At 72.4% G+C, this 114,892-nt stretch carries 98 protein-coding genes (2 of these 98 running past the window's edge); 61 read left to right on the forward strand and 37 right to left on the reverse strand.

Features of this window, described 5'->3' with window-relative positions; all coding sequences use genetic code 11:
* The 8 genes from AB0H64_RS13770 to AB0H64_RS13805 all read left to right on the forward strand — a co-directional run.
* A protein-coding gene (locus AB0H64_RS13770; protein WP_357623646.1) for an AMP-binding protein crosses the window boundary here: on the forward strand, nt 1-417 show its 3' end. 1,410 nt of this gene lie to the left of the window's left edge; only the last 417 of its 1,827 coding nucleotides appear in the window; its start codon lies off the left edge, out of view; it ends in the stop codon at nt 415-417.
* On the forward strand, nt 414-1,301 hold the full coding sequence (locus AB0H64_RS13775) for a branched-chain amino acid ABC transporter permease (RefSeq protein ID WP_357623648.1): 888 nt from the start codon (nt 414-416) through the stop codon (nt 1,299-1,301). The genes AB0H64_RS13770 and AB0H64_RS13775 overlap by 4 nt, the downstream gene beginning before the upstream one ends.
* Complete coding sequence (locus AB0H64_RS13780; RefSeq protein WP_357623649.1) at nt 1,298-2,464, forward strand: branched-chain amino acid ABC transporter permease; 1,167 nt, start codon at nt 1,298-1,300, stop codon at nt 2,462-2,464. The genes AB0H64_RS13775 and AB0H64_RS13780 overlap by 4 nt, the downstream gene beginning before the upstream one ends.
* Before the next feature lie 13 nt (nt 2,465-2,477).
* Nucleotides 2,478-3,767: an ABC transporter substrate-binding protein gene (locus tag AB0H64_RS13785; RefSeq protein ID WP_357623651.1), complete on the forward strand. Its 1,290-nt coding sequence runs from the start codon at nt 2,478-2,480 to the stop codon at nt 3,765-3,767.
* Between the two features lie 40 nt (nt 3,768-3,807).
* Nucleotides 3,808-4,194, forward strand: coding sequence for a hypothetical protein (locus AB0H64_RS13790; RefSeq protein ID WP_357623653.1), 387 nt, complete (start codon nt 3,808-3,810; stop codon nt 4,192-4,194).
* Nucleotides 4,195-4,249: 55 nt separating this feature from the next.
* Entirely contained in the window at nt 4,250-4,576 is a 327-nt protein-coding gene (locus AB0H64_RS13795) for a DUF202 domain-containing protein (RefSeq protein ID WP_310712647.1), read from the forward strand.
* A gap of 1 nt (nt 4,577) precedes the next feature.
* On the forward strand, nt 4,578-4,973 hold the full coding sequence (locus tag AB0H64_RS13800; protein ID WP_357623655.1) for a DUF202 domain-containing protein: 396 nt from the start codon (nt 4,578-4,580) through the stop codon (nt 4,971-4,973).
* 78 nt (nt 4,974-5,051) lie between these two features.
* Nucleotides 5,052-5,357 (forward strand): hypothetical protein, encoded by a 306-nt coding sequence (locus AB0H64_RS13805; protein ID WP_357623656.1) that lies wholly within the window; start codon nt 5,052-5,054, stop codon nt 5,355-5,357.
* Between the two features lie 323 nt (nt 5,358-5,680).
* Here the strand turns inward: AB0H64_RS13805 and AB0H64_RS13810 are convergent, their stop codons facing one another.
* From AB0H64_RS13810 to AB0H64_RS13835, 6 genes are all read right to left on the reverse strand, one after another.
* The gene (locus tag AB0H64_RS13810) at nt 5,681-7,564 is read right to left on the reverse strand and encodes an ABC transporter ATP-binding protein (RefSeq protein WP_357623657.1); all 1,884 of its coding nucleotides are present in this window, start codon (nt 7,562-7,564) and stop codon (nt 5,681-5,683) included.
* Nucleotides 7,561-9,282, reverse strand: coding sequence for an ABC transporter ATP-binding protein (locus AB0H64_RS13815; RefSeq protein WP_357623659.1), 1,722 nt, complete (start codon nt 9,280-9,282; stop codon nt 7,561-7,563). The genes AB0H64_RS13810 and AB0H64_RS13815 overlap by 4 nt, the downstream gene beginning before the upstream one ends.
* Nucleotides 9,283-9,546: 264 nt before the next feature.
* Complete coding sequence (locus AB0H64_RS13820; RefSeq protein WP_357623660.1) at nt 9,547-10,296, reverse strand: hypothetical protein; 750 nt, start codon at nt 10,294-10,296, stop codon at nt 9,547-9,549.
* A 78-nt stretch (nt 10,297-10,374) separates the two neighbouring features.
* Nucleotides 10,375-11,346: a hypothetical protein gene (locus AB0H64_RS13825; protein ID WP_357623662.1), complete on the reverse strand. Its 972-nt coding sequence runs from the start codon at nt 11,344-11,346 to the stop codon at nt 10,375-10,377.
* A gap of 102 nt (nt 11,347-11,448) precedes the next feature.
* Nucleotides 11,449-15,087: a LuxR family transcriptional regulator gene (locus AB0H64_RS13830; RefSeq protein ID WP_357623663.1), complete on the reverse strand. Its 3,639-nt coding sequence runs from the start codon at nt 15,085-15,087 to the stop codon at nt 11,449-11,451.
* Between the two features lie 91 nt (nt 15,088-15,178).
* A complete protein-coding gene (locus tag AB0H64_RS13835) occupies nt 15,179-16,432 on the reverse strand; it encodes a PP2C family protein-serine/threonine phosphatase (RefSeq protein ID WP_357623665.1) in 1,254 nt (417 codons plus the stop codon).
* Between the two features lie 219 nt (nt 16,433-16,651).
* On the opposite strand from AB0H64_RS13835, the gene AB0H64_RS13840 reads away from it, so the two are divergent.
* The 9 genes from AB0H64_RS13840 (at nt 16,652) to AB0H64_RS13880 (ending at nt 27,792) form a co-directional block, all read left to right on the forward strand.
* Complete coding sequence (locus tag AB0H64_RS13840; protein WP_357623667.1) at nt 16,652-17,359, forward strand: hypothetical protein; 708 nt, start codon at nt 16,652-16,654, stop codon at nt 17,357-17,359.
* Between the two features lie 223 nt (nt 17,360-17,582).
* Nucleotides 17,583-18,233: a pyridoxamine 5'-phosphate oxidase family protein gene (locus tag AB0H64_RS13845; protein WP_357623668.1), complete on the forward strand. Its 651-nt coding sequence runs from the start codon at nt 17,583-17,585 to the stop codon at nt 18,231-18,233.
* 218 nt (nt 18,234-18,451) lie between these two features.
* Nucleotides 18,452-19,657 carry an MFS transporter gene (locus tag AB0H64_RS13850; RefSeq protein ID WP_357623670.1) on the forward strand — a complete coding sequence of 402 codons (1,206 nt, stop codon included), beginning with the start codon at nt 18,452-18,454 and terminating at the stop codon, nt 19,655-19,657.
* A 49-nt stretch (nt 19,658-19,706) separates the two neighbouring features.
* Entirely contained in the window at nt 19,707-23,366 is a 3,660-nt protein-coding gene (locus AB0H64_RS13855) for a nitrate reductase subunit alpha (protein ID WP_357623671.1), read from the forward strand.
* Entirely contained in the window at nt 23,366-25,018 is a 1,653-nt protein-coding gene (narH, locus tag AB0H64_RS13860) for a nitrate reductase subunit beta (RefSeq protein WP_357623673.1), read from the forward strand. The genes AB0H64_RS13855 and narH overlap by 1 nt, the downstream gene beginning before the upstream one ends.
* Entirely contained in the window at nt 25,015-25,620 is a 606-nt protein-coding gene (narJ, locus tag AB0H64_RS13865) for a nitrate reductase molybdenum cofactor assembly chaperone (protein ID WP_357623675.1), read from the forward strand. Before narH ends, narJ begins: the two co-directional genes overlap by 4 nt.
* A complete protein-coding gene (gene narI, locus AB0H64_RS13870) occupies nt 25,617-26,339 on the forward strand; it encodes a respiratory nitrate reductase subunit gamma (RefSeq protein WP_357623677.1) in 723 nt (240 codons plus the stop codon). Before narJ ends, narI begins: the two co-directional genes overlap by 4 nt.
* Nucleotides 26,340-26,443: 104 nt before the next feature.
* A complete protein-coding gene (locus AB0H64_RS13875; protein ID WP_357623678.1) occupies nt 26,444-27,298 on the forward strand; it encodes a universal stress protein in 855 nt (284 codons plus the stop codon).
* On the forward strand, nt 27,280-27,792 hold the full coding sequence (locus AB0H64_RS13880; RefSeq protein ID WP_357623679.1) for a CBS domain-containing protein: 513 nt from the start codon (nt 27,280-27,282) through the stop codon (nt 27,790-27,792). Before AB0H64_RS13875 ends, AB0H64_RS13880 begins: the two co-directional genes overlap by 19 nt.
* 70 nt (nt 27,793-27,862) lie before the next feature.
* On the opposite strand, the gene AB0H64_RS13885 is transcribed toward AB0H64_RS13880, so the two are convergent.
* The 3 genes from AB0H64_RS13885 to AB0H64_RS13895 are packed head-to-tail and all read right to left on the reverse strand — an operon-like array spanning nt 27,863 to nt 30,348.
* Nucleotides 27,863-29,167 (reverse strand): FAD-dependent oxidoreductase, encoded by a 1,305-nt coding sequence (locus AB0H64_RS13885; protein WP_357623681.1) that lies wholly within the window; start codon nt 29,165-29,167, stop codon nt 27,863-27,865.
* Nucleotides 29,168-29,197: 30 nt separating this feature from the next.
* Complete coding sequence (locus AB0H64_RS13890; protein ID WP_357623683.1) at nt 29,198-29,947, reverse strand: SDR family oxidoreductase; 750 nt, start codon at nt 29,945-29,947, stop codon at nt 29,198-29,200.
* Nucleotides 29,896-30,348 carry a carboxymuconolactone decarboxylase family protein gene (locus AB0H64_RS13895; RefSeq protein ID WP_357623685.1) on the reverse strand — a complete coding sequence of 151 codons (453 nt, stop codon included), beginning with the start codon at nt 30,346-30,348 and terminating at the stop codon, nt 29,896-29,898. Before AB0H64_RS13895 ends, AB0H64_RS13890 begins: the two co-directional genes overlap by 52 nt.
* A gap of 160 nt (nt 30,349-30,508) precedes the next feature.
* Between AB0H64_RS13895 and AB0H64_RS13900 the strand changes: the two genes are divergently transcribed.
* Nucleotides 30,509-33,295 carry a BTAD domain-containing putative transcriptional regulator gene (locus AB0H64_RS13900; RefSeq protein WP_357623686.1) on the forward strand — a complete coding sequence of 929 codons (2,787 nt, stop codon included), beginning with the start codon at nt 30,509-30,511 and terminating at the stop codon, nt 33,293-33,295.
* Between the two features lie 19 nt (nt 33,296-33,314).
* On the opposite strand, the gene AB0H64_RS13905 is transcribed toward AB0H64_RS13900, so the two are convergent.
* Nucleotides 33,315-33,965, reverse strand: a complete 651-nt coding sequence (locus AB0H64_RS13905; protein WP_357623687.1) for a pyridoxamine 5'-phosphate oxidase family protein — start codon at nt 33,963-33,965, stop codon at nt 33,315-33,317.
* Between the two features lie 216 nt (nt 33,966-34,181).
* Between AB0H64_RS13905 and AB0H64_RS13910 the strand changes: the two genes are divergently transcribed.
* From AB0H64_RS13910 to AB0H64_RS13925, 4 genes are all read left to right on the forward strand, one after another.
* Nucleotides 34,182-34,838 (forward strand): CBS domain-containing protein, encoded by a 657-nt coding sequence (locus tag AB0H64_RS13910; RefSeq protein WP_357623688.1) that lies wholly within the window; start codon nt 34,182-34,184, stop codon nt 34,836-34,838.
* Nucleotides 34,839-34,981: 143 nt separating this feature from the next.
* Complete coding sequence (locus AB0H64_RS13915; protein WP_357623690.1) at nt 34,982-35,563, forward strand: dihydrofolate reductase family protein; 582 nt, start codon at nt 34,982-34,984, stop codon at nt 35,561-35,563.
* A gap of 135 nt (nt 35,564-35,698) precedes the next feature.
* Nucleotides 35,699-36,685 (forward strand): hypothetical protein, encoded by a 987-nt coding sequence (locus tag AB0H64_RS13920; protein ID WP_357623691.1) that lies wholly within the window; start codon nt 35,699-35,701, stop codon nt 36,683-36,685.
* Between the two features lie 58 nt (nt 36,686-36,743).
* Nucleotides 36,744-38,432, forward strand: a complete 1,689-nt coding sequence (locus AB0H64_RS13925) for a GAF domain-containing sensor histidine kinase (RefSeq protein ID WP_357623693.1) — start codon at nt 36,744-36,746, stop codon at nt 38,430-38,432.
* Here the strand turns inward: AB0H64_RS13925 and AB0H64_RS13930 are convergent.
* Both AB0H64_RS13930 and AB0H64_RS13935 read right to left on the reverse strand, forming a co-directional pair.
* On the reverse strand, nt 38,380-38,880 hold the full coding sequence (locus AB0H64_RS13930; RefSeq protein ID WP_357623695.1) for a pyridoxamine 5'-phosphate oxidase family protein: 501 nt from the start codon (nt 38,878-38,880) through the stop codon (nt 38,380-38,382). The genes AB0H64_RS13925 and AB0H64_RS13930 overlap by 53 nt on opposite strands.
* A gap of 104 nt (nt 38,881-38,984) precedes the next feature.
* Entirely contained in the window at nt 38,985-39,626 is a 642-nt protein-coding gene (locus AB0H64_RS13935; RefSeq protein WP_357623696.1) for a response regulator transcription factor, read from the reverse strand.
* Between the two features lie 194 nt (nt 39,627-39,820).
* On the opposite strand from AB0H64_RS13935, the gene AB0H64_RS13940 reads away from it, so the two are divergent.
* Nucleotides 39,821-40,660, forward strand: coding sequence for a universal stress protein (locus AB0H64_RS13940; RefSeq protein WP_357623697.1), 840 nt, complete (start codon nt 39,821-39,823; stop codon nt 40,658-40,660).
* Nucleotides 40,661-40,859: 199 nt separating this feature from the next.
* Nucleotides 40,860-41,717, forward strand: coding sequence for an SAM-dependent methyltransferase (locus tag AB0H64_RS13945; protein ID WP_357623698.1), 858 nt, complete (start codon nt 40,860-40,862; stop codon nt 41,715-41,717).
* 82 nt (nt 41,718-41,799) lie between these two features.
* Here the strand turns inward: AB0H64_RS13945 and AB0H64_RS13950 are convergent, their stop codons facing one another.
* On the reverse strand, nt 41,800-43,002 hold the full coding sequence (locus tag AB0H64_RS13950) for a hypothetical protein (protein WP_357623699.1): 1,203 nt from the start codon (nt 43,000-43,002) through the stop codon (nt 41,800-41,802).
* Between the two features lie 225 nt (nt 43,003-43,227).
* On the opposite strand from AB0H64_RS13950, the gene AB0H64_RS13955 reads away from it, so the two are divergent.
* Complete coding sequence (locus AB0H64_RS13955; RefSeq protein WP_357623701.1) at nt 43,228-43,668, forward strand: DUF4383 domain-containing protein; 441 nt, start codon at nt 43,228-43,230, stop codon at nt 43,666-43,668.
* Here AB0H64_RS13955 and AB0H64_RS13960 read toward each other — a convergent pair.
* The 4 genes from AB0H64_RS13960 to AB0H64_RS13975 form a co-directional block, all read right to left on the reverse strand.
* The gene (locus AB0H64_RS13960) at nt 43,658-44,704 is read right to left on the reverse strand and encodes a glycosyltransferase family 2 protein (protein ID WP_357623702.1); all 1,047 of its coding nucleotides are present in this window, start codon (nt 44,702-44,704) and stop codon (nt 43,658-43,660) included. The two genes, AB0H64_RS13955 and AB0H64_RS13960, sit on opposite strands and share 11 nt — an antisense overlap.
* A complete protein-coding gene (locus AB0H64_RS13965) occupies nt 44,701-45,816 on the reverse strand; it encodes an iron-containing redox enzyme family protein (protein ID WP_357623704.1) in 1,116 nt (371 codons plus the stop codon). The genes AB0H64_RS13960 and AB0H64_RS13965 overlap by 4 nt, the downstream gene beginning before the upstream one ends.
* The gene (locus tag AB0H64_RS13970) at nt 45,816-46,559 is read right to left on the reverse strand and encodes a class I SAM-dependent methyltransferase (RefSeq protein WP_357623705.1); all 744 of its coding nucleotides are present in this window, start codon (nt 46,557-46,559) and stop codon (nt 45,816-45,818) included. Before AB0H64_RS13970 ends, AB0H64_RS13965 begins: the two co-directional genes overlap by 1 nt.
* A 186-nt stretch (nt 46,560-46,745) precedes the next feature.
* Nucleotides 46,746-47,681 carry a CAP domain-containing protein gene (locus tag AB0H64_RS13975; protein ID WP_357623706.1) on the reverse strand — a complete coding sequence of 312 codons (936 nt, stop codon included), beginning with the start codon at nt 47,679-47,681 and terminating at the stop codon, nt 46,746-46,748.
* Between the two features lie 162 nt (nt 47,682-47,843).
* Here AB0H64_RS13975 and AB0H64_RS13980 point away from each other — a divergent pair, with 162 nt between their 5' ends.
* The 6 genes from AB0H64_RS13980 (at nt 47,844) to AB0H64_RS14005 (ending at nt 54,719) form a co-directional block, all read left to right on the forward strand.
* On the forward strand, nt 47,844-48,896 hold the full coding sequence (locus tag AB0H64_RS13980; RefSeq protein ID WP_357623707.1) for a LacI family DNA-binding transcriptional regulator: 1,053 nt from the start codon (nt 47,844-47,846) through the stop codon (nt 48,894-48,896).
* Between the two features lie 52 nt (nt 48,897-48,948).
* Nucleotides 48,949-49,149, forward strand: coding sequence for an aldo/keto reductase (locus AB0H64_RS13985; protein ID WP_357624063.1), 201 nt, complete (start codon nt 48,949-48,951; stop codon nt 49,147-49,149).
* 219 nt (nt 49,150-49,368) lie between these two features.
* Nucleotides 49,369-51,504, forward strand: coding sequence for an alpha-galactosidase (locus AB0H64_RS13990; RefSeq protein WP_357623708.1), 2,136 nt, complete (start codon nt 49,369-49,371; stop codon nt 51,502-51,504).
* A 68-nt stretch (nt 51,505-51,572) separates the two neighbouring features.
* Complete coding sequence (locus tag AB0H64_RS13995) at nt 51,573-52,904, forward strand: extracellular solute-binding protein (protein ID WP_357623710.1); 1,332 nt, start codon at nt 51,573-51,575, stop codon at nt 52,902-52,904.
* A 28-nt stretch (nt 52,905-52,932) separates the two neighbouring features.
* Nucleotides 52,933-53,889, forward strand: a complete 957-nt coding sequence (locus AB0H64_RS14000) for a sugar ABC transporter permease (RefSeq protein WP_357623711.1) — start codon at nt 52,933-52,935, stop codon at nt 53,887-53,889.
* Nucleotides 53,886-54,719, forward strand: coding sequence for a carbohydrate ABC transporter permease (locus tag AB0H64_RS14005; RefSeq protein ID WP_357623713.1), 834 nt, complete (start codon nt 53,886-53,888; stop codon nt 54,717-54,719). Before AB0H64_RS14000 ends, AB0H64_RS14005 begins: the two co-directional genes overlap by 4 nt.
* Nucleotides 54,720-54,845: 126 nt before the next feature.
* On the opposite strand, the gene mmsB is transcribed toward AB0H64_RS14005, so the two are convergent.
* Genes mmsB through chvE form a run of 3 tightly spaced genes read right to left on the reverse strand, consistent with a single transcriptional unit; the run spans nt 54,846 to nt 58,803 of the window.
* Nucleotides 54,846-56,114, reverse strand: a complete 1,269-nt coding sequence (gene mmsB, locus AB0H64_RS14010; RefSeq protein WP_357623714.1) for a multiple monosaccharide ABC transporter permease — start codon at nt 56,112-56,114, stop codon at nt 54,846-54,848.
* 6 nt (nt 56,115-56,120) lie between these two features.
* On the reverse strand, nt 56,121-57,653 hold the full coding sequence (mmsA, locus tag AB0H64_RS14015; RefSeq protein WP_357623716.1) for a multiple monosaccharide ABC transporter ATP-binding protein: 1,533 nt from the start codon (nt 57,651-57,653) through the stop codon (nt 56,121-56,123).
* Nucleotides 57,654-57,675: 22 nt separating this feature from the next.
* Entirely contained in the window at nt 57,676-58,803 is a 1,128-nt protein-coding gene (chvE, locus tag AB0H64_RS14020; RefSeq protein WP_357623718.1) for a multiple monosaccharide ABC transporter substrate-binding protein, read from the reverse strand.
* 619 nt (nt 58,804-59,422) lie between these two features.
* On the opposite strand from chvE, the gene AB0H64_RS14025 reads away from it, so the two are divergent.
* Nucleotides 59,423-60,721 (forward strand): alpha-glucosidase/alpha-galactosidase, encoded by a 1,299-nt coding sequence (locus tag AB0H64_RS14025; RefSeq protein WP_357623720.1) that lies wholly within the window; start codon nt 59,423-59,425, stop codon nt 60,719-60,721.
* An 8-nt stretch (nt 60,722-60,729) separates the two neighbouring features.
* Nucleotides 60,730-61,509, forward strand: coding sequence for a DeoR/GlpR family DNA-binding transcription regulator (locus AB0H64_RS14030; protein WP_357623722.1), 780 nt, complete (start codon nt 60,730-60,732; stop codon nt 61,507-61,509).
* A 72-nt stretch (nt 61,510-61,581) separates the two neighbouring features.
* On the opposite strand, the gene AB0H64_RS14035 is transcribed toward AB0H64_RS14030, so the two are convergent.
* On the reverse strand, nt 61,582-62,886 hold the full coding sequence (locus AB0H64_RS14035; RefSeq protein WP_357623723.1) for an alpha-glucosidase/alpha-galactosidase: 1,305 nt from the start codon (nt 62,884-62,886) through the stop codon (nt 61,582-61,584).
* Nucleotides 62,883-63,821, reverse strand: coding sequence for a carbohydrate kinase family protein (locus tag AB0H64_RS14040; protein WP_357623724.1), 939 nt, complete (start codon nt 63,819-63,821; stop codon nt 62,883-62,885). Before AB0H64_RS14040 ends, AB0H64_RS14035 begins: the two co-directional genes overlap by 4 nt.
* A 171-nt stretch (nt 63,822-63,992) precedes the next feature.
* Here AB0H64_RS14040 and AB0H64_RS14045 point away from each other — a divergent pair, with 171 nt between their 5' ends.
* From AB0H64_RS14045 to AB0H64_RS14075, 7 genes are all read left to right on the forward strand, one after another.
* Entirely contained in the window at nt 63,993-65,021 is a 1,029-nt protein-coding gene (locus AB0H64_RS14045; RefSeq protein ID WP_357623726.1) for a sugar ABC transporter permease, read from the forward strand.
* The gene (locus AB0H64_RS14050; protein ID WP_357623728.1) at nt 65,018-65,908 is read left to right on the forward strand and encodes a carbohydrate ABC transporter permease; all 891 of its coding nucleotides are present in this window, start codon (nt 65,018-65,020) and stop codon (nt 65,906-65,908) included. The genes AB0H64_RS14045 and AB0H64_RS14050 overlap by 4 nt, the downstream gene beginning before the upstream one ends.
* Nucleotides 65,909-65,910: 2 nt before the next feature.
* The gene (locus tag AB0H64_RS14055) at nt 65,911-67,245 is read left to right on the forward strand and encodes a sugar ABC transporter substrate-binding protein (RefSeq protein WP_357623730.1); all 1,335 of its coding nucleotides are present in this window, start codon (nt 65,911-65,913) and stop codon (nt 67,243-67,245) included.
* 96 nt (nt 67,246-67,341) lie between these two features.
* Complete coding sequence (locus AB0H64_RS14060; protein WP_357623731.1) at nt 67,342-68,292, forward strand: nitronate monooxygenase; 951 nt, start codon at nt 67,342-67,344, stop codon at nt 68,290-68,292.
* Between the two features lie 45 nt (nt 68,293-68,337).
* A complete protein-coding gene (locus AB0H64_RS14065; RefSeq protein ID WP_357623732.1) occupies nt 68,338-68,895 on the forward strand; it encodes a MarR family transcriptional regulator in 558 nt (185 codons plus the stop codon).
* Between the two features lie 71 nt (nt 68,896-68,966).
* The gene (locus AB0H64_RS14070; protein ID WP_357623734.1) at nt 68,967-69,380 is read left to right on the forward strand and encodes an SRPBCC family protein; all 414 of its coding nucleotides are present in this window, start codon (nt 68,967-68,969) and stop codon (nt 69,378-69,380) included.
* 245 nt (nt 69,381-69,625) lie between these two features.
* Nucleotides 69,626-69,829 (forward strand): cold-shock protein, encoded by a 204-nt coding sequence (locus tag AB0H64_RS14075; protein ID WP_175593730.1) that lies wholly within the window; start codon nt 69,626-69,628, stop codon nt 69,827-69,829.
* Between the two features lie 129 nt (nt 69,830-69,958).
* Here the strand turns inward: AB0H64_RS14075 and AB0H64_RS14080 are convergent, their stop codons facing one another.
* On the reverse strand, nt 69,959-71,203 hold the full coding sequence (locus AB0H64_RS14080) for an MFS transporter (protein WP_357623736.1): 1,245 nt from the start codon (nt 71,201-71,203) through the stop codon (nt 69,959-69,961).
* Between the two features lie 80 nt (nt 71,204-71,283).
* Here AB0H64_RS14080 and AB0H64_RS14085 point away from each other — a divergent pair, with 80 nt between their 5' ends.
* A complete protein-coding gene (locus AB0H64_RS14085) occupies nt 71,284-72,171 on the forward strand; it encodes a LysR family transcriptional regulator (protein ID WP_357623738.1) in 888 nt (295 codons plus the stop codon).
* Between the two features lie 39 nt (nt 72,172-72,210).
* Here the strand turns inward: AB0H64_RS14085 and AB0H64_RS14090 are convergent, their stop codons facing one another.
* Nucleotides 72,211-72,591, reverse strand: coding sequence for an STAS domain-containing protein (locus tag AB0H64_RS14090; protein ID WP_357623740.1), 381 nt, complete (start codon nt 72,589-72,591; stop codon nt 72,211-72,213).
* A 317-nt stretch (nt 72,592-72,908) separates the two neighbouring features.
* On the opposite strand from AB0H64_RS14090, the gene AB0H64_RS14095 reads away from it, so the two are divergent.
* The 5 genes from AB0H64_RS14095 to AB0H64_RS14115 all read left to right on the forward strand — a co-directional run bounded on the left by AB0H64_RS14095 (nt 72,909) and on the right by AB0H64_RS14115 (nt 78,209).
* Nucleotides 72,909-74,297 carry an extracellular solute-binding protein gene (locus tag AB0H64_RS14095; protein ID WP_357623741.1) on the forward strand — a complete coding sequence of 463 codons (1,389 nt, stop codon included), beginning with the start codon at nt 72,909-72,911 and terminating at the stop codon, nt 74,295-74,297.
* 15 nt (nt 74,298-74,312) lie between these two features.
* Entirely contained in the window at nt 74,313-75,260 is a 948-nt protein-coding gene (locus AB0H64_RS14100) for a sugar ABC transporter permease (protein WP_357623742.1), read from the forward strand.
* Complete coding sequence (locus AB0H64_RS14105) at nt 75,257-76,081, forward strand: carbohydrate ABC transporter permease (protein ID WP_357623744.1); 825 nt, start codon at nt 75,257-75,259, stop codon at nt 76,079-76,081. The genes AB0H64_RS14100 and AB0H64_RS14105 overlap by 4 nt, the downstream gene beginning before the upstream one ends.
* Nucleotides 76,082-76,200: 119 nt before the next feature.
* Nucleotides 76,201-77,928 (forward strand): hypothetical protein, encoded by a 1,728-nt coding sequence (locus tag AB0H64_RS14110; protein ID WP_357623745.1) that lies wholly within the window; start codon nt 76,201-76,203, stop codon nt 77,926-77,928.
* Nucleotides 77,925-78,209, forward strand: coding sequence for an FAD-dependent oxidoreductase (locus AB0H64_RS14115; protein WP_357623747.1), 285 nt, complete (start codon nt 77,925-77,927; stop codon nt 78,207-78,209). Before AB0H64_RS14110 ends, AB0H64_RS14115 begins: the two co-directional genes overlap by 4 nt.
* Here the strand turns inward: AB0H64_RS14115 and AB0H64_RS14120 are convergent.
* Complete coding sequence (locus AB0H64_RS14120; protein WP_357623748.1) at nt 78,178-80,085, reverse strand: beta-N-acetylglucosaminidase domain-containing protein; 1,908 nt, start codon at nt 80,083-80,085, stop codon at nt 78,178-78,180. The two genes, AB0H64_RS14115 and AB0H64_RS14120, sit on opposite strands and share 32 nt — an antisense overlap.
* Before the next feature lie 32 nt (nt 80,086-80,117).
* Here AB0H64_RS14120 and AB0H64_RS14125 point away from each other — a divergent pair, with 32 nt between their 5' ends.
* From AB0H64_RS14125 to AB0H64_RS14155, 7 genes are all read left to right on the forward strand, one after another.
* Nucleotides 80,118-81,968, forward strand: a complete 1,851-nt coding sequence (locus tag AB0H64_RS14125; protein WP_357623750.1) for an MBL fold metallo-hydrolase — start codon at nt 80,118-80,120, stop codon at nt 81,966-81,968.
* 19 nt (nt 81,969-81,987) lie between these two features.
* A complete protein-coding gene (locus AB0H64_RS14130) occupies nt 81,988-83,034 on the forward strand; it encodes a LacI family DNA-binding transcriptional regulator (protein ID WP_357623751.1) in 1,047 nt (348 codons plus the stop codon).
* A gap of 127 nt (nt 83,035-83,161) precedes the next feature.
* Nucleotides 83,162-84,235: an ROK family protein gene (locus AB0H64_RS14135; RefSeq protein WP_357623753.1), complete on the forward strand. Its 1,074-nt coding sequence runs from the start codon at nt 83,162-83,164 to the stop codon at nt 84,233-84,235.
* Nucleotides 84,228-84,968, forward strand: a complete 741-nt coding sequence (locus AB0H64_RS14140; RefSeq protein WP_357623755.1) for an SIS domain-containing protein — start codon at nt 84,228-84,230, stop codon at nt 84,966-84,968. The genes AB0H64_RS14135 and AB0H64_RS14140 overlap by 8 nt, the downstream gene beginning before the upstream one ends.
* The gene (locus AB0H64_RS14145) at nt 84,965-87,541 is read left to right on the forward strand and encodes a glycoside hydrolase family 38 C-terminal domain-containing protein (protein ID WP_357623756.1); all 2,577 of its coding nucleotides are present in this window, start codon (nt 84,965-84,967) and stop codon (nt 87,539-87,541) included. The genes AB0H64_RS14140 and AB0H64_RS14145 overlap by 4 nt, the downstream gene beginning before the upstream one ends.
* Nucleotides 87,538-88,641, forward strand: a complete 1,104-nt coding sequence (locus AB0H64_RS14150) for a hypothetical protein (protein ID WP_357623758.1) — start codon at nt 87,538-87,540, stop codon at nt 88,639-88,641. Before AB0H64_RS14145 ends, AB0H64_RS14150 begins: the two co-directional genes overlap by 4 nt.
* A 163-nt stretch (nt 88,642-88,804) precedes the next feature.
* On the forward strand, nt 88,805-90,496 hold the full coding sequence (locus AB0H64_RS14155) for an endo-1,4-beta-xylanase (protein ID WP_357623760.1): 1,692 nt from the start codon (nt 88,805-88,807) through the stop codon (nt 90,494-90,496).
* A gap of 69 nt (nt 90,497-90,565) precedes the next feature.
* Here AB0H64_RS14155 and AB0H64_RS14160 read toward each other — a convergent pair whose 3' ends face one another.
* Both AB0H64_RS14160 and AB0H64_RS14165 read right to left on the reverse strand, forming a co-directional pair.
* Complete coding sequence (locus tag AB0H64_RS14160; RefSeq protein WP_357623762.1) at nt 90,566-90,808, reverse strand: helix-turn-helix transcriptional regulator; 243 nt, start codon at nt 90,806-90,808, stop codon at nt 90,566-90,568.
* Complete coding sequence (locus AB0H64_RS14165; RefSeq protein WP_357623764.1) at nt 90,809-91,177, reverse strand: hypothetical protein; 369 nt, start codon at nt 91,175-91,177, stop codon at nt 90,809-90,811.
* Nucleotides 91,178-91,295: 118 nt separating this feature from the next.
* Between AB0H64_RS14165 and AB0H64_RS14170 the strand changes: the two genes are divergently transcribed.
* Entirely contained in the window at nt 91,296-92,186 is an 891-nt protein-coding gene (locus AB0H64_RS14170; RefSeq protein WP_357623766.1) for an FRG domain-containing protein, read from the forward strand.
* 2 nt (nt 92,187-92,188) lie between these two features.
* On the opposite strand, the gene AB0H64_RS14175 is transcribed toward AB0H64_RS14170, so the two are convergent.
* The 5 genes from AB0H64_RS14175 to AB0H64_RS14195 form a co-directional block, all read right to left on the reverse strand.
* Nucleotides 92,189-93,145 (reverse strand): substrate-binding domain-containing protein, encoded by a 957-nt coding sequence (locus AB0H64_RS14175; RefSeq protein ID WP_357623767.1) that lies wholly within the window; start codon nt 93,143-93,145, stop codon nt 92,189-92,191.
* Between the two features lie 11 nt (nt 93,146-93,156).
* Nucleotides 93,157-94,122, reverse strand: coding sequence for an ABC transporter permease (locus tag AB0H64_RS14180; RefSeq protein WP_357623769.1), 966 nt, complete (start codon nt 94,120-94,122; stop codon nt 93,157-93,159).
* The gene (locus AB0H64_RS14185; protein WP_357623770.1) at nt 94,112-95,614 is read right to left on the reverse strand and encodes a sugar ABC transporter ATP-binding protein; all 1,503 of its coding nucleotides are present in this window, start codon (nt 95,612-95,614) and stop codon (nt 94,112-94,114) included. The genes AB0H64_RS14180 and AB0H64_RS14185 overlap by 11 nt, the downstream gene beginning before the upstream one ends.
* Before the next feature lie 75 nt (nt 95,615-95,689).
* On the reverse strand, nt 95,690-97,159 hold the full coding sequence (locus AB0H64_RS14190) for an ATP-binding protein (protein WP_357623772.1): 1,470 nt from the start codon (nt 97,157-97,159) through the stop codon (nt 95,690-95,692).
* Between the two features lie 43 nt (nt 97,160-97,202).
* Nucleotides 97,203-98,225 (reverse strand): LacI family DNA-binding transcriptional regulator, encoded by a 1,023-nt coding sequence (locus AB0H64_RS14195; RefSeq protein WP_357623773.1) that lies wholly within the window; start codon nt 98,223-98,225, stop codon nt 97,203-97,205.
* A gap of 323 nt (nt 98,226-98,548) precedes the next feature.
* Here AB0H64_RS14195 and AB0H64_RS14200 point away from each other — a divergent pair, with 323 nt between their 5' ends.
* The 6 genes from AB0H64_RS14200 to AB0H64_RS14225 all read left to right on the forward strand — a co-directional run bounded on the left by AB0H64_RS14200 (nt 98,549) and on the right by AB0H64_RS14225 (nt 106,522).
* Nucleotides 98,549-100,312, forward strand: a complete 1,764-nt coding sequence (locus AB0H64_RS14200; RefSeq protein WP_357623774.1) for an ABC transporter substrate-binding protein — start codon at nt 98,549-98,551, stop codon at nt 100,310-100,312.
* 64 nt (nt 100,313-100,376) lie between these two features.
* Nucleotides 100,377-101,372, forward strand: coding sequence for an ABC transporter permease (locus AB0H64_RS14205; protein ID WP_357623775.1), 996 nt, complete (start codon nt 100,377-100,379; stop codon nt 101,370-101,372).
* On the forward strand, nt 101,369-102,256 hold the full coding sequence (locus AB0H64_RS14210) for an ABC transporter permease (RefSeq protein ID WP_357623776.1): 888 nt from the start codon (nt 101,369-101,371) through the stop codon (nt 102,254-102,256). Before AB0H64_RS14205 ends, AB0H64_RS14210 begins: the two co-directional genes overlap by 4 nt.
* Nucleotides 102,253-103,194: an ABC transporter ATP-binding protein gene (locus AB0H64_RS14215; RefSeq protein ID WP_357623777.1), complete on the forward strand. Its 942-nt coding sequence runs from the start codon at nt 102,253-102,255 to the stop codon at nt 103,192-103,194. Before AB0H64_RS14210 ends, AB0H64_RS14215 begins: the two co-directional genes overlap by 4 nt.
* Nucleotides 103,194-104,084, forward strand: coding sequence for an ATP-binding cassette domain-containing protein (locus AB0H64_RS14220; protein WP_357623778.1), 891 nt, complete (start codon nt 103,194-103,196; stop codon nt 104,082-104,084). The genes AB0H64_RS14215 and AB0H64_RS14220 overlap by 1 nt, the downstream gene beginning before the upstream one ends.
* A 2-nt stretch (nt 104,085-104,086) precedes the next feature.
* A complete protein-coding gene (locus tag AB0H64_RS14225) occupies nt 104,087-106,522 on the forward strand; it encodes a glycoside hydrolase family 2 protein (RefSeq protein WP_357624065.1) in 2,436 nt (811 codons plus the stop codon).
* Here the strand turns inward: AB0H64_RS14225 and nirD are convergent.
* From nirD to AB0H64_RS14250, 5 genes are read right to left on the reverse strand one after another with little or no spacing between them, the layout of a single operon-like run.
* Nucleotides 106,493-106,903: a nitrite reductase small subunit NirD gene (gene nirD / locus AB0H64_RS14230; protein WP_357623779.1), complete on the reverse strand. Its 411-nt coding sequence runs from the start codon at nt 106,901-106,903 to the stop codon at nt 106,493-106,495. The genes AB0H64_RS14225 and nirD overlap by 30 nt on opposite strands.
* On the reverse strand, nt 106,900-109,335 hold the full coding sequence (gene nirB, locus AB0H64_RS14235; RefSeq protein WP_357623780.1) for a nitrite reductase large subunit NirB: 2,436 nt from the start codon (nt 109,333-109,335) through the stop codon (nt 106,900-106,902). Before nirB ends, nirD begins: the two co-directional genes overlap by 4 nt.
* On the reverse strand, nt 109,332-110,729 hold the full coding sequence (locus AB0H64_RS14240) for an FAD-dependent oxidoreductase (RefSeq protein ID WP_357623782.1): 1,398 nt from the start codon (nt 110,727-110,729) through the stop codon (nt 109,332-109,334). The genes nirB and AB0H64_RS14240 overlap by 4 nt, the downstream gene beginning before the upstream one ends.
* The gene (locus AB0H64_RS14245; protein WP_357623783.1) at nt 110,726-112,750 is read right to left on the reverse strand and encodes a molybdopterin-dependent oxidoreductase; all 2,025 of its coding nucleotides are present in this window, start codon (nt 112,748-112,750) and stop codon (nt 110,726-110,728) included. Before AB0H64_RS14245 ends, AB0H64_RS14240 begins: the two co-directional genes overlap by 4 nt.
* Nucleotides 112,751-112,753: 3 nt before the next feature.
* Complete coding sequence (locus AB0H64_RS14250; RefSeq protein WP_357623784.1) at nt 112,754-114,067, reverse strand: MFS transporter; 1,314 nt, start codon at nt 114,065-114,067, stop codon at nt 112,754-112,756.
* A 349-nt stretch (nt 114,068-114,416) separates the two neighbouring features.
* Here AB0H64_RS14250 and AB0H64_RS14255 point away from each other — a divergent pair, with 349 nt between their 5' ends.
* Nucleotides 114,417-114,892, forward strand: partial view of a dihydrofolate reductase family protein gene (locus tag AB0H64_RS14255; RefSeq protein WP_357623785.1) — the 5' portion only. 82 nt of this gene lie beyond the right edge of the window; only the first 476 of its 558 coding nucleotides appear in the window; it begins with the start codon at nt 114,417-114,419; the stop codon falls past the right edge of the window.

A 114,892-nucleotide genomic window follows, 5' to 3' on the forward strand; every position in this document is an offset into this window, starting at 1 on the left:
CTGAAGGACATCATCATCACCGCGGGCGGCAAGAACGTCGCGCCCAGCGAGATCGAGAACGCGCTGAAGGCGTCGCCGTACGTCAAGGAGGCGGTCGTCGTCGGCGACCGGCGGCCGTACCTGGTCGCGCTCGTCGGCATCGAGCCCGACACGGTGGGGGAGTGGGCGCGGCGGCGCGGCGTCGCCTACACCACCTACCGCGACCTGTCGGAGCGGCCGGAGACCCGCGAGCTGGTCCAGCGGGTCGTGGACGACGTCAACGCCCGCCTGGCCCGCCCCGAGCAGGTGAAGCGCTTCGCGTTCCTGCCCAAGGAGCTCGACCACGAGGACGGCGAGCTGACCGCCACCCGCAAGGTCCGGCGCGCCGCCGTGGCCGAGCGGTTCGAGGACCTGGTCGAAGGGATGTACGCACGGTGAAGGGCCTGCTGGAGAGCGTCATCAGGGGACTGGGCAACGGCTCGGTGTACGCGCTGCTCGCGCTCGGGTTCGTGATCGTCTACAAGGCAACCCGGGTGATCAGCTTCGCCCAGCCGGCGCTGATGCTGGCCGGCGGCGTGGCCGTCAGCTACCTGGCGGGGACGACCGGCTTCTACGCGGCCGTGCCGCTCGCCGCGCTCCTGGTCGCCGGGGTGGCGCTGGGCGTCGAGCGGACGGCGATCAGGCCGATGGTGGGGCGGCCCGTGTTCGTGGTGGCGATCATCACGCTGGGCGTGGACGTGGTCCTGCGGGTCGTGGTCAACGCCTTCATCGGCCGCGACGTCCGCCAGGTGGGCGACCCGTGGGGGTTCGCGCTGGTGGAGCTGGGGCCGCTGGTCGTGCAGCAGCGCTGGCTCGCCATGCTGGCGGTGACGGCGGTGCTCGTCGGGCTGCTGTTCGCCTTCTTCCGCCACACCAGGTACGGGCTGGCGATGCGGGCCGCGGCCCACGACCAGGAGACCGCGCTCGCGCAGGGCATCTCGGTGGGCATGGTGTTCGCGCTGTCGTGGGCGATCGCCGGCTTCCTCGCGGCGGTCGCCGGCGCGTTCGCGGGCACCGGGCAGGGCATCGAGCAGTCGACGTGGGTGATCGCGCTCAAGGCGCTGCCCGCGATCATCGTCGGCGGGCTCGACTCGCTCGGGGGCGCGGTGATCGGGGGGCTGGCCGTCGGGGTGGTGGAGTCGCTGTTCCAGTCGTACCAGGGCGAGTACGCGCCGTGGCTGGGCCAGAACTTCGCCGTCGTCTCACCGTACGTGGTGATGCTGGTGGTCCTGCTGGTCAGGCCGTACGGCCTGCTCGGCACCCGGGAGGTCGAACGAGTATGACGGACACGAGGTCGGGGACGTCGTCCGGCGTCCCCGACATACCGACCGGACGGTTTCGCCGGGTGCGCGGCCGGCCGCTGCTGCGCACCTCCTACGCCCAGGACATGGCGCTGCTGGACACGCCGGCCAAGCGGCTGTGGGCGGGGCTGCTGGTGGTGCTGGCGTTCGCGCTGCCGGTGGTCCTCGCCGACCGGTCGCTGGAGGTGCTGGCCGGGGCGTACGCGCTGGCCATCGGCGCCATCGGGCTGAACATCGTCACCGGGTACGCCGGCCAGGTGTCGCTCGGGCACGCCTTCTTCGTGGCCATCGGCGCCTACACCGCCGCCGCCGTGTCCGCGCCGCCCGGCGGCAGGACCCTCGGGTACGGCCTGTCCGAGATCTGGATCTGGCTGCCCGCGGCCGGGCTCGCCGCCGCGGCGGCCGGGGTGCTCGTCGCGCCGCTCGCCACCCGCCTGCGCGGCCTCTACCTGGCGGTCGTCACGCTCGGCCTGGTCTTCCTCGGCGAGCACGTCTTCAAGGAGTGGAAGGCGCTCACCGGCGGGCCCGGCGTCGGCCGGGAGGCGGCGGTGCCCCGGCTGCTGGGGTACCCGCTGGACCAGGACGGGCCGCTCGGCACCAGGGAGCAGCTCCTCTACCTGCTCATGCTGACGCTGCTCGTGCTCTTCGCGGTCGCGGCGCGCAACCTGGCCCGCTCGCGCGTCGGCCGCGCCTTCGCCGCGATCCGCGACCGCGACATCGCCGCGGCCGTCATGGGGGTGCCGCTGACCCGCTACAAGGTGCTGGCGTTCGGGATCTCCTCCTTCTACGCCGGCTGCGCGGGCGGCCTGCTCCACACCGTCTCCGGGTACGTGGAGCCGGGCTCGTTCAGCCTGCTGCTGTCGGTGCAGTTCATCGCGATGGTGCTGATCGGCGGGGCGGCCACCGTGTCCGGGTCGATCGCGGGGGCCCTGTTCATCTCCCTGCTCCAGCCGCTCACCCGGACGTTGCCCGCCCTGGTGCCGGTCGTCAGCGCCGACACCACGCGCACGCCCAACGTCTTCCAGGTCGAGACCGTGCTCTACGGCCTGCTGATCGTGCTGTTCCTCGTCTTCGAGCCGCGGGGTCTGTCCGGGCTGTGGATCCGGGTCCGCGCCTACTGGAAGTCGTGGCCGTTCTCCTACTAGAGAGGGGTTATTCATGAGAAGTCGCTCAGCAGCGGCGCTCGCCGCGTTGGCGGTCCTCCTGCCGGCCTGCGGCGTCATCCGGGGGGACGACAAGAAGGAGGGCGAGGGCGTCCGGACGCCGGGGGTCACGGCCGAGCCCTGCCGCTCCGCGGTGGACCCCAAGAAGGGGTGCATCTACCTGGGCACCGTCTCCGACCTCACCTCCGGGCCGTTCGCCGCGCTGGCCGTGCCGATCACCGACGCGCAGAAGGCGTTCTGGGCCCGCGTCAACAAGGCGGGCGGGATCGGCGGCAGGTACGAGGTGGACGTCACCACCTACGTCCGCGACAACAAGTACAACCCCGAGGTCCACCGGCAGGTCTACAACGAGATCAAGGACCACGTCCTCGCCCTCTCCCAGACGCTCGGCTCGCCCACCACGGCCGCGATCATCGGCGACCTCAAGGCCGGCAGCGTCCTCGCCGCTCCCGCCTCGTGGACATCGGCCTGGGAGTTCGAGGACGTGATCATCGAGTCCGGCTCGAACTACTGCGTCGAGGCGATGAACTCCGTGGACTACGCCATGGAGGCCCACCGGCCCAGGAGCGTCATGGCCGTCCACCTGGCCGGCGACTACGGCGCCGACGCCGCCGCCGGGGCGAAGATCGCCGCGCGGCGCAACGGCCTGACCTTCACCGACGTCGAGACGCCGTCGGGTGCCACCGAGCAGGGCCGCGCCATCACCGAGATCACCAAGCGCAGGCCCGACCTCGTCATCCTCACCACCGGGCCCGCCGACGCGGCCGCCATCGTGGGCCAGGCCGCCGCGGCCGGCTTCGAGGGCCGTTTCATCGGCACCGGCCCCACCTGGAACCCCGCCCTGCTCAAGTCGCCCGCCGCGCCGGCCCTCAAGGCGCTGTACGAGCAGTCCTCGCCCGGCCGGCCGTGGAACGCCGAGACGCCCGGCCACCGGGCCATGCGGGACGCGCTGCCCGGCGTCACCCCCAACGACGGCTACACCTCCGGCTGGGTGTGGGCGTACCCCATGAAGGCGGCGCTGGAGGCGATGGTGGCCGGCGGCGACGTCAGCCGTCAGGGCCTGCTCGCCGCCGTCAAGAAGCTCAGGACCGTCGACTACGAGGGCATGCTGCCGCCCGAGGCCGGGAACTACGCCGACGACCCGAACACGGCCACCTTCCGCCAGACACTCGTCAACCGGCTCGACGACAAGGCGCCGACCGGCGTGACCACCGTCAAGGACCTCTACGTCGGCCCCACCGCCAGGGCGTACACCTTCGACGGTCCCTGTTACGCCAAGCTGTGAGTCCGGCCGCGGCGGGAGAGCGTTGGGTAGGGTCACCGGTATGAGCCCCCTCAAGACCCGGTTCGCGTCCCTCGCCGCCGTCGCCGCCCTCGTCGTCACCGCGGGTTGCGCCGAGGTCAACTCGACGATCGACAAGACCCAGGCGTGCCTGGAGGCCCCCAAGATCGTCGCCGACCTGGGCACCCAGATCGGCAAGCTCAAGGACGACCCCCAGGCGATGGACAAGGCCCTCGACGACGCCTCGAAGAAGCTGAACGACGTGGCCGACAAGGCGGCCAACACCACGCTGAAGGAGGCCACCGACGACCTCGCGCGCACGCTGGGCGGCATCGACGTCAAGAACGTGAACGACGCGGTCGACGCCGTCCAGAAGGTCGGCATCGACACGGCCGCCTACCTGGAGAAGGTCGCCAAGGCGTGTAGCTGAGCCGTGCTCCAACCCGCCTTCTCTAGGGGGAATGGGGACGAATTAGCTTCGCAGTATGGAGCCCGATCCGCGTTTCACGCTCGCCAACGAGCGCACCTTCCTGACGTGGCTCAGCACCGCGCTGGCCCTCAGCGCGGGCGGGGTGGCCATGGCCGCGGTGCCGGAGGGCGTCTTCGTGCCGTGGGCGCGCACCCTGCTGGCCATCGTCCTGGTCACCCTGTCCGCGCTGGCCGCCGGCATGGCCTACCCGCGCTGGCGCAACATCCAGCGCGCCCTGCGCAAGCAGGAGCCGCTGCCGCCGCCCGCCCTCGCGGTCGTCTTCGGGTGCGGGGTGACCGCGGTCGCCGTGATCGCCCTGGTCTGCATCGTGGTCGCGGCCTGACATGTCACGCCCTGACCGGTCCTCGGACCCCGCCGATTCCTCGGGTCTCCCGGGGCCCGGCGACATCTGGGACTCGGGGCTGCAGAGCGAGCGCACCCGGCTGGCCTGGGTGCGCACGGCCGTGATGCTGTCCACGGGCGGGCTCGCCGCCGCCGGCCTGGCCCTGCGCCACGGGATGACGCTGCGGCACGCCCTGCCCCTGATGACCGCGACCGGGTTCGCGCTGGCCGCGCTCTGCGGGGGTGTGCTGCTGCTGCGCACCGGCCTGCGGTTCCGGCGCGTGCAGGCGGCGCTGCACGACGGCCGTTCGACCGACGACCGGGTGGACGCCCTGCTGGCGTGGGCCGGGACGCTGTGCGCCGTGGCCGGTGCGTTCGCGTTCGTGTTCACTGCGTGATCATCCCAGGTCGGGAGGCTATGGGCGGCTTGCCGGAAACGCCCCTCCGGGATGACACTCGGTCTAGGGGGTGAACCCATGGAAGAACTGCGCAGAGTGGTTCCGTTCGAGTGCCGGCGCTGCTGGCACGTATGGGAAGAGGAGTACCTCGTCAGACACGGCGAGGACCGCCATGGCAACGAACGGGTCGTCTGGATGCAGGGCGGGGTCGCCGTGCCTCCGCCGACGGAGGGCATGATCTGCCCGCGCTGCCACTGCCAGCAGGCCACCACGTTCCCCGAGGGCTACCTCAGGCACCATCCGGAGCTCATTCCGCCTCAGGAGCCGGCTCGGCCCGACGACACGCCGCTGCTCAGCCCGGTCCCCAAACGGCCGCGCTACTGACGGGCTCCTCCGCCTCCGGGGACGGCGGCCCGTCGCCGTCCCCGGAGGCGGAGACCACATGAATCCGGCTCATGTCACGTGACAGCAGGTGAGCATTTCCTGGCCTCTGGTGTCATAAGCCGCGTCTTGCCGCAGCGTGCGCGCGTGCCCGAGACTCGACCTGGCGCCCGCGCTCTCATCGGGACCCCTGGCGGCGGCGCCGTCGCGTCCGCCGCCTGGCGAGGGAGGCACCGTGGCGCGCGCGGGCGCCCTCGCCGTCGCCATGTCAGGGCTCCACGTCGCGGGCCTCATGTCGCGGGCTCCACGTCGCGGGCCCCGGCCGGTCAGCTCAGGCTCTCCAGCCACGCCCGGTGCAGCCCGGCGAAGCGGCCCGACGCGGCGATGAGCCGGTCCGGCGGCCCGTCCTCGACGATCTCGCCCCGCTCCATCACCAGCACCCGGTCGGCGATCTCGACGGTCGAGAGCCGGTGCGCGATGATCAGCGCGGTCCGGTCGGCCAGGATGGTGCGCAGCGCCCGCTGCACCAGGCGCTCACTGGGCACGTCCAGGCTGGAGGTCGCCTCGTCCAGGATGAGCACCGCCGGGTCGGCGAGGAAGGCCCGGGCGAACGCCACGAGCTGCCGCTGACCCGCCGACATCCGGCCGCCCCGCTTGCCCACCTCGGTGTCGTAGCCCTCGGGCAGTGCCGAGATGAAGTCGTGGGCGCCGATGGCCCGCGCCGCCTCGCGTACCTGCCGGTCGGTGGCCTCGGGCCGGCCGAACCTGATGTTGTCGGCGACAGTGCCGCTGAACAGGAAGTTCTCCTGCGTCACCATGACGACGGCCGAGCGCAGCGTCGGCTCGTCCAGCCGGCGCAGGTCCACGCCGTCGAGCAGCACCTGGCCGCCGGTCGGGTCGTAGAAGCGGGAGATGAGCTTGGCCAGGGTCGTCTTGCCCGCGCCGGTCGCGCCGACCAGCGCCACGCTCTGACCCGCGGGGATGGTCAGGTCGAGCTGCGGCAGGATCGGCATCTCCTCGACGTAGGCGAACCTGACGTGCTCGAAGCGCACCTCGCCGCGCGCCTCGGCCAGCGGCTCCGGGTCGCGCGGCTCCGGCACGCCCGGCTCCTCCTCCAGCACGCCCGACAGCTTCTCCAGCGCCGCGCCCGCCGACTGGAGCGTGTTGTAGAACTGGCTGATCTCCTGCATCGGCTCGTAGAACTGGCGCAGGTACAGCAGGAACGCGGCCAGCACGCCGACCGTGACCTCGCCGTGCAGCGCCAGCCAGCCGCCGTAGAGCAGCACGCCGCCCACGGTCAGGTTGCCGATGAGCTTGATGCCCGGCATGAACACCGCGATGAGCTGCATGCTGCGGGCGTTGGCGTCGCGGTAGTCGTCGTTGAGCTTGGTGAAGATCTCCTGGTTGCGCGGCTCGCGGCGGAACGCCTGCACCGCCCGGATGCCGGTCATCGACTCCACGAAGTGGACGATCACCAGCGCCACGGTCTCGCGGGTGCGCCGGTACACGATCGCCGACTGGCGGCGGAACCAGCGGGTGAACAGCAGCAGCAGGGGCAGCGGCAGCAGCGCCACCAGGCCGAGGTGCACGTCCAGCACCACCAGCAGCACGGCCGTGCCGAACAGGGTGAGGACCGCGGTGACCAGGCTGTCGAAGCCCGACTGGAGCAGCTCGGCGATGGCCTCGATGTCGGAGGTCAGCCGGGAGATCACCCGGCCGGAGGTGTACTTCTCGTGGAAGCTCAGCGACAGCCGCTGGAAGTGGTCGAACACCCGCCTGCGCAGCTCCAGCAGGATGCCTTGCCCGATCTTGCCGGACAGCTGCAGGAACGCCTGCCGGGTGAGCGCCTGCGTGACCGCCGCGGCCAGGATCACGCCGATGACGGTCAGCAGCGTGCCGGAGCCGGTGCCCTTGAGCATCGGCGGGATGCCGGCGTCGATGCCCACCTTCACCAGGTACGGGATGGCCAGGCCGCACAGGTTGGAGACGACGATGATGCCGGTGAGCAGCGCGATCGCCCTGCGGTGGGGCGACAGCAGGCCGCCGAGCAGCCGGCGCGAGCGGGCGCGCAGCAGCACCGACACCTTCTCGGACAGCTCGTCCTGGTCCTCGGAGGCGACCCCGCGCCAGTCGGCCCCCTTGGATTCCGGAGGCTCCGCAGGCTCGGAGGAGGTCGGAGTGGTCGCCGGACCGGTCGCCGGGGCGGTCATCGCAGGGCTCCTTCAGACGGGTCGAGGTCGGCGTCCTGGGCCAGCAGCTCGCGGTAGGCGGGCACCTCGGCCAGCAGCTCGTGGTGCCGGCCGACGTGCGTGATCGTGCCGCCCGACAGCAGCGCGACCTTGTCGGCCAGCAGCACGGTCGAGGCGCGGTGCGCGACCACGATGCCGGTCGCGTCGCGCAGCACGTGCCGCAGCGCCTGCTCCACCAGCGCCTCCGTCTCGACGTCCAGCGCCGAGAGCGTGTCGTCGAGCACGAGGATCCGCGGCCTGCTCAGCACGGCCCTGGCCAGCGCGAGCCGCTGCCGCTGCCCGCCGGACAGCGACATGCCCTGCTCGCCGATGCGGGTGTCGAGGCCCCACGGCAGGTCGTGGACGAACATGGCCTGCGCCGTGCGGATGGCGTCCTCAAGCTCCTCCTCGGTGGCGTCGTGGCGGCCGAGCGTGAGGTTCTCGCGCACGCTCATCGAGAACAGCGTCGGCTCCTCGAAGGCCGTGGCGACCACCTGGCGCAGCGTGGGCAGCGTCAGGTCGCGCACGTCGTGGCCGTCGATGGTCACGCGTCCCCCGGTCGGGTCGATAAGCCGAGGCACCATCGCGGTCAGCGTGGTCTTGCCGGAGCCGGTGGCGCCGACGATCGCGACGGTCTCACCGGGCCGCACCTCCAGCCAGACGTCGCGCAGCACCGGCTGCTCGGCGCCGGGGAAGCGGAACTCGACGCCCTCGAACCGCAGGTGGCCGCGCGGGTTCTCGATCACCCGCGCGCCGCCCTCGATGGCCGGCTTCGTGTCCATGACCTCCATGACGCGGTCGGCGGAGGTCATCGACTCCTGCGCCATCGCGAGGATGTAGCCGAGGCTGGCGATCGGCCAGACGAGCTGGAGCATCATCGTGGTGAAGGCGACCAGCGTGCCCAGCGTCAGCGCGCCCGAGCCCACGGCCAGCGCGCCCAGCAGCAGCACCAGGGCCAGCGTGAAGTTCGGGATCACCTCCAGGAAGGTGAAGAACCGGGCCGACAGCCGCACCTTGTCCATCGAGGTGCCGTACACCTTGAGCGCGGCGTCGTCGTAGCGGTCGTAGACGTGGTGGCGGCGGCCGAACGCCTTGATCGTCCGGATGCCGATGGCCGACTCCTCGACGAGCGTGGCCAGGTCGCCCTGCTCGTCCTGCACCTGGCGGGAGATCTTGATGTAGCGCTTCTCGAAGCGGTTCGACACCAGCACGATCGGAACGGCGGAGGCGGCGACGAGGAGCCCCAGCGGCCAGTACATGTTCAGCAGCAGCACCGTGACGGTGATGAGCTGAAGGATGTTCATGACCAGGAACAGCATGCCGAAGCCGAGGAAGCGGCGGATCGTCGACAGGTCGGTGGTGGCGCGGGACAGGAGCTGACCCGACTGCCATTCGCCGTGGAAGGCCATCGGCAGGCGCTGCAGGTGCGCGTACAGGTCGTCGCGGATGCGGGTCTCCAGGCCGAGCACGGGACCGATCTGGGTCCAGCGCCGCAGGAAGATCAGCAGCGCCTCGGCCGCGCCGACGCCCAGCGCGAGCAGGCCGAGGGGGAGCAGGGCGCCGGAGTCGCCGCTGAGCACGGGGCCGTCGACGACCTCCTTGCCGATGAGCGGCAGCGTGATGCTGGCGGCGATCGACAGGACCGCGACGAGCCAGATGAACACCAGCTTGACGACGTACGGGCGGAGGTAGGACTTCATCCGCCACAGGGCGTGGGACGACAGGGCCGGGAGTGAGAAGGGCAGCGGACGGCGGGGTGAGCGTGTATCGGGAGGCATCCCTACCAGGCTAATAGGTGGGATCAACCCATTTTCGGTCCGCCACGCTGGCGGGTCAGCGTCGCCGTCACGGCCGCCTGGCTCGGCTTTCCCGCCCTTCTCCTCCCAGCCGAATCGGACCTGATATATCGCCCTGGTTAGGGTTTTCGAGCACCCGATGGCTGAGGGAGTGGCCTCTCCTCCGGCTCAGAGGCCCCCGGCTGTGCTCGCCGTACGGTCCCGGGCGCGGCGGCCGAAGTCCGACAGCAGCGGCGTGACGTCCGCCGCGCCGATCGTCACCTCGATCGCCCCGGCGGGCGGCACCGCGACCGTGTCCCGGTCGAAGTGCACCCGCAGGGCCCCGCTCCGGGTGAAGGCCACGTCCGTCAGCCCCTTCGCGGGGGAACGGAGGGCGGCGTCCAGCCGGGCGGCCTCGATCCCCTGGCGGCCGGTCAGCTTCCGCTTCACGAGCGCCCCCAGCTCGGTGACCGCGCCGGGGCGCAGCAGCCGGAGCGTGCCGACCCTGTGGGTCCTGCCGTCGTACCAGTACGTCCGGGTGGTCGTGCCGTCGCCGGCCGCGTCGATCCGGGTGGTCAGCCGGACACCCACCACGTCGCCGGAGGCTGCCAGGGTCGTGGGGGAGACGGTCAGCCGGTCGCCCTCGGGACAGAAGCGCGCGGTGGCGCCCTTGAGGAAGGCGTCGCGGCGGGCCCGCGTGTCCTTGCGGAGGGCCGTGGTGAGCGCGTCCGCGCCGCGGTACTCCGGATAGGCGACGGACCACCGGCACGGACCCCGCCGGCCTCGGTCGACGACCAGCCGAGGAGCGTCGGCCTTGACCGAGGTCACGGATGTATGTGAGGTCGTCGGGGCGGACGCGAAGGCGGGGGTGGTCACGGCGCCGCCGGCGGCGGTCAGGGCGACCGCCGCCAGCAGCTTGACCGGGAAGTTCGCTTTCATGGCAGGTAAGACACCTCAGAACCGCTTCTGGTTGTCCTCTGCCGGTTGTCCCTGCCGGTCGGCCTCCGTGGTCCCGCGTCAGGCGGCTTCGTGGCTGAACAGGGCGTCCATGGCCCGCAGCAGCGGCGGGGCGTACGCGCTGCCCGAGCCGGACGCGGTCTTGGAGCCGCCCCAGGAGGCCTGCCAGTCGCCGGTCGTGGTCGTCCGCATCGCCGAGTGGCTCAGCGTCCCGCCGTCCGCGTTCTTGCTGTAGAGGGCCCAGTGGTGGGCGGTGTTGCCGTTCGTGGCCGAGCCCTTCGCGACCGTGTCGTCGTACGACGACGCGAGGAAGGTGTAGTCCGTCCCCATCTGCGAGGGCGGCTGGGCGCCCAGCCACTTCAGGAAGCCGCTGCCGTCCCGCATGTCGCTGCACTGCTCGTGGGTGAGGCTGCACAAGTCGATCAGCGCCGTGTCGATGCCCTTGTGCGGGGTGGCCAGGGTGACGATGTCCTCGATGTACAGGTACGGGGGCCAGCCGCTGGGTACGGCGGTCGCCCCGACGCTCTGGGCGTCCGTCGCAACGGCGTCGTTCTGGGCGTCCGTCGCAACGGCGTCGATGTCCGGAGCGGCGGCCGCCACGCCGTACCTGTTGACTCCCTCGATGGCGGCCTTGGCGATGAGACCGCCCATGGAGTGCGCCATGATGTCCACCGGGACGCCCTGGCTGGAGTAGGAGGAGTAGACGGTCCAGGCGAGCTGGCGGCCGATCTCCTGGATGCGAGTGTCCGTGGTGCCGTTGAACTTGATGTCGCAGTTCGTGCTCTTGTTGTAGTAGCCGAAGGTGCGGACGTCGGTCCACCCGTTGGCGAGGAGCAGGTCCCGCGCGTTCTTCCAGGAGCTCGCGCAGTTGGTGTCGGCTTCGCGGTCGAACCCATGCACCAGCAGGGTCACCCGGTGCCCGTCGCTGCGCGAGGGCTCCGCCGAGGCGGGCGGCGCGGTGACGGCCAGCACCGCCGCGGCCACGACCGAGGACATGATCGCGGCCAGGCCGCACCTGAGGAGTCTGTGCATCCACGCACTCCGTTCCATGAGATCGCAAGCACGGTAGAGCGCGGGCGATCATGCGCGAATCGGCCGTCAGACCCTCGGCTCAGGGACGTTCCGGGGCTCCGGCTAAGTCGGCCCGGTCACGCGGCTAAGTCGGTCCGGCCCGTCGAGCGCGGCGGACGGGCCGGCCTCCGCCGGCGGGTCCGGCTCGGCGAGGATGCCCGGCTCGGCGAGCGGGTCGGGCTCGGCGAGCAGGCCGAGCTCGGCGAGCTGCCCCCGGGAGGCGACGCCGAGCTTGGGAAACGCCTTGTACAGGTGATGTCCGACGGTGCGGGGGCTGAGGAGGAGCCGCGCACCGATCTGCCGGTTCGACAGCCCGGCGGCGGCCAGCCGCACCACCTGCCGCTCCTGTGGGGTGAGCCGTCCGAGCAGCCCTGGAGGGTTTCCGCGGGGGCGGGCCGGCTCGCTCGCGCGGCCACGTCCGCGGCCTGGATCGGTCGCGCGGTCGCGGGTGCGGTCCTGGTCGGTCGTGCGGGCCTGGGGGCCCGGCGCGGGCGCGGAAGCGGGTGAGGGGGAGACCCATGGGGTGGCGGAGGAGCGGGGCGAGGCGGAGGAGCGGGGCGCGGCCAGGGACCGTGACGTGGCGGGGGACCGTGGCGGGGCGGAGGAGCGGGGCGCGGCCGGTGACCGTGGCGCGGCGGAGGAGCGGGGAGCGGCGGCTTCGCCGGTGGCCTGGAGCTCGCCGCCCGCTCGGCGTGCCCAGGGCGTGGCGCCCAGCGCGCCGAACGTCTCGAACGCCGCACGCAGGTACCGCCGCGCCTCCGAGCGCCGGTGCGCGCGCCGCAGCCACTCGCCGTACAGCAACTCGGTCCGTGCCTGCTGGAACGGCTGCCCCGCCGGGACGGCGACGGCCCTGGCGTAGTGCCGGCCCGCCTCGTCGTCGTGGGCCAGCAGGCCCTCCAACCGCGCGGCCACCGCTCCGGCCCACGGACGGCCGGAGGCGGCGGCCCACTCCGCGTACCTGGCGGCCGGCTGCTCGGCCAGCTCGCGCAGCCCGGCCCGTACGGCGGCCTCCACCAGGTCGGGCACGGCGTGGAGCGCGACGAGCGGATGGTGACAGGCGCCGGACCACAGTGCCGCCAGCCGCTCGGCGGCCGGCCGCGGCCGCCCCATCCCCAGCTCCAGCAGCCCGGATGCCCAGGTCCCGACAGCCTGAGCGGCCCCAGCGCCCTCAGCGGCTTGCGCCGGGTGAGGGACGCGGGTGGCAGAGGCGGCTTCACCGGACGGGATGGAGGTGTGGCCGTTCACCGCGAGGAGAGTCGTGGCGGCCCCCGTCGTCGTGGTCAGGTGGCGGCAGCGGTCCTCGTCGCCGTTCACGGCGGCCAGCCAGGCGAGCAGGGCGTGGAGGTGGGCGGCCCGGTACGGCTGCCTGACGGCGGACGCCGCACGAAGCCCTTCGCGGGCCGCCGCCTCCGCCGCACTGTGGCGGCCGGCGGACAGCTCGGCCTGGGCGAGCAGGGTCAGCGCCTCCGGCAGGACACCGATCAGTCCGTGGCGGCGGCACCGCTCGGTGAGCAAGAGGGCCAACTCGCGGCCCACGAGCTCGTCCCCCGAGGCGACGGCCATCCACGCGGCCGGGGCGAGCAGGTCCGGGTGGTCCGCGGAGGAGACCCGTACCGACCGGATCGCCGCGCGCACGGGGGAGAGGTCCGTCGCCGCCCGACCAGCCACCATCCGCCCCATGACTTCCATTCCGGCGGCGAACACTTCCACGATGTCGCGGTCCGGGGCGGCTGCTGTCGCGCCCGTCGGGTGTGTGGTGAGCGCGGCCAGACCGGTGGCGGCGGTGCCGGCGAGCACCCCGTGACACGCGGAGGACGCCTTCCGCACCGCATCCGCGAGCAACCGCACCGCCGGTGACCGCATCGCGGCCGACCTCGCCGCCGGCGCGCCCACAGCGTCCGCTCGCCCCGCCGCCCCACACTCCGTCGTCGGCCCCTGCCCCGTCGCCGGCCGATCAGGGGAGGCGGGTCGCGGTGGTGTGCGGGGGGCCGGCTCGGCGATCGCTTTCTGCTGCGGTGCCGGTGCCGGTGCCGGCTCCGCGGCGAGGGCGTGCTGGGCGCCGGTCAGGAGGATGCGGGCTGCCGTCTCGGGGCGGCCGTGGACGGTCTCGATCGCCGCGCGCACGGCGGCGAGGCGGGCACGGGTGGCCGGGGCTGAGGGGAGCGCCGCGGCTCTGCCGGCCAGGGTGGCGGAACGCCCCGTGAGTCCTGCCTGGAACGCCAGCTCGGCCGCGGCCACGAACCTCTCCGCCGACCGGCCGGGCTCCCCGCTCAGCTCGCCCGCCCGCTCGTAGGCGACGGAGGCCACGACCACGGGCAGCCCCGCCTCGCAGGCCCGATCCGTGAGCGTTCCGTCACCCGGCGCGCTCGCCGTGTGAGTCTCGTCCGTGAGCGTCCCGTCCGTGTGGAGGTCGTACGGAGCGGTGGCCGGCGGGGAAGTGGCGTGGGGGAAGGTGTGAAGGGCGGCGTCGTGGAGGGCGGCGGCCAGGGAGTCCTCGGGGCCCGGGGTGGCGGTGGCGTGGTGCCAGGCGCGGCGGGTCGAGTGTGCCTGACCTTCCAGCGTGTCCGCCAGTGCCCGGTGCGCCGCCACCCGGCGGAAGTACGGTGCCGTTCGGTAGGCCGCACTGCGGAACAGCGGGTGGCGGAAGGTCAGCCCTGTGGCCGAGAGCCGCACCAGCCCGTCGCGTTCGGCGGGTTCGAGGTCGGCGGGCGTGGCGCCGAGGCGGGCGGCGGCGCGCAGGATGACGTCGAGGTCCCCCGTGTCGTCGGCCGCCGCCACGAGCAGCGCTGCCCGGGTGGCTTCGGGGAGCCGGTGGACGGGTGTCTCGAACGTGGCCCGCGCCCGGCCGGACAGGGGGCCGCACTCGCAGGCCAGGGGTAGCGGGCCCAGCCGGCCGGCCTGCTGCTGCGGGGTGAGGGCGGCCGCGAGCTCGACCAGCGCCAGCGGGTTGCCGGCGGCCTCCTCGGCCACCCGGTGGCGTACCTGGGGAGGCAGGCCGGGCGCGCGGCCGGCGAGGAGCTCGGCGGCCGCCGTCAGGTCGAGTCCGGCCGGCCACAGCTCCTCGACCCCGGTGCCGGTCATGGTTCCGGTGCCGGACCGGGGTGTGGGGGAGGGCTCGGCCGCCGTTCCGTCCGTGATGCCGGGGGCGGGCGCCGGATGCGCACGGCTGGGTACGTCGTCGTGGGCGGCGAAGATCATGACGATGCGCTCCCCGCCCAGCCGCCTGGCGGCGAACAGCAACGCCTCCGCCGACGCCCGGTCCAGCCAGTGGGCGTCGTCCACCAGGCACAACACCGGTGTCTCGGCCGCCACGTCCGCCAGCAGGTCCAGGACGGCCAGGCCCACGAGCCGTACCCGGGACCGGTCCGGCGCCTCCGGCGGCACGGCCTTCACCGCCTCGCGCAGCGCCTCCGCCCGGTCGGCGGGCAGCCGGCCGGCGGGGGAGCGCACCGGGTGGAGCACCGGGTGGAGCACTGGGTGGAGCAGCGGGTACAGCGCCGCGAACGGCAGCTCGCACTCCGGCTCCACCCCGGTCGCCCGCAGGAGCAGGAAGCCGGCGGCATGGGTGGCGGTGTGGTCCAGGAGCGCGGACTTGCCGATGCCGGTCTCGCCCCTGACGACGACGGCTCCGCCCTGCCCGGCCCGGGCCGCCGCCGTCAACGCGTCGATCCGGGCCTGCTCGCGGGCGCGTCCGTACAGCATCCACCCTCCTGACGATCAAGTCAGGAGTCAGTATGGGACCTTGTCCACTCCCGGGTAAGGGCCGTCGGCGATGTCCGTGGTGACGACCTGGTCAGATGGTGAGGTCGCGCTCGCGCTGGCTCCGCCATTCGACGAGCAGCACCGTGGCGTCGTCCTGCAGGCGGCCCTGCTGGTGTTCGAGGAGCGTCTGGATGAGCCGGCGCAGCGTCTCGGGGGGCGGCACGCCGTCGGCCTCCCGGCGGACGACGAAGTCCACGAACCGCTCCAGCCCGAACACCTCCCCGCTGGGGCTGCGCGCCTCGATCACTCCGTCGGTGTAGACCAGCAGCCTGTCACCGGGTTCGAGCTGGTAGCGGGCCGGCTGGTGGATGGCGCCCAGGCGGAAGCCCATCGGCGGGTCAGGGGCGGCCTGCAGCGTGGCGACCAGGCGCCCGTGGCGGAGCACCAGCGGCGGGTGGTGGCCGCGGTTGACCCAGGTGAGGAGCCCGGTGCCCATGTCCAGCTTGGCCAGGACCCCGGTGGCGAACTGGGTGCCGCCGAACTGCTCGAAGATGGCCCCGTCCACGGCCTCGCTGATGGACACGAGGTCCGCGTCCTCGCGGCGGGTGTTGCGGCAGGCGCCCATCGCGATCGTGGCGGTCAGCCCCGCGGCGGTGTCGTGGCCCATGGCGTCGAACATCGACAGGTGCAGGCTGTCGCCGGTCACCGCGTAGTCGAACGCGTCACCGCCCGCGAGATAGGCGGGTTCGAGGGCGGCGGTGACCACGACCCGGTCGGTGGCGAACGTCCGTATCGGCAGCAGCGTCCACAGCATCTCCGCCGAGAGCTGCATCGGCTGGGCGCGCACCAGCCGGGCGTACGTGTCGCTGGTGTCGCGCTTGTTGGCCAGGATGAGCGCGGTCAGTGCCGCGAGCTGGGAGGCCAGCCACCGGACGCGCTCGTCGTCGCGGGGCACCGTGACGACGAGCACGCCGATCCGTTCGGTGCCGTCCAGCAGCGGCAGGTACATCCGGCGCGGCTCCTGCGCGGCGGGCGCCTGCCCCGCCTCGGGCTCGGCAGCGGCCGGGCCGCTGCCGGGCCGGGTCTGGACCACGTCCAGCGCGCGGAACGCGCGCCCGGCCACGGTGGTGTCCACCCGGACGCGCTCGAACGGCGTGCCGTCCTCGTGCCGCTGCCCCGGAAGGGGGACGAGGTACTGCTGTTGGAGGTCGGCGACGTACAGGAGCACGCCGGAGAAGCCCACCTGCTCGGCTTGCGCGGCGACCAGGCCGGGCAGGTCCTCGAGCGTGGCGAGGTGGTGAGCGGCGAGCAGGCCGCCCAGCATGCGCTCTCCGTCGTCCGGCACCCGCTCACTCCTCGTAGTCCTTGACGTCCTTTCTACCGGTGTCCTGGGGTTTTGACACTGATGTTCGCGGGCGAGGCTCGGACGGAGTTCGCCGCCGGACCAGCGGCGGCGGCGACTGTGGAGGCGGCCAAAGAAACGACAAAGGTTGGCGGACGCGTCCTGGTGTTCCGTCTGGCGGGCCGCTGAAGATGGAACGGGGGTGGTTCGTCGATGAAATTGATGACGAAGGAGAGTCACGAGCTTCGCTGGGGCGGGATAGCCGGCATCGCCGCCATCGTGGTGGGGATCATCGGCCGGCTGGTCATGGGGAACGCCCCGAGCGTCGCCGAGTCCGCGACGAGCGTCGCCGGATACCTGTTCGAGTACCGGACCCAGGTCCTGGCGGCGTCGGTGCTGTACGCGATCGCCACGGTGCTGTTCCTGTGGTTCGGCGTGGCGCTGTCCACGGCGTTCCGCCGGGCCGACGACGCGAGTGACACGCCGACGCTGGTTTTGGCGGGGTACGTGCTCATCTCCACGGTCATGTTCCTCGGAGTGTCGTTGTTCGCCGGGCTGACGTACGCCGTCACCACGCACCGCGGTGTCCTGCTGGCCCTGGCGGCCGGCCCGTACACGGCGCTGACCGTGATGAGCATGATCAGCGGCATCGCGCTGGCGGCGACGTTCGCGGTGACGGCCGCCGCGATCATGCGCACGCACGTGCTGCCGATGTGGATGGCCTGGTTCGCGATCGTCGTGGCGGCGATCAAGCTGCTGACCGCGCTCGGTGTGGGCAGCACGGCGAGGGCGCTGGCCCCGGACGCGCCCCTGATGGCGCTCGTCCCGACCATACTCGTGGCGATCTGGGTACTGGTGGCGAGCTACATGCTGATCCGCGAGCACCTGCCCGTCAGGGCCGCGGGCGCACGTCCGGTGATGGGGCACTGACCGGGCACGCCGGAAGGGCGCGCCGGTGCGGCGGGCGCGGCGACGCGCCCGCCGCGGCGCGCGCGGCGGAGGCGGCGGAGGCGGCGCGGGCGGCGCCGGTGGGACGGAGGTCACCGGCATCGGGGACGAAGGTCACCAGGGCGTCGTCATGACCACGATCCGGAGCATCCGCCTATTACCGTGAGCCGACGGAAGACATCAGGCCGTGGAGATGGAGAGCTACATGTCGGATCTCGGGAGCTTCGGACGTCGGATCGCCGAGCGGCGTGAGTCGCTAGGCCTGACCCGCGAGGAGCTGGCCACAAGGGCGGGCGTGGAGGTCGCGTACGTCGGCTACCTGGAGGAGCAGTCCGGCGCGGCCGCGCGCGAGACGGCCACCAAGCTGGCCGCGGCGCTGGACGCGACCGTGCGTGAGCTGCTGGACGAGGCGCCGGCCGGCGCGGGCGCCCCGGCGCCGGGCGCGGACCTGGTGGAGCTGGACGAGAAGGAGTGCCTGCCGCTCATCTCGCCGGGCGGGGTGGGCCGGATCGCCTTCGAGGGCCGCTACGGCCTGACGGTGCTGCCGGTGAACTACCGCCTGTCCGACGGCGGCGCGATCGTCTTCCGCACGACTCCGGGCGGCACGACGGACGCCGACCTGCGCACCGGCATGAAGGGCGTCGAGTACAAGGTCGCCTTCGAGGTGGACAGCGTCGAGGAGCTGACCGGCGGCGGGTGGAGCGTGCTCGTGCAGGGCTCGCTGCACCACGTCACGGACGAGGAGGAGGCGGCGGTGGCCGCGACGGGCGTCGAGCCGTGGGCGGGCGGCGATCGCCGGCAGTACCTGCGGATCACGCCGTCGCGCGTGACGGGCCGCCGCATCACCACCGACTGACACCCACGCCTCCGAGCCCGCGCCTCCGAGCCCGCGCCCCCAAGCCCACGCCTCCGAGCCCGTGCCTCGAAGCCCGCGCCTCGAAGCCCGTGCCTCGAAGTGGCGGCGTCGAGCCGTTCGGGCACGGAAGGAGGGACCAAAGACCCTGACTGGGACGGATGCGGCTGCAGGAGGCTGACAGGACTCGCCACATTTCCCAGATCCGAAGGAAGGCGCCGATGGCCGTCGTCCCACCTGTCGCGTCCCGTTCCTCGACGGCGGGGCGCACCAAGGCACTGATCCTCGCCACGACGGCGTTCGCGGTCAACTTCTGGGCCTGGGCGCTGCTGAGTCCCCTCGGGCCCGTCTACAAGGAGCTGCTGGGGCTGAGCGCGACCGCGGTCTCGCTCCTGGTCGCCGTCCCGGTGATCGTCGGCTCGCTCGGCCGCATGGTGCTCGGCGCGCTGACCGACCGGTACGGCGGGCGGCTGGTGTTCGGCGTCGTCTCCCTCGCCGGCGTGGTGCCCGTGCTGTTCCTGGCCTTCGCCCAGAGCTATCCCGCGCTGCTGGCCGGCGGCCTGGTGCTGGGCATGACCGGGGCGACGTTCGCCATCGGCGTGCCGTTCGTCAACGCCTGGTACCCGCCCGAGCGGCGCGGCCTCGCGCTGGGCGTCTTCGGGATGGGCAACATCGGCACCGCGATCTCCGGGTTCGCCACGCCGTGGCTGGCCGCGGAGTTCGGCCGGGCCACGCCGTTCGTCACGGTCGCCGTCGCGCTGGTGCTGGTCGGGGTCGTCTTCCTCGTCCTGGGCCGGGACGCGCCCTCCGTCACGACGGGCGCGGCGGAGCCGTTCCTGGACAGGTTCGCCGCGGCGGTGCGGCTGCGGGTCACGAAGGAGCTGGCCGGGATGTACGCGCTGACCTTCGGCGGGTTCGTCGCCTTCGGCGTCTACCTGCCGCTCTACCTGAAGGCCGTCTACGGGCTGACGGTCGCCGACGCGGCGGCGCGCGCGGCCGGGTTCGTGGTGCTGGCGACGCTGGCCCGCCCGGTGGGCGGCTGGCTGTCGGACCGGCTGGGCGGCGAGCGGGTGCTGTGCTGGGTGCTGGCGGCCGTGTTCGGCTGCGCGATCGTCGTCTCCTTCGCCCCGGGCATGCCGCTGGCGACGGCCGGGTTCCTGGCCCTGGCGGCGGCGCTCGGGCTCGGCAACGGCGCGGTGTTCGCGATCCTCGGCCGCGCCGTCCCCGCCGCGGCGGTGGGCAGCGCCACGGGCGTCGTCGGCGCCGCCGGCGGGCTGGGCGGTTTCCTGCCGCCCATCGTCATGGGGCTCATCTACCAGGCCACCGGCTCGTACGCGATCGGGCTGATGTTGCTGGCCGCCATGGCGTTCGGCGCGTTCGTCTACTGCTGGGCCGTCCTGCGCCCGGCCGCGCGCCCCCGGAAGTGAGATCCCCGGCATGAGAGAACCGGACGTAGAGCGAGAAGGGCACCATCCCATGGCAAGCACCGACGGGCCGATCAGCGACGCGCTCCTCAGGCTCGGCCGCCACCTGCGGCCCGGCGAGGTGTCCGGCGACCTCAGGACGCTGCACCAGATCGGCGGCAGGCAGGGCGACGTCTTCTACCGCGACCGCTGGAGCCACGACAAGGTCGTGCGCTCCACCCACGGCGTCAACTGCACCGGCTCGTGCTCCTGGAAGGTGTACGTCAAGGACGGCGTGATCACGTGGGAGGCGCAGCAGACCGACTACCCGAGCGTGGGCGGCGACCGGCCGGAGTACGAGCCCCGGGGCTGCCCGCGCGGGGCGGCGTTCTCCTGGTACACCTACTCCCCGACACGGGTCCGCTTCCCGTACGCCAGGGGCGTCCTGGTGGAGATGTACCGCGAGGCGAAGGCCCGGCTGGGGGACCCGGTGGCCGCCTGGGCCGAGATCACCTCCGACCCGGACAGGCGGCGCCGCTACCAGGCGGCCCGCGGCAAGGGCGGGCTGGTGCGTGTCACCTGGGACGAGGCCACCGAGATCGTCGCTGCGGCGCACGTGCACACCGTCAAGACCTACGGCCCCGACCGGGTGGCCGGTTTCTCGCCGATCCCGGCCATGTCGATGGTCTCCCACGCGGTGGGCGCCCGGTTCGTCTCGCTGATCGGCGGCTCGATGCTGTCGTTCTACGACTGGTACGCGGACCTGCCCGTGGCCTCCCCCCAGGTGTTCGGCGACCAGACCGACGTGCCGGAGTCGGCCGACTGGTGGGACGCCTCCTACCTGATGCTGTGGGGCTCGAACGTGCCCGTCACCCGCACGCCCGACGCCCACTACATGGCCGAGGCGCGCTATCGGGGCCAGAAGGTCGTGGTGCTCGCGCCCGACTACAACGACGCCGCCAAGTTCGCCGACGAGTGGCTGGCCCCGAGTCCCGGCACGGACGGCGCGCTGGCCATGGCCATGGGCCACGTGATCCTCACGGAGTTCTTCCGCGACCGCCCGGTGCCGGCCTTCGCCGCCTACGCGCGCGCCTACACGGACCTGCCGTTCCTCGTGACGCTGGAGCCGCGCGGCGACGCCTGCGTGCCGCGGCGGTTCCTGACGGCCGCCGACCTGGGCGAGCAGCCCGACCCGGGCGAGCAGGAGGAGAACGCCGCGTTCAAGACCGTCGTGCTGGACGGGGCGACCGGGCGGGCGGTCGTGCCCAACGGGTCGCTGGGGTTCCGCTGGGGCCAGGAGGGCGAGGGCCGTTGGAACCTCGACCTCGGCGACGTGGAGCCCTTGCTCACGCTGTACGGGGAGGAGGCGGTGACGGTGGCGCTGCCCCGCTTCGACGGCCACGGGGACGGCGTGCTGGAGCGCGGCGTCCCGGTGCGCCGGGTCGGCGGCCACCTGGTCACCACGGTGTTCGACCTGATGATGGCGCAGTACGGCGTGGCCCGCGACGGGCTGCCCGGCCGCTGGCCGTCCGGCTACGACGACGCGGCCGAGCCGTACACGCCGGCGTGGCAGGAGCCGATCACCTCCGTCCCGGCCGCCGCGGCGGCCCGCATCGCGCGGGAGTTCGCCCGCAACGCCGAGGAGTCGGGCGGCCGATCCATGATCATCATGGGGGCCGGGACGAACCACTGGTTCCACTCCGACACGATCTACCGCTCGTTCCTGGCGCTGACCACGCTCACCGGCTGCCAGGGCGTCAACGGCGGCGGCTGGGCGCACTACGTCGGCCAGGAGAAGTGCCGTCCGATCACCGGCTGGGCGCAGCTCGCCTTCGGCCTGGACTGGTCGCGCCCGCCCCGGCAGATGATCGGGACCGCCTACTGGTACCTGCACACCGACCAGTGGCGCTACGACACCTACCCGGCCGACGTGGTGTCCTCGCCGCTGGCCGAGGGCGCGTTCGCCGGCCGGGCGACGGCTGACCTGCTGGCGCAGTCGGCGCGGCTGGGCTGGATGCCGTCGTATCCGACGTTCGACCGCAACCCGCTCGACCTGGCCGACGAGGCCGCCGCGGCCGGGGAGGAGGCGGGGCCGTACGTGGCGGGGCAGGTGGCCGCGGGCCGGCTCGGGTTCGCCTGCGAGGACCCCGACGCGCCCGCGAACTGGCCGCGCGTGCTGACCGTGTGGCGGGCCAACCTGCTCGGCTCCTCCGCCAAGGGCAACGAGTACTTCCTGCGCCACCTGCTGGGCACCGATTCGTCCGTGCGGGCCGCGGAGGCCGGGCCGGAGCACCGGCCCGAGGACCTCGCCTGGCCGGAGGAGGCGCCCCGGGGCAAGCTCGACCTGCTGCTGTCGCTGGACTTCCGGATGACCTCGACCACCCTGTTCTCCGACATCGTGCTGCCCGCCGCCACCTGGTACGAGAAGCACGACCTGTCGTCCACCGACATGCACCCGTTCGTGCACGCCTTCACCCCGGCGATCGACCCCCCCTGGCAGACCCGCACCGACTTCGCCGCCTTCCACGCCATCGCCCGCGCCTTCAGCGACCTGGCCGCGACCCACCTGGGCACGCGCCGGGACGTGGTGGCCATGCCGCTGCAGCACGACACGCCCGACGAGCTGGCCACCCCGCACGGGAAGGTGCGCGACTGGCGCGCCACCGGCGAGACGCCCGTGCCCGGCCGGGACTTCCCGAAGATCGTCGTGGTCGAGCGGGACTACGGGGCGGTGGCGGACCGGATGGCCGCCCTCGGCCCGCTGCTGGACCGGCTCGGCGCCTCCACCAAGGGGCTGACGTACGACGTGTCCGGCGAGATCGGACGGCTCGGCCGGGTCAACGGCACCACCGGGGACGGCCGGCCGTCCCTGGCCACGGACGTCGCCATGTGCGAGGCCGTGCTCGCCCTGTCCGGCACGACCAACGGGCGGCTGGCCGCCCAGGGGTTCACCACGCTCGCCCGCCGGACCGGGACGTCCTTCGACGGCCTGGCCGACGAGCACCGGCAGATCACCTTCGCCGACACCCAGGCCCGTCCCGTCCCGGTGATCACCTCGCCGGAGTGGTCGGGCAGCGAGACCGGCGGGCGGCGCTACTCCGCCTTCACGGTCAACGTCGAGCACCGCAAACCCTGGCACACCCTGACCGGACGCCAGCACTTCTACCTCGACCACGACTGGATCCACGAGGCGGGCGAGGCGCTGCCCGTCTACCGGCCGCCGCTGAACATGACCGCGATGTTCGGCGAGCCCGGCATCGGGGACGGGGCGGAGGGCGGCATCACGGTGCGCTACCTCACCCCGCACTCCAAGTGGTCCATCCACTCCGAGTACCAGGACAACCTGCTCATGCTGACCCTGTCACGCGGCGGGCCGACCATCTGGATGAGCCCCGCCGACGCCGCCAAGGTGAAGGTCGCCGACAACGACTGGGTGGAGGCGGTCAACCGCAACGGGGTCGTCGTCGCCCGCGCGGTCGTCTCCCACCGCATGCCGGAGGGGACCGTGTACATGTACCACGCCCAGGAACGGGTGGTGGACGTGCCCAAGAGCGAGACGTCAGGACGCCGGGGCGGCATCCACAACTCGCTGACCAGGCTGCTGGTCAAGCCGACCCACCTCATCGGCGGCTACGCCCAGCTCTCCTTCGCCTTCAACTATCTCGGGCCCACGGGCAACCAGCGCGACGAGGTCACCGTGATCCGCCGCCGCTCGCAGGAGGTGGACTACTGATGCGCGTCATGGCTCAGCTCGCGATGGTCATGAACCTCGACAAGTGCATCGGCTGCCACACCTGCTCGGTCACCTGCAAGCAGGCGTGGACGAACCGGACGGGCACCGAGTACGTCTGGTTCAACAACGTCGAGACCCGCCCCGGTCAGGGCTACCCCCGCACGTACGAGGACCAGGACAGGTGGCGGGGCGGCTGGGAGCTGAACCGGCGCGGCCGGCTGCGGCTGAAGGCCGGGGGGCGGCTGCGCAAGCTGCTCACCATCTTCGCCAACCCGCTCATGCCGTCCATCCAGGACTACTACGAGCCCTGGACCTACGACTACGACCGGCTCTTCTCCGCCCCGGCCACCGACGACACGCCCGTGGCCCGGCCCAGGTCCCTGATCAGCGGAGAGCCCACCAAGATCACGTGGAGTGCCAACTGGGACGACAACCTGGCCGGCGCGCCCGAGCTGGCCGCCGCCGACCCGGTGCTGCGCAAGGTGTCGGACCAGGTGAAGCTGGAGTTCGAGCGGGCCTTCATGTTCTACCTGCCGCGCATCTGCGAGCACTGCCTCAACCCGTCCTGCGTGGCCTCCTGCCCCTCCGGCGCGATGTACAAGCGCTCCGAGGACGGCATCGTCCTGGTCGACCAGGACCGCTGCCGCGGCTGGCGGATGTGCGTGACCGGCTGCCCGTACAAGAAGGTGTACTTCAACCACCGCACCGGCAAGGCCGAGAAGTGCACGTTCTGCTACCCCCGGGTGGAGGTCGGCATCCCGACCGTCTGCTCGGAGACCTGCGTGGGCCGCCTGCGCTACCTCGGCCTGCTGCTCTACGACGCCGACCGGGTCGCCGAGGCCGCCGCCGTACCCGACGAGAAGGACCTGTTGGAAGCGCAGAAGAGCGTCCTGCTGGACCCGCACGACCCCGAGGTGGTCGCGGCCGCCCGCGCCGCGGGCATCCCGGAGGACTGGCTGGAGGCGGCCCGCCGCTCACCGATCCACAAGCTGATCTTCGAGTACGGCGTGGCGCTGCCGCTGCACCCGGAGTACCGCACGATGCCGATGGTCTGGTACATCCCGCCGTTGTCGCCCGTGGTGGACGTACTGGCGGGCACCGGTCACGACGGCGAGGACGCCGGCAACCTGTTCGGCGCGATCGACGCCCTGCGCATCCCGGTCGGCTACCTCGCCGAGCTGTTCACCGCCGGCGACCCCGGGCCGGTGCGGGCCGCGCTGCGCCGCCTGGCCGCCATGCGCTCCTACATGCGCCGCCTCAACCTGGGCCAGGAGGCCGACGAGTCGATCGCCGCCGCCGCCGGCCTGAGCGGCTCCCAGGTGGAGGGCATGCACCGGCTGCTCGCCCTCGCCCCGTACGCCGAGCGCTACGTCATCCCCAAGGCCCACGCCGAGCAGGGCAGGGCGCTGGAGGAGACGGCGACCGGCTGCAGCCTCGACTACGCGGGCGGTCCCGGCATGGGAGGACCGTTCGGTGAGGCGTCCGGCACGCCGGCCCCGGTGGCGGTGGAGAACTTCCACGCGCTCAAGGACCGTCAGGAGACCGGCGGCCTCGTCGATCCGGCCGACCGGGCCGGCCGCGTCAACCTGCTCAACTGGGACGGCAAGGGCCTGCCCGACGGGCTGTTCCCCAAGCGCAAGGAGGACTCGTGAGTGAGCGTGCCATCCACATGACCGCGTCGGTGCTGCTCGGCTATCCGGACCAGGAGCTGATCGAGGCGCTGCCGCTGCTCACCATGACCGTGGACAGGCTGCCCGCCGGAGAGGCCGCCGCCCGCCTGCGGGCCTTCCTCGTCCACCTGGCCACGACGCCGCTGCCGCGGCTGGCCGAGCACTACGTGGCGACGTTCGACCTGAAGCGCCGCTGCTGCCCCTATCTGACGTACTACACCTACGGTGACACGCGGAAGCGCGGCATGGCGCTGCTGCGCTTCAAGCACGCCTTCCGCGAGGCGGGGTTCGAGCCCGCCGGCGCCGAGCTGCCCGACCACCTCGCCGTGGTGTGCGAGCTGTCCGCGCGGGGCGGCGTGCGCGAGGCCGGCCGGCTGCTGCGCGAGCACCGCGCCGGCGTGGAGACGCTGCACCGGGCGCTGCTGGACGAGCGCTCGCCGTACGCCGACGTCGTCGCCGCCGTGCTGGCCACCCTGCCGCCCGCGACCGAGCGCGAGCGGGCCGCCGCCCTGCGGCTGGCGCAGGAGGGCCCGCCGGGGGAGCAGGTCGGCCTGGAGCCCTACGCGGTGGGAGAGTCACGGTGAGCCCGCTGGACCTGCTGCTGTGGGCCGTCCTCCCGTACGTCGCGGCCACCGTGTTCGTGGCCGGGCACGTCTGGCGTTACCGCTACGACAAGTTCGGCTGGACCACGCGCTCGTCGCAGATGTACGAGTCGCGGCTGCTGCGGGTCGGCAGCCCGCTGTTCCACTTCGGCATCCTGGTCGTCATCCTCGGCCACGTCGGCGGCCTGGTGATCCCCAAGTCGTGGACGGAGGCACTGGGCGTCAGCGAGGCGGCCTACCACGTCACGGCCGTCGCGCTGGGCACGGTCGCCGGCTTCTGCACGCTCGCGGGCCTGGCGATCCTGGTCTACCGCCGCCGCACCGTGGGGCCGGTCTTCTCCGCCACGACCCGCAACGACAAGCTCATGTACGCCGTCCTCACCCTGACCATCGTGCTCGGTCTGGCCGCGACGGTCGTGGCCAACGCCGTCGGAGGCGGCTACGACTACCGCACCACCATCTCGCCGTGGTTCCGGTCGATCTTCACGCTCGGCCCGCGGCCCGAGCTGATGGCGGGCGCGCCGCCGCTGTTCCGGCTGCACGCGCTGAGTGCCCTCGTCCTGTTCGCCATCTGGCCGTTCACCCGGCTGGTGCACATGCTCACCGCGCCGGTCGGCTACCTGACGCGGCCGTACATCGTCTACCGCTCCCGCGACGACGTCGCGGGGACGCGCCGGGCGCGCCGCGGCTGGGCCGGCTGACCGCATGGGACCAATGGCCCTCGCATCGGTGACTTCGTCCCCGGGCGCTTTCCCGTGGCCGCGACCAGGCTGGAGGTGAGTGTCCCGACGGGAGGCGATGGGCCATGGCCGGACGGATCGTGATCGGCGTGGACGGGTCCGCGCCGGCGACGGCGGCGGTGGAATGGGCCGCCGTCGACGCGCGGCGCCGCGGGCTCGCGCTCCGCGTCGTGCACGTGTGCCAGCAGTGGGGGCCGCCCGCGGGCAGCACGGAGTACTGCTCCGCGATGCTGGAGGCCGCCGCTGACCGGGCGCGGGCTCTCGCGCCGGACACCGACGTGAGCACCGGCATGCTGAGCGGCGGTGTGATCGACGCGCTCGTCGGCGAGTCGATCCTGGCGGAGAGCGTGGTGCTGGGCAGCCGGGGCCTCGGCGGGTTCGCCGGGATGGTGCTCGGCTCCGTGAGCATGGCCGTCGCCGGCCACGCCGCCGGCCCGGTCGTGGTCGTGCGCGGCGCCTCCGTCGTCCAGCACGGCCAGGTCGTGGTGGGCTACGACGGGTCGGAGCACTCGCAGGCCGCCATGGAGTACGCCGTCGAGCAGGCCCGCGCGCGCATCGCGCAGCTGCACGTGGTCTACGCCTGGCAGATGCCGGTCTTCTCCCCGTACGCCACCGGATACGGCGGCCTGATCCAGGACGCCTACCAGCAGGAGGTGCGCATGGCCGCCGAGCGGGTCGTGCCCTGGCGGGAGAAGAACCCCGACGTACGGATCGTCGACGACCAGGTGTGCGAGCACCCGGTGTCGGCCCTGATGAAGGCGGCGCTCACCGCCGACCTCGTGGTGATCGGCTCGCGCGGGCTGGGCGGGTTCGTCGCCGCCGTGCTCGGGTCCGTCAGCCACGGCGTGCTGCACCACGTGGCATGCCCGGTCGCGGTGGTACGGCCGCGCAAGGAGCGGACATGGAGGGAACGGACATGACCACCGACCGGGACCTGACCACCGAGCGGGACATCGCATCGCTCACGGCCGAGCAGGTGATGGGCCGCGTGCTCGTCACCATCACGCCCGAGGAGTCGCCCCTGATGGCCTGGGAGTTGATGCGCCGGGCCGGCGTCCACCACCTGCCGATCGTGGACGGGCGGCACGTGCTCGGCGTCCTGTCGCGCGAGCACCTGGCCGCCTCCTGGTCCGGCGGGCCGTCCGAACAGTCCGTACGCCAGGTCGGCTCGATGCTGGGCCGCGAGCCCCGGCCCCGGGTCGGCCCGGGCGACACGCTGGCGCGGGTCGCCGGGCTCATGGTGGACGCGTGCTCCGACGCGGTGCCGGTGGTGTCGGCCCGCGGCCTCGTCGGCCTCATCACGGCCCGGGACGTGCTGAACGCCGTCGCCGGCCGTACCGACGCCTCGGCCGCGCCGGGCGAGGTCTTCACCGGGCTGTTCCGCCTGGAGCCGGTCCTCCCGCCCCCGCCGTGACGGTAGGTGCCGGCTCCGTTGTCAGGGCGGATCAGTGCGGCGACAGTCGCTCACCAGGTTGTCGCTCCTTTCAGTCCAAGACCGGGAAGTTGGCGCGGAAGATGCCATAGGGATCGCGCCGGCGCTTGATCTCGCGCAGCCGGGTCAGGGTGTCGGCAGGGAAGGCTTGGGCGGCGCTCTCCGCCGGTGCGAGGAAGGTGTACGGCTTGCGGCCGCTGACCACCTGGCCCAGCGCCTCGACCAGGGCTGCCTGCTTGGCCTGCACCGCATCGACCAGGTGGGGCAGCCGCAGGCCGAGCAGGTAGAGCAGGTACGGCTCGGCCAGCGCGCCGCCCGCCCCGCCGCCGGGATCGGCCGCGGCCAGCGCTCCGCCCAGATGCCGGACCTGAAGGTTCAGCAGGGGCGCGAGTTCGGCGGTGGCGAGCGTCTCCAGCGTTGCCTCGTCCAGACGGGTCAGCAACTGGGTGCGGGCCAGCATGGGGCTGGGCTCGATCGGCTCGGCCGCGATCGTGCCCAGGTCGGCGAGGTCCATCAGGCCGCGGCTGTCGGAGAGGCTGCCGCCGATCTCGTCGAAGGCGGCCAGGAGCTCCTTGGCCTCGGCATCGTCGCCGAGGTAGGTCACGTCCACGCCGACCATCGGCGGCGCGGGCGGCGGCGGGGCCATCCGGTTGATCCACACCGAAAGCTCGCGTGGCGCGTTCGCGGTGATCCGGCGGAAGGCGTCGAACACTTCGCCGGTGCGTGCCGCCGGCCAGACGATCCGCCCGCCGTACACGCCGGGCGCCGGGTACAGCGCCAGCTCGACCGAGGTGATCAGCGCGTAGTCGCCGCCACCACCGCGCAGCGCCCAGAACAGCTCAGGGTCGGATTCGTCGGTGACCCGCACCTGCTCGCCGTCGGCGTCGACGACCTCGAAGGCGCGCACCGAGTCGGCGGCCCAGCCGTACCTGCGGCCGAACCACGAGATGCCGCCGCCGGCGACGAACCCGGCGACCGTCACGGCCGGGCTGCTGCCCGCCGGCCCCGTGAGGCCGTGCCTGCCGGTCTCGGCCAGCAACCGGCCCCACCGCACTCCGGCGCCGACCCGGGCGATGCGCGCCCGCGCGTCGACCTCCACCCGGTCCAGGCGGCCGGTGCGCAGCAGGACCACGCCCTGCACATCGCCCGAGGCGCCATGGCCCGATGGCTGGGCGGTGACCGTCAGCCCGGCCTCGCGGGCATACCGCACCAGCGCCGCCACATCCGCGGCGTCCTCGGCCTCCACGACGGCGGACACCGGCTGGTGGACGCCTACCGCCCACGGGCGGGCCGCCTCGTCGAACCCGTCCTCGCCGGGGAGCAGCACACGCCCCCGGACCGCATGACGTAGATCCATACTGTCGTCTCCTTCAGGGATGAGCGGGGGTTACCAGGGAAGAGTGCCTTCGTGCTGGACGAAGCCGGCGGTGGGGCCGTCGGCGTCCAGCAGCGCCATGGCCACGATCGGCGCGGCGCCCTCTTCAGGGGTCTTGATGCCTTCGTTGTGGTTGATGTCGGTCTTGACCCAGCCCGGGTCGACCGCGTTGACCTTGATCGGGGTGTCCCACAGCTCCTTGGCGTAGGACGCGGTGATCATGTTGAGGGCGGCCTTGGAGGAGCAGTAGGCCAGGTTGAGCATCGGCCACAGCGGATGGTCCTGGTCCAGGGTGCGCCCGATCGAGCCGCGTTCGCTGGAGACGTTCACGATGCGTCCCGCCGGTGAGCGGCGCAGCAGCGGCAGCATCGCGTTGGTGACCTCGATGACGCCGAACACGTTCGTCTCGAAGATCTTGCGGGCCTCCGCGGTGGTGGTCCGGCTGGGCGGACCGTCGTCGAAGATGATCCCGGCGTTGTTGACCAGGATGTCGAGCCTGCCGTACTCCTGCTCGATCCACGTCGCCGCGGCCCGGACGCCGGCCGCATCGGTGACGTCGAGCCGCACGTACGGCAGGCCGAGCCGCTCGGCGGCGGCACGTCCCCGCTCCTCGTCGCGGGCCCCGATGATCGCCGTGATGCCCCGGTCGCCGAGCTGGCGCGCGACTTCCGATCCGATGCCCTTGTTCGCGCCGGTGACGAGGGCGACCGCTACCACGCCGCGCCCGCGATCTGCCGGGTGGTGGCGTTCAGCCGGTTCCACAGGTTGACGGTGGAGACCGTCATGATCAACGCGGCGAGCTCGGTCTCGGAGTAGTGGTCGGCGGCCTCGTCCCACACGTCGTCGCCGACCTCGCCGCCGTCGGCGAGCCGGGTGACCGCCTCGGCCAGCGCCAGCGCGGCGCGCTCCGCGTCGGTGAAGTACGGGGCCTCCCGCCAGGCGGCCACGGCGAAGAGCCGCTCGTCGCTCTCGCCCTGCTTGCGCAGGTCCTTGGCGTGCATGTCGACGCAGACGCTGCACCCGTTGATCTGGCTGGCCCGCAGCAGCACCAGGTCGGACGTGGCCTTGGGCAGCCCGGCCTGGTCGGTGGCCTTCTGGAGGTTCATGAGCGCCTGCATGGCGCCGGGGAGGACGAGGGCAGGGTTCTTCATACGTGCTTGCATGGGGTTGTCTCCTGGAGGGTTCTGATCGTCATCGCTCATGTGACGAAGGCGAGCGGGGAAAGGTGACCGCCGCGCTGTACGACCAGGATCGCGGAGGCGGTTGATGCGTCGGCGATGCATCCACGATGCGGTGATTCGTCGTGGATATAGACTCCTGCGGGTGCTCGTCGGGAAGGTGCGGTTTTCGATCCTGGGCGCGGTGGAGGTGTCTGCTGAGGGCCTGGAGCTTCCCTCTCTCGCCCCGCGTCACCGCGCGTTTCTGGGGTACCTGTTGTTGCACTCGGGCACGGTGCTGAGCGTCGAACGACTGAGTCAGGCGATGTGGGGGCCGACGCCGCCCGACACGGCCAGGGCGCAGGTGCACGCCGCGCTGACGGTGATCCGGCGCACGCTGCGCGCGGCGGACGCGGCCCACCTGGTGGAGACCCGTCCGGCGGGCTATGTGATCACTCCGGAGCCGGGCCGGCTCGACCTGCAGGAGTTCGCCACGCTGGTGGCCGAGGCGGAGTCAGCGCCGGCTCGGGCCGTACGGGCGCTGCGCGAAGCACTCGCCTTGTGGCGCGGACCCGCCTTCGCCGACGTCCAGGCCCATTTCGCCGAGGGCGCCAGGGCACGGCTGGAGGATCGGCGGCTGACCGCGATCGAGCGACTGGTGGAGCTCGAACTCGCCGCCGGAAGGCACGCGGAGCTCATCGATCAGCTGGCCGCCGAGCTGACCGCGCATCCCCTGCGTGAACGGCTGGCCGGACAGCTGATGCTGGCCCTGCACCGCGCCGGGCGCCAGGCCGACGCCCTGGCCGCCGGCCGTGAGTACCGCCGCAGACTGGCCGACGAGCAGGGGCTGGATCCGGGCCACGCCTTCCTGGCCGTGGAGAAGACCGTCGTGCGCGGTGAGCGACCCGCGGCAGCCGTGATCCCTCCCGCGGAGGCCGAGCCGCCCGCCGCCATGGCCAAGCCCGCGGCGGCTTTCCTGCCCTACGACATCGCCGACTTCGCCGGCCGCTCGGTCCAGGTGGAGGAACTGTGCGAGCCCGCCTCCCGGGTGGTGACGATCGCGGCGATCGACGGCATGGCCGGCATCGGCAAGACGGCGCTGGCCGTCCATGTCGCCCACCGGCTCGCTGAGCGCTACCCCGACGGGCAGCTCTTCATCGACCTGCACGCTCATACAGCGGGCCAGCGGCCACTCGAGCCCGCGGAGGCGCTGGAAGTGCTGCTGCGGCAGCTCGGTGTGCCGACCGAGCGCATCCCCGCGTCCATGGTGGAAAGGGCCGCGCTGTGGCGAGCCGAGCTGGCCGGCCGCCGGGTGCTGCTGGTGCTGGACAACGCCGCCGACGCCGCCCAGGTCCGGCCCCTCCTGCCGGGTGCTTCGAGCAGCCTGGTGCTCATCACCAGCCGCCAGCGGCTCACCGACCTGGACGGCTCGCGGGCCCTGTCCATGGACGTGCTGCCTCTGCCCGACGCCGTCGTGCTCTTCACCGGCATCGTGGGCGAGCGCGCGGACGCCGAGCCCGAGGCGGTCAGGGAGGTCCTGCTGCTGTGTGGGTTCCTGCCGCTGGCCGTCCGCATCGCCGCCACCCGCCTGCGGCACCGCCCTCGCTGGAGTGTGGCCCATCTTGCCGAACGCCTGCGGGACGAGCGCCGCAGGCTCACCGAGCTGGCCCGGTCGGAACGCAGCGTGGCGGCGGCGTTCACCCTGTCGTATCGCCAGCTCACCGCCGATCAGCAGCGGCTCTTCCGCCTGCTCGGGCTTCATCCCGGCCGCGACATCGAACCCCATGCGGCCGCCGCGCTCGCCGAACTCCCCGTGGAGCGCGCCGAGGACCTGCTGGAGGACCTGCTGGACGCGCACATGCTCCAGCAACGCGCCTTCGGCCGCTACGTCTTCCACGATCTGCTCCGTCAGTACGCCGCGCAGCTGGTGGCCGAGCAGGAGCCGCCGGATGCCAGGCACGCGGCGCTGACCCGGCTGCTCGGCCACCAGCTGTCCACGGCGTCGGCCGCCATGGACGTGCTCTACCCCGACAGCGCCCACCGGCGACCACGCGTCAAGCAGCTCCCGCCCCCGCCGGTACCCCTCCATGACGTGTCACAGGCGCAGGCCTGGCTGGACGCCGAACGAGCCAACCTGGTGCTGGCCGCCGATCGCGACATGGCGCACACCGGCCTGCTGGCCACCACGCTCTACCGCTATCTCTACGACCACGCCCACCACGACGACGCTCTCGCCCTGTACGGCAAGGCACTGCGGGCCGCCCGATGCCGTGAGGATCCGGCCGGCGAAGGGCGGGCGCTGACCGATCTCGGCTGGGTGCATCAGGTGCTGGGCAGCAATGACATCGCCCGTGAGCACTTCGATCGGGCTCTGGCTGCCTGCCGTACGGCTGAAGACCGGCGAGGTCAGGCTCGGGCGCTGATCGGCTTGGGCAGGGTGTGCACGGACGAAGGCGACCACGAGCCGGCCAGGGAGGCGCACCTGCGCGCCCTTGAGCTGTTCCGCGACATCGGCGACCTGTTCGGCGAAGCGGTGACGCTCGACTACCTCGGCGTCGTCCACGAGCGGCTGGGTCAGTACGCGCAGGCGGCAGACCTGCACCGCCAGGCGCTGAACCTGTTCCGGGACATCGGCAGCCGAGGCGGTGAGGCCGACGCCCTGGACAACCTCGGGGCGGCCTGCACCCGGCTGGGCCGGCACGCCGAGGCCCGCGACCATCACGAGCAGGCGCTGGAGCTGTATCGACGCTTCGGCTACCGGCGGGGCGAGGCCAAGGCACTCAACAGCCTGGCCGAGATCGCGGCGACCTTGGGTGACCTGGGCCGGGCCGTACGCCTGCACACCGCCGCCCTCCGTCTGGCCGTGGAGCTGAACAACCCGGGCGAGGAGAAGCGCGCCCGCGAGGCCGTCGCCCGGCTCCCGCCGACATCGGAGATCTCCCGCCAAAGGTGATCGGCGGGGCCGGGGAGGGTCAGATGCCGTGGATGCGGCGGCCCGTGAGCTGGTGCGGGACGATGCGGATGTACAGGTCGCGCCGGCCGCCCGCCCACGGCGTGACCCCCGTCCCCGTGACCGCGGGCAGCTCCTCCTCCGTGACGGGGTGGGCGGGGCCCTGCACCAGCACGCTCCACCCCTCGCGCCGCGCCTCGTCGATCTGGTCCACCTCGAACCCGATCGTGACCTCCGCCCCCTCCACACCCGTGCGCACCGCATGGTCCATCGCGCCGCCGTGGGTCGTGCGGAACACGACGGCGCCCTCCAGCAGCCGGAAGTTGACCGGCAGCACGGTCGGCCCCTCCGGGCCGCTGAAGGCCACCCGGCCGATGCCGCCCGACGCGATCAGGCGCAGGCACTCGTCGCGGCCGAGCTTCTCCAGCGTGGGTGAGGCCAGGGCGAGGCCATGGCCGGGCGGCCGGTCCGCCTCGCCGCCCAGCAGGTCGCTGGAGGTGACGCCCAGGGCCCCGGCCAGCCGGGTCAGTGCGCCGGTGCCGATGGTGTCGGGATGCAGCTCGACGTACTCGACGTAGCCGGGCGCCATCCCGGCGCGCTCGGCGAGCTGCTCGCGTGTCAGCCCACGCCGCTCGCGGTAGTAGATGATGCGGCGTCCGAGATCGCCGGTCATGGCCGTCCCCCCTGTCAGTCACCACGCGAGCCCGCGCCCCTCGCCGTACGCGCGGCGGCCGTGCCGGGGACGGTACCCCGCCACCCGGCGCCTGAGACATCCACCGCCCGCCGGGCCGGGGCGCCGGGGACCTTCGGTCCGGTGCGGCGGGACGTTCGCCGCTGACCGGTGGCGGGGGAGGGGAGGAGCGTGGGAGGAGGAAGAGAGGTGGGCAGCATGGCAATGGAAGTGAAGGACGTCATGGGCCGCGTGGCCATCGCCGTCCTGGAGGACGCGTCGTTCAGCGAGATCATCGGCGCCATGAAGCGGTTCGCCGTCGGGGCGGTCACCGTGATCGACGGCGAGCGGCGGCCCGTGGGCGTGGTGTCGGAGGACGACCTGCTGCTGAAGGAGAGCGACCCGCTGCGGCACAGCGTCTCGATGTTCGAGTCGCGCGGGCAGCGCCGCGACCACCACAAGGCGGCCGGGGTCACGGCGGCCCAGCTCATGAGCTCCCCGGCGATCGTCGTCACCCCGGGCATGCCCCTGCGGGAGGCGGCGCGGCTCATGCGCGACCGGCGCGTCAAGCAGCTCCCGGTGATCGACCCGGTCAGCGGGCGCGTCGCCGGCACCCTGCACCAGCGCGACGTGCTGCGCGTCTTCACCCGCCCGGCGGACGAGCTGCTGGCCGGGATCAGGGCCCAGGTGCCGGACCTTTCGTCGTACGCGATCGAGATCGAGGGCGGCGTGGTCACCGTGCGCGGCAGGTGCCGGCGCAGGTCGCAGGCCATCGCGCTGGCCGAGACCATCCGCGGCGTCGAGGGCGTGGTGGACGTCGTCTGCGAGGTGGAGCACGACCAGGAGGACGTCCTCATCGTGCCGCCGCTCTTCTGACCTGCCCCGGCGGCGTACGAGAAGAATCCTGGAAACAGGGTCGCGGGGATGTCGAGAACCCGCGGACGGCTCCGACCAAGCGGTGAAAGGCCGGCCGGCGGCACACCGGCCGGCGACCACACCGGCAGCAAGGAGCCAGCGCCATGCGGAAGATCCTCTACTTCGTCCACACCTCGCTCGACGGCCACATCGACGGCCCCAACGGTGAGTTCGACTGGCCGGCCGTGGGGCCGGAGCTGTTCGGCTTCTCCGACGAGCTGACCGCCCGCGTCGACACCTTCCTGTACGGGCGCGGGGTGTGGGAGGTCATGTCCGGCTACTGGCCCGACGCCGAACAGCACTCCGACGACGAGCACGACGTGAAGTTCGCCCCGCTCTGGAGGGCGATGCCGAAGGTCGTCTTCTCCACCACGCTGGACAAGGCCGACTGGAACACCCGGATCGTCAGCGCGAACCTCGCCGAGGAGGTCACCGCGCTCAAGCGGCAGCCCGGCAAGGACCTGCTGCTCCTCGGCGGTTCGGGGCTGGCGGGCGAGCTGGCGCGGCTGGGCCTGATCGACGAGTACCACGTCGTGGTGCACCCCGTCGTGCTCGGCGGCGGCCGGCGGCTGCTCCCCACGCACGGGGATCGGGCCGGCCTGCGCCTGACCGGGACGCGCACGCTCGACGGCCGCACGGTCCTGCTCCAGTACGTGCCCGCCGGGTCCGAGCCGGAGGCCGGGTAGGCCGGGCGCCTGCCGGCACCGGTCCGGCCGGCCCCGGCGGCGGGGCGCACGGCCCCCGCCTCCGGGACCTTCGGCCCTGCCCCGCGGGTCCCGTCCCGTGATGCGCTGGTCTCATCACCAGCGGGAGGTATCGCCATGATCATCAGTACGGCAGAGCACAGGGAGCGCGCCATCCAGGGAGCGCTCGAAGCGGCCCGCTGGGCACCGTCCGTGCACAACACCCAGCCCTGGAGCTTCGCCGTCTCCGGGAACGAGATCAGCCTGCGCGCCGACGTGGACCGCAAGCTGCGCCTGGGCGATCCGTCCGGCCGCGAGCTGCTCATCAGCTGCGGCGCCGCCCTGTTCACCATCCGTACGGCGCTGCGCTGCGAGGGCGTCGAGCCCGTCGTACGCGTCCTGCCGGACCCCGACCGCCCCTCGCTGATCGCCACGATCACCCTGGGGGAGCCGGCCGAGCCCGACGAGCGCGTGCGCGCGATGGGGCGGCAGATCGAGCGGCGGCGCACCCACCGGGCCGGGTTCACCGACCTGCCGGTACCCGAGCGGCTGCTGGAGGGCCTGGTCCGGGAGGCGCGGGACGAGGGGGCCAAGCTCACACCGGTCCGCGCCCCGGTCGCGGTGGCCATCCTCGCCGCCCTCACCCAGGCCGCCCAGGGCGCGCACTCGCAGGACCGCGTCCTCACCCTGGAGGTCATCCGGTGGGCCCGCCCGCCGGGCAGCTCCCGCAGGGACGGCGTGCCCGCCGAGGGCTACCCGCGCACGGCGCCGCCCACGGATCCCGACTTCCCGCAGCGCGACTACGCCTGGCGGCACGAGTGGGGCAGCCAGGCCGATCTCAGCCGCTCCAGCTCCGTCGGCCAGGTGGCGCTGCTCACCACGACGGGCGACACCCGCGAGGAGTGGATCGCGGCCGGGCAGGCCCTGCAGCGCGTGCTGCTGCACGCCTGCGCGCACGGCGTCAGCGCGGCCTTCCACACGCAGGCGCTGGAGGCGTACCACCTGCGCGAGTTCCTGAGGCACGAGCTGTGCTCCGGCGAGTACCCGCAGATGATCATGCGGCTGGGCATCACGTTCGACGACAAGGAGAGCGTCCGCCGGTCGCTGCCCGAGATGCTGCAGTGAGGGCCGGGCCGGCCCGCCCGGGGTGGGCGTACGCGCGTCGGGGTGCGAAACTGATCGTATGACGCGCGCGGAGCACCGGCCGCTGATGCCGAACATGCGCCTGGACGAGCTCCTCGCCGAGCTCCAGGTGCGGCTGGACGCGGTGCTGAGCACCCGCGACCGGGTCCACACCCTGCTCGAGGCCGTCGTGTCCGTCGGCAGCGACCTCGACCTGGAGACCGTGCTGCGGCGCATCGTCGAGACCGCCACCAACCTGGTCGACGCCAGCTACGGCGCGCTCGGGATCGTCGGCGAGCAGAGCACCCTGCTCCAGTTCATCCCCGTCGGGCTGACCGAGGAGGAGATCGCCAAGATCGAGCACTGGCCCCACGGGCTCGGCCTGCTGGGCCTGCTCATCAAGGACGCCAGGCCGCTGCGGCTCGGCCGCATCTCCGACCACCCCGAGTCCTACGGGTTCCCGCCGGGCCATCCGCCGATGGGCACGTTCCTCGGCGTGCCCGTACGAGTGCGCGACGAGGTGTTCGGCAACCTCTACCTGACCGAGAAGCGCGGCGGCGGCGACTTCGACGAGGAGGACGAGGCCATCGTCATCGCGCTGGCCACCGCCGCCGGCGTCGCCATCGAGAACGCCCGCCTGTACGAGGAGTCACGGCGACGAGAGACGTGGCTGGAGGCGTCGTCCGAAGTGACCACGAGCCTGCTGTCAGGGACGGACCCGCGTCAGGTGCTCGCCATGGTGGCCGCGCGGGCCCGGCAGATGACCGACGCCGACCTGGTGCAGATCCTGCTGCCCAACGACGACGCCCGCACGCTGCGGCCCGAGTTCGTCGAGGGCGACCTGCCGGCCGGCGCGGCGGAGCTGAGCTTCGAGCTGACCGCCACCGCCGCCGGAGAGGTGTTCACCAGCGGCCGGGCGATCACCGCGGGCGACCTGCTCGACGACGAGTCGCCGCTGCGCGAGCTGGGCTTCGGCCCCGAGCTGCTCATGCCGTTGGGCGGCGGGCAGGCCGTGCGCGGCGTGCTGGCCCTGGCCAAGCGGTCGGGGCGGCTGCCGTTCAGCGCCTCCGAGCTGCGCATGCTGGAGGCGTTCGGCGGGCAGGCGGCGATCGCGCTGGAGCTGGCCGAGGCGCGCCGCGACGCCGAGCGCCTGGCGCTGCTGGAGGATCGCGACCGCATCGCCAAGGACCTGCACGATGTGGTCATCCAGCGGCTGTTCGCCATCGCCATGACGCTGATGAGCACCGTGCGCCTGGTGGACCGCCCCGAGGCGTCGGGGCGGCTCCAGCACGCCATCGACGAGCTGGACGAGACGATCCGGCAGATCCGCTCGACCATCTTCGCCCTGCAGAACGCTCCCGACGTGGCCGCCCCGAGCCTGCGCGCCCGCGTGGTGGACCTGGTGGAGTCGGCGCGCGGCCATCTCGGCTTCATGCCGGGCCTGCGGATGGAGGGCCAGCTCGACCATCGCGTGCCCGACGAGGTCGCCGACCACCTGCTGGCCGTGCTGCGCGAGGCGCTGTCCAACGTGGTGCGTCACGCCAAGGCGTCCCGGGTGGACGTGTCGGTGGAGGTGGCGGACGACCGGCTGACGCTCAGGGTCGCCGACAACGGGGTGGGGATCATGGACGGCGGGCGGCGCAGCGGCCTGCGCAACATGGAGGAGCGCGCCGCCGGCCTGGGCGGCTTCTTCGAGGTCAGTTCTCCGGCGGGCGGCGGCGCCCGTCTCCGTTGGAGCGTCCCCGTATGACCTGTGTGCCGGTGACCTGCGGGCCGGCGGCCTCCCCGCCACGGGTGATCTGACGGCCCGTCACCTGCTCCACCTCCACCACGATGTAGTGGTTGCGCTCACCCGGCGCCCAGGAGGTCAGCCGCAGCCGCGAGAGCCGCTCGATCTCGGCCGGGTCCTGCACGGCGCGGGCGTGCCCCACGGCGGTCACCGACCATCCCGTACGCCGGTCCACGTCGAACTCGTCTGCCTCGAAGGCCACCACGGCGCGCCGCGTGGCGGCGGCCAGCTTCGAGCCCGGGCTGGTGCGGATCACCACCCTCTCCCCGTCGAGGTGGAAGGTGACCGGCTGCACCGCGGGCAGGGCGCGGTCGGTGAACACGATCCGCCCGATCGGTGCGCGGGACAGCAGGCACAGGCACTCCTCGCGCGTGAGCACCCGCAGTCCGGACGTGTCGAAGGTCTGCATGACTCCAGAATCAGTCGCGGGAGCCGCCGTCTTTTAGGGTCGAAGGTCCCTTCCTCGACGCCGATCGGCGTCGATCGGCACCGGCCCGGGGCGGCCCGCGGCGGTCAGTCGTGCCTGCCGGCCCGCAGGCGGGCGGAGAGCGCGGCGGCCTGGGTGCGGCGCTGCATGTGGAGCTTGGCCAGCAGGTTGGACACGTAGTTCTTGACGGTCTTCTCGGCGAGGAACAGCCGCTCGCCGATCTGCCGGTTGGTCAGGCCCTCGCCGATGAGGTCGAGGATGTGGCGCTCCTGGTCCGAGAGCGTGGCCAGCGGGTCCTGGCGGGTGGCCTGGTCGCGCAGCCGCCGGAGCATCGTCGCGGTCGTCTGGGGGTCGAGCAGCGACTGCCCGGAGGCCACCGTGCGCACCGCGCCGACCAGGTCGGAGCCGTGGATCTGCTTGAGCACGTAGCCGGCCGCGCCGGCCATGACGGCGTCGAACAGCGCGTCGTCGTCGGCGTACGAGGTGAGCATCAGGCACGCCAGCCCCGGCATCCGGGAGCGCACCTCCCGGCACACGTCCACCCCGCTGCCGTCGGGCAGGCGCACGTCCAGCACCGCCACGTCGGGCTTGAGCGCGGGGATGCGGGCGATCGCCGATTCGGCGGTGCCGGCCTCGCCGATCACCTCGATGTCGTCTTCGGACTCCAGCAGGGCGGCCACGCCGCGCCGGACCACCTCATGATCATCGACGAGGAACACACGAATCATGGCTCCGACGCTAACCGGTGGCTCCGGCTTCCGGTAGGGCAGAAGGTCCCTGATCGTGGCCCTCTGTCGTTGCTGCCACTTGCGCTCCCCCCGCGTGTCGCGTCGGCCTCCGCGCGCGTCCCCTCGCGTGGCGGCCGGCACGGGCGGGAAGGACCACGAGCGCGGGCCGGGGGAGGGTCCTGAGGGGAGGAACCATGATCATTGCTGGGGTGGACGGATCGCGGGCCGGGCTGGAGGCCACCGGTTGGGCGGCCGCCGAGGCGGCCCTGCGGGAGGTGCCGCTGAAGATCGTCCACGTCGTGCCGTCGTGGGCGTGCGAGCCCCGCCCCGGCCGGTACGCCGAGGTGGCCCGGTGGATGCACGAGGGCGGCCGGACCGTGCTGGCCGCGGCCGGGGAGCGCGCCCGGCGCGAGCAGCCGAAGGTCGCCGTCGAGACCGAGCTGCTGCCCGGCGACCCCCGCGCCGCCCTGGTGCGGGCGGCGGCCGGCGCCGAGCTGCTGGTCATCGGCGGCCACGGTCTCGGCGGCGTGCGCGGCATGCTCCTGGGGTCCGTGGCGTACGGCGTCGCCGGGCACGCGCCGTGCGACGTGGTCGTGGTCCGCGACCTGCCGGTGGCGCCGCGCGGCGAGGTGGTGGTGGGCGTGGACGGGTCGTCGGCGACCGCCCGGGTGCTCGACGTCGCCTTCGCCGAGGCGCGGCTGCGCGGGGCGAGTCTGCGGGCCGTCCACGCCTGGGTCTGGCCGCGGGCCGGCGGCTTCGACCCGGCCGACCAGGAGAGCGAGCGGGACGAGCTGGCCGCGCTGAAGGAGGGCTTCGCCGCCCGCCGGGAGCGCTTCCCGGAGGTCTCGGTGGTCGAGGAGGTCGTCCACGGGCATCCGGTCGCCGTGCTCCGGCAGGCCGCCGCCGGGGCCGACCTCCTGGTCGTGGGCTCCCACGGGTACGGCACGTTCACGGGCATGATGCTCGGCTCGGTGAGCCAGGGCATGCTGCACCACGCGCCCTGCCCGCTCGCCGTGGTCCGCATCCGCGCCTGACCGCCCGCCTGCTGTGCGGGGAGGGACTACATGCTGATTTCGTCGGGTTCTGTGGTGTATGGGGAGAATCCGTCGTGTTGTGTGGACTTTGCGCCGATTACGGCGGGGGCCCAGAAAGCCGATCTTCCTGTCGGCGGGCCGCAGTAGGATGGCGTCCGGACGCGACCCGTACGGCGTTCGGATCGAAGGAGGCGCCCCCGTGAGCGAGCTGGAGCGAGTGCCGCCCGGTGTCGACCCCCGCGTCCCGAGTGTCGCCCGCGTCTACGACTACCTGCTCGGCGGCAAGGACCACCTCGCGGTGGACCGCGCCTTCGCCGACAAGCTGCTGGCCGTCGCCCCCGAGACGCGCCAGGTCGCCCGGGCCAACCGGCTCTTCCTCGTCCGCGCCGTGCGCCATCTGGCCCGGCGGGGCGTGCGGCAGTTCCTCGACCTCGGCACCGGCATCCCCACCTCGCCCAGCGTCCACGAGGTCGCCCGCGAGATCGTGCCCGACTGCCGGGTCGTCTACGTCGACTACGACCCCGTCGTACGGCTCCACAGCGAGGTGCTGCTGGCCAGCTCGCCCGGCGTGGAGGCCGTCCAGGCCGACCTGCGCGAGCCCGGCGCCATTCTCGGCGACCCGCGCGTCACCCGCCTGATCGACTTCTCGCAGCCGGTCGGCGTGCTCATGGTCGGCATCCTGCACTTCATCCTCGACAGCGAGAACCCCGCCGGGATCATCGCCGACTTCCGCAAGTGGATGGCGCCGGGCAGTCACCTGGTCCTCACCCACGCCATGGCCGACAGCGCCCCGGAGGCCGTCGCCCAGCTCAGCACCGCGACGGCCGGCACCCCGGCGCAGTCGGTGTTCCGCACGCGCGAGCAGGTGCTGCGGCTGGCCGAGGGCTTCGAGCTCATCGGTCCTGGCCTGGCGCCGGTCCACGAGTGGCGGATCCCGGACGACGACGAGTACGAACCGCCGATCCCGCTGCTGGAAGGCGTCCCGGCCGTCCGCATCGACGCCGCCGTGGGCCGCGTGACCTTCTCGTCGGACTCCCCGGAGCCCGCCCGCCACTGACGGCGCCCGTTCCCGCCGGGACGTGTCCCTGGATCGGGCCCCTGGATCGGGTCCCCGCACGGGAACGGGCGGGGCTGGCGGCTCAGCGGTCGGCGCGCAGGCTGCCCACCGGGTGGGGGCCCTCGGTCTCCAGCCGGTACTCACGGCCCGACTTGTCGGCGTTCTCCCGGATGACCTCCTCCGACGGCGGCTTCTCGCGCCCCATCAGGGCCTCCTGCATCTTCTCGAACCGCTCGTGGGCGTCCTGGACGTACCCGGTGCCGAGCGTGGTGTAGTCGATCTGCGTGGCGATCAGCTCACGCAGGTAGGACTTGTTCGGCTCGAACGTGACCGGCGCGGGCAGGGCCGGCGCCACGACCTCCTCGGGGTCCCGGCCGTCGTGCCGCTTGAACAGCTCCGCGGCCAGGCGCAGGTGCTCCAGCTCCATGCTGAGGTGGAGCTCCCAGATGGCCTTCACCTTCGGGTCCGACTCGGTCTCCATGAACGAGTGGTACAGGTAGCACTCGTTGTACTCGTGGTTGAGCAGCATCTCCCACCAGGTCTCGCCGGGGTCGACCAGCGACTCGTAGTGGGTGACGTGCTCCTCCTCGATCAGCCCGATCTCCTGGTAGAGCCGGCGGGCGATCGGCTCCATGTAGGTGGGGCCGACGTTCATGTAGAAGTTCATGGTCTGCTGCTCGGCCGACATGATGGTCAGCGCGTGCAGCTTCGAGAGCGGCGCCGTGGAGCTTCGGTCGTACGGCTCGCGCACGTTGTCGACCGGGTCCCGGTGGTGCAGGTACGTCGGGCGGCCCGGCATGACCTCGGTGAGCTGGTCGACGATCTTCTCCGCCCTGCGGTGCTCGATCATCTCGTACAGGTTCGCGTACCGGTAGAGGTGGTCGAAGTCCTCCAGCACGCCGAACTGGTAGGCCTGCTTCAGGTACGGGTCCGGCTCCATCCGGGCCACCCAGGCGGTCAGGTCCACCGCCACCTGCTCGTACGCGATCGTGGTCTCCAGCACCGAGGCGAGACCGGGCAGCAGCCAGTTCACCGCCTTCTGCTGCTGCGCCTCGATGTAGCGGACCCGGGCGAGCTGCTGCTTGAGCTCCAGGTCCGGGCAGTGCCGGGCGAGCTGGTGGCTGAACATGATCGCCTCGACCTCGATGCCGTTCATCGTGATGATGCGGCACCGGGTGTAGGGATCGGAGTGGTCAGGGTCGATCGGGGTGACGTTGAGCTCACGCCAGTTGCGGAGCTGCCTGTCCAGCGGGATGCCGCGCTCCCGCAGCGGGTTGAAGGTCATGTGGTCGAGCTCCCCCGCTGTCGACGCATGAGTACGCCCGGCCTACCCGGGACCCCCGGAGGCAATCCCACGGCCGCGTCGGCAGTCGGTCACGCGCCCCTCGACCGGCGGCTCGGGCCGCTCACATGACCCGCTCATCTCGGTTGTCCGGACCGTGGTGACTGAGCGCGATTCTGGAGGGTAGCCGGACGGTGACAGTGCCCCGCCCTTTCTGGGAGGCCCTTCATGAACACCCCGAGTATGAAAGCGGACCGCACACCGGTCCAGCTCGCCGCCCTCGTCGTGGGTGCGGTGTTCCTGCTGGTCGGCGTTCTCGGCTTCATCCCCGGCATCACCACGAACTACGACGAGATGGCGTTCGCCGGCCACTCGAACGCGATGCTGCTGGGCGTGTTCCAGGTGTCGATCCTGCACAACATCGTCCACCTGCTCTTCGGCATCGCCGGGATCCTGCTCGCCCGCACCTGGAGCGGCGCGCGGGGCTACCTGATCGGCGGCGGCGTCATCTACCTGCTGCTGTGGATCTACGGGCTGCTCATCGCCAAGGACAGTGCCGCCAACTTCGTCCCGCTGAACACGGCCGACGACTGGCTGCACTTCATCCTCGGCGTCGCCATGATCGCGCTCGGCTTCCTGCTGGCGCGCCGCCGCGTCCTCACCAGGTGACGTCCGCGTAGTCGCCCCGGCCGGGGGCGAGGTCCTCCGGCCGGCGGCCGGGCCGCGACCGCAGCCGTCGCACGCTGTGCGCCGCGAGCCTCAGCCGGTGTCCCGCGTACGGCACTCCGCCGCCCAGCGCGGCCGCCACCGCGAGCCAGGCGCACGTGGCCCGCTCCAGCACCCACACCGGGGCGAACAAGGACGCGCTCCACGGGAACACCCGGCGGCCCCCGGCCCTGCGCCGGCCCACCTCCGCCAGGCCCACCACCAGCCCGGCCGCCACGGCCAGCGTGCCGAACCGGCGCCGGGCCAGCCCGGCGGCCACCGCCGGCAGCACCGACAGGAACACCGTCAGCCGCACGGGCTGCGCCAGGTCGTCGTACGCCTGCCGGACCCGCTGGGACCAGAACCGGGCGACGTCCGGCGGCAGGCGGCGCACGTACAGGCCGGGCGCGTGGTACTCCACCCCGCCGTGGGCGCGGACGGTGCGGATCAGCTCCAGGTTCTCGAACAGCACGTCGCCGTCGTAGCCGCCCATCTCCCAGAAGAAGGACCGCCGCAGCCCGAACGTGCCCGGGTAGTCGGCGCCGACGGCCCGGTTCAGCAGCGTCCGCGCGGTGTCCCAGCGGGCGTGCCAGGGGAGCGGGTCGAAGTGATTCTGCGGCCTGACCAGGTCGGCCCCGGCGAGCAGGGCGTCCATCCCGGCCAGCGCCGAGGCGTCGTAGCGGACGTCGTCGTCGGCGATCACCACGTGCGCCGCCCGGGCCAGCCGCAGGCCCGTCGTCACGCCGTTCACCTTGCCGTTGGCGAACCGCAGCCCGGGATCGGGGCGCACATGCGTCACCAGCGCGCGCCAGCGCTCCGCGTGCCGCTCGAACAACTCGTCGCGGCTGCCGTCCACCACGATCACCCGCGCGTGCCGCGACAGCTCGCGCAGGTAGCCGGTCAGCTCGTCCAGGCCGGAGTCGTCGTCCCATCGCAGGGGGAGCACGTAGTCGAGCACCGGCCGCGACGCCGGGCCGATCGTGCCGGTCGGGCGCGTCATGCGGTGCTCGCCACCGCGCTCCCCGCGCTGTCCGTGCTCTCCGTGGTCTCCGTGCTTCTCGTGCTCGTCGTGCTCTGTTCGTGGGGTACGGGCGGGTCCAGTGACGACGCCCCGCGCCGCCAGCACGCCATGACGTGCTCCGCCCACAGCCGGTCCAGCTCCAGCGCGCACGCCGCGCCGAACAGGATGTCCCCGGACAGCGCCGGGTCCTGCGCCGCCAGTCCCGCGCACAGGTCGTGCGCGGCGATCTGCTCGTGAACGGCGTCCGCCTGCACGTGCTCGTCGTAGAACCGGGCGGCCGTGGCGTCCCCGCCGAGCCGTCGCAGACCGTCGGCGTAGTGCCGGTTGGGCAGCGAGGACGTCATCTCCAGCGCCGCCAGGTGACCGGCCGCCGCGCCCCGCAGCCTGCGGTGCAGGCCGAACAGCGACATGGCGTTGGACACCGCCAGCGTGACGCCCGGCACCCGGCCGAGGTAGGCGCCGTAGGAGTCGTCCAGGCCGAGACCGCGCATGGTGGCCCGGAAGAGCTCCGCGTGCATGCGCTCCGTCCGGCCGCCGCCGTACTCGTCGGCCTGGATCTCCACCAGCGCCGCCTTGGGGCCGCCGCGCAGTCGCGGGATCGCCCACGTGTGCGGGTCGGCCTCCTTGAGGTGGTAGACGGACCGGTGCGCCACGAACTCCCTGAACTGCGCCAGCCCGGCGTGACGCCGCAGGTGCGCCGACAGCGACGGCCCCGAGCCGGGAGCGGTCAGCTCGGCCAGCGCCGCCCGCACCTTCCCGGGCGGCACGGCCACTGGCCGGGGCACCGCCCCGGCCAGCGCCTGCTCGAAGCGCCGTTCGAGGGCGGCCCGGAAGGCGAGCAGGGACGGCTCCCACTCCCAGCGCGGATCGACGTCGTCGAAGCCCTGGTAGTGCAGCTCGTAGCAGGCGAACAGGGCGAGCTGGAGGTCGCCGTCGGCCAGGTCGGCACCCGCCGGCCGGTGCGGGACGGCGGGAAAGCGGTCGTGGCCCGCCGCCGGCGCGCCCCGGAAGCGGTCCTGGTCTACCGGCGGCGCGGCGAGGCGGGCGAACAGGGCCGCGGTCAGAGGTCCGCGGGCGCGGGGCAGGCGCATCACGACTCCCCGGTCAGCCGGTAGACCGACACATGCCCCCGGCTGCCGTCGCCGAACGGCGTGCCCTCCCAGTCCGCCCAGCGCGACTCCAGCGTCATGCCGGCCAGGCGGCCCATCAGGTCCAGCTCGGCGGGCCACGCGTAGCGATGGTTGGCCGGCAGCAGCCGCAGCCCCTCGGCCGTCATGCGGACGCGGGTCGTGTGCATCATCTGCGTGGCGGGCGACAGGCGGGCCGCCTCGGCTGTGACGGCCTCCTCCGACAGGGACAGCAGCCGCAGCGCCGACCCGTCGGAAAAGCCGGTCAGGTCCGGCACCCACGCCTCCACGACGAACCTGCCGCCCGGCTCCAGGTGCCCGGCCGCGTTGCGGAAACACTCCACCTGCGCGTCCTGGGACGGCAGCGCGAAGATCGTGTTCGTGGTGAGGGCCACCAGGCTGAACCGGCCCTCGACCTGTGTGGCGGAGAAGTCGCCGACGGCCACGGGGATCCGGTCGCCCCCGGGCTTGCGTCTCAGCTCCGCGACCATCTCCGGCGACCCGTCGATCCCGGCCACCGTCAGCCCGCGGCCCGCCAGGGGCAGCGCGATGCGGCCCGTGCCGATGCCGAACTCCAGCACCGGCCCGCCACCGGCCAGCCGGTACAGCCGCTCGACGGCGGCCTCGGTCGGCAGGTCCCGGGCGGTGGCGTCGTAGATGTCGGCGATGCTCCGCCCGTAGGCGGAGGCGTCGAAAGCTGCCGCCATGAGACCCCCGTCCCTCACGTTTCCGCAGGTGATGCTGCCCCCGGCGGTCCAGGGCAAACGCCCCGCGGAGCCGCCGTGAAAGGGGAACGCCCCGCGACGGGAGTCCGTCGCGGGGCGTTCACGCGCCCAGGCCCGAGCGCGGGGGAAGGACCGTCCCTCCGGGGAGGGCACGGCGGCCGGCGGGCGTCAGCGGGCGGCGAAGTCCTGGGTCCAGTAGATCTGGCCCTTGGAGTTCTTGGCGGCGCCGACACCGATGAGCGTGTACTTGCAGTTCATGATGTTGGCCTTGTGGCCGGAGCTGTTCATCCACGCCTGGACCACCGAGGCCGGGGTCGGCTGGCCCATGGCGATGTTCTCCGCCCAGCCCGAGCCGCCGGTGAAGCCGGCGCCGCGGATGCGGTCCATGAAGCTGCGGCCGTCCTTGGAGGTGTGGCTGAAGTAGTCCTGCTCCGCCATGTCGGCCGAGTGGCCGAACGCGGCCTTGCGCAGCTGCGGGTCGTGCTTGAGCGGCTGGCAGCCGCCCTTGGCCCGCTCGGCGTTGGTCAGCCGGACGACCTCGTTCTCGTCCGCGGTGCCGACCGTGCCGGACGTCGCGGTGGAGGTGGGGGTCGGGGTGGAGGTCCTGGTGGAGGTCGGGGTGGGCCTCGGGGACGGCGTGGTGCTCGTCGTCGGCACCGAGGTCGAGGTCGGGGTCGGGGTCGGCTTGGTCGAGGAGGTGGCGGTGGGCGTCGGGGTCGCCGTCGCGCCGGGGGAGCAGGTCAGCTTGACCGCCTTGGACTTGCCGGCGTTGCCGCGGTAGTCGGTGGCCGTGGCGTAGTAGGTGCCGGGCACGCACGGCATCGCGACGGTGACGCGGCTGACCCGGCCCCGCGCGGCGGCGCTCTTGACGACCCGGTCGTCTCCCGGCACGGCGCGCAGGATGCGGACGCGGACCAGCCCGGGACGGGTGCACTCCAGCCGGGCGGCGGACGCCTGGATCCGGCCGGCGGAGGTGAGGGCGGGCTGGTTCACGGTCAGCCGGCAGGCGGCCAGGGTCGCCGACTCGGCGTGAGCGGTGGCCACGGGCGCGGACAGGGCCGCGACGCTGACGAGGCCGGCGAGTACCCCTAGGGGTCTACGCATATGGGGCTTCCCTCCAGTTTTGCGGTAAGGCTGGATGGACTCCGCATTCTGTCGGCATCTGACAGTCATGTCATGAAGTTTCAGATATTGGTTGGACGGAAGGGGCGAAAGTGACGGCGGGGGCGGTCGGAGGCGCGGTGCGGGGCGGCCTACGATGTGATCGTGACCAGCACCCGGCGTGAGGCACGCGCGGCCTCCCGCGGCGGCGCCGTCCCCAGCATCCGCGACGTCGCCGCCGCCGCGGGCGTGTCCCACCAGACCGTCTCCCGGGTCCTCAACGACTCGCCCCGGGTGAGCGCCGAGACCCGCGCCACCGTGCTCGCGGCCATCGACCGGCTCGGGTTCCGACCCAACCGCGCCGCGCGCGCCCTCGGCCTCGGCCGCGCCCACGGCGTGACCGTCGTCATGTCCAACACCATGCTGTACGGCTACGCCTCGACGCTCCAGGGCATCGAGGAGGCGGCCCGGGTGGAGGGCATGGCCGTGGGAGTGCGCGTGGTCGAGTCGGAGGCGCCCGGCGACGTCAAGCAGACCGTCGACTACGTCAGCGATCCCAGCGCGGGGGCCGTGGTGGTCATCGCGTTCGACCCGTCCGGAGCCGCCGTGCTGGAGGCGCTGCCCCGGCACGTCCCCGCGGTCGCCGCCACCGAGCCGACCGCCCCCGACACGGGCCGCGTCGCCATCGCCCTGGACGATCGCGGCGCCGCCGCCGACGCCACCGGCCACCTGCTCGGGCTCGGGCACCGTACCGTCCACCACGTCGCGATCCCCTCGGAGGGCCGCTCCGGCGGGCGGCACACCGGCTGGCACGACGCGCTGCGGCGGGCGGGCGCGCCGGTGCCGGACGTGATCGACTGCGGCTGGGACATCGCCGCCGCATACCAGGCCGGACGGCGCCTGGCCGCCGACCCCGAGGTCACGGCCGTGCTGTGCGGCAACGACGACATCGCCCAGGGCGTACGCCGGGCCCTGTACGACGCGGGCAGGGACGTGCCCGGTGACGTGAGCATCGTCGGCTTCGACGACATCCCCGGCTCGGCCTTCTGGACGCCGGCGCTGACGACGGTGCGGATGGACTTCGCGGGGCTGGGCAAGGCGTGCCTCCGCGCCGCGGTGGCCGAGCTCCTGGTCCAACCCCAGCCGACCCTCACCCTGACCCCGCCCCGCCTGATCATCCGCGAGTCCACAGCCCCTCCACGCCCGTCCCGCGGATAGCCGCCCACCCGCGACCGCGGGCCGAGACCCGTACGACCGAACGCTGATCGAGCTGGTCGCGCTGGCCTGGCTGCTGGCCAAGGGCGAGCACATCGCCCCGATCCCCGGCACCAAGCGGGTCTCCCGGGTGGAGGAGAACATCGCCGCCGACGGCGTCGAGCTGACCGCCGAGCAGCTCGCCAGGCTCGACGCCCTGCCCCCGGCGGCCGGCGACCACCACAACGAGCAGCAGATGCGCATGATCGAACGCTGACACCGCAGCGGACGGAAAGAACGAGATCCGCCGGTCCCGCCGTCGCGTCACCGGCGGAACCGGCGGTCCCGGCAGGCGGCGTCCCCACCGCGGGGCTCCCCGGAAACGCGGTGGTAACAATCCGGCAAAGAAGGGTTCCTCTTTGTCCGTGTTACCGCTCACACTTACGCCACGGAGTGATGTGACCGGTCACATGGATCGTATCCGAGGAGATGTGTGATGCCCGCTGACGTGATCCAGACCTTGCGCTGGGGCCATGACGCCCTGACGGTGGTGGTGGAGATCCACCCCGACCGGGCGGTGGCGTTGCGGCGGCTGGCGCCGGGCGGAGCGGCCGGGCCCGCGGGGGCTCCGGCGCAGCCGCTGGTGGAGGTGCTGCTCCCGGGCACAGGCCGGGCGCGGGCGTCGCAGCGGTTGTCGGAGACCGCCGTGGGCTGCCGCCTGAGGTACGCGGGGGCCGAGCAGTCCCGCGAGGGCGGCTGGCACGTGCTGCGGCTCGCGATGCGCGACGACGCCTCCGGCCTGGCCGCCGAGCTGACGCTCCGCTCGTACGAGGGCGTGTCCGCCTGCCGGGCCCAGGTCCGGGTGACCAACCAGGGGACGGCCCCGGTGCTGCTGCTGGCCGTCACCTCGTTCGCGGCGGGTTTCCTGGGCCGCCACGCCGGCGACCTCGACGTCCTGTACGCCGACAGCGAGTGGCTGGGGGAGAGCCGCTGGACCCGGCGGCCCCTCGGCGAGCTGGTCCCGGCCCTGGGACTGGAGGGCCATGGGCAGCACGGCCGGGGCGCGTTCGCGCTGACCAGCTCGGGCACCTGGTCGAGCGGCCGGCACGTGCCGATGGGCGGCCTGGTGGACCGGGTCACCGGCGAGACATGGGTGTGGCAGATCGAGCACAACGGCGCGTGGCGCTGGGAGACGGGCGCGCGGCAGGACGGCGTGTACGTCGCCGTGAGCGGGCCCACCGACCTCGACCACCAGTGGAGCCAGAGCCTGGCCCCCGGCGAGTCGTTCACCACGGTCCCCGTCTCGGTGGCCGTCGCGGCGGGGAGCGGCGCCGGCCTGGAGGAGCGGGACGGGCTGGAGGAGGCGGTCGCCGCGCTGACCGCGCACCGCCGCGCGCTGCGCCGCCCGCACCCCGACCGCGACACGCTGCCCGTCGTCTTCAACGACTACATGAACACCCTCATGGGCGACCCGACCACCGCCAGGCTGCTCCCGCTGGTCGAGGCCGCCGCCTCCGCCGGGGCCGAGGTCTTCTGCGTGGACGCCGGCTGGTACGACGAGGACGGCGGCTGGTGGGACAGCGTCGGCGCCTGGCGGCCGTCCCGGACCCGGTTCCCGGGCGGCGTCGAGGAGGTGCTCGGGCACATCAGGGCCCACGGCATGACGCCCGGCCTGTGGCTGGAGCCGGAGGTGATCGGCGTGCGCAGCCCGATGGCCGACGAGCTGCCCAAGGAGGCGTTCCTGCAGCGCGGCGGCGAGCGGCTGGCCGAGCACGGCCGCTACCACCTGGACCTGCGCCACCCCGCCGCCGTCGAGCACCTCGACGGCGTGGTGGACCGGCTGGTGGGGGAGCTGGGCGTCGGCTACTTCAAGCTCGACTACAACATCAACCCGGGTGCGGGCACCGACGTGGACGCCACCAGCGCCGGCGCGGGCCTGCTCGCCCACAACCGCGCCCACCTGGCCTGGATCGACGGCGTCCTGGACCGGCATCCGGGGCTGGTGCTGGAGAACTGCGCGTCGGGTGCGATGCGGATGGACTTCGCGATGCTGTCGCGGCTGAACCTCCAGTCCACCAGCGACCAGGAGGACTTCCTGCGCTACCCGCCGATCGCCGTGGCCGCGCCGCTGGCGATGACGCCCGAGCAGGCCGCCAACTGGGCGTACCCGCAGCCGGACATGACGGACGAGGAGGTCGCGTTCACGATGTGCACCGGCATCCTCGGCCGGCTCTACCTGTCGGGCCACCTGGACGCGATGAGCCCGGAGCGGCTGGCGCTCGTGCGCGAGGGAGTGCGGCTGCACCAGGCGCTGCGGGCCGACCTGGTCGCGTCGGCGCCCTGCTGGCCGCTCGGGCTGCCCGGCTGGGACGACCCGTGGCTGGCGCTGGGCCTGCGCGCGGGCGACGTCACGCATGTCGGCGTCTGGCGGCGGCCCGGCGCGGACGAGGACGCCGTCCTGTCGTTCCCGCACCTCGCCGGCCGCCAGGTCGAGGTACGGATCGCCTACCCCCGACAGGCGACGGGCTGGGAGCACTCCTGGAACCCCGTGACCGGCGAGCTGACCCTGGCCTGCGCCGTCGCCGCCCCGACCGCCCGCGTCCTCCAACTCCGCGAGCTCCCGCTTCAGTAACACCCCATCTGCCCCCCAATGGGACTGTCCGGCACGATAGTGGCGGACACGGACAAAGGAACCACACCGTGAAACTGGCACCGCGCGTCACCACCGCCGCCACCGTCGCGGCCACCGCACTGCTCGCCCTCACCGCGTGCAGCGATCCCGCCTCCGGGCCCGCGCCCGCGGCGCCGGGCGCGACCGCCGCGGCCTGGCCGTCCCCGACGGGGCGGCTCGACGGGGTCACCCTCACCATCTGGGCCGCGCAGAACAGCACCACCGTGCCCGAGCAGGTGACGGCCGCCTTCTCCAAGGCCACCGGCGCCAAGGTCGACGTCGTCACCATCCCCGACCCGTACGAGCAGGGCGTGCAGACCAAGGTGGCCACCGGCGACAAGCCCGACCTGGCCTTCTGGCAGCCCACCGCGTCCATGCTGACCGCCCTGAACGCCCGCGCCAACCTCCAGCCCCTCGACGACGCCCCCTGGCTGTCGTCGCTGTCGCCCGAACTGCGCGACATCACGGGACTGCTGGACAAGACCCGCTACGCCGCGCTCGTCACCAGCCCGGCCGTCGAGGGCGTCTACTACAACAAGGAGGTCTTCGCCGCGGCCGGCGTCAAGGGGACGCCGAAGAACTTCGACGAGATGCTCCAGGTCGCGCGCACGCTCAAGGGCAAGGGCGTCACCCCCTTCTTCGAGATGGCCGGCGACAAGTGGGCGACCCAGTGGTGGGTGCAGGTGCAGCTCGCCGACGCCGCCCGCGACGGCCTCTGGGACCGGGTCAACTCCGGCAAGGAGACGTTCGAGGACAAGACCATCCTGGACGCGATCAAGAAGTACAAGGCGCTGATCGGCGAGGGGCTGTTCAACTCCGACATCAAGACCGCCACGTTCGAGGACCAGGGCGAGGCGCTGCTGTCGGGCAAGGCGGCCATGGCCGTCCAGGTCAACTCGTTCTTCGGCCAGCTCCAGGCCAAGGCCGACACGGCGACGCTGGACAAGAAGATCGGCTTCTTCCCGATCTCCCCGTCCGGCAACGTCGGCACCTTCATCCCCGACCAGTCCAACGCCCTGGTCGCCTTCAGGACCGGCGACGCCAAGCGCGAGGCCGCCGCCCGCCAGCTCCTCGCGTACTGGATGGGGCCCGGCTACCAGGAGTTCGTCACGGCGCGCAAGACCGTGTCGCTGGAGACCGACGTGCCCACCCCGGCCGGGGTGCCGCAGGCGCTGCTCGACGTGCACAAGTCGCTGGGCGGCGCGGTCGGCTCGATGCAGGCGCTCGCCGTGGCCAACCCCGACCTGTACCTCAACCTGGCCGACATGATCACCGGCAGCCTCACGCCCGAGCAGGTGGCGGCGGCCACGCAGAAGCAGTTCGCCCAGCTCGCCAAGGCGGCCGGCGCCTCCGGCTTCTGACCCCCATCCCCCAGGCGAGGAGCGACCCGTGCCGACCGAGACGCGCGCACCCGACACCGCCGCCCGGCCCGTGCCCGCCCGCCAGGCGCGCCCGAGCCGGCGGGCCACCCCCGCCGGAGCGGGACGCCGTACCCACCCCATGTGGTTCCTGGCGCCCGCCTTCGCGATCCTGTTCGTCTTCTTCTTCCTGCCCACCCTGTTCAACTTCGTCTACGCCTTCACCGACTGGTCCAGCTTCAAGAGCGACATCCGCCCGGTCGGCTGGGACAACTTCGCCGACCTGCTGTCCGACGGCACCATGTGGGGCGCGCTGCGCGTCACGCTGGTCTACGCCGTCCTGGTCGCGGTGTTCCAGAACCTGTTCGGCTTCGGCCTGGCCGTCCTGCTGGAGCGCGACACCTGGCTCAACCGGGCAGCGCGCCTGGTGTTCCTCATCCCGGTGCTCATGTCGGCGCTGGCGGTCGGCTACGTCTTCCAGGCGCTGCTCAAGCCCGACGGCAGCCTGAACGACCTGCTCGGCGGCCTGCTCGGCACGCCGGTGACGATCCCGTGGCTGGGCGACACCACCTGGACGCTGGTCGTCGTCGCGGTCATCCACGCCTGGAAGTGGATGGGCCTGTCCATGCTCATCTACCTGGCCGGGCTGAAGACGATCCCCGAGGACGTCACGGAGGCGGCCCGCATCGACGGCGCCACCGGCCGGCAGGCGTTCTGGTCGATCCGCTTCCCGCTGCTGGCACCGGCGGTCACCTTCAACGTGGCCACCGCGCTGCTGGGCTCCATGAACGGCTTCGACATCGTCCAGGCCACGACCGGCGGCGGCCCGGCCCGCAGCACCGAGATCCTGAACATCTTCATCTACCGCACCTTCGGCCAGGGCCTGTTCGCGCAGGCCACCACGATGAGCCTGGTGCTGTTCCTCATGGTCGCGCTGCTGGCCTTCCCGGTCATCCGCGGCCTGCGCAAGAGGGAGGAGATCCTGTGACATCCCCCGCCCGGGGCGTGGCGGCGCGGCTGCGGCCGCTGGTCGTCGTCGCCCTCGTCGTGCTCGTCATGGGCCTGCCGCTGTGGCTGATCGTCGTGACGGCGGCCAAGTCCCAGAGCGAGGCCCTGTCGCCGGACCTGTCCCTGCCGTCCCGGTGGCTGCTCTGGGAGAACCTGGCGCAGGTGTGGCAGCAGGGCGACGTGCCGAAGGCCTTCCTCGGCAGCGTGCTGGTCGTCGCGCCGTCGGTCGTGCTGGTGCTGACGTTCGGCTCCATGGCGTCGTGGGTGCTGGCCCGGCGGGCCACCCGCCTCAACGCCGTCCTGTACGCGTTCGCGATCAGCGGCATCGTGCTGCCCCCGGCCGTGGTGACGATCGTGCTGCTGCTGCGGCAGCTCGGCCTGGCCGGCAGCGCCGTCGGCATGGTCGGCGTCTACGTCGGCATCTACCTGTCCACGGTGATCTTCTTCGTCACCGGGTTCGTGCGCACGGTGCCGCTGTCGATCGAGGAGGCGGCCCGCATGGACGGGGCGGGCCCGGCGCGCGTGTTCTTCTCCGTCATCCTGCCGATGCTGCGGCCCGTGCTCGCGACCGCGACGATCCTCATCTGCCTGTACGTCTGGAACGACGTCTTCTACGCCTTCTTCGTCGTCGGCGGCCGGCTCGACACGCTGCCGCTGAACCTGTTCCAGGTGGCCAACGCCGGCCTCTACCTCAACAACTGGCACCTGATCTTCGCGTACATCATCCTCATGAGCCTGCCCCTGCTGGTGGTGTTCGCGGTGGCCCAGCGGCGCATCATCTCCGGCATCACCGGCGGCGCGGTCAAGTGACGGCGGTCAGGTGACGGCGGTCAGGTGGCGGCGGTCAAGTGACGGCGGGCAAGTGGCGGCGGTCAGGTGACGGCGCGCATGGGAAAGGGCGGGCCGTCCGGCCCGCCCCTCGCCCGGTGCGACAGGTCAGCGCGCGGCCGCGCCTGCCCGCCGCTTCGTCCACACGTCGAAGGCGACCGCCGCGAGCAGGACGATGCCCTTGACCAGCATGACGCGCTCGCTCGGCGAGCCGATGAGCGACATGCCGTTGTTGATCACACCCATGATCAGGCCGCCGGTGATGGCGCCGACGACCTTGCCGACGCCGCCCTGGACGGCCGCGCCGCCGATGAAGGCCGCGGCGATGGCGTCCAGCTCGAACGAGTTGCCGGCCGTCGGACCGGCCTGGTTGAGCCGGCCGGCGAAGATGATGCCGGCCACGGCCGCCAGCACGCCCATGTTGACGAAGATCCAGAACACCACGGACTTGACCTTGATGCCCGACAGGACCGCCGCCTGGAGGTTGCCGCCCACCGCGTAGATCCGGCGGCCGAAGACCGACCGGTTGGCCAGCAGCGAGTAGCCGAGCACCAGCAGGGCCAGCAGCACCAGCACCCACGGCAGGTTGCGGAAGCGCGCGAGCTGCACCACCACGGCCATGATGAGCACCGCCGCGGCGACGATCTTCAGGGCGAAGACCGGCAGCGGGTCGACGCTCTGGCCGTAGCCGGCGCGGGCGGTGCGGGTGCGCCACTGGGCGGTGGCCATGCCGACGATCGCCAGCACGCCGATCAGCAGACTGAACAGGTCGGCGCCGCCCAGCGGGCCGAGCCCGACGTTGCCCAGGTAGCTGTCGGTGAAGCCGTTGGACAGGGTCCGCACCGCGTCGGGAAACGGGCCGATGCCCTGGTTGCCGAGCACGGTCAGCGTGAGCGCCCGGAACAGCAGCATGCCGGCGAGCGTCACGATGAACGACGGGATGCCGAAGTAGGCGATCCAGTAGCCCTGCCAGGCCCCGATCAGGCCGCCCACCACCAGGGTGAGCACCAGCGCGATCGGCCAGGGGACACCGTAGTTCACCATCAGCACGGCCGACACGGCGCCCGTGACCGCCACCACCGAGCCGACCGACAGGTCGATGTGCCCGGCGATGATGATCAGGATCATGCCGATGGCCAGGATCAGGATGTAGGAGTTCTGGACGACGATGTTGGAGATGTTCTGCGGCTGGAGCAGGGCGCCGTCGGTCAGCACCGAGAACAGCACCACGATCAGCGCGAACGCGATGTAGATGCCGCTCTGGCGGATGTTGACGGACAGGCCGCCGAGCTTCAGCCGCCCGGGCGGGCTCTGCTCGCCCTTGTCGTCCCGTCCCGCACCCGCCTTGAGGTCGGCGGGGGTCGTACTGCTGCTCATCCGGACTTACTCCTGTCCCATGGTCATGTGATGCATCAGGCGTTCCTGCGTCGCCTCCTCGCGGGGCAGCTCACCGGTGACCCGGCCCTGCGACAGCGTGTAGATGCGGTCGCACAGGCCGAGCAGCTCCGGCAGCTCCGAGGAGATGACGAGCACCGCCTTCCCCTCGTCGGCGAGCTGGTTGATGATCGTGTAGATCTCGTACTTGGCGCCGACGTCGATGCCGCGGGTGGGCTCGTCGAGGATGAGCACGTCGGGATCCGTGTAGATCCACTTCGACAGCACGACCTTCTGCTGGTTGCCGCCGCTCAGCTTGCCCACGATGCTCTGCACGCTGGGCGCCTTGATGTTCATGCTGCGGCGGAACTCCTCGGCGACCTTGTACTCCTCGTTCTCGTTGACCCAGCCGTGCTTGCTGAGCCGGCTGCCGAGGCTGGCCGAGGAGATGTTCCGCCTGATGTCCTCGATGAGGTTGAGACCGTACCGCTTGCGGTCCTCCGTGGCGTACGCGATGCCGAGCCGCACCGCGTCCTGCACGTTGCGGATGTGCACCTCGCGGCCCTCCTTGTAGACGCGGCCGGAGATGCCGACGCCGTAGGTGCGGCCGAACAGGCTCATCGCCAGCTCGGTACGGCCGGCGCCCATGAGCCCGGCCAGGCCGACGATCTCGCCCCGGCGCAGCGTGAGGCTGGCCTTGGAGACGACCTGCCGGTCGGGCTGCGACGGGCTGTGCACCGTCCAGTCCTCCACCCGCAGGACCTCCTCGCCGATGTGCGGCTCGTGCGGCGGGAAGCGGTTGTCCAGGTCGCGGCCGACCATGCCGGAGATGATCCGGTCCTCGGTCACCTGGCCGCTCGCCATCTCCAGGGTCTCGATCGTCTGCCCGTCACGGATGATCGTGATCGAGTCGGCGATGTCGATGATCTCGTTCAGCTTGTGCGAGATGATCACGCAGGTGATGCCCTCGTCGCGCAGGCCGCGCAGCAGGTCGAGGAGGTGGGCCGAGTCCTGGTCGTTGAGCGCCGCGGTGGGCTCGTCCAGGATGAGCAGCTTCACCTCCTTCGACAGCGCCTTGGCGATCTCCACGAGCTGCTGCTTGCCCACGCCGATGTCGGCCACCTGCGTGACCGGGTTCTCCGCCAGGCCGACGCGCCGCAGCAGCTCGCCGGCCTGGTGGTTGGTGCGGTTCCAGTCGACGAGTCCGCGGCTGGCCCGCTCGTTGCCGAGGAAGATGTTCTCGGCGATGGACAGCTGCGGGCACAGCGCCAGCTCCTGGTGGATGATGACGATGCCGGCGTCCTCGCTGTCCTTGATTCCGCCGAACCGGCACAGCTCGCCGTCGAACTCGATCCGCCCCTCGTAGCTGCCGAACGGGTAGACCCCGGACAGCACCTTCATCAGCGTCGACTTGCCGGCGCCGTTCTCGCCGCAGATGGCGTGGATCTCGCCCCGGCGGACGGAGAGGCTCACCTCGTGGAGTGCGCGCACTCCGGGAAACGTCTTGGTGATGCCCCGCATGTGCAGGATGTCATCGGTCATCAAAGGTCCTTCCCGGTGGAGGTCAGCCGAGCTGGGCGGCGGTGTAGTAGCCCGTGTCCACCAGGGCCTTCTGGTAGTTGCTCTTGTCGACGATCATCGGGTCGAGGAGCTGGGCCGGGACGACCTTGTTGCCGTTGTCGTAGTCCTTGGTGTTGTTGACCGCGGGCTTGCCGCCCTTGAGGACCGTGTCGGCCATGGTGACCGTGATCTTGGCCAGCTCGCGGGTGTCCTTGAAGATGGTGGAGTACTGCTCGCCCGCGATGATCGACTTGACGGAGGCCAGCTCGGCGTCCTGGCCGGTCACGATCGGGTAGGGCTGGCCGGCGGTGCCGTAGCCGTTGCTCTTGAGCGCCGACAGGATGCCGATGGACAGGCCGTCGTACGGGGAGAGCACGCCGTCGACCTTGCTGTCACCGGAGTAGGTCTTGGTGAGGATGTCCTCCATGCGCTTCTGCGCGGTGGCCGGGTCCCAGCGCAGGATGGCGACGGTCTTGAAGTCGGTCTGGCCGCTCTTGACCTTGATCGTGCCCTTGTCGATGTACGGCTTGAGCACGGACATGGCGCCGTTGAAGAAGAACGTGGCGTTGTTGTCGTCGGGGGAGCCGGCGAACAGCTCGACGTTGAACGGGCCCTTGGCGCTGCCCTCGGAGCCGTCGGCGTTGAGCACCTTGAGGCCGACGAGCAGGGAGGTGGCCTGCTGGACGCCGACCTTGAAGTTGTCGAAGGTCGTGTAGTAGTCGACGTTCGGGCTGTTGCGGATCAGGCGGTCGTAGGAGATGACCGGGATCTTGTTGTCGGCGGCCTGCTGGAGCTGCGTGGTCAGGGCGGTGCCGTCGATCGAGGCGATGATCAGGAGCTTGGCGCCCTTGGTGATCTGGTTCTCGATCTGGTTGACCTGGGTGGGGATGTCGTTCTCCGCGTACTGGAGGTCGACCTTGTAGCCGAGCTTCTCCAGGCTGGACTTGACGTTGTCCCCGTCGTGGATCCACCGCTCGGAGGACCTGGTCGGCATGGTCACGCCGATCAGGGCGCCGCTGGTGGTGCCGGAGGACGCCTGCTTGTCGACGGTCTTCTCACTCGATCCGCACGCCGCGACGGTGGCGGTGAGTGCGAGGGCTGAGACGACCGTCGCGATCCGTCCGAATCTCATGTGTGTGTCTCCTTGCGAGGTTGCGCGTACGCGAAGGGGCCGCCGGACCTCCGGCCACAGCGGGGGGTACCTCTCCCGCGAGTGGCGCGGCGGGAGCGGTGGGTCGTCGTGTCCCCGGCACGGGAGCGTCCTGATGGACGCTCCGATGGAATGGTCCGAAACCCACGTGCCGTGGACCGACCTGCGGTAGGATAAGCCCGGTTTGTGGCATTTCGTGACACCCCACCTGCGTTGATCGCCGTTGAGGACAACGTGCCTAAGGCCATGAGTGTTATCGCTAACAATTTGCCTGTCAACGGTGTGCGATAACGTCTCGGAAACAGACCATTCACATTCCGGGTCGCTCTTGTGCCTGGTAGAGGACGTGTGAGGCCCGGTTCCGCCACCGAAACCGGCCCTCCGGGGCCCTGGGCAGGCGATCATCCCATGTGAGCGAGAACACGCGGCCCGCGAGAGCGGCTTCGGGCTCGGCGGGAGCCCGTAAGGTGTGGTGTGCGCGTCCGCGCGGTGTGCCGTAGTGTTCGCGGGTCTTCGGTCTTCGCGGGTCCTCGGACTTCGCGGGTCTTCGGTCTTCGCGGGTCCTCGCAGGACTTCGCGCACGAGCGGGCGGGAGGTGAGGATGGCGCGCATCGTCTTCGTCGGCGCCGGTCACGTCGAACTCGTGCGCAGGGTGCTCTCCGACCTGTTCCTCGCCTCCTCGCTGCGGGGCCGCCTGGAGATCGTGCTGCACGACGACGACCCCGCCCACCTGGCCACGTCCGAGGCGCTGGTGCGCGCGCTCGACGCCGAGGCCGGCTCGGCGGCCGTGGTCACCGCCTGCCCCGACCGGCGGCGCGCCCTCGACGGCGCCGACTTCGTGATCAGCTACGTCGACCGGGGCGGGTTCACGGCCTCGCTGCGCGACTTCGAGATCCCCCGCAGGTACGGCCTGCGCCAGACGATCGGCGACACCATCGGCGTCGGCGGCATCTTCCGCGGCCTGCGCGCCATCCCCTTCTTCGTCGAGCTGGGCCGCGAGATGGCCGAGCTGTGCCCGGAGGCGTGGCTGCTGAGCTGCAGCGACCCCATGGCCATGATCGGCTGGGCGGTGGAGGAGGCCACGAAGTTCGAGCGTTTCGCCGGGGTGTGTCACGCCGTCTGCGACACCCACGCCTACCTGGCCGACCTCGTCGGCCGCGACCTCGACGAGGTGACGTTCCTCAGCGCCGGCCTCAACCACCAGTCGTTCGTGCTGCGGTTCGAGGCCGGGGGCCGCTCGCTCTACCCGGAGCTCGACGCGCTGCTGGCCGCCGACCCCGACCTGGGGCGGCATGTCCGGACCGAGATGTACCGCCGCTTCGGCCACTTCCCGACGCAGTCCAGCGAGCACGCCGCCGAGTACGTCCCGTGGTTCATGCGGCACGCCGAGGAGACCGAGCGCCTGGGCGTGCAGATGGAGGAGTACCTGCGCCGCCTCGGTCAGGACATGCACACGTACGAGGAGACGCGCCGCGCGCTGTCGGCCGGCCGTCCGCAGCTGATCAGGTGGCAGCACCAGGAGCCGGCCGCCGCCGCGATCCTCGCCACGCTGACCGGCCGGGAGAAGGAGGTCTACGTCAACGTCCGCAACCGCGGCCTGATCGGCAACCTGCCGGAGGACTGCTGCGTCGAGGTGCCCGCCACGGTCGACGCCACGGGCATCCACCCCCGGCCGGTGGGCGACCTGCCGATCCAGCTCGTGGCGCTGCACCGGACGTTCCTCAACGTCGTGGAGCTGACCGTGCGCGCCGTGCTCGACGGCGACCGGCGGCACGTCCACCACGCGGCGATGCTCGACCCGAACACCGCGGCGACCCTGCCGCTGCCCGCCATCGAGGCGATGTGCGACGAGCTGATCGACGCGCACGGGGAGTTGCTGCCGGAGGCGATCCGCCGATGATGGAGTCGATGCCGACCGAGGTCCGCCGTGAGCGCATGCTCGGCATGCTCATGGAGCAGGAGTTCGCCCGGGTGGCCGAGCTCGCCGAGGCGTTCGGCGTGTCCACCGTGACCGTCCGGGCCGACCTCGACGCGCTGGAGGAGCAGGGCCGGGTGCGCCGGGTGCGCGGGGGAGCGGTGGCGGCCGGGTCGCCGCCGCGCGTCGAGCCGTCGTTCGAGCTGTCGCTCGGCACCGCCGCCGTGGAGAAGGCACTGATCGGCAAGGCGGCGGCGCGGCTGGTCGCCTCGGGCGAGAGCGTGCTCATGGGGGCCGGCACCACCACCGCGTACGTGGCCAGGGAGCTGGTCGCCCGCGCCGACCTCACCGAGGTCACGATCTTCACCAACGGGCTGCGCACGGCCCTGGAGCTGGAGCCCGCGCTGCCCCGCTTCGCCGTCGTCGTCACCGGCGGCAGCCTCCGCCGCCAGCAGCACTCCCTGGTCGACCCGCTCGGCACCCGCATCCTGGAGGGCATCAGGGCCGACACGGTGTTCCTGGGCTGCGGCGGCGTCCACCCGGAGGCCGGCATCACGAACGTCAACCTGCCCGACGCCGAGATGAAGCAGCGAATGCTGCGCGCGGCCGGCCGCCGCGTGGTGGTCGCCGACTCCTCCAAGCTCGGCAAGGTGGAGATGGCGCCGGTCTGCCCGCTGTCCGAGGTGGACCTGCTCATCACCGGCGAGTCCGCCGACGCGTCGGCGGTGGCGGTCCTGCGCGAGCGCGGCCTCAAGGTCGACCTCGTCGGCTGACGCGCGAACGCCCGCCCGGTCGTCCGGGCGGGCGTTCGCGGGGCTGGGCGGGCGTGGCCGGGCGGGGTGGCGTCAGTCCGCGAGAGTGACGCGCAGGGCCTCCGGCAGCAGGTCGCCGTGGGCGAGCGTCAGGTCGTCGCACATCCGCCAGATCGCGTCCAGCGACAGCGTGGCCGAGGCGTTCGGGTCGGCCATCACCGCGTGCCGCACGTGCTCGGGCCGCCCCTCCTCCGCCGCCCGCACGGTCAGCTCGTTGACGTTCACGTACGACCGGTTGAGGGCCGCGCACTGCGGCGGCAGCGCGCCCACCCGGGTCGGCATGACCCCCGAGGCGTCCACGGCGCAGGGCACCTCGACCACGCAGCCGGGCGGCAGGTTCGAGATGAGGCCGTCGTTGACCACGTTGCCGTACACCACGCGCGGCACGCCGGTCACCAGGCTGTGGATGATCTGCGGCGCGTACTCGCCGGTGCCCTCGACGGACAGCTCCCCGCCGTGCCGCACGGTGTCGCGGGTGCGCTGGTACTCGCGGATGTTCTCCTCGCTGATGCCGACGTACGCGCCGACCGGGATGCGCAGCCGGTCGATCTCGGCGTCGTGGTGCAGCAGCCACGGCACGTACTCGGAGGAGTGCTCGCTGGTCTCGGTCGGGTAGTGCCCGAGCCGCCGGTACATCTCCACCCGGACCCGCCGGCGCAGCTGCGGATCGGCCTCCACCGCCGCGTCGAGCCGCCGGTACAGGTCGGCGCCCTCGTGCTCGAACCGCAGCACCCACGCCTGGTGGTTGACGCCCGCCGCCAGGTAGGTGATCTCCTCGTACGGCACCTTCAGCAGCTCGGCCAGGTCGTGCATCGTCCAGTACACCGAGTGGCAGAGGCCGACCACGCGCCGCACCCTGCTCGCCAGGTACCAGACGTTCATGGCCATCGGGTTGGTGTAGTTGAGCAGCAGGGCGTCCGGGCAGACGGCGCCGATGTCGGTGGCCAGCGCGTCCAGCACGGGGAACGTGCGCAGGGCGCGGAAGACGCCGCCCACGCCGATCGTGTCGGCGATCGTCTGGCGCAGGCCGTAGCGGGCGGGGATCTCGAAGTCGGTGACGGTCGCGTCGTGCCCGCCTACCTGGATCATGTTGATCACGAAGTCGGCGCCGTCGAGCGCGGCCCGCCGGTCGAGGCTCGCGGTGATCTCGGGTCGGGCGCCGCGGGCGGCGGCGATGCGGTGGGCCACCGCCTCGGCCACCTCCAGCCGCTCCGGGTCGATGTCGTGCAGCGCGATCCGGACCTCCCGCAGCTCCGGATAGGCGAGCAGGTCGGCGATCAGGCCGTGCGTGAACACGACGCTGCCCGCGCCGATGAAGACGATCTTCGGGTTTCTCATGAGGTGGCTTCCTCCCAGGTCGGCTGCGCCGCTGTGCCCCCCGCGGCTCGGGTGGAGAGGGTGCCGCAGGCCACGGCCACCTCAAGGCTCCGCCGTACGGGCAGGCCACGCAGACGGGACGCGATCAGGCCCGCGTCGAAGCTGTCTCCCGCGCCGACCGTGTCCACGACCACGGCCGGGCCGGGGTGAGCCTGCGGCGGCGGGGCCGGAACGCGGAGCGGCTCGCCGTCCACGATCGTCAGGGCGCCCTCGGCCCCGCACTTGACCACCGGCGTCGTGCCCCGCGCGGCCAGCTCGCGCAGCGCATGCCCGAGTTCGGACACGCCCGCGATGGCCAGGGCCTCGCGCTCGTTGGGCAGCAGGACGCCGGTCAGCGGCAGCACCTCCTCCAGCCCGTCCCAGCGGCCGGACGGGTCGTCGTTGGTGTCGAGCGAGGTGGTGGCGCTGGCGGCGCGGGCCGCCCGGAACAGGTCCGGCACCCCCTCGGCCAGGCGCGGCTGGAGGTAGAACGAGGAGACGTGCACGTGCGCCACGCGCGCGAGGAGCTCGGGCGGCACGTCGCCGGCGGACGTCCGGCCGAGGCAGCCGGGCGCGGTCAGGATCGCCCGGTCCTGCCCGTCGGCCAGGACGACGGTGAGCGCGGTCGCCGCGCCGGGCTCGACCACACAGGCGGAGACGTCCACCCCGCGGCGTCTGAGCGTGTCGAGCACGAACGCGCCGGCCGGGTCGTCGCCCACCCGGCCGGCGAAGGCGACCCGCAGGCCGAGCCGGGCGGCGCCGCACGCGGTGATCGCGCCGGAGCCGCCGAGCACCAGGTCGCCGGCGTCCACCAGCTCCTCGCGCTGGCCGAAGGCGGGGCGGCGGGGCGCCCCCGAGACGATCACGTCCGGGTTGGCGTCGCCGACGACGAGTAGATCGAAGTCCGAGAGGGCCATGAGGAGGACAGTCCCAGGACCTTCGTTCTCTTGTCAATACTTTCGAAATGCACCCGGTATTGCCGACTAACGGAGGATCAGGCGAAGGTATTGACAAGCTTTCGAAAGACGCCATGATGGGCTGAACCACGGCCGCTCCACCGGCCCGCCCCGCCCCCAGGAGGTTCGGAGATGCTGCGACGACCGGGCGCCCGCACCGCGCCCGCCGGGGTCCCACCGGCGGGCGGCACCGGTCCACCTCCGGGACCCGCCGCCGGCCCGGCGCCGGCCCGTCACGGGCCCGGCTCCGCTGGACCCGCCTCCGCTGGATCGGGTCACCGGCGAGCGCCCGGCACGCGCGGAGACGGACGGCTCGCCGCCGCCTTCCTCGCGCCCGTGCTGCTCGGATTCGGCCTGTTCTACCTGTATCCGGCGCTGCGCGGCGCCTGGTACTCGATGACCGACTGGAACCTGCTGTCACCAGCGCGCTTCGTCGGCCTCGACAACTACGCCCGGCTCGTCCAGGACCCGTTGTTCTGGAACTCGCTCAAGGTCACCGCAGGGTACGTCATCCTCAACCTCGGCATTCAGCTCCTCGCCGGCCTCGGCCTCGCCACGCTGCTGCACCGGCTGACCCGCTCCCTGGCGCTCCGCTCCCTGCTCCTCGTCCCCTGGCTGGTGCCCAGCGTGACCACCGGCCTACTGTGGATGTGGCTGCTCGACGCCAACCTCGGCTTCGTCAACCACCTGCTGACCTCCGTCGGCCTGCCCAACCAGGGCTTCCTCACCTCCCCGGACCTGGCGCTGCCCAGCGTGGCCGTCATCACCTCGTGGAGCGGCACCGGCTACACGGCGCTGCTGCTGTACGCGGGGATGCTGCTGGTGCCCCGGCACATCTACGAGGCGGCGGCCCTCGACGGCTCCGGCGAGGTCCGCACCTTCTTCCGCGTCACGCTGCCGCTGATGCGGCCCATCCTCGCGTTCGTGCTCGTGGTGTCGCTCATCGACTCGTTCCAGCTCTTCGACGCCGTCGCCGTCACCACCAAGGGCGGCCCCGTCAACGCCACCCGTGTCGTCTACTACTACATCTACGAGCAGGCGTTCACCCACTTCAAGATGGGCTACGCCTCCGCGCTGGCGCTGAGCCTCGTGCTCGTCCTCGGCGTGCTGACCTTCGTCCAGATGCGCCTGCTGCGCGCCTCCACCTCGGACCTCGCGTGAACAGACCTCTCCGGGGCCGGATCGGCCGCCCGATCGCCTGGGCCTGCCTGATCCTCGCCATCGTGATCTCCCTCTTCCCGCTCTACTGGATGCTCCGCACGGCGATCACCCCGGGCCGCGAGCTGACCGGGGACACCGCCGGGCTGCTGCCCCGGCACCCCACGCTGTTCAACTTCCAGCGGGTGCTCGGCCTGGCCGACCGGGAGGAGGCGCGGGCGGCCGGCGGCTCCGGCGCCGACCTCGACTTCTTCCTCTACCTGCGCAACTCCGTCCTCTACACCGGGCTCATCACCGCCGTGCAGACCATCCTGTGCGCGATGGCCGGCTACGCCTTCGCCCGGCTCCGCTTCCCCGGCCGGGATCTGCTGTTCGGGGTGTTCGTCGCGGCCCTCATGGTGCCGCCGATCTTCACGCTGCTGCCCAACTTCGTGCTCGTCAAGGAGCTCGGCTGGCTCGACACCTTCCAGGGTCTCGTCGCGCCCAGCATGCTCATGACGCCGTTCGCGGTGTTCTTCCTGCGCCAGTTCTTCCTCGGCGTGCCGCGCGACGTCGAGCAGGCCGCCCTCATCGACGGCGCGGGCAAGGGCCTCATCTTCTGGCGGGTGGTGCTGCCGATGAGCCGTGGGCCGCTGCTCACCCTGGCCCTCACCACCGCGGTCTGGACCTGGAACGACTACCTGTGGCCGCTGCTGGTGGCCCCCGGCGAGGAGACCCGGGTGCTGACGGCGGCGCTCGGCATCTTCCTCAAGCAGTCACCGAACACCGCGCCGGACTGGACCGGCCTCATGGCCGGCTCCGCCCTGTCGATCATCCCCGTGCTGCTGCTCGTGGTCTTCTTCGGCCGCCGGCTCGTGGACTCCATCCAGTTCTCCGGCATGAAAGGTTAGCGATGAAAAAGGCGCATCTGGCGGCGGGCGCGCTGCTGCTGCTCACGGCGGCCTGCGGCGGCGGCTCGGGCGGCTCCGGCTCGGCGGACGGTCCGGTCACGCTCTCGTACGCTCTCTTCGACGACGCCCAGCAGGCCGGCTACCAGCGGTGCGCCGACGCCTTCCAGCAGGCGAACCCCGGGATCACCATCAAGATCACGCAGGCCGCGTGGGACCAGTACTGGCAGAACCTCACCACCCAGATGGTCTCCGGCAGCGCCCCCGACGTGATCACCATGCAGGCGTCGTACTATCCGCAGTTCGTCAAGAACGGCCAGCTCCTCGACATCGAGCCCATGGTGCGGGCCGACAAGGTGGACCTCGGCCAGTACCGGCCCGGCCTGGCCGAGCTGTGGCTCAAGGACGGCAAGAGGTACGGCCTGCCCAAGGACTGGGACACGATCGCGATCATCTACAACGCCACCCTCGCCAAGAAGGCCAAGCTCGACCTGAGCGACCTCACCTGGAACCCCCAGGACGGCGGCACCTTCGAGAAGGCCATCGCCAAGCTCACCGTCGACACCTCCGGCCGCCACGGCGACGAGCCCGGGTTCGACAAGTCCAAGGTCGCCGTGTACGGCATCACCCCGGAGCTCAAGGACGACGGCCTGGGCCAGAACGGCTGGGGCGACCTGGCCGTCTCCAACGGCTTCTCCTACATCGACAAGAACCCGTTCGGCACCCGCTACTTCTACGACGACCCCAAGCTGGCCGAGACCATCACCTGGTTCAAGGGGCTGATGGACAAGGGGTACGCGGCGCCGTACGACAAGGTCAGCTCGCTCGGCCCCGACGCGGTGCTCGGCTCCGGCAAGGCGGCGCTCGGCATCACCGGCTCCTGGACGATCAAGTCGTACCTGGAGTCCACGGAGCAGAAGTTCGCCTTCGCCCCGCTGCCGACCGGCCCCCAGGGCCGCAAGTCCGCCTTCAACGGCCTGGCTGACAGCATCTACGCGGGCACCAAGCACCCCGAGGCGGCCTGGAAGTGGGTGAAGTTCCTCGGCTCCACCGGCTGCCAGGACATCATCGCGGACAGCGCCGTGGTCTTCCCCGCCATCTCCTCGTCCACCCAGCGCGCGATCGCGGCGCACAAGGCGGCGCACCGGGACATCAGCGCCTTCACCACGGTGGCCGACGCGCCCGGCGAGACGTTCCTGCTGCCGGTCAGCGACCACGCCGACGAGATCAACCAGATCGTGCTCACGGCGCTGGAGGAGGTCTGGCTCGGCCAGAAGGACGCCCGCACCGCCCTGACCACGGCCAACCAGCAGGTCAACGCCCTCTTCGCAAGCGACTGACGGGGCTGCGGCATGCCTCGGTTCCGGGCCTGGCGGGCCGTGGCATGGTGGCCGTAGAAGGCCCTCCGTGGGCGGGGAACGGACGAGGAGATCCTGATGCGCACGTGGCTCACCGAACGGTTCGATCTGGCCGTTCCCCTGGTCGGGGCGCCCATGGCCGGGGTGGGAGGGGGCCGGCTGGCCGCGGCCGTGTCCGCCGCCGGGGCGCTCGGCATGTTCGGCGTGCCCTCCGCCGCCGGGCCCGAGTGGATCGCGGAGCAGGCGGCCGTCGCCGCGGCGGGCGGCCGGCCGTACGGGATCGGGCTCCTGGCGTGGGCGCTGCCCGGCAAGCCCGGCCAGTTCCAGGCCGTCCTCGACGCGCGGCCCGCGATCGTGTCGGTGAGCTTCGGCCCGTACGAGCGCTACGTCGGCGAGCTGCGGGAGGCCGGCATCACGGTCGTCACCCAGGCCGGCACCACCCAGGAGGCGCGCGCCGCCGAGCAGGCCGGGGTGGACGCCGTGGTGGCCCGCGGTGGCGAGGGCGGCGGCCACGGACGCGGCGAGGTGGCCACGCTGCCGCTCCTGGAGGGGGTGCTCGACGCGGTGCGGATACCGGTCCTCGCCGCCGGGGGCATCGCCACGGCCCGTGGGCTCGCCGCCGTGCTGGCGGCCGGCGCCGAGGGGGCCTGGACGGGCACCGCGTTCATGGGCTGCGCCGAGACGACGATCTCGGAGGCGGCCACGCGGCGCCTGCTGGAGGCGGGGGAGACCGACACCGCCTACGGGCGGGTGTTCGACGTGGCGCAGCGGCTCGACTGGCCGGTCGAGTACGGCGGGCGGGCCCTGCGCAACGCCTTCTTCGAGCGGTGGGCGGGCCGGGAGGACGAGCTCGCCGCCGACGAGGACGCGCGCGCCGCCCTGGAGGCGGCCCGGCGGGACGAGGACTTCGACACCGCCTTCGTCTACGTGGGCCAGGGGGTCGGCCTGGTGCGGGAGCGCCGCACGGCGGCCGACGTGGTCGCCGGCTTCGCCGCCGCCGAGAAACTTCTGCGCCGCTTCGCCCGGTAGGCGTCTGGTGGATTCAGGAAGTACGTACTATTCTCCTTCTTTACTATGAAGGACGTAGATATTTACCGGCGCGACCCGGACGGCTCCCTCTATGACCCCCGCGTCAGGGCCGCGATGGCCCAGTTCGCCGACGGCGACGGCGACCTGCCGGCGTTCGAGGCGGCCACCGCCGTCCGCACCGCCCACCACGCCGTCGAGCGCATGCGCGCCCACGGCGCCCAGGGCCGGGGGCTGAGCGCGGGCGCGCTCGACCTGCTGGTCCGCCTGAACGACGGCGAGCGGGGCGTCAGCATCGGCGAGCTGGCCAGGGCCGCCGGGGTCAGCTCCCGCAACGTCACCGGACTGGTCGACACGCTGGAGCAGAACGGGCTGGTCCGCCGGGTGCCCGATCCGGGGGACCGGCGCTCGGTCCTGGCCCAGATCACCCCCGCCGGGCGGGCCTGGATCGAGGCGTTCCGCAAGCCGGCGCAGCTCGCCATGCGGGCGATGTTCCACGGCTTCGGCCCCGAGGAGCTGGCCGTCCTCCGCGACCTGTGCCTCCGGCTGGCCGCCAATCAGCGACGCCTCGCCGACCGCCTCCAGCGGAACGCACAGGAGTCATGACCCCCGGATCGAGCCGTGAGAGACCGCATCCACCCTTCCACCGTTCGTCCTGAGAGGAGCTACCCGGCGTCATGGCCACCATTCGCCACGAGATCGTCATCGACGCGTCGCCCGAGCACATCTGGGACGTGCTGCGCGACGTCGGAGCCGTGCACGAGCGCCTGCTGCCGGGCCGGGTCGCCGGCACCCGGCTCGACGGCGACCAGCGGTTCCTGACCTTTCCCGACGGACACGTCATCCGGGAGCTGATCGTCGCGATCGACGACGACGCCCGCCGCCTGGCCTACTCCGTCGTCGACGGCGCGAGGCCGCCGCTGGAGCACCACCACGCCTCCTTCGAGGTCCACCCGGAGGGCGATCGGGCGGGCCGGCTCGTCTGGACCACCGACGTGCTGCCTCACGCGCGGGCCGCCGAGGTCCGCGTGCGTGTCGAACACGGCGCGCGGGAGATGAAGCAGGCCGTCGAGGCCGCGGCACATGCCTGATGACCTTCCTCGAATACCCGCGCTGACCTGGGGAAACGCCGATGCTCCGGTGGTTGTCAGAGCGGGTGTGGTATGTGGTAGGCTCATCGAAGTTGCAGTGTGGTACCCATGAACGTGTGTGCGCCTGACGGGATCCGACCCATCGGGCGCATTTTGTTTGCCGGTCATTTCCGGACGGGACATCGCGGCGACGTGGGGCTCGTGAGGTGCGAGTCCCGGCTCTGCGCCTATCGAAGGAGATTGACATGGCGACCGGTACCGTGAAGTGGTTCAACGCTGAAAAGGGCTTCGGCTTCATCGAGCAGGACGGCGGCGGCGCCGACGTCTTCGCTCACTACTCGAACATCGCCGGCCGCGGCTTCCGCGAGCTGCACGAGGGCCAGAAGGTCAGCTTCGACATCACCCAGGGCCAGAAGGGCCCGCAGGCGGAGAACATCACCCCCGCCTGACCCTTCCCGGGGTGACGCCTCCCCGCCCGGCGCGTTCCGCCCGGGCCTGAGGCACGACCTGAGCGAGCCGGTCCCGCGCCTGAAGAAGGCGAGGGGCCGGCTCGTGGCGTCTCGACGGTCGTTCGGCCATCACCTGGTGACAGCCGCCGCGGCGGGCGCCGGATGGGCGGAGGAGGTGCGGGACCGCCCCACGGTGAGCCGCTCGCCGGCCCAGAGCGCGAGTGCCCCCGCCGACAGCACGGCCCCCAGCACGCTCACCCCGGACCATCCGGCGTGCGCCCAGACCAGCGAGGTCAGCGCCGAGCCCGCCGCCCCTCCGGCGAAGTAGGACGTCATGAACGCGGAGTTGACCCGGTTGCGCGCCTCGGGGCGCAGCGCGTACACGACGTTCTGGTTGCTGTTGAGCACGGCCTGCTGGGCGAGGTCCAGCACCACCACGCCCACGACCAGCCAGAGCAGGGACCGCCCGCCCAGGCCGATCGGCAGCCACGACGCCAGCATCAGCGCCGCCCCGGCCGCCGTGATCTTCTGCACGTGGCCGCGGTCCGCCAGCCGTCCCGCCACCGACGCCGCCAGCGCGCCCGCCGCCGCGGCCAGCCCGAACAGGCCGATCGCCGACTCCGTCCACCCGTACGCCGGCCCGGCCAGCAGGAACGTCAGCGCCGTCCACAGCACGCTGAACGAGGCCAGCGCCATGGCGGCGATCCCGGCCCGCCACCGCAGCACCGGCTCCGAGCGCAGCAGCCCGAGCGTGGAGCGCAGCAGGGCCGGATAGCTCAGCCCCGCCGAGGTGCGCAGCCGCGGCAGGAACACCCGCAGCAGCACGGCCATCAGCGCCATCAGCCCGGCCTGCACCCAGTACGCGGTCCGCCAGCCGCCCAGGTCCGCCAGCGTCCCCGACGCGGTCCGCGCCAGCAGCAGCCCCAGCACCAGGCCGGTCATCACGGTGCCGACCACCCGGCCGCGCTCGGCGGGCCGGGCCAGTGTCGCCGCGAACGGCACCACCACCTGGGCTCCCACCGAGGTCAGCGCGGCCAGCACCGTGCCCGCCAGGAGGGCCGCGCCGCTCGTCGCGGTGGCCGACACCAGCAGGAACACCGAGGTCGCCGCGTAGAGGATCATCGCCAGCCGCCTGCGCTCCACCAGGTCGCCGAGCGGCACCAGCAGGATCAGCCCGAGCCCGTACCCGAGCTGCGCGGCCGTCACCACCAGCGCCGCGACCGACGGCGACAGCCCGAGCTCCCCGCCGATCAGGTCCAGCAGCGGATGGGCGAGGTAGTTGCCCGCCACCGCGAGCCCGGTGGCCGCCGACATCAGCAGCAGCAGTCCCCGCGACAGACGCCCGTCGCCGCGGTCCATGAAGGTCTTCGTCATGCCGTCCAGCGTGGCGGAGCCGACATCGATGAGTCCAACACATGTTCGTCATCCGATCCATCGTGCGTCACGATGAATCCGTGGACCTCCAGCAGATGCGTTACGTCGTCGCCGTCGCCGAGACGGGTGGCTTCACCCGCGCCGCCGAGCGCTGTCTCGTCGTCCAGTCGGCACTCAGCCACCAGATCGCCCGCCTCGAACGCGAGCTGGGCGCGCGGCTGTTCGACCGGACCAGCCGTCGCGTCAGCCTGACCCCCGCCGGGGAGGCGTTCCTGCCCGCCGCCCGCCAGGCGCTCGACGCCGCCGACCGGGCCCGCGCCGAGGTCGCGGCGGCGGCGGGGGAGATCCGGGGCCGGCTGGCGATCGGCGTCATCCCCACGGTGGCCGCCGTCGACCTGCCCCGGGAGCTGAAGGACTTCCACGCCCGCCATCCCCGCGTGCGGGTGACGCTCCGCACCGGCACCAGCGAGGAGCTGACCGAGCGGGTCCGGCAGGGCGGGCTGGACGTGGCGTTCCTCGGGCTGCCGCGCGCGGGCCGGCCCAAGGGCGTGCGCGCCCGGGAGCTGGCCCGCGGCGAGCTGGTTGCGGTCGTCGCGCCGGGCCACCCGCTGACCGGTCAGGACGGCGTGGACCTGCGCCGGCTGGCCGAGGAGACGTTCGTCGACTTCCCGGCGGGCACGGCCGGGCGCGCCCAGTCGGACGAGGCGTTCGAGGCGGCGGGGATCCAGCGCGAGGTGGCGTTCGAGGTGACCGCGGTGGACTTCATGGCGCGGCTGGTCAGGGAGGGGCTCGGCGTGGCGATGATGCCCGCCGCGTTCGTGCCGCAGGTGCCGGGCCTGGCCGTGCTGCGGGTGCGCGACGCGCCCGGCCGCGTGGAGTATCTGGCCTGGAGCCGCTTGCGCCCGGCCCCGGCCGCCGCGGCCTTCCTCACCGGCCTCGGCGTCCCTGCGGAGGACCAGGACGGCTGAACGTTGCGGGCTGGAGGAGCGCCTGAGACGGCTGAACGGTTACGGGGTGCGGAGCGCCTGCACGGCGTCGTCCACCGTGCCGTACGTCTGGAAGCGCTTGTCCAGGCCCGTCACGTGCAGCAGCCGTGCCATGCGCGGCCCGATGCCGCTCAGCACCGCCCGGCCGCCCGCGCCCGCCGCGCCGTTGATCGCGGACACCAGGACGCTCAGCCCGGTGGAGTCGCAGAAGTCGACGGCCAGCATGTCGATCACCAGCAGCGGCGGCCCGTCCGGCCCGCCGGACACCGCGTCGCCCACGGCGTGGCGCAGCTCTCCCGCCGTGGCGATGTCGAGCTCGCCGGCCAGCGCGATGACGGTCACCCCGTCGTGCCGGTCGGAGGTCCAGGAGAAGCCGGTCCGTCTCGCGCCCGCGCGTTCCACGTCTTTCGGCCCCTCCCACCGCCGCGACCCGGCGGTCCTGCACTGTGCGCTTATGGCGCATACGTTCCGACACACCATGATTGCACAGCGCGAGAGAACGGCGGAACCTCCGGTGACAGGCGCGTCCGGCGGGTTTCGGACCGCCGAAGCCCGCCAACGGCTGAGCAAATCGTCGGTGATGAATTGGTTGACGATGATTCGGCGTGTGGGTACGTTCTCAGGCGTGTGAACGTTGCCACACGGGGCAGCGCCACGTCGCCATCCATAGAACGTCTCGGGTGCACCGCTTGACCCCGCGCGTGAAGGGCGAACCGCATATGAGATCTCGTCTTGGCCGATGGACCTTCGTACCGCTGTCACTGGCGCTCACCGTCACCGCGTGCGCCAAGGGTACCGGCGGCGGGCCCCAACCCTCCCAGACCGCCACGTTCGACCCGTCCGCGAAGTTCCAGGGCACGTTGACGGTCATGGGCTTCGGCGGCGAGGACGAGATCGGCCAGGTCCGGGTCGACCGCGCCAAGGCGTCCCTCGGCGGGGCGGAGGTGAAGATCGTCAAGGGTGACCTCGACATCCAGCAGTTCCTCTCCGCGGTCGCCGCCGGCTCCGCGCCCGACCTCGTGTACGCCAACCGCGACCAGATCGGCACCTTCGCCTCGCGCGGCGCTATCGTCCCCCTGACGGACTGCGTCAAGGGCGAGCGGATCGACACCTCGATGTACAACAGGAACGCCCTGGCCCAGGTCACCTTCGGCGGCAAGGTCTACGCCATCCCCGAGTTCAACCAGGTCCAGATCACGATGGCCGACTCCTCGTTACTGGAGAAGGCCGGGCTGACGATCAACGACGTCAACGGCTCCAACTGGGACTCCGTCACCGCCGCGACCAAGAAGCTCCTCCAGGCGCCCGGCGGCAAGCTCAAGGTGATCGGCTTCGACAGCAAGCTGCCCGAGTTCCTGCCCCTGTGGGCCAAGGCCAACGGCGCCGACCTGCTGTCCGCCGACGGCAGGACCGCCCAGCTCAACAGCCCGCAGGTGGTCAAGGCCCTGGAGTTCGCGGTCGGGGTCTACGACGCGCAGGGCGGCTTCGCCAAGGTCAAGGCGGCGCGCGACTCGGCCGACTTCTTCGGCAAAGGCAACCAGTTCGCCAAGCACGAGCTGGGCGCCATGCCGATGGAGCAGTGGTACCTCAACGTGCTCAACGACGTCTCGCCCAAGGCCACCCTGGCCTTCGGCACCTTCCGCACCCCGCAGGGCGAGCCGATCGCGTACTCCTCCGGCTCCTCCTGGGCCATCCCCAAGGGCGCCAAGAACCCGCAGGCCGCCTGCCGCTTCGCCAAGACCATGACGCTCGTGGAGAGCTGGAAGGCCGCCGCCGAGGCCCGGGTGGCCAAGCGAAAGCAGGACGGCAAGCCGTTCACCGGCATCCTCACCGGCAACGTCCGCGCCGACGAGGAGGTCAGGAAGATGGTCACCTCGGGCGGCGAGCCGTGGGACTCCGGTGTGAAGGCCTTCTACGAGGCCAACGAGCACACCTTCAGCCTGCCGGCCAACCCGGCCGACTCCGAGTTCAAGACGGCCTGGCAGGACGCGGTCAACCGGGTGCTCAACGGCCAGGACAAGCCGCAGCAGGCCCTCGACGAGGCCCAGCAGGAAGCGCAGGCGGCGCTGGACAAGGCGTGGGCCACCTGGTCCAAGAAGACGAACTGATCCGCGCGACCTGACATGTCCTTCTCCGCTCGCAAGCACGCGGACCGCCCGTCCCAGTGGCGGTCGATGCGGTGGATCGAGACCCGGGCGGCCCTGCTGTTCATCAGTCCGTGGCTGCTCGGGTTCCTGATCTTCACCGCCTGGCCGATCATCTACAGCGCCTACCTGTCGCTGACCGACTACGACGTCATCAACGACCCGTCGTTCATCGGCTTCGACAACTACGTGGCGCTGTTCGAGGACCCCAAGGTGGGGCTGGCCATCCGCAACACGTTCCTGTTCGCCGTCATGTCGGTGCCGACGCAGCTCGTCGTCGCCCTCGGCCTGGCCCTGCTGCTCAACAGCGCCGCCAAGCCGACGGGCTTCTTCCGCACCGCCTTCTTCCTGCCGAAGATGACGCCCCCGGTGGCCGTCGGCGTGCTGCTGCTCATGCTGTTCAACGGCCAGAACGGCCTGATCAACAGCGTGCTCGGGATCTTCGGCATCGACGGGCCCGCCTGGACCACCGACCCCGACTGGGTCAAGCCCGGGCTGGTCCTCATGGGTCTGTGGACCGTCGGCGCGTCGGTCATCATCATCCTGGCCGCCCTGCGCGGGGTGCCGCAGGAGCTGTACGACTCGGCGATGGTGGACGGCGCCGGCTGGTGGCGGCGCACACTGCGCATCACGGTCCCGATGATCAGCCCGACGCTGTTCTTCCTGTTCATCGTGGACAGCATCCACGCCCTGCAGTCGTTCACCGAGGCGTACACCGCCTTCTTCGGCTCGGGCAACACCACCTACAGCAACGACGCCGCGCTGTTCTACGCCATCTACCTGTTCCAGCAGGCCTTCCAGTTCCTGCACATGGGCTACGCCTCGGCCCTGGCCTGGCTGCTGTTCGTCGTCATCATGGCGATCACCGCCGTGCAGATCCTGTTGACCAGGCGATACGTGCACTACGAGGGGGAGGGCGGGTCATGAGGAGGGCCGGGCTGATCCTGACCTGGGCCGCGCTCGGCCTGCTCACGATCGCCTTCATCTACCCGTTCGTCTGGCTGCTGAGCGCGTCGTTCAAGCCGCGCAGCGAGGTGTTCGACCACCGGCTCATCCCCGAGACGTTCACCTTCGACAACTACATCCAGGTGTGGCGCGAGGCGCCGCTCGCGCTGTGGATGTTCAACACCCTGTTCGTGACGGTCCTCGCGGCGGTCACGGTCACCGTCACCAGCGCCATGGTGGCGTGGGGCTTCGCCTACTTCCGCTTCCCCGGCCGGGGGGCGCTGTTCGGGGTGCTGCTCGGCACCATGATGCTGCCGGGCGCCGTCACCATGATCCCGACGTTCCTCATCTGGAACTCGCTCGGCATGGTCGACACCCTGACCCCGCTGTGGGCGCAGAACCTGTTCGGCAGCGCCTTCTATGTCTTCCTGCTGCGCCAGTTCTTCCTCGGTCTGCCGCGCGAGCCGTTCGAGGCGGCGAAGATCGACGGCGCGAACAACTGGACGATCTTCACCCGCATGGCGCTGCCGCTGTGCCGGCCGGCGATCGTGATGACGCTGCTGTTCGAGTTCCAGGCCGCCTGGACCGACCTGATGCGGCCGCTGATCTACCTGCGCGACTCCTCCACCTTCACCGTGCCGCGCGGTCTGAAGGCGCTGCTCGACCAGTTCGGCTTCGGCGGCGAGTGGCACTGGGAGATCGTCATGACCGCCAGCGTCATCACCACCATCCCGATGATCATCCTGTTCTTCTTCGGTCAGAAGCACTTCGTCAAGGGCATCGCCACGTCGGGCGGAAAGTGATGGCGTTCCCCGTCGTCGCGCCCGCACCATCAAGGGCTCCGGCCGCTACCACGCCATGCTCATCGCCGGGGGCGGCCAGCCCCCCGGCCCCGCCCCGGATCGAGGCCTTCGGGTAACCCATGCACATCACCACCACCGGCGACGCCTTCGGCGTGCGCGCCGACACCTACACCCTGACCGTCTCCAGGACCGCGCCGCGGGCCGAGCTCGACGGCTGGGGCACCCTGAGCCTGCTCGCCTGCGTCAACACCACCGACCGGCGCGACGAGACGTACGAGACGCTGCCACCCGTCCTCGTCGCCGAGGAGGAGGGGCGGGCGGTCTTCGAGATCGCCCAGCGCACCGCCGTGTGGGGCGCCAAGACCGTCCGCCTGGTGTGCGAGCCGGACGCGGTCGCGGTGGAGGTCAGCGTCGAGGGCGAGGCCGCCATCGGCGACGTGACGCTGCTCGGCGGCCGGGCCGTGCTCAACACCGGGCCCGCGGGAACGTTCCGCTCGCACATCCGGGCCCGCAGCGTCTTCAACCCCACACCCACCCAGCCGATCCAGGTCGTGCGGCCGGCCGGCGAGCCCGTGACGCTCGGCGTGATCGGCGACGCCGACCCCGGCCGCCTGCACGCCGTCTTCTCGCCGCCGCCGCTGGTGCTGGCCTTCGGCAGGGAGCCGGCCGGCACCCGTCCCGGGCGGGCGACCCGGGTGCCCGGCGGGCCGTGGCTCGGCGTCTCGGTCCGCGCCGGCGTGGCCGGACTGACGTTCACGCAGTTCGGGTACGAGCCGCTCGACGGCGGGGCGCTGCTCCGCCTCGACTACGAGGGCCACACCCTGACCCACGGCGCCTGGACGTCGCCCGCCATCGTCATCCACCCGGCCGCCTCGCCGTGGGAGGCGATCGGCCGCCACCGCGCCGACCTGGTCTCGCACGGCCTGGCTCCCGAGGGGCCCGCGCACCCGGCGCACGACTGGTGGCGCGGGGTCATCTTCTGCGGCTGGGGCGCCCAGTGCGCGCGGGCCGGCGACGGCGTCACGCCCATGCAGCTCTCCCGCCAGGACCTGTACGACGAGTGGCTCGCCCGGCTGGAGGAGCACGGCATCGCGCCGGGCACGATCGTGGTGGACGACCGGTGGCAGGCCCACTACGGCCGGCCGGAGCCCGACCCCGAGCGGTGGCCGCGGATGCGCGAGTGGATCGCCGAGAGGCACGGGCGCGGGCAGCGGGTGCTGCTGTGGTGGCGGGCCTGGGCGCCGCACGGGCTGCCCGCCGAGGAGTGCGTCACCGACCCCGCCGGCCGTCCGGTCGCCGCCGACCCGACCAACCCCGTCTACCGGCGCCGCCTGGCCGGCACCGTGACGGAGATGCTCACGGGGCTCGGCGCCGACGGGCTGAAGATCGACTTCACGCAGTGGTTCCCGAGCGGCTCGCACCTGCGCGCGTACGGGACGAACTGGGGCATCTCTCTGCTGCACGAGATGCTCGCCACCATGTACGACGCCGCCAAGCGCGCCAAGCCGGACGCCCTCATGATCACCCACACGCCGCACCCCGCGTTCGCGGACGTGACCGACATGATCCGGCTCAACGACGTGCTGGAGACCGACCCCCGGGGCCGTCCCGTGCCCGCCGTGGACCAGCTCCGCTTCCGGCACGCGGTCGCCACCGCCGCCATGCCCGGCCACCTCGTCGACACCGACCAGTGGCCGATGCGCACCAAGGCCGACTGGCTCGCCTACGCCCAGGCGCAGCCCGAGTACGGGGTGCCCGCGCTGTACTACGTGGAGGCCATCGACAGCACCGGGGAGGAGATCACCGGCGAGGACCTCCGCCTCGTCGCCAAGTGGTGGGGCCTGTGACCGAGGCCGCCCCCGCTCTCCGGCAGGCCGAGATCGTCGTCCACGGCGCCACTTCGGGCGGGGTGCGCGCGGCCGTCGCCGCGGCCCGCCTCGGCCTCGACGCCGTCCTGGTCGAGCCGGGCCGGCACGTCGGGGGCATGACCTCCGGCGGCCTCGGCCGCACCGACGTCGGCGATCCGCGGGTGCTCGGCGGGTGCTCGGCGGGATGGCCGCCGGGTTCTGGCAGGCGGCCGGACCTTCCGGAACGGCTCAGGGCCGCGGGGCAGGTGCCGGCGCTGTAGCGGCCGGCGGCCCGGGGGTGGGGGCGGGGGTGGTCGTGCCGGCCGGCGCGGCGTGCGCCGGTGTCACGCCGGTGGCCGGCGGCGGGCAGGTGGGCTCGGCGAGGGCGAGGACGGCGCGCACGAACGGCGGGAGGACGCCGCGCAGCACGTTGGCCTCGTGCGCCTCCGCCCGCGCCAGCGCCTCCACCACGTCCGGCACCGCTACGCCCGAGACCGATACGCCCGAGACCGGTACGCCCGGCACCGCCACGCCCGAGGCTGCCGGGTCCGGCATCGGCCCTGGAGCCGCCGCGTCCCGCACCGGCCGGTCCGGGTGCTCGGTGGCGGGGAGGGCGGCCAGGAGGTCGAGGGCCGTCAGGGCGGCCGTGGCCGTGTCGCGGGCGGCGGCGGCCCACCGGCGCAGCTCCTCGCCGATCCGTCCCGGCGTGGCCTCCGGCAGCGCCGCCAGCCGCTCCAGCTCCCCGCGCAGTCGTACGGCGGCCTCGGCGTCGCCCGCGAGGGCGGAGGCGCACAGGCCGGACAGCGCCGGGCTCTGGTCGGCGCCGGGCGGCCAGGAGGAGCAGGCGTCCACCAGCGGCGACAGCTCGGCCGCCCCCGGCACGAGCCGCACCGCCCGCCGGTGGGAGCGCGCCGCGTCGTAGGCCGCGGGCTGCCAGGCGTAGTCGGCGACCGTGGCGAGCGCGAGCTGCGAGGCGGCGGCCTGCACCATCGGGTTGGCCGTGATCCCGGCCAGGGGCATGGTGTCGAGACCGGTGTCGAGACCGGTGTCGAGATCGGTGTCGCGGCCGGTCAGCGGTCCGAGGAAGACCCGGGCGAAGTCGAAGTCGTTGACCGGGAAGTTGTCCCACAGCGCCACGCGGTGCCCGTAGGAGGCCGCGGCGGCGGCGATCTCGTCGGCGGAGATCGACCCGACCACCACGTCCGAGCCGGTCCACCAGACCAGCACGCCGGCCGGAAGCTCCTCGGCCAGCCGGTCGCGGTAGGCGGTCCGGCCGGTCCCGGCGTAGTCGGTGGGCACCATCGTCAGGGGCCGCTCCGCGCCGCGGGGAGCCAGGAACTCCTCGGCGAAGTCGCGGCACACGGCGGCGTGCGCGCTCCCGCTCGCCCCGGGGCCGGTCCCGAAGGCCGCGCGGTCGGGCTCGTGCTCCAGCTCGGCCCGGATGTCGTCGAACAGCAGGGCGTACTCCCGCACGCCCGCCTCCCAGACCTGCGCCGCCTTGGCCCGCAGCGCGGCCCTCTCGGCCGGGTCGCTGTAGACCATCGACAGGCCGGGGCTCAGCGCGAACACGAACCGGACGTGCCGCGCCGCCGCCTCGGCCACCAGGTCGGCCAGCCGGGCCAGCTCGGTCTCCGGGTACGGGTCGCGCCAGCGCTCCCGGTGGAACGGGTCGTCCTTGGGGGCGTAGACGTACGTGTTGAGCTTGTTGCGGCCGGAGAAGCGCAGGTGCTCCAGGCGGTCGGCGTGGGACCAGGGGGTGCCGTAGAAGCCCTCGATGGTGCCCCGCAGCGGCAGGACGGGCCAGTCGCGCACGTCGGCGGCGGGCACGCACAGCGCGTGGGTCGCGCACGGCGCCATCACCAGGGAGATCAGGGTCTGCGCGCCGTAGAACGCCCCGGCGGGGTCGGCGCCGGTGATCAGCACCCCGTCCTCGCCGGTGGTGAGGGTGTAGCCCTCGGGCGGCAGGCCGGCGGCGGGATCGACGCGTAGGTCCACGCGCAGGGCGTTCGCCGCAGCCGTGGGAAGGGCGTCGAGGAGGGCGGCGACGGCCGTGGCCGTGCCGGGGGCGCCGTCGATGTGGAACGCCTCACACACCAGGTGGGGGAGGCCGATCGAGGCCTTCTGAGGGGTCGGGTTCACCCACTCCGGAGTCTCCATTGTGGGAACGATACCGGATAGCATGCGCTCTCGTGAGCCCCCATGTCACCGAGGTGTCACCCGGAGTCTTCCGGGTCCTGGACACCTGCCACGTGTACGTCGTCGCCGCCCCTCCGCAGGAGGACGGCACGCGCACGGGCGTCGCCGTCGACTTCGGCTCCGGCCGGGTGCTCGACCTCCTGCCCGAGATGGGGCTCGACCGCCTCACCGATGTGCTGATGACCCACCACCACCGCGACCAGGCGCAGGGGCTGGAGCTGGCGGCCGCGGCGGGCGTCGCGATCCATGTGCCGCCGGTCGAGCGGGAGCTGTTCGACGAGGTCGACCTCATGTGGGCGGGCCGGCGCCTGGCCAACGACTACGACCTGCGCGACGACCGGTTCTCCCTGCTGGAGCCGGTGCGGGTGGACGGCGTGGTGCCCGAGTACCGCACGGCCCGTTACGGCGGCGTGGACGTGCGCGTGCTGCCCACGCCCGGACACACGACGGGCTCGGTGACGTACCTCGTCGAGACCGCGGGCGGCCGGGTCGCGTTCACCGGCGACCTCATCTACGCCCCGGGCAAGGTGTGGTCGCTGGCCGCCACCCAGTGGTCGTACACCGAGAACGAGGGCCCGGCGATGGTCGTCCTGAGCTGCGAGCTGCTCCGCGGGGAGCGGCCGGACCTGCTGTGCCCGTCGCACGGCGAGCCGATGCCCGACCCCGACGCGGCGCTCGCCCGGCTGTCCGAGACCATGCAGCGTTACGTGGACGCGCGCCGCGCCTATCCCTGGGACGTGCGCGGCCTGCTCGACAACCCGTACGTCCAGGTCACGCCGCACCTGCTGATGAACCGGAGCAGCCTGTCCCACAGCTACGTCCTGCTGTCCGACTCGGGCGCCGCGCTGCTGTTCGACTTCGGCTACGACATGACGACCGGGCTGCCCGGCAGCACGGACCGGGCGGCGCGGCGCCCCTGGCTGGCCTCGCTGCCCGCCCTGCGCCGCCACCACGGCGTCACGGACGTCGAGGTCGCCATGCCCACCCACTACCACGACGACCACGTGGCGGGCATGCCGCTGCTGCGCGACGTCGAGGGCACCGAGCTGTGGGTGCCCTCCCACATCGAGCCGGTGCTCGCCGCGCCGCTGCACCATGACCTGCCGTGCCAGTGGTACGACCCCATCCCCGCCGACCGGGTGCTGGGGCTGGGGGAGACCGTGCGCTGGCGGGAGTACGAGATCACGGTGCACGACCTGCCGGGACACACGCTGTACGCGGCGGCGTACGAGGTCCAGGTGGACGGCCATCGGGTCCTGGTGACGGGCGATCAGCAGGACGGACAAGGCATTCCTGGCGAGCGCCGTGAGATCCTTAATTATCAGTACAAGAATCGGTTCCGGATCGAGGACTACCGGCAGAGCGCGGCGCTCTACCGGCGCCTGCGCCCGGATCTGATGGTCAGCGGCCACTGGAAACCCCGGTGGGTCGACGACGACTACCTGGCCATGCTGGCCGAAGGAGGCGAACGGCTCATCGAGCTCCATCATGAGCTGCTGCCCCTCGACCGGTTCGACCTCGGCGCCGACGGGGTGCTGTGCCGCCTGACCCCGTACCACACGCGCGTCCGGGCCGGCGAGGAGGTCGTCCTGACCGCCACGCTGCGCAACCCCTGGCCGGAGAAGGTCGCCGCACGGGTGGAGCCCGTCGTCCCGCCCGGCTGGCGGCGTGAGCCGGGAACGTTGCCGGTGATGCTGCCGGCGCTGGGTACTGAGCAGGTGCACCTCCGTCTCGGCGCCGCCGCCATGCCCCGCCGGCGCGTCCGCCTGGCCGTCGACGTGACCATCGGCGACCTCCGGCTTGGCCAGCACGCCGAGGCGCTGGTGGACGTGGTCCAGGCGTGAGCTTCCAGGAAGGGACTCGATGACCATGGAGCGCGGCGCTTCGCCGCTCAGCCGCGGCCGGCGCCCGACGATCAAGGACGTCGCGGAGGCCGCGGGAGTGTCCCGCTCGACCGTGTCGCGGGCGCTGACCGGCAGCGGCTACGCCGCCGACGACGTCCGCGAGCGCGTCCAGCGGGCGGCGGCGGAGCTCGGGTACGTGCCCGACGTGATGGCCCGCACGCTCAAGCAGCAGATCAGCCGGTCGATCGGGGTGATCGTCAGCGACCTGCGCAACTCCTTCTACGCCGACCTGGCGGCCGGGGCCAACGGTGAGGCGCGCAGCCGCGGCTACACGATGGTGCTGGCCGACACGAGCCTGTCCGCCGACGCCGAGAGCGAGGCCGCGGAGGCGTTCGTGGCGCTGCGGGTGGCGGGCGTCATCGTCACGCCCAACTCGCCGAAGGTGTCCACCTACCTGGGCGCCCACGGCATCCCCGTCATCGAGGTGGACCGGCAGTTCGCGCCCGGCGTCACCGACGGCGTCGTCGTCGGCAACCGCGTCGGGGCCCGCGAGGCCACCACCCACCTGGTGGAGCTCGGCCACCGCCGCATCGCGCTGTTCATCGACGAGACCAACTGGACCACGGGCCACGAGCGCTACCAGGGCTACTCCGAGGCGCTCGCCATGGGCGGCGCCGCCGTGGTGCCCGAGCTGGTGGTCTCCTCCGGCTGGGACGTGGCCGACTCCCACCGGCGGGCGCTCGACATGCTGCGCCGGCCCGACCGGCCGACGGCCGTCTTCGCCGCCAACAACGTCCTGGCCGAGGGCGTCTGGCGGGCGATCGCCGAGCTGGGCCTGCGGGTCCCGGAGGACGTCAGCCTGGTGGCGTTCGACGACGCGCCGTGGATGAGCATGGTGTCGCCGATGGTGACCGCGGTCGCCCAGGACACCATGGGGCTGGGCGCCGCCGCGGTGCGGCGCCTGCACGAGCGGCTGGACGCGCCGGACGGCGAGTCGCTGACCACGGTCCTCGCCGTGCGGCTGGTCGTCCGCGGCTCCACGGGCTCCTGCCCGGCCCTCCCCTGACGCCTCCTTTCCGCAAGCCCGGCTCCGCGTGACTGTGATTGACCCGGCGGGCCGGGCGCTCCTAGGATCACTGTGGGAACGATGCCATATCGGTTTCCCTCATCGACGGGCTTCCGATCGGAGGCACATGGACCCGCACCTTCCCGCGGCCGAGGCGCCACCCGTCCTCGCGCTCGACATCGGCGGCACCAAGCTCGCCGTCGGCGTCGTCACGGCGGACGGACGCATCCACGGATGGCAGAGCGCGCCGACCCTCCGCGAGGAGGGGCCCGACGCCGTCCTGACGCGGCTGTTCGACCTCGGCCGCAAGGCGATCGCCGAGGCCGGGCGGCTCACCGTCGGGGCCGTCGGCATCTCCTGCGGCGGGCCGCTCGACGCGGTGGCGGGCGTCGTCCAGTCGCCGCCCCACCTGCCCGGCTGGAACGACGTGCCGGTCTGCGCCCTCGCCTCCGAGGCGTTCGAGGTGCCGGCCGTCCTGGAGAACGACGCGACGGCGGGGGCGCTGGCCGAGTTCCGCCACGGCGCGGGGCGCGGCACCAGCACGATGGTCTACCTGACCGTCTCCACGGGCGTCGGCGGCGGCACCGTCATCGGCGGGCGCCTGCACCGGGGCGCGGCCGGCAACGGCGGCGAGCTGGGGCACGTCCTGGTGCGTCCGGGCGGGCGGCGGTGCTCGTGCGGGCGGCTCGGCTGCGTCGAGGCGTACGCCTCGGGCACGGCCATCGCCGAGCGCGCCCGCGAGGCCCTGGCCGCCGGCCGGCCCTCCAGCCTCGCCGCGCTGCCGGCCCTGACCGCCCGGGACGTCTCCGAGGCGGCCGCGGCGGGCGACCCGCTGGCCGTGGAGATCTGGGACGAGACGGTCCAGGCCCTGGGCTCGGCCGTCACGGACCTGGTCAACGTGTTCGAGCCGGAGCTGGTCGTGCTGGGCGGCGGCGTCACCCGGTCGGGCGATCGGCTGCTCGGGCCGGTCGCCGCCATGGTGGCGCGCGAGGCCATGCCGCCCGCCGCCCGGACCGCCCGCGTCGCGCGGGCCGCGCTGGGCGACGGGGTGTGCGTGGTCGGCGCGGGCGCGGTCGCCCACGACCTCCTCGCCGCCCCCGCCCCCGCAGCGGGGATCACGTCCGCAGCAGGCATCACGTCCGCGGCCGGCATCGCCCCCGGAGCCGACATCGCCGCCGTCCCTGGAACGAGCCATGCCTGATCGCACCGAACCGCTCGCCACCCCGGCGAGCGCCTCCACCACCGTGCCCGCCGGCGTGACCGTGCCCGCGAGCCTGTCCGCCAGCCCGGCCGTGTCCGCGAGCCCGGCCGTTCGCGCAGCACCGGCCGTGTCCAAGGCCGTGTCCGAGGCCGTGTCCGTGGCCGTGGCCGTGTCCGGGCTCGCCGAGCAGGTGGCCGCGCACGTGGCCGCCGCACGGGCAGTCGAGGCGCTGCTCCCGGCCGTCGAGGCCGTCGGCGAGCTGCTCATGAGGGCGTTCACCGCCGGCGGCACCCTCTACACGATGGGCAACGGCGGCAGCGCGGCCGACGCGCAGCACTTCACCGGCGAGCTCATCGGCCACTACCAGCGTGACCGCCGCCCCCTGCCCGCCGTCACCCTCACCACCGACGCGACCGTGATCACCTGCATCGCCAACGACTACGGGTACGATGACGTATTCGCCCGGCAGGTCACCGCCCTGGCCCGGCCGGGAGACGTCGTGGCCGCGTTCACCACCAGCGGCAACTCCCCGAACATCGTCACCGCCCTCGAGGCCGCCCGGACGGGCGGCGCGACGACCGTGCTGTTCGGCGGGGGCGACGGCGGCGCGGCGGCGCGGCACGCCGACCACCTGCTGCTCGCCCCCTGCTCCCAGACCCCTCGCATCCAGGAGATGCACACCCTCATGCTCCACATGATCAGCGACCGGCTCGACGCCTGGGCGGCCACGTGACCGGGCCGGCCGGCCGGCGCGCCGCCCCCATGGCCAACGCCCCCTCCGGCGCGCAGCCGTACGGGCTGCCGAGGGCGCCCCGGCCGGCGGCGACACCCGGCCGGACCCTGCACATGATCGGCAACGCGCACCTCGACCCCGTGTGGCTGTGGCCGTGGCAGGAGGGCTACCAGGAGGCCCGCGCGACGTTCTGGTCGGCGATCCACCGCATGGACGAGTACCCCGACTTCGTCTTCACCTGCGACCAGGTGGTGCTCCTGTCGTGGGTGGAGGAGTCCGACCCCGAGCTGTTCGCCCGGATCAGGGAGCGGGTGGCCGAGGGCCGCTGGCACCTGGCGGGCGGCTGGTGGGTGGAGCCCGACTGCAACATGCCGTCCGGCGAGTCGTTCGTCCGCCAGGGCCTGTACGGCCAGCGGTACCTGAGGGAGAAGTTCGGCGTCATGGCGACGGTCGGCATGAACGTCGACCCGTTCGGCCACCACGCCATGCTCCCGGCGATCCTGCGCGGCCAGGGCATGGACTCCTACTGCTTCCTGCGGCCGGGGCCGCACGAGAGCGACCTGCCCGGCACGATGTTCTGGTGGGAGGCGCCCGACGGCAGCCGGGTGCTGGCCTACCGGATCCCGTTCGAGTACTGCAGCCCGCCCGGTGAGGTGGCCGGGCAGACCGAGAAGGCCCTCGGCCAGCTCGACCGCTCCCTCGGCGATCTCATGATCTTCTACGGCGTGGGCAACCACGGTGGCGGGCCCACCAAGGCCAACATCGAGTCCATCCACCGCTACGACCGGATGGGCACGTTCGGCGAGCTGGTCATGTCGTCGCCGCGCCGCTACTTCGACGAGGTGGCCAAGCGCCTCGGCGAGCAGGGCCTGGCCGGGCTCCGGGTGTGGCGCGACGACCTCCAGCACCACGCCGCCGGCTGCTACTCCGCCCACTCCGGCATCAAGGCGTGGCAGCGCCGGGCGCAGGCCGCGGTCCTGTCGGCCGAGCGGTGGGCCGCGGTCGCGGGCCACGACGCCCGCGCCGAGCTGGAGCGGGCGTGGAAGCAGGTGCTGTTCAACCAGTTCCACGACGTGCTGCCCGGCTCGGCCATCGAGCCCGCCTACGACGACGCCCGCGACCAGCTCGGCGAGGCGGTGGCCGTCTCCAAGCGGATCATCACGCGGGCGCAGAACGTGATCGCCCGCGACATCCGGGTGCCCGAGGAGACGGGCACCTCGCCGGTGGTGGTGTTCAACCCGCACCCGTGGCCGGTCACCTGCGACGTCGAGATGCAGTACGGCCTCGCGCCGGGCGGCGTCCACGTCGTCGACGCCGGCGGCGGCGCGGTGGCCTCCCAGGGCACCCAGTCGGTCGCGACGACCGACGACCAGGGGCGCGGGGCGACGGTGTTCCGGGCCGAGCTGCCGCCGCTGGGCTACCGGCTCTACCGGATGCGGCCGGGCGCGCCGGCGCCGCGCCCGAGCCGGCTGTCGGCCGGCGCGACATTCCTGGAGAACGACACGCTACGGGTGGAGATCGACCCCGTGTCCGGCTGGCTGACGAGCCTGCTCGACAAGCGGACCGGCGTCGACCTGGTCCGCGGCGCGCCGGGCGAGCACACGCAGATCTGCGCCGACCCGACCGACACGTGGGGTCACCGCGTGCTCTCCTACGACTGGCCGGGCGAGCCGATGACGACCACGTCGGTCGTCCTGCGGGAGAGCGGGCCGCTGCGTGCCCGCCTACGGGTCGAGCGGGAGTGGGGGCGCTCGGCGATGGTCGAGGAGTTCCTGCTCGGCGAGGACTCCGACGCGGTCGAGGTGCGGGTGAGCATCGACTGGCGCGAGCGGGCCCACCTGCTGAAGCTGCGCTTCCCGGTGGCCGTGGAGAGCCCGGTCGCCACGTACGAGATCCCGTTCGGGCACCTGCGGCGGCCGGTGGACGGCGCGGAGGAGCCGGCCCAGTCGTGGGTGGACCTGTCGGGCGTCGTGGACGGCGTGCCCGCCGGCCTGGCCGTGGTCAACAACGCCAAACACGCCTACGACGTCGCGCCGTTCGGGCCGGGCCGCGGCCACAGCATCGGCATCACCGCCGTGCGCAGCCCGGTCTACGCCTGGCACGACCCGCGGCTGCTCGACCCCGACGGCTTCTACTCCTACCAGGACCAGGGCGTCCAGCACTTCCGTTACCTGCTGGTGCCGCACGGCGGCGACTGGCGGGGGGCCGGGCTCACCCGGCGGGCCGCGCTGCTCGGCTCGCCTGTGCGGGCCATGCTGGAGAGCTTCCACGACGGCTGCCTGCCGCCGGAGCGCGGCTTCGTGGACGACGGCGGCGGGCAGGTCATGGTGACGGCGGTCAAGTGCCACGAGGACGAGCCGGACGACCTGGTGGTACGGGCCGTGGAGACGCACGGCCGGCCGGTCACCGCCTCCCTGGAGGTCCCGCTGGCCGGGGTGCGGATCGTCGCCGACTTCGGTCCGTGCCAGATCCGCACGTTCCGCATCCCGCGGGCCGACCCGCTGGCGACCGTGGAGACCGACCTGCTGGAGCTGGGCGTGCGCAAGGGCGCCCTGACGGTCGAGCCGCTGTGACCGACACCACGACCGCCCCGCCCGCTGCCGCCCGACCGGCCGCCGCGGCGGCGCTGCTGGAGCACGGCCTGCGCACCGGCCGCGCCGACCAGACCGCCGCCGCGGAGCGGGTCATCGACTTCGTCTGCTCCGAGCTGTCCCCGTCGGGGACGTTCTGGGGCACCTGGTACCGCGACTCGGGCTGGTCGCAGAGCTGGACCCACCTCAAGGACGGGCTGCACGCGCGCACCCTCGGCGAGGCGACGCTGTTCCTGCTGCGGGCGCTGCGGCTGCGGTGCCACGAGGCGTGGCGGTCGAGCGGTCACGAGGCGTGGCGGTCGAGCGGCCGCGGGGCGTGGCTGGAGGCCGCGCGCTCCAACCTGGACGTGATGGCGGGCCGCCAGCGCGCCGACGGCAACCTCGGCGCGATCCACGACGCCCGCACGGGCGAGGTGCTGTCGTGGTCGGGCGCCTCCGGCCTGACCTGGGTGGCCGCCCTGGCCGAGGCGGAGGACCTGGACGACGACGGCCGTTACCTGCGCGCCGCCGAGCGGGCGGGCGACTACTACACCTCGTTCGTGGACGCCGAGTTCATCTACGGCGCGCCGGAGGACGTGGACCTGGCGCCCACCTCGGAGGACGGCTACGCCGCGGTGATGGCGTACATGGCGCTGCACCGCCGTACCGGCCACGCCCGCTGGCTCGACCTGGCGCGCCGCGCGGCCGACTGGATGCTCACCTTCCGCTACTCCTACAACGTCCGCTTCGGGCCGCGCACGCCGCTCGGCGCGTACGGCTTCGCGACGCGCGGCGGGGACCAGGCGTCGCCGTCCAACCAGCACCTGCACGCCTACGGGCTGGTCTGCACGGCGGAGCTGCTGGAGCTGGCCGGCGCGCTGGGCGACCCCTTCTACGCCGAGCGAGCGTACGAGACGCTGGACTGCTTCCGCCAGCTCCTCCCGGCGGCCGACGGCGACCTCAACGGCTACCGCGGCATGATCACCGAGCGGTACTACCAGACGGCGTGCTTCCAGCCGAAGGGCATGTACCTGACGCTGTCGCACGCCTGGAGCGCGGGGGTCCTGCTGCTGGCCTGCGAACAGGTCCTCCGGCGTCAATGAAAGTTTCACATCTACCCCGATAATTTCGGCTCGCCAGTGCCGTCATGAGCCCGCGAGGACGCCGTGGACGTTTGACCGCCGCGTGCATGGTCTCTACCGTCCGGGTGGCCCGGCCCGCCAGCCAGGCAGAAACTTTCGGAATCGGTACCCCCCGCGGAGGTCGATGTCCATGCCCCCGTCCTCGCCCCGACGCTCCAGGAGCCGCCGGAGTCTCGCACTGGCCGCCCTGTTCGGGTTGCTGGCCACGCTCCTCCTGTACGCGACCCCGGCCGGCGCCTCCGCGGCGCTGCGCCAGCACGCCGCCGCCCGCGGCAAGTTCATCGGCGCCGCCCTGGCCACCGGGCCGCTGGCGAGCGAGACCGCCTACCGCGACCTCGCCGCCGCCGAGTTCAACCAGGTCACCCCCGAGAACGCGCTGAAGTGGGACGCCACCGAGCCCAGCCAGGGCCAGTTCAGCTTCGGCGGCGCCGACGCGATCGTCTCCTTCGCCGCCCAGAACGGCCAGCAGGTCCACGGCCACACCCTCGTCTGGCACAACCAGACCCCCGGCTGGGTGCAGGGCCTCGGCGCCGACGCGATGCGCTCGGCCATGCGCAACCACATCACCCAGGTCGTCGGCCGCTACGCCGCCAACCCCGCCGTCGTCTCGTGGGACGTCGTCAACGAGGTCTTCGACGACAACGGCAACCTGCGCACCTCGTTCTGGTACAACACGCTCGGCGAGAGCTACATCGCCGACGCCTTCCGCGCCGCCCGCGCCGCCGACCCCGACGCGCGGCTGTGCATCAACGACTACAACGTCGAGGGCGTCAACGCGAAGAGCACCGCGCTGTACAACCTGGTGCGCTCCCTGCGCCAGCAGGACGTCCCCGTCGACTGCGTCGGCTTCCAGAGCCACCTGGCCATCCAGTACGGCTTCCCCGGCCAGATGCAGCAGAACCTCCAGCGCTTCGGCGACCTGGGAGTCCAGGTCCGGATCACCGAGCTGGACGTCCGCATGGTGGTGCCCCGCGACACCACCAAGGACGCCACGCAGGCCACCTACTACCGGGACGTGGTCAACGCCTGCCTGGCCGTCACCGCCTGCGCCGGGGTCACGATCTGGGGCTTCACCGACAAGTACTCCTGGGTGCCCGACACCTTCTCCGGCCAGGGCGCCGCGCTGATCTACGACCAGAGCTACCAGCGCAAGCCCGCCTACACCGCCGTCCACGACGCGCTCGCCGGCGGCACCGTCACCGACACCACCCCGCCGACCACGCCCGGCACCCCCGCCGCGTCCGGCGTGACGGCGAGCACCGCCACCCTCACCTGGACGGCCTCCACCGACTCCGGCGGCAGCGGCCTGGCCGGCTACACCGTCTACCGGGAGCAGGGCGCCACCGACCCCGAGCTCGGGCGCGGCACCGGCACGTCGCTCACGCTCACCGGGCTGAGCGCCGCCACGCAGTACCAGGTGTACGTGCGCGCCCGCGACGGCGCCGGCAACCTGTCACCCGCCTCGGGTACCGTCACCTTCACCACGGCCACCGGCGGCGGGACGGGCGGCGGCTGCTCGGCGGTCGGAACCGTGCAGAACCAGTGGAGCACCGGCTACGTGGTGCAGCCCGTGACCGTCACCAACACCGGCACCTCCACGGTGAGCGGCTGGACCGTCACCTTCACCCTGCCCCCGGGCCACGCCCTGACCGGCGCGTGGAACGCCACCCTCACCGTCGTCGGCCAGACGGTCACCGCGAAGAGCCTGGCCTACAACAGCACCCTCGCGCCGGGCGCCACCGCCACGTTCGGCTTCCAGGCGTCACGCCCGTCGGGCGACACGGCCACGCCGCCCGGCTACACCTGCGCCTCCTGACCCGGCCGGGGAATCTCGTCCATAGCGATGAGTTTCCCCCGCCGCCCGGCCACGTTTCGGACCTCGGGGTCACTCCTCGGCGCCGGGGTCCCGCGTGTAGCTCAGCAGGTCCCCGGGCTGGCAGTCGAGGACCTCGCACAGCCGGGCCAGGGTGGAGAACCTGATGGCCCTGCCCTTGCCGGTCTTGAGGATGGACAGGTTGGCGATCGTCACCTCGACCCGGTGGGACAGCTCGGTCAGCGTCATGCCGCGCCGGGCCAGCAGCTCGTCGAGCCGGATCTCGATGCGCCCGTCGAGCTCTCCGGGCGGCACTCAGATCGTGCCTTCGAGGTCGTCGAGCATGGCGGCGTCGACGGTCATCATCCGGGCCGCCGCGGTCTTGGCCGCGAAGTCCAGGGCGCAGGCCGTCAGCGAGCCGAGAGTGAGGACCGCGCCGATCCTGCGCAGGTCCCGCACCGTGTCGGCGGAGAACAGCGCGCGGTCCCCGGCGACGCCCCGGGTGGTGATCCGGACCAGCCAGAACAGGGACAGCAGGATCGCCAGCGTGCCGGGCAGCCACGTGAGCAGGTGCAGGGCGGCCAGCAGCGGCGCGCGGCCCGGGTCGTACAAGGTCGCCGTGACCATGACGTCCAGCGCGCGCACGCCGGGAGAAAGGGCTCCGTCGAGCGAGCCGCCGGGCATCGCCGCCTCCTTTATCGTTTTTCGATGAAGTTGCTTCTGTCACTGTAACATCGAAAAACGATAAAACAACCGGATGGTGCGTGGTGTGACCTGCTCCTCAGGGGGAATGCGGGCCTCTATGGGGATCAGCACGGACCGGAGCGGCGCACCGCGGATCAGTGAGGAGAGGGTCGTCACCGTGTCGTCCTGGCGGGAGCTGGACGACGCGATCAGCGAGGTGAGCGGGCCGCGGGGGTCACGCCGGCACGGCGGGCACTCGCACTCCTCGGTGGTGTTCCGCGGCCGCTCACGACCCCCGCACTCGCACCGGTCCGGGCTCGCCCGGCTGGACGGCGACTACCAGGCCGTGGAGCGCCATCTCATCCGCAACTTCCGCAAGTACGCCCACCGCCAGGCCCCGGGGCCGACGATCTGGGACTGGCTGGCGCTGGGCCAGCACCACGGGCTGCCCACGAGGCTGGTGGACTGGACGTTCTCCCCGCTCGTCGCCCTGCACTTCGCCACGGCGTCCTGGCCCCGGGAGGAGGCCATGCTCATCGGGCTCGACTGCGAGGCGGCCCACCGGCTGCTGCCGGAGGCGCTGCGCGAGGTCCTGGACCGCGAGGGCGCGCTGCTGTTCACGACGGAGATGCTCGCCCGGCGGGCGCCCGACCTGGACAGCTTCGGCAAGCTCGCCGCGGGCGAGGAGCCGTTCATGGCGCTGTTCGAGCCCCCGTCGCTGGACGAGCGGATCGTCACCCAGTCGTCGGTGCTGTCGGCGCTGTCGGACGTGACGTCCTCGGTGGAGCAGTGGCTGGAGAGCCATCCGGACCTGTGGTGGGCCTGGCGCATCCCGCCGGAGGTCAAGGCCGAGGTGCGGGAGCGGCTCGACCAGGCCGGCATCAACGAGCGGGCACTGCTGCCCGGCCTCGACGGGCTGGCCGCCTGGCTGCGCCGCTACTACTCGCCGGAGTCGTGCACCGACCACCAGGGCGACGAGTGCGCCCCCGGCAACACCGGCAACGCCTGACCTCAGGAGGTCCCGAACTCCGAGACGTTCGCCTTCGTGGCCACCTTCACCGGCACGGCCACGGTCTTCGGGATCGTCTCGCCCCTGGCCGCCTTCACCGCGGCCTGCACCGCCTGCTGGCCGAGCAGTTTCGGCTGCTGGGCGATGGTCGCGGTCATGGTGCCCGCCTGCACCGCCTTGAGGCCGTCGGGCGTGCCGTCGAAGCCGACCACCTTGACCTGCTGGCCCGCCTTGGCGCCGAGCGCCTTGATCGCGCCGAGCGCCATCTCGTCGTTCTCGGCGAACACGCCGGTCAGGTCAGGGTGCGACTGCAGCAGGTTCGTCATGACGTCCAGGCCCTTGGTGCGGTCGAAGTCGGCCGGCTGCCTGGCGACCACCTGGATGCCCGTGAACGCCTTGATGCCGTCGGCGAAGCCCTGGCCGCGGTCGCGGGAGGCGGACGTGCCCGGCGTGCCTTGCAGGACCACCACCTTGCCCGTGCTGTCCAGCGCCTTGGCGAGCTGCGTGGCCGCCATCCTGCCGCCGGCCACGTTGTCGGAGGCGACGGTCTGCGCGACCTCGGCGCCGTTGACGCCGCGGTCGGCGGCGATCACCGGGATGCTGGAGCGATCGGCCGCCTTGACCGCGGGCGCCGCCGCGTCGGAGTCGACCGGGTTGATGATGATCGCCTTCATGCTCTGGCTGGTGAAGTTCTGCACCTGGTTGACCTGCTGGGAGGCGTCGTTCTGGGCGTCGGTGACGGTGAGCGCGGCGCCGAGCTTGGCGGCCTGCGCCTGGGCGCCGTCCCTGAACTGCACGAAGTACGGGTTGTTCAGCGTCGAGACCGACATGCCGAGCTTGACGTCGCCACCGGCGGACGAGCCACCGCCCGACGAGCCGGACGAGCCGCACCCGGCCGCGCCCGTCACCATGCCCGCCACCAGGGCCGCCGTGGCCAGGACTGTCGCGGAGATCCGCATGATCTTCCCCCTTAGGACGTTTCCCTCCGGCGCAGGGTGTCGACGAGGACCGCGAGCGCGATGACCACGCCGATCACCACCTGCTGCCAGAAGGCCGAGACCGACAGCAGGTTGAGGCCGTTGCGCAGGACGGCCAGGATGAGCGCGCCGACGAACGTGCCGAGCGCCCGTCCCTTGCCCCCGGACAGGCTGGCCCCGCCGATGACCACGGCCGCGATCGCGTCCAGCTCGTAGCCGGTGGCGGCCTGCGGCTGGGCCGAGGCCAGCCGGCTGGCGAGCACGATGCCGGCCACCGCGGCGAACCCGCCCGACAGTGCGTACGTGATGAGCTTCTGCCGGTCCACCTTGATGCCGGACAGGCGGGCGGCCTCCTCGTTGCCCCCGATGGCGTACATGGCGCGGCCGGAGTAGGTGCGGTTGAGGATCACGGCCGCGATCACGCCCATGACGACCATCACGATGACGGGAACGGGCAGGTAGCGGCCGATGGTGTCGCCGAGGTGGGCCACCGTCTCGGGCAGCGCGATCGGGCTGCCCTGCGAGATGACGAGCGCCAGGCCGCGGGCGATGCCGAGCATGGCCAGCGTGGCGATGAACGGCGGCAGCTTGCCGTACGCGATGAGGACGGCGTTGACCAGCCCGCAGGCCACGCCCACGGCCAGCGCGACGACGGTGGCGATCGGCCACGGCCAGCCGGCGGAGGTGGCCGTCCAGGCGAGCACGATCGCGGACAGAGCGGCGACGGACCCGACCGACAGGTCGATGCCGCCGGTGACGATGACGAACGTCGAGCCGAACGCGAGGATCGCGGTGACGGCCGCCTGGACGCCCACGTTGAGCAGGTTGGTGACACTGAGGAAGTCGGACGACAGCAGCGACAGCCCGACGACGAGCACGACGAGCGCGACCAGCGCGCCGTTCTCGGCGAACCACACGGCCGCCGGCGAGCGGCGCTGGACGAGGACGTTACCGGACACGGCCACCCTCCACCTCCGAGACGGCCAGCGCCATCACGCCGTCCTGCGTGGCCTCCGAGGCCGGGAGCTCGCCGACGAGCCGGCCGCGCGCCATGACGAGGATCCGGTCACTCATCCCGAGCACCTCCGGCAGGTCGCTGGAGATCATGAGGACGGCGTCGCCGGAGGCGGTGAGCGCGTTGATGAGCTGGTAGATCTCCACCCGGGCGCCCACGTCCACGCCCCGGGTCGGCTCGTCGAGGATGAGCACGCGCGCCCCGGCCACCAGCCACTTGCCGATGACCACCTTCTGCTGGTTGCCGCCGGACAGGGTGCGCACCTCCTGGTCGAGCCCGGTCATGCGGATGGCGAGCTGGTCGGCGACCTTCGCGGCGGCCGTGCGCTGGCCCTTGCGGTCGACGAACCCGGCCCGGGTGGCTTCGCGCAGGGTGACCAGGCCGAGGTTCTCGTCGACGGCGGCGCCCAGCACCAGACCCTGGCCCTTGCGGTCCTCCGGGACGAGCCCGAGCCCGGCCGCCATCGCCGCGTGCACGTCGCCGGGCGGCAGCCGCCGGCCGTTCACGGTGACCTGGCCGGCGTCGTAGCGGTCGGCGCCGAACAGCGCCCGCGCCACCTCCGTACGGCCCGCCCCCACGAGCCCGGCGACGCCGACCACCTCGCCCGCGCGCACCTCGAACGACACGTCGGAGAACACGCCCCGGCGGGTCAGCCCCGCCACCTTCAGCAGCGGGTCGCCGGCCCGGCCCCGCTCGCGCGGGAACTGCTGCTCGATGGGCCGGCCGACCATGAGGCGGACCAGCTCGTCGTGCGGCGTGCTCGCCGGCACCTCCGCCACCGAGCGGCCGTCGCGCAGCACGGTCACCCGGTCGCCGATCTCGGGGATCTCCTCCAGGTGGTGGGTGATGAACACGATCGACACGCCCTCGTCGCGCAGCTGCCTGACGATCGCGAACAGCTTCTCCACCTCGCCGGTGGTGAGCACGGCCGTGGGCTCGTCCATGATCAGGATGCGCGCGTCCAGGGCGAGCGCCTTGGCGATCTCCACCATCTGCATGCGCGCGATGCCGAGCCGCCCGACCGGCGTGCGCGGATCGACCCGGACGTCCACGCGGGCCAGCAGGGCCTCGGCGTCCCGCTCCATGCGGGCGGTGTCCACGAGGCCGAAGCGGCGGGGTGGGCGGCCGAGCGCCAGGTTCTCCGCGACCGTGAGCTGGGGGACCAGGTTGAACTCCTGGTAGATGGTGGCGATGCCGAGCGCCCGCGCGTCACCGGCCGACCTGATCCGCACCGGCCGCCCGTCCATCAGGACCCGGCCGCCGTCCGGGTGGTAGGCGCCCGACAGGATCTTGATCAGCGTGCTCTTGCCGGCGCCGTTCTCGCCCAGCAGCACGTGGACCTCGCCCGCGCGCAGGCTCAGATCCACCCCGTCCAGGGCGAGGACACCCGGGAACTGTTTGCGCAGGCCCTCGGCCCGGAGAATGTCCTCCGTCACGTCGTGATACTTGCCGATAACGCGCCGTCGAACCTCAAATGCGCAGGTGAGATGGGGTGCCCCGGCGCCCGCGGGTCATTCGCCGCCGTAGAGCCGCTCCAGCCCGACCAGCTGGACGGTGCTGTCACGGCCGGCGGCCCGGCGGAGGTCGTCGGTGAAGCCGGCGCCGCTGAAGCACAGGAGCCGTACGCGCTCGGCGGCGGTGGTGTCGCGGGCGCGGAGGAGCTCGCGGATGTGCTGGAGCCGCCGCAGGTGACCGAGTCCCATGGTGTCGTTCCATTTCGCCTCACCGATGGCCAGGAGGGTCTCGCCGTCTCGATCGTCATGACCGAAGACGGCGACGTCGACCTCGTGGCCGGTTCTGGCGGCGGGGTCGTTCACGGTGCCGGTGGAGACGCGGGAAGGATAGCCCCCATAGGTCTCGGGCGACGCGTGCCACCGGGACCATTCGCGGCAGAGGGCTTCGAAGTGCGGCCCCAGGACTTTGCTCCGGAAGGTGGCGCGGGCGCGACGCCATACCGCCCCGGCCCGCCCTGGACGTTCGAGATCTCCCCAGTTGGGGCGCATGACGGCGTGGTAGAAGGTGACGAGCGGCTCGGCGATGCGGTAGGCGGAGCGATTCCTGCGGAAGGCGTCGTCTTCATGCCGGATGAGGCCGATGTCCTCGAGGACGTGGAGCGGGTGGGCGAGGTCGGTGGACTTGCGGCCGAGATAGTCCGCGATGCCGCCGCGTGCGGCGTTGCCGGCGGCGATGGCCGCGAGTACCGAGTGGTAGAGCGCGGTGTCGTGGAGCTCGGGTTCCTCCGCGAGGAGGTAGCGTGCCTCGCGGAACAGGGGACGGCCGGGGTTGAGGACCGCCCGGGTGACCCAGTCGTCGAAGTCGTCAGGGCCTGTGGGGGTGTCGCCCTGGGTGAACTCGCGGCGGTAGGCGGGAGTCCCTCCGACGATGGCGTGGGTGAGAATGGCCGTGCGCGGGTCGGTGATGTCCCAGAATCGGGCGGCGAGACGGTAGTCGAGAGTGGGGACCACGAGCTCAAGGCCGGCTCGGCCGCGTAGCGGGGCGTTGCCGGAGAGCAGGCGCCCCATGAAGGACAGAGCGGAGCCGCAGAGCAGGAGTCGCACGGGGGTGTGGCCGCGGCGCGCGGCGGGGTCGAGCGCGCGCTGGATGATCGACGGCAGCGCGGGCGACGCCTTGGCCAGGAAGGGGAACTCGTCGATGACCGCGATGGTCGGGCCGTGGACGGCGATGCGCAGGAGACGGGTGATCGCCTCGTCCCAGTCGGCGAAACGAAAGGGAGCGGGTTCGTCCAGGTGCGCTGCGAGGGCTGTCCCGAACTGCCGGAGGGCGTCTGCTTCGGTGGTCTCCGTGGCGGTGAACATGAACCCGCCGGAGGCACGGGCGAGACCGTCCAGGAGGAACGTCTTTCCTTGTCGGCGACGTCCCGACACGACGCCCAAGGTGGCCTCTCGGCCGGAGTAGCCGGCGAACCTGGTCAGCTCGCCCCACTCGAAGTCGCGGTCGAACATCTCGGCGGGCTTGTCCACAGGGCTCCTCCTCCTTGGATAAGTGAACTTATTATAAGTCCACTTATCCAAGGAGTGGGGGAGGGGCGGTGCTGCCGCGGGGGACGAGGCGGGCGGACTCGTCGCGTACGTCCTCGACCAGCTCGCCCGCGATCAGCGACAGCAGCGCGCGCGCCGCGTGGGCGCCGTAGGCGGGGATGTCGCGGGTGAGGGCGCTCAGCGCGGGCCGGACGATCTGGGAGAGCGGCGAGTCGTCCCAGGCCACGATCGACAGGTCGCCGGGCACGTCGAGCCGCATCTCCTGGGCCGCCGACATGCCGGCGACCGCCATGATGTCGTTGTCGTAGACGATCGCCGTCGGCCGGGTGGGCGAGCCGACGAGGCGGCGCGTGGCGCGGGCGCCCTCGCCGCCGCTGTAGTCGGTGTGCACGACGGCGTGGCACTCCAGCCCCAGCTCCTCGCACACCGCGGTGAACGCCTGGTCGCGCAGCACGGTGTGGACCAGCTCGGGCAGCCCGGCCACCCGGGCGACGCGGCGGTGGCCGAGCGCCGCGAGGTACTCGACGGTCTCGCGGACGGCCGCGGCGTCGTCGGACCAGACCGGCGTCAGCGAGCCCGCCTCCGAGGGGTGGCCGATCACCACGGCGGGCAGGCCCAGCTCCTCCAGCGCCGTCACGCGCGGGTCGTCGAAGCGCAGGTCGACGAGGATCGCGCCGTCCACCCGCCGCTCGCCCCACCAGCGCCGGTGGACCTCCGCCTCCTGCTCCGGCGTGGCGGCCACCTGGAGCATCAGCGCGTACGAGCGATCCGCCAGCTCGCCCTCGATGCCGCTGATCAGCTCCATGAAGAACGGCTCCACGCCGAGGACGCGCGCCGGCCGGCACAGCGTCAGCCCCACCGAGTGCGCCCGCGCCCCGCTCAGCGCCCGCGCCGCGCTGTTGGGCCGCCAGCCGATCTCCTCGGCGATGGCCTTGATCGTCGCGCGCCTGGCCTCCGACACCCCCGGCCGGTCGTTCAGCGCGTATGAGACCGCCACCTTGGAGACGCCCGCCCGACGCGCGATGTCGGCGATCGTCGGTCGCTTCACCGATCCCCCTGGAGAACCGCCGAGTGAACCGGTTAGCCACTCGTGCAGACGAACCTTACTACCGCGCCGTGGGGTTGGCACGGCCAGGGTTCGGTACCCGGACGGCCATTGACAGATGGGGTCTTGACGCGGCGGCCGGGCCACTTTACGTTCGCGTTACTTACCCGGTTCAGTGGGAGCGCTCTCAACGGCCGGACGGTGCCCGCGTCCGCGTGCCCGCCCTCCTGGCGACCGCTGGCCCGGCCACACGGCGACTCCTGAGCCGCCACCTCGGGGCTGAGACAGACGGTCGAGCCTCCGCCGCGGCGGGGGAAGGAGAGACAATGCGAAAGCGGGCGCGGATCCTCGTTCCGCTCCTGGCGGTGGGCCTGGCCTCCGCCGCGTGCTCCGGCGGAGGCCCCGTGGTGGGCCCGACGGGCGGCACGTCCGGCTCCCAGGGCGCCACCGCGGCGAACCCCGGAAACCCCGGGGCGCTGCCCCGCAACGAAACCCTCTACACCACCGGCTCCCAGTGGGGACCGCCCGCCAACTTCAACCCCATCCGCGAATGGGACCAGGCGACCGGCACCAAGGGCCTGGTCTACGAGACCCTCTTCCATTACGACCCCAACGCCGCCAAGCTCGTCCCCTGGCTGGCCGAGAGCGGCTCCTGGACCAGCCCCACCGTGTACGAGACCAAGATCCGCGCCGGCGTGAAGTGGTCCGACGGCAAGCCGCTGACGGCCAAGGACGTCGCCTTCTCCTACGGCCTCGGCAAGATGGCGACGAGCCCGTACCACAACCTGTGGGACTGGCTGAAGAGCGCCGAGGCCGTCGACGACCGGACCGTGCGCTTCACCTTCTCCACCGCCAACTACCAGGAGTGGGACTTCCACCTCTACAGCCGCGCCATCGTGCCCGAGCACCTGTGGTCCGGCCGGACGGAGGAGGACGTGCTCAACGGCGTCAACAACAACCCCGTCGGCACCGGCGCCTACCGCTACCAGAGCCACGACCAGGACCGCGTCGTCTGGGTGCGGCGCGACGACTGGTGGGGCAAGAGCGCTCTCAACGTCGAGCCCAAGCCCCGCTACATCGTGGACGTGGTCTCGCCCAGCAACGAGGTGGCCATGGGCATGCTGCTGCAGAAGGGCCTCGACCTGAGCAACAACTTCCTGCCCGGCGTGGCGAACCTGGTCCAGGGCAACTTCGGCCTCGTCACCTACTACGACCAGCCGCCGTACATGCTGTCGGCCAACACCGCCTGGCTGGTGCCCAACACCCGCAAGAAGCCCATGGACGACCCGGCCTTCCGCAGGGCCCTCGCCACCTCCGTCGACACCAAGAAGATCGTCGAGGGCGTGTACGGCAACCTGGTGAAGGCCGCCAGCCCGACCGGGCTGCTGCCGCAGTGGGAGCAGTTCGTGGACCAGTCCGTGGTGAGCCGGAGCGGCTTCACCTTCGACACCGCCAAGGCCAGGAAGACGCTCGCCGACGCCGGCTACCGCGACCGCGACGGCGACGGGCTGGTGGAGAACAAGGACGGCTCCAAGATCAAGCTGACCCTCATCGTGCCCACCGGCTGGACCGACTGGATGGAGGCCGCGCGGGCCATCTCCACCAGCGCCAAGGCCGCCGGCATCGAGGTCACCCCCGACTTCCCCGACTTCAACGCCCTGGTGGAGAAGCGCGGCAAGGGCGACTTCGACCTGCTGCTCAACAACGAGCGGCAGCTGTCCAACACGCCGTGGACCTACTACGACTACATCTTCCAGCTCCCCGTCCAGAAGACGCAGAACACCGTCAACTTCGGCCGGTACGAGAACAAGCAGGCCTGGCGGCTCGTGCAGCAGCTCGACCAGGTCAGGACCGACGACGTCGCCGGCATGAAGAAGATCACCTCGCAGCTCCAGAAGATCCACCTGGAGGAGCTGCCGGTCATCCCGCTCTGGTACAACGGCCTGTGGGCCCAGTCCAGCACCAGCGTGTGGAAGAACTGGCCGTCGGCCAAGCCGGGCGCCCCCAAGTCGGCGCCCGTGATGTGGCACAACTGGCTGGAGCTCGGCGGCTTCGAGACCCTCACCCAGATCCAGCCCGCCGCCTCCTAGCGGCCGCCTCCCCACGACCGCGCTCCTCCTCCCCCTCGGGAGGAGGAGCCCTTGGAGCCCCCACGTGCGTCGTTACTTCGGCAGGAAACTGCTCGTCTACGCGCTGACCTTCGTGGTCGCCGTCACCGTCAACTGGATGATCCCGCGCTTCATGCCCGGCGACCCCGTGGCCGGCATGCTGGCCCGCGCCGGCGTCTCCCAGCCCGCCGCCGTCGAGGCCATGCGGGTCTACTACACCGACCTGTTCGGCCTGGACCGGCCGCTGTGGCAGCAGTACGCGAGCTTCTGGGGCACCCTGCTCCGGGGCGACTTCGGCATCAGCATCTGGCTGTTCCCCACCCCGGTCAGCACGGTCATCCTGCGCGCCGTGCCGTACACGCTGGGGCTGATGGTGCCGGCCGTGCTGCTGAGCTGGGTCGCGGGCAACCGGCTCGGCGCCTTCGCGGCGCGGCGCCGGCTGCTCGACAACACCGTCCTGCCCCTCGGGTACGTGCTGACGGCCACGCCGTACATGTGGCTGGCCGTGATCCTCGCCTGGGGGCTCGGCGTCGTCGCCGGCTGGTTCCCCGTGGCCGGCGGCTACAGCTTCTCCCTCCAGCCGACGCTGACCGCCGGCTTCCTGCTCGACCTGCTGCACCACTGGGTGCTGCCGTTCCTGTCGCTGTTCCTCGTCGCGCTCGGCGGCTGGGCGATCGGCATGCGCAACATGATCATCTACGAGCTGGAGTCCGACTACGCGTCCTACCTGGCCGCGCTCGGCGCCCCGGCCCGGCTGATCCGCCGCTACGCCTTCCGCAACGCCGTGCTGCCGCAGATCACCGGGCTGGCCCTGCAGCTCGGCGTGCTCGTGGCCGGCGCGCTCGTCACCGAGATCGTCTTCTCCTATCCCGGGCTGGGCAGCCTCATCCTCAAGGCCATCCAGAACCACGACTTCTTCCTCCTGCAGGGCACGTTCATGTTCATCGTGATCGGGGTGCTCGTGGCCAACTTCGTCATCGACATCGTCTACGTCGTCGTCGACCCCCGTACCCGCGCCGGGATGGCGGGTGCGCGGGCATGACGGCGACCCTCACCGAGACCGGGTCCGAGCCGCGCGTGGTGCGGCGCGAGGCCCTGCACTTCGCCGTCCGCAACGGCAAGCTCGTCACCGGCTTCACCGTCGTGCTGGTGCTGCTGCTGGCCGGCCTGCTCGGGCCGCTCCTGCTCGGCTCGGCCCCGCCGAACGAGTACGTCGCCGCTCCCATGCTGCCGCCCTCGTCGGAGCACTGGTTCGGCACCACCACCTTCGGCCAGGACGTCTTCACCCAGTTCGTCCACGGCCTGCGCACCACCTTCGCGGTCGGGGCGCTCGGCGGCGGCATCGCCGCGGTGATCGCGATGGTCGTCGGCTTCGCCGCCGGCTACCGGGGCGGGCTGCTGGACGAGGCGCTGACCATGCTCACCAACGTCGTGCTGGTCATCCCGACGCTCGCGGTGCTGCTCATCATCAACGCCTACCTCGGCATCCGCAGCGTCGCCGTGCAGGCCCTGTTCATCGGGCTCACCTCCTGGCCGTGGGCGGCCCGCGCGATCAGGGCGCAGACGTTCTCCCTGCGCACCCGCGACTTCGTGGACCTGGCCCGGCTCAGCGGGCTCCGCACGGGCCGGATCATCGCGCGGGAGATCGCGCCGAACATGAGCTCCTACCTGTTCATGACGTTCATCCTGCTGTTCGGCGGCTCCATCCTCATCGCCTCCTCGCTCGACTTCATCGGCCTCGGCCCCACCGAGGGCGTCTCACTCGGGCTGATGCTGCAGAACGCCACCCAGTGGAGCGCCCTGCAGCTCGGCCTGTGGTGGTGGTTCGTGCCGCCCGGCGCGGCGATCACCGCGGTCGTCGGCGCTCTGTACGTCGCCAACGTCGGCCTCGACGAGGTCTTCAACCCGAGGCTGAGGACGACATGAGCCTGACGGTCACCGACCTGCGGGTCTCCTACCAGACCCTCCGGGGCGAGGTGCGCGCCCTCGACGGCGTGTCGTTCTCCGTGGCCGACGGGGAGATCCTCGGCCTGGCCGGCGAGTCCGGCTGCGGCAAGACCACGCTGGGCAAGAGCCTCATCCGGCTGGACAGCCGCATGCGCCACGCCGGAGGCACGGTCGAGCTGGACGGCCGGGAGCTGCCCATCGGCGACGACCGGGCCATGAACGCCTTCCGCTTCCGCGAGGTGTCGCTCATCCCGCAGTACTCGATGAGCGCGCTCAACCCCACCCGCAAGATCGGCCGCATGGTCGCCGAGCTGCTGCGCTCCCGTGGCGAGACCCTCGACCGGGAGCGGCTGGAGGCGCGCCTCGACCTGGTCGGGCTGCCGCGCGAGGTGCTCGACCGCTACCCGATCGAGCTGTCCGGCGGCATGAAGCAGCGCGTCGTCATGGTCGTCTCGACCCTGCTCGACCCGTCGCTGCTGGTCGCCGACGAGATCACCTCCGCGCTCGACGTCTCCACCCAGAAGGCCGTCGCGCGGGCGCTGCTCGGCTTCCGCGACGGCGGCCACGTCGGCAGCATGCTCTTCATCACCCACGACCTCGCGCTCACCTCGCACATCGCCGACACGATCATGGTGATGTACGCGGGCAGGATCGCCGAGAAGGCGCCGGCCAAGGTGATGATCGAGCAGCCGCGCCACCCGTACACCCGGCTGCTCATCGACGCGCTGCCCGAGGTGGGCGCCCGCCACACCGGCAGGCGGCTGACCGGCATCGCCGGCAGCCCGCCCTCCCTGCTCGACCCGCCGCCCGGCTGCCGTTTCCGCGACCGCTGCCCCCTCGCCGACGACGGCTGCGCCGAGCAGCCGCCCGTCGTCGAGGTCGAACCCGGCCACCACGTGGCCTGCTGGAAGGCCTGATGCTCACACTCGACAACGTCACCAAGGTCTACAAGGTCGGCGCCCTCGGCGGGAAGGCGGTGACCGCCGTGGACCGCGTCAGCTTCGACGTCCAGGCCGGCGAGGTGGTCTCGCTGATCGGCGAGAGCGGCAGCGGCAAGTCCACGATCGGCCGCATGATCCTCGGCCTCACCTCCGTCACCGGCGGCGCCATCACCGTCGCGGGGACCCCCGTCACCCCCGGCCGCGACTACTACCGGTCCGTGCAGGGGGTCTTCCAGGACCCGTTCAGCTGCTACAACCCGGTCTTCAAGGCCGACCGGGTGTTCCGGCTGATCAAGGAGACGTACCATCCGGCCGTGCCCGAGGACGAGTGGGCCGAACGGGTCCGCTCGGCGGTGCGTGACGTCCGGCTCAACCCCGGGGAGGTCCTCGGCAAGTACCCCCACCAGCTCAGCGGCGGCCAGCTCCAGCGCATGCTCATCGCCCGCGCGCTGCTGCTGGACCTCAAGCTGCTCGTCGCCGACGAGGTCACCAGCATGCTCGACGCGTCCACCCGCGTCGACGTGCTCAACCTGCTGGCCGACCTCAAGGCCCGCGGCCTGGCCGTGCTGTACGTCACGCACGACCTCGCCCTCGGCACCTACCTCGCCGAGCGGACCGTCGTGCTCTGGCGCGGCTCGGTCGTCGAGCGGGGCCCGACCGAGCAGGTGTTCGGCGACCCCCTCCACCCCTACACCCGCCGGCTGCTGTCGGCCGTGCCCCGGCTGCACGCCCCGTGGGAGGACGCGCCCGAGGTGCGATCCTGCCTCTACCACGAGAAAGGCGCCACGGGTGGCCTGGCGGAGGCCACGCCGGGCCACTTCGTGGCCTGCGCCCGGCTCAGCGACTGCCAAGGAGACCTTTCTTGACCGTGTACCACCCGCTGTCCGACGGCTGGACCCTGCGTCCCGCTCTCACCGGCGGCTCCCTTCCTCCGGCGGTCTCCGGCGCCGGAGCCGTACCCGCCACCGTGCCCGGCTGCGTCCACACGGACCTGCTGGCCGCGGGCCTCATCGACGACCCCTACCTCGACGACAACGAGAACCGCCTCGGCTGGATCGGCGACACCACCTGGACCTACGCCACCACCTTCACCTGGACCCCGGACGGGCACGACCGGACCGACCTGGTCTGCGAGGGGCTGGACACCGTCGCCACCGTCACCCTCAACGGCGTCCGCCTCGGCGCCACCGCCAACCAGCACCGCTCCTACCGCTTCCCGGTGCGGCACCTGCTGCGCGAGGGCGCCAACACGCTGGAGGTCCGCTTCGACCCGGCCCCCGCCTACGCCGAGGCGTGGCGGGCCGCCCTGGGCGACCGGCCCGGCGCGTACGAGGCGCCGTACCCGTTCGTGCGCAAGGCGGCCTGCAACTTCGGCTGGGACTGGGGCCCGGCCCTCGTGACGGCCGGCATCTGGCGGCCCGTTGGGCTGGAGAGCTGGAGCGGCGCCCGCCTGGCCGAGGTCCGCCCCGTCGTCCGCGTCGCCCCCGCCGGGGAGCGGAGGGAGCGGGGCGAGCACGGCGAGGTGGAGGTCCACGTCCGGGTCGAGCGGGCCACGGAGGCGCCGCTGGTGGTGACCGCCGAGGTCGCCGGGGCCACCGTGGAGGTCCCCGTCCCGGCCGGGCGGCGCCGGGCCGTCGTGCGCGTGCCGGTGGCCGAGCCGCTGCTGTGGTGGCCGCGCGGCCACGGCGCGCAGCACCGCTACGACCTGACCGTCCGCCTGGGCGACGCGTCCGGGCGGGCCGCGGGGGAGTGGCGGCGGAAGATCGGGTTCCGGACCGTCGAGCTCGAACGGGAGGCGTTCCGGCTGTCCGTCAACGGCGTGCCGGTGTTCGTGCGCGGCGTCAACTGGATCCCCGACGACTGCTTCCCCGCCCGCGTCACCCGCGACCGCCTGGCCGGGCGGTTCGCGCAGGCCACCGGCGCCGGGGTCAACCTGCTGCGCGTCTGGGGCGGCGGCCTGTACGAGAGCGAGGACTTCTACGACCTGGCCGGCGAGCTGGGCCTCATGGTGTGGCAGGACTTCCCGTTCGCCTGCGCCTCCTACCCGGAGGAGGAGCCGTTCCGCACCGAGGTGGAGGCCGAGGCCCGCGAGAACGTCACCCGCCTGGCCCCCCATCCCAGCCTCGTCCTGTGGTGCGGCAACAACGAGAACCTGGAGGGCCACGCCGACTGGGGCTGGCCCGAGCGCCTGGAGGGCCGCACCTGGGGGGCCGGCTTCTACCACGACCTGCTGCCGTCGATCGTCGCCGAGCTCGACCCTGCCCGCCCGTACTGGCCGGGCAGCCCCTACTCGGGGTCGCCCGAGTTGCCGCCCAACGACCCGGCGGCCGGCACCATCCACATCTGGGACGTGTGGAACCGCGAGGACTACACCCGCTACGCCGCCTACACCCCGCGCTTCGTCGCCGAGTTCGGCTTCCAGGGCCCGGCGGCGTACGCGACCATGCGCCGCGCCATCGGCGGCGAGCTGACCCCCGACGCCCCGCTCGTCCTGCACCACCAGAAGGCCGACGACGGCAACGGCAAGCTGCTGCGCGGCCTCGGCGACCACCTGCCCACGCCCGCCACGTTCGACGCCTGGCACTACCTCACCCAGCTCAACCAGGCACGGGCCGTCGCCTACGGCATCGAGCGGTTCCGCGCGCTCGCCCCGCACTGCTCCGGCACGATCCTCTGGCAGCTCAACGACTGCTGGCCGGTCACCTCGTGGGCCGCGGTGGACGGCGACGGCCGGCGCAAGCCCCTGTGGTACGCGCTGCGCCGCGTCTACGGCGACCGGCTGCTGGCCCTGCTGGACGGCGAGGCCGCCGTCGTCAACGACACGGACCGGCCCTGGCGGGGTGAGCTGCGGCTCGTACGGCACGGCCTGGGCGGCGAGCCGCTGGCCAAGGAGTCCGTCGCGGTGGACGTGGCGCCCCGCTCGGTCGCGCGGGTCCCGCTGCCCCCGGCCGTGGCCGTCCCCGGCGACCCGCGGCGCGAGTTGCTGGTCGCCCGGCTCGGTGAGGCGCGCACCGTGGCGTTCTTCGCCGAGGACACCGCCGTCGACTTCCCCCCGGCCGCCTACGAGGCGCGCGCCGAGCCGGTCGAGGGCGGCTACCGGGTCACGGTCACCGCCCGGACGGTGCTGCGCGAGCTCGCGCTGTTCCCGGACCGGCTCGACCCGGCCGCCTCGGTGGACGACATGCTCGTCACCCTGCTGCCGGGGGAGTCGGCCACGTTCACCGTGGCGACCGGTCAGGAGCTGAACCCTGGCGACCTGACCGGTCACCCCGTCCTACGGTGCGTCAACGAGAGCGCGCTCTGACGCCCCCTCCAGCACCTTGAGCGGGCCGGTCTGCTCCGGCAGGCCGGCCCGCACACCGACCTCCACCCGGCCGTCCACCACCCGGGCCGGGTACGTCGGCACCGCCACGCCCGGCTCGTCCAGGCAGAGGCCGGTGACGAGGGAGAACACCTGCTTGTGCAGCGGAGAGGCCACCGTCGGCTCGCCGCCCCGCGTGCCGACGATGCCCCGGGAGAGCACGCAGGCGCCGCTGAACGGGTCGCGGTTGCCGATCGCGTACACGGCGCCGTCGAAGGTACGGAAGAGGGCCACCTGCTCGCCGTCCACCAGAGCGCACGCACCACGCTCCGGCAGCAGCACGGGGTAGTCGCACACGGTCGTCCAGTTCATGAGAACAGTCACGGGGTCACCACCATCGGCTTGATCTGGTCACGTTCGCGGTCGAAGACGATCGAGGGGTCGGGGACGCCGGGGGCGTTGACGAAGCTGACGAACCGGCTCAGCTTCTCCGGGTCCTCGATGGTGGCGCGCCACTCGTCCTCGTACGTGGTCACGTGGTGCGCCATCTGGGCGTCCAGCTCGGCGCACAGCCCCAGCGAGTCGTTCACGATCACGTCGCGGACGTGGTCGAGACCGCCCTCGATGGACTCGATCCAGGCGGCGGTGCGCTGGAGCCGGTCGGCCGTGCGGATGTAGTACATGACGAACCGGTCGATGGTCCTGATCAGCTCGTCGGTGGACAGGTCGGAGGCGAACAGGTCGGCGTGGCGGGGCTTGAAGCCGCCGTTGCCGCCGACGTACAGGTTCCAGCCCTGCTCGGTGGCGATGATGCCGAAGTCCTTCGAGCGGGCCTCGGCGCACTCGCGGGCGCAGCCCGACACCGCCGACTTCAGCTTGTGCGGCGCCCGCAGGCCGCGGTAACGCAGCTCCAGGGCGATGGCCAGGCCCACCGAGTCCTGCACGCCGTAGCGGCACCAGGTGGAGCCGACGCATGACTTGACCGTGCGCAGCGCCTTGCCGTACGCGTGGCCCGACTCGAACCCGGCGTCGACGAGCCGCTTCCAGATCTCCGGGAGCTGGTCCACGCGGGCGCCGAACAGGTCGATCCGCTGCCCGCCGGTGATCTTGGTGTAGAGGCCGAAGTCGCGGGCCACCTCGCCGATCACGATGAGCTTGTCCGGCGTGATCTCGCCGCCCGGGATGCGCGGCACGACCGAGTAGGTGCCGTTCTTCTGGATGTTGGCCAGGAAGTGGTCGTTGGTGTCCTGGAGTGCCGCCCGCTCGCCCTCCAGCACGTGCCCGTTGTGCAGCGAGGCGAGGATCGAGGCGACCGTCGGCTTGCAGATGTCGCAGCCGCGGCCGGTCCCGTGGTTGGCGATCAGCTCGGAGAACGTCGTGATGCCGCGCACCTTGATGATGTCGAACAGCTCGGCCCGCGAGTAGGTGAAGTGCTCGCACAGCGCCTTGCTGATCTCGACGCCCGACTTCTCCAGGAGCTGCTTGAGCATCGGCACGCAGCTTCCGCACGTGGTGCCGGCCCGGGTGCACGCCTTGACGCCGGGGACGTCGGTCACGCCCTTGTCGGCGATGGCCATGCGGACCGCGCCCGCGCTCACGTTGTTGCAGGAGCAGACCTGCGCGTCGTCGGGCAGGTCAAGGCCCGCCGCCCCCGCCCCGGTGAACAGCAGGTCGGCGGGCGCGGCGGGCAGGGCCTTGCCGACGAACGGCCGCAGCGTCGCGTACGGCGAGGCGTCGCCGACGCAGATGCCGCCGAGCAGCGTCCGCGCGTCGTCGCTGATGAACAGCCTCTTGTAGACGCCGCCCACCGGGTCCATGTAGGTGACGTCGAGCGCCCCGCTCATCGCGCCGAACTGCGCCACCTCGACGCCCAGCAGCTTGAGCTTGGTCGACAGGTCGGCCCCCTCGAAGCCGGCCGTCCCGCCGAGCACGCGGTCGGCGGCCACCTCGGCCATCGTGTTGCACGGCCCGACCAGGCCGTACACCTGGCCGCCGGCCAGCGCGCACTCGCCGATCGCGTAGATGGCCGGGTCGGAGGTGCGCATGCCCTCGTCGACCACGATGCCGCCGCGCTCGCCCACGTCGAGCCCGCTGGCACGGGCCAGCTCGTCGCGCGGCCTGATCCCCGCCGAGAAGACGACGATCTGCGCGTCGAGCAGCGTGCCGTCGGGCTTGCGCAGGCCGGTGACCCGCCCGCCGGCGTCGGTGACGATCTCCTGGACGCCCGCCCCGGCGTGGACGCTCAGCCCGAGCCCCTCGATGTGGCCCTTCAGCACCGAGCCGCCGCCCTCGTCCACCTGGCGCGGCATCAGCCACGGGCTCATCTCGACGATGTGCGTGCGCAGGCCGAGGCCGCGCAGCGCGTCGGCCGCCTCCAGACCGAGCAGCCCGCCGCCGACGACCACGCCCTCCGACGCGCCCTCCGACGCCGCGCGGATCGCGTCGAGGTCGTCGATGGTGCGGTAGACGAAGGCGTGCTCCGCGCCCGGCACCGGCGGCACGAACGGCGCTGACCCGGTGGCCAGCACCAGCACCTCGTACGGCACGGTCGCGCCGTCGGCCGTGGTGACCACGCGCGCCTCCCGGTCGATCCCGGTGACGCGGGTCCCCAGGCGGGTCTCGACCCCCTCGGGCACCTCGTAGGTGAGCTCCTCCATGCTCGTCCCGGTCAGGTACGAGGTCAGCGCCACCCGGTCGTAGGCCGGGCGGGGCTCCTCGCCGATGACCGTGATCCTGCCGTCGAAGCCCCGCTCGCGCAGCGCCTCGACGAACCGGTGGGCGGTGGGCCCGTATCCCGCGACGACGACTCCGGTCATGCCGAAACCCCTTCCTGCTCACACAGCCAGCCGACGATGCCCTCGACCGCGTCGCGGCAGGTGCCGCAGCCGGTCGTGGCCCTCGTCGCCGCCGCTATCCCGGCCACGTCCCGCGCGCCGGCTTCCCAGCACGCCCGGATCTGGCCCTTGGTCACGTTGTTGCACTGGCACACCTTGGCCGCGTCCGGCATCAGCGTCGGACTGTCGGCCACGTGCGCCGCCGACGACAGGCCGGGGAACAGCAGCCCCGCCCGATCGCCCGGCAGGGCGCCACCCCGGTCGAACAGCTGCGTCAGCGTGCCGACCGCGTCGCTCTCGCCCAGCAGGATCGCGCCCACCAGCCGCCCGTCACGGATGACGAGCTTGCGGTAGGTGCCGCGGGCCCGGTGGCTGAAGCGCACCACCTCGGCGTGCTCCTCGGTGAGCTGCGTCTCGCCCATCGCGGCCAGCTCCACGCTCTTGGCCTTCAGCCGGGTCACCAGCCGCGAGCCCCGGTAGAGGGCCTTGCCGCCGGTGATGACCTCGGCCGCCACCGTGGCCTGCTCCCAGGCGGGCGCCACCAGGCCGTACACGGTGCCGTCGTGCTCGGCGCACTCGCCGATGGCGAAGATCGACGGGTCGTCGGTGCGCATCTCGTCGTCCACGACGACGCCGCGCCGCACCTCCAGCCCGGCGTCGGCGGCCAGGCCGGTGACCGGGCGGACGCCGCAGGCCAGGACCACGAGGTCGCCCTCGACCAGCTCGCCGCCCGCCAGGGCGACGCCGTCCTCGCGCACCGCCTCGGCGCTCACGCCGGTGCGGATCTCCACGCCCAGCCCGGCCAGCGTCTCGCCGAGAACCTGGCCGGCCTCCACGTCGAGCTGGCGCTCCATGAGATGGCCGGCCAGGTGCAGCAGCGTCACGGGCAGGCCGCGCCCGGCCAGGCCGCGGGCGGCCTCGATGCCGAGCAGCCCGCCGCCGATGACCACGGCGCGCCGGCTGTGCTCGGCCGCCTCCAGGATGCGCCCGCAGTCGTCCAGCGTGCGGAACGGGATCGCCCGCTCCACGCCGGGCAGCCGGGGCACGATCGCCTCGCTGCCGGTGGCCAGCACGAGCACGTCGTACGGCACGCGCCGCCCGTCCTCGGTGATCACCGAGCGGGTGTCCCGGTCGACGCACGTGACGGCGCTGCCGAACGCCGCGTCCACCCGGTGCGCGGCGTACCACGCCGGGTCGACCAGGCGCACCTGGTCGGGCCGGGTGGTCCCGGCGAGCACGTTCGACAGCAGCACCCTGTTGTACGGCTGGGACGTCTCGGCGCCGAGCACCGTGACCGTGATGTGCGGGTCACGTGCCCGCACCTCGCTGACCAGGCGTGAGCCGGCCATGCCGTTCCCTACGACGACGAGTCTCATGCGACCCTCTCCACTTTGACGGCGCACACCTTGAACTCCGGCATCCGGGACACGGGATCGAGCGCGGGGTTGGTCAGGCGGTTGGCGCCCTCCCAGTGGAACGGCATGAACACCGTGTCGCGCCTGATCGCGTCGCTGATCCTGGCCACTCCCTGGCTGTCGCCCCGCCGGCTGCTGACCCGCACCATGTCCCCCGCGCTGATCTCCAGCTCGCCGGCGAGGTCCGGGTGGAGCTCCACGAAGGGCTCGGGCGCCGCCTCGGCCAGCGGGGCGATGCGCCGGGTCTGGGCACCGCTCTGGTACTGGGCGAGCACGCGGCCGGTCGTGAGGTAGAGGGGGTAGTCCTCGTCGATCTCCTCGGCGGCCGGGCGGTGCTCGACCGCGACGAACCGGGCCCGGCCGTCCGGGGTGGCGAACCGGTCGAGGAACGGCCGGGGCGTGCCCGGGTGCTCGGGGGAGGGGCAGGGCCAGAAGACGCCCTTCTCCTCCTCGATCCGCTCGTACGTGATGCCCGCGTAGTCGGCGATCCCGCCCGCGCTGGCCCGGCGCAGCTCGTCGAACACCTCGCGCGGATCGGCGGAGTAGGCGTGGCCGAACCGCTTGGCCAGGCCCTGGAGGAGCTCCAGGTCGCTGCGGACCCCGTCGGGCGGGGCGACGGCCTGGCGGCGCAGCAGCACCCGGCCCTCCAGGTTCGTCATGGTGCCGGTCTCCTCCGCCCACTGCGTGACGGGGAAGACGACGTCGGCCATGGCGGCGGTCTCCGACAGCACGACGTCGGCCACCACCAGCAGGTCGAGGGCGCGCAGCCGGTCGGTGACGTGCCCGGAGCGGGGCGCCGACACCACCGGGTTGGAGCCGAACAACAGCAGCGCCCGCGGCCCCTCGGGGGTGCCGAGCGCGTCCAACAGCTCGTAGGCCGAGCGGCCGGGGCCGGGCAGGTCCTCGGGGGACACGCCCCACACCCGGGCGACGTGCTCGCGGGCCGCCGGGTCGTCGATCTTGCGGTAGCCGGGGAGCTGGTCGGCCTTCTGGCCGTGCTCGCGGCCGCCCTGGCCGTTGCCCTGCCCGGTCAGGCAGCCGTACCCGGAGCCGGGCCGGCCGGGCAGGCCGAGCGCGAGCGCCAGGTTGATGAACGCGGTGACGGTGTCGGTGCCCTTGGCGTGCTGCTCGGCGCCGCGGCCGGTGAGCACGACGCCCCGCTCCGCCGAGGCCAGCGCCCGGACGGCCTGCCGCATGCGGGGCACCGGCACACCGGTGATCCGCTCGACCCGCTCCGGCCACCAGGAGGCGAGCGAGGTGCGCACCGCCTCGAAGCCGGAGGTGCGGGCGGCGACGTACTCCTCGTCCACGAGCCCGTCGGCGATGGCCAGGTGCAGCAGGCCGAGCGCCAGCGCGAGGTCGGTGCCGGGGGTGGGCTGCAGGTGCAGCCAGGCGAGCTTGGCGGTCGCCGTGCGGCGCGGGTCGATGACGATGAGCCGCGGCCCGTCCAGGTGCCGGACGAACGGCGGCATGGTCTCGGCCACGTTGCCGCCGGCCAGCAGCACGACGTCGGCCTCCGCGAGGTCGGTGATCGGGAACGGCATCCCGCGGTCCATGCCGAACGCCCGGTTCGAGGCGGCCGCGGCCGACGACATGCAGAAGCGGCCGTTGTAGTCGATCTGGCTGGTGCCGAGCACCACCCGGGCGAACTTGCCGAGCTGGTAGGCCTTCTCGTTGGTCAGCCCGCCGCCGCCGAACACGGCCACGCCGTCGGGGCCGTGCTCGGCGCGGATCTCGGAGAGCCGGCCGGCCACGTGGTCGAGGGCGGTCTCCCACGAGACGGGCCTGCCGTGCAGGAGCGGGCTGGTCAGGCGCTCGCCGCCGGTGAGCAGCTCGGCCGCGGTCCACCCCTTCTGGCACAGGGCGCCGCCGGCGTTGGCGGGGATGTCGGTCCTGGGACTGATCACCGCCTCGGCGGTGATCGCCATTCCGCACTGCAGGGCGCAGTACGGGCAGTGGCTCAGCACGGGAAGCTCGATCATGTCTCAGACCCGGGCGTGGGCGAGGCTGGCGACGCGCGAGACGCCGACGGTCCGGGTGTAGCACCACCAGGTCAGGACGAAGCAGGACACGTAGAAGGCGCCGAAGGCGGCCAGCGCCGTCGCCGGGCTGCCGGTCTGCGCGAACGACATGCCGAACGCCCGGTTGATGAGGAACCCGCCGAGCGCGCCGACCGCGGAGATGATGCCGATGGCCGCCGACGCCTGCCGCTTGCCGTACAAGAGTGCCTCCTCGCCCTCGCCGCGCTCGGCGACCGCCTTCGCCTGGAAGATCGCGGGGATCATCCGGTACGTCGAGCCGTTGCCGATGCCGGCGGTGATGAACAGTGTCTGGAAGGCCAGGAAGAACGGCCAGAACGCGCCCGAGTCGACGGCGAGCCAGACCAGCGCGACGCCCGCGCCCATGCCGGCGAAGTTCCACAGCGTGACCGGCGCGCCGCCGAGGCGGTCGGCCAGCCAGCCGCCGACGGGCCGGATGAGGGAGCCGAGCAGCGGCCCGACGAAGGCCACCGCCGCCCACGGCGAGTCCGGGAACAGGCTCTTGGCCAGCAGCGGGAACGCCGTCGAGTAGCCGATGAACGAGCCGAACGTGCCGATGTAGAGGAACGACATGATCCAGGTCTGCGCCCGTCCGGCGACGGCGAGCTGCTCGCGGGGGCTGGCCTTGGCGCTGGTCAGGTTGTCCATGAAGAACCAGGCGCAGCCGGCGGCCACCAGGATGAACGGCACCCAGAACCAGCCGGCCGCGGCCAGCCCGAGCCCGCCGATCACCAGCGGCATGACGAGCTGCACGGAGCTGACGCCGATGTTGCCGCCGGCCGCGTTGAGGCCGAGCGCGACGCCCTGCTTGGAGCGGGGGTAGAAGTAGGTGATGTTGGCCATGCTGGAGGCGAAGTTGCCGCCGCCGACCCCGGCCAGCGCCGCGATCACCAGGAACAGCCAGTACGGCGTGCCCGGGTCGCTCACCGCCACCCCGAGGAGCACCGCCGGGATGAGCAGCATGAACGCGCTGAAGGTGGTGAAGGTACGGCCGCCGAACCTGGCGGGGCCGAACGTGTAGGGCACCCGCAGCGCCGAGCCGATCAGGTTCGGCAGCGCCACCAGCCAGAAGAGCTGGTCGGTGGAGAAGTCGTAGGCGCCCATCTTGGTCGCCACAATGCTCCAGAGCGTCCACACGGTGAAGCCGAGATGCTCGGCGAAGATCGAGAAGATGAGGTTCCGCCGTGCGATCCTCTTCCCTCTGGTCTCCCAGAAGGTCTCGTCATCGGGGTGCCATTCGGCGAGCCACCGCGCCATCATCTCCTCCTACGCTCGATCTTTCTGGCTGTGAGCCTAGGAAGGGCGGGTTACGCACTCTGACGGTCCGTGGCGGTGCTCCGGTTACGTGTGTCGCACGCCTGTAACAAGGCGCACACATGGGTAACGAGCGAAACACGGCCGCAACAATCGGGCTGTGAGAACGGCGATGGCGCGGAGCGCGATGAGTTTTGCGGGAACCGGCGGTCTGAGATGTGAGTGACCAACAACAGAGCACGAGCTGATCGAGCGGTGGACACTGATCGGTGAGAGCTCATGCAGGCGCCCCCAAGGCGCGTCGGGCCCGTGCCGGGACCGTCCCGGCGCGGGAAGCAACACATGGAGGCACCGGATGCGGAAGTTGATTCTGGGCTTTTACGTCTCGCTCGACGGCAAGAGCGCCGACGCGGACAACGGAATCCGGGACGTCATGATGAGCATCGACGACCCGAAGCAGGAGGAGTACTTCGTCAGCCGGCTGTGGGAGGCCGGGGCCTTCCTCATGGGCCGCAACACCTACGAGATCATGGCCGGATACTGGCCCAGCTCCGACCACCCGTCCGCCAAGGCCATGAACGAGATCCCCAAGGTCGTGTTCTCCCGCACCCTGAAATCGGCCGACGACTGGCCCGTGACCCGGATCGCCGGCGGTGACACGGCTGAGGAGATCGCCAAGCTCAAGGCGGAGCCCGGCAAGGACCTCGTCGCCGCCGGCGGCACCCGGTTCATGCACTCCCTGATCAGGCTCGGCGTGGTCGACGAGTACCGGCTGTGGGTGCTGCCCGCCGTCACCGGCAAGGGCGCGCCGCTGTTCCCCGAGCTGGATCA

It is taken from the genome of Nonomuraea sp. NPDC050733, from assembly GCF_040654215.1.
Lineage (GTDB): Bacteria > Actinomycetota > Actinomycetes > Streptosporangiales > Streptosporangiaceae > Nonomuraea.

Bases quoted from the DNA above. Each gene is read 5' to 3' on its own strand.
- AB0H64_RS14175 (WP_357623767.1), bottom strand. From the start codon at position 93,145: ATGCGGATCTCCGCGACAGTCCTGGCCACGGCGGCCCTGGTGGCGGGC.
- AB0H64_RS14110 (WP_357623745.1), top strand. From the start codon at position 76,201: ATGCACATCACCACCACCGGCGACGCCTTCGGCGTGCGCGCCGACACC.
- chvE (WP_357623718.1), bottom strand. From the start codon at position 58,803: ATGAGATTCGGACGGATCGCGACGGTCGTCTCAGCCCTCGCACTCACC.
- AB0H64_RS13935 (WP_357623696.1), bottom strand. From the start codon at position 39,626: ATGATTCGTGTGTTCCTCGTCGATGATCATGAGGTGGTCCGGCGCGGC.
- AB0H64_RS14060 (WP_357623731.1), top strand. From the start codon at position 67,342: ATGCGCACGTGGCTCACCGAACGGTTCGATCTGGCCGTTCCCCTGGTC.
- AB0H64_RS14080 (WP_357623736.1), bottom strand. From the start codon at position 71,203: ATGACGAAGACCTTCATGGACCGCGGCGACGGGCGTCTGTCGCGGGGA.
- AB0H64_RS14200 (WP_357623774.1), top strand. From the start codon at position 98,549: ATGCGAAAGCGGGCGCGGATCCTCGTTCCGCTCCTGGCGGTGGGCCTG.
- AB0H64_RS14140 (WP_357623755.1), top strand. From the start codon at position 84,228: ATGCCTGATCGCACCGAACCGCTCGCCACCCCGGCGAGCGCCTCCACC.
- AB0H64_RS13970 (WP_357623705.1), bottom strand. From the start codon at position 46,559: ATGGCGGCAGCTTTCGACGCCTCCGCCTACGGGCGGAGCATCGCCGAC.
- AB0H64_RS14105 (WP_357623744.1), top strand. From the start codon at position 75,257: ATGAGGAGGGCCGGGCTGATCCTGACCTGGGCCGCGCTCGGCCTGCTC.
- AB0H64_RS14095 (WP_357623741.1), top strand. From the start codon at position 72,909: ATGAGATCTCGTCTTGGCCGATGGACCTTCGTACCGCTGTCACTGGCG.
- AB0H64_RS13850 (WP_357623670.1), top strand. From the start codon at position 18,452: ATGGCCGTCGTCCCACCTGTCGCGTCCCGTTCCTCGACGGCGGGGCGC.
- AB0H64_RS14220 (WP_357623778.1), top strand. From the start codon at position 103,194: ATGCTCACACTCGACAACGTCACCAAGGTCTACAAGGTCGGCGCCCTC.
- AB0H64_RS13830 (WP_357623663.1), bottom strand. From the start codon at position 15,087: ATGCTGTACGGACGCGCCCGCGAGCAGGCCCGGATCGACGCGTTGACG.
- AB0H64_RS13965 (WP_357623704.1), bottom strand. From the start codon at position 45,816: ATGCGCCTGCCCCGCGCCCGCGGACCTCTGACCGCGGCCCTGTTCGCC.
- AB0H64_RS13880 (WP_357623679.1), top strand. From the start codon at position 27,280: ATGGAGGGAACGGACATGACCACCGACCGGGACCTGACCACCGAGCGG.
- AB0H64_RS13785 (WP_357623651.1), top strand. From the start codon at position 2,478: ATGAGAAGTCGCTCAGCAGCGGCGCTCGCCGCGTTGGCGGTCCTCCTG.
- AB0H64_RS14035 (WP_357623723.1), bottom strand. From the start codon at position 62,886: ATGAGAAACCCGAAGATCGTCTTCATCGGCGCGGGCAGCGTCGTGTTC.
- AB0H64_RS14075 (WP_175593730.1), top strand. From the start codon at position 69,626: ATGGCGACCGGTACCGTGAAGTGGTTCAACGCTGAAAAGGGCTTCGGC.
- AB0H64_RS14025 (WP_357623720.1), top strand. From the start codon at position 59,423: ATGGCGCGCATCGTCTTCGTCGGCGCCGGTCACGTCGAACTCGTGCGC.
- AB0H64_RS14065 (WP_357623732.1), top strand. From the start codon at position 68,338: ATGAAGGACGTAGATATTTACCGGCGCGACCCGGACGGCTCCCTCTAT.
- AB0H64_RS13895 (WP_357623685.1), bottom strand. From the start codon at position 30,348: ATGCAAGCACGTATGAAGAACCCTGCCCTCGTCCTCCCCGGCGCCATG.
- mmsA (WP_357623716.1), bottom strand. From the start codon at position 57,653: ATGACCGATGACATCCTGCACATGCGGGGCATCACCAAGACGTTTCCC.
- AB0H64_RS14215 (WP_357623777.1), top strand. From the start codon at position 102,253: ATGAGCCTGACGGTCACCGACCTGCGGGTCTCCTACCAGACCCTCCGG.
- mmsB (WP_357623714.1), bottom strand. From the start codon at position 56,114: ATGAGCAGCAGTACGACCCCCGCCGACCTCAAGGCGGGTGCGGGACGG.
- AB0H64_RS13885 (WP_357623681.1), bottom strand. From the start codon at position 29,167: ATGGATCTACGTCATGCGGTCCGGGGGCGTGTGCTGCTCCCCGGCGAG.
- AB0H64_RS13915 (WP_357623690.1), top strand. From the start codon at position 34,982: ATGCGGAAGATCCTCTACTTCGTCCACACCTCGCTCGACGGCCACATC.
- AB0H64_RS14245 (WP_357623783.1), bottom strand. From the start codon at position 112,750: ATGATCGAGCTTCCCGTGCTGAGCCACTGCCCGTACTGCGCCCTGCAG.
- AB0H64_RS13990 (WP_357623708.1), top strand. From the start codon at position 49,369: ATGCCCGCTGACGTGATCCAGACCTTGCGCTGGGGCCATGACGCCCTG.
- AB0H64_RS13925 (WP_357623693.1), top strand. From the start codon at position 36,744: ATGACGCGCGCGGAGCACCGGCCGCTGATGCCGAACATGCGCCTGGAC.
- AB0H64_RS13815 (WP_357623659.1), bottom strand. From the start codon at position 9,282: ATGAAGTCCTACCTCCGCCCGTACGTCGTCAAGCTGGTGTTCATCTGG.
- AB0H64_RS13910 (WP_357623688.1), top strand. From the start codon at position 34,182: ATGGCAATGGAAGTGAAGGACGTCATGGGCCGCGTGGCCATCGCCGTC.
- AB0H64_RS13975 (WP_357623706.1), bottom strand. From the start codon at position 47,681: ATGCGTAGACCCCTAGGGGTACTCGCCGGCCTCGTCAGCGTCGCGGCC.
- AB0H64_RS13960 (WP_357623702.1), bottom strand. From the start codon at position 44,704: ATGACGCGCCCGACCGGCACGATCGGCCCGGCGTCGCGGCCGGTGCTC.
- AB0H64_RS14170 (WP_357623766.1), top strand. From the start codon at position 91,296: ATGGGGATCAGCACGGACCGGAGCGGCGCACCGCGGATCAGTGAGGAG.
- AB0H64_RS14155 (WP_357623760.1), top strand. From the start codon at position 88,805: ATGTCCATGCCCCCGTCCTCGCCCCGACGCTCCAGGAGCCGCCGGAGT.
- AB0H64_RS13805 (WP_357623656.1), top strand. From the start codon at position 5,052: ATGGAAGAACTGCGCAGAGTGGTTCCGTTCGAGTGCCGGCGCTGCTGG.
- AB0H64_RS13795 (WP_310712647.1), top strand. From the start codon at position 4,250: ATGGAGCCCGATCCGCGTTTCACGCTCGCCAACGAGCGCACCTTCCTG.
- AB0H64_RS14070 (WP_357623734.1), top strand. From the start codon at position 68,967: ATGGCCACCATTCGCCACGAGATCGTCATCGACGCGTCGCCCGAGCAC.
- AB0H64_RS13955 (WP_357623701.1), top strand. From the start codon at position 43,228: ATGAACACCCCGAGTATGAAAGCGGACCGCACACCGGTCCAGCTCGCC.
- AB0H64_RS14240 (WP_357623782.1), bottom strand. From the start codon at position 110,729: ATGAGACTCGTCGTCGTAGGGAACGGCATGGCCGGCTCACGCCTGGTC.
- AB0H64_RS14120 (WP_357623748.1), bottom strand. From the start codon at position 80,085: ATGGAGACTCCGGAGTGGGTGAACCCGACCCCTCAGAAGGCCTCGATC.
- AB0H64_RS13800 (WP_357623655.1), top strand. From the start codon at position 4,578: ATGTCACGCCCTGACCGGTCCTCGGACCCCGCCGATTCCTCGGGTCTC.
- AB0H64_RS13825 (WP_357623662.1), bottom strand. From the start codon at position 11,346: ATGCACAGACTCCTCAGGTGCGGCCTGGCCGCGATCATGTCCTCGGTC.
- AB0H64_RS13855 (WP_357623671.1), top strand. From the start codon at position 19,707: ATGGCAAGCACCGACGGGCCGATCAGCGACGCGCTCCTCAGGCTCGGC.
- AB0H64_RS14130 (WP_357623751.1), top strand. From the start codon at position 81,988: ATGACCATGGAGCGCGGCGCTTCGCCGCTCAGCCGCGGCCGGCGCCCG.
- nirB (WP_357623780.1), bottom strand. From the start codon at position 109,335: ATGACCGGAGTCGTCGTCGCGGGATACGGGCCCACCGCCCACCGGTTC.
- AB0H64_RS13940 (WP_357623697.1), top strand. From the start codon at position 39,821: ATGATCATTGCTGGGGTGGACGGATCGCGGGCCGGGCTGGAGGCCACC.
- AB0H64_RS14030 (WP_357623722.1), top strand. From the start codon at position 60,730: ATGCCGACCGAGGTCCGCCGTGAGCGCATGCTCGGCATGCTCATGGAG.
- AB0H64_RS13820 (WP_357623660.1), bottom strand. From the start codon at position 10,296: ATGAAAGCGAACTTCCCGGTCAAGCTGCTGGCGGCGGTCGCCCTGACC.
- AB0H64_RS14250 (WP_357623784.1), bottom strand. From the start codon at position 114,067: ATGATGGCGCGGTGGCTCGCCGAATGGCACCCCGATGACGAGACCTTC.
- AB0H64_RS14100 (WP_357623742.1), top strand. From the start codon at position 74,313: ATGTCCTTCTCCGCTCGCAAGCACGCGGACCGCCCGTCCCAGTGGCGG.
- AB0H64_RS14165 (WP_357623764.1), bottom strand. From the start codon at position 91,177: ATGCCCGGCGGCTCGCTCGACGGAGCCCTTTCTCCCGGCGTGCGCGCG.
- AB0H64_RS13920 (WP_357623691.1), top strand. From the start codon at position 35,699: ATGATCATCAGTACGGCAGAGCACAGGGAGCGCGCCATCCAGGGAGCG.
- narH (WP_357623673.1), top strand. From the start codon at position 23,366: ATGCGCGTCATGGCTCAGCTCGCGATGGTCATGAACCTCGACAAGTGC.
- AB0H64_RS13790 (WP_357623653.1), top strand. From the start codon at position 3,808: ATGAGCCCCCTCAAGACCCGGTTCGCGTCCCTCGCCGCCGTCGCCGCC.
- AB0H64_RS13875 (WP_357623678.1), top strand. From the start codon at position 26,444: ATGGCCGGACGGATCGTGATCGGCGTGGACGGGTCCGCGCCGGCGACG.
- AB0H64_RS13810 (WP_357623657.1), bottom strand. From the start codon at position 7,564: ATGACCGCCCCGGCGACCGGTCCGGCGACCACTCCGACCTCCTCCGAG.
- AB0H64_RS14055 (WP_357623730.1), top strand. From the start codon at position 65,911: ATGAAAAAGGCGCATCTGGCGGCGGGCGCGCTGCTGCTGCTCACGGCG.
- AB0H64_RS14210 (WP_357623776.1), top strand. From the start codon at position 101,369: ATGACGGCGACCCTCACCGAGACCGGGTCCGAGCCGCGCGTGGTGCGG.
- AB0H64_RS14135 (WP_357623753.1), top strand. From the start codon at position 83,162: ATGGACCCGCACCTTCCCGCGGCCGAGGCGCCACCCGTCCTCGCGCTC.
- AB0H64_RS14040 (WP_357623724.1), bottom strand. From the start codon at position 63,821: ATGGCCCTCTCGGACTTCGATCTACTCGTCGTCGGCGACGCCAACCCG.
- AB0H64_RS14045 (WP_357623726.1), top strand. From the start codon at position 63,993: ATGCTGCGACGACCGGGCGCCCGCACCGCGCCCGCCGGGGTCCCACCG.
- AB0H64_RS13950 (WP_357623699.1), bottom strand. From the start codon at position 43,002: ATGACCTTCAACCCGCTGCGGGAGCGCGGCATCCCGCTGGACAGGCAG.
- AB0H64_RS13905 (WP_357623687.1), bottom strand. From the start codon at position 33,965: ATGACCGGCGATCTCGGACGCCGCATCATCTACTACCGCGAGCGGCGT.
- AB0H64_RS13930 (WP_357623695.1), bottom strand. From the start codon at position 38,880: ATGCAGACCTTCGACACGTCCGGACTGCGGGTGCTCACGCGCGAGGAG.
- AB0H64_RS13780 (WP_357623649.1), top strand. From the start codon at position 1,298: ATGACGGACACGAGGTCGGGGACGTCGTCCGGCGTCCCCGACATACCG.
- AB0H64_RS13840 (WP_357623667.1), top strand. From the start codon at position 16,652: ATGACGAAGGAGAGTCACGAGCTTCGCTGGGGCGGGATAGCCGGCATC.
- AB0H64_RS13845 (WP_357623668.1), top strand. From the start codon at position 17,583: ATGTCGGATCTCGGGAGCTTCGGACGTCGGATCGCCGAGCGGCGTGAG.